Source organism: Streptomyces sp. NPDC048436 (assembly GCF_043200355.1).
In the GTDB taxonomy this organism is placed as follows: domain Bacteria; phylum Actinomycetota; class Actinomycetes; order Streptomycetales; family Streptomycetaceae; genus Streptomyces.
Map to the genome: position 1 here is coordinate 336,363 of NZ_JBICXP010000005.1, position 88,856 is coordinate 425,218.

The following is an 88,856-nucleotide window of genomic DNA, read 5'->3' on the forward strand; positions in this document are numbered from 1 at the left end:
ACCGGTTCCTGGAGCCGTTTCCGGAGCTTCCGCCGGACAACCCCTGGGTGATCACGCATGCGCCGGAACCCGATCCTGTGCCGGGTGGGTCGGTCGCCTTGAACCCGTGGAGCACCGCGGTCGCGCCCGTCGCAGAGGAGAAGCGGCCGATCGCCTTCCTCATCGTCAAGTCCATGCTTCTGACGGGATTCGACGCCCCCATCGAGCAGGCCCTGTACCTGGACCGGCCTATTCAGGACGCCGAGTTGCTCCAGGCCATCGCCCGGGTGAACAGACCTCGGCAGGGCAAGCACGAGGGTCGGGTAGTGGACTACTACGGCGTGTTGAGCGATCTTGCCGCCACGCTGCCCGCGTACAAGGGCGATGGCCCCACTCTGCGCACGGTGCGCAGTCTCGCGAGTGAGGTCCCCGACCTGAGGGAGGCCGCAGCGCAGATGGAGCTGTTCCTCGCCGGGATGGGAATCACCGGGCTCGACACGGTCGATGGCATCTCGCGGGGCACACGGGTGCTGGGCGACGAGTCCGCGCGGGCCGACTTCGACGCGAAGCTGGCGACGTTCCTGGGCGCCCTTGAGCGCGTACTGCCTCATCAGGGAGCGCTGGAACAGGTTCCGAACGCTCGGCAGTGGTCGCTCCTGCAGAAGCGCGTGCGTACGCACTACCGAGACGCCGAGCGTGGTGACTTCTCCATGCGGGCGTACGGGCGCAAGGTGCGGGCCATGGTCGCCGACCATCTCGTACTGCCTGAGATCACACAGATCATCGCGCCCGTGTCCATTCTCGCGCCGGACTTCGACGAGGTCGTGGACCGTATCCCCGACATGGAGCTGGCCGCGGCCGAGCAGGTGCAGGCACTCCGCTATCACCTGGAGGAGCGGCGGGAGCGGGACGACCGGCCTGTCTACCGAGCTCTATCGGAGGACCTGGAGTCGATTCTGGAGGAGCTCGAAGGGCGCTGGGACGAGATCAAGGTCCGGATGGGCCCCCTCATCGACCGTGCGCGGAAGGCAGAGGAGGCCGACCCGGCTGTCGCCGATCTGACGGCGGTCGAACAGCAGCTGTACACGAAGCTCTCGGATCTGCTGACGGAGGCCCCGGCATTCGAGGTGCTGGACGTCGACCCTCTGAGAGGGCTGGCGGTCGAGCTCGGCTCGCTCATCGCAGGACATGTCAGCAGTGCTTCGTGGTCGGGGAACGAGTCCAGCCTGGATGAGCTGCAGGTCGCGATCTGGCATCTCCTGCGTCGGGAAGGCTTGAAGCCCAAGGAGCGCGACAGGCAGGCGCTCCGTGACCTGTCCGAGTCGCTCACGGGGCATGCGCAGCGGCATGCCGCCGCGTTCCGCGCGAAGGGGAGGCGACAATAGGAGCGTGCCGGCCGCTTCCCCGCTCTCTGACCACCTGGATCCGAGCCCTTCCGCGTTGGCGGACGGGCAGACAGTCGTGATCGACGGCAGGCGGCTCGTGGTCGCGGTGAGCGGGCGGCGCAAGCGGCTCGGTCTGACCGTCGAGCGCGACGGCTCGGTCATCCTCCGAGTCCCGCCGGAGTGTGAGGTCGGCCGGGCGGAGAATTTCGTCAGGCAGAGCGAAGGCTGGATCGGTGCCAAGCTCCGGCTGCGCGAGGAGCACCGTCCGGCACATCCGGTGCGAGCCTTCAGAGACGGAGAGAGCTTCTTCTACCTGGGGCGAGAATACCGGCTGCTTGTGGCGGAGAAGCAGGGGGACGAAGGCAGCGCGCCGGTGCGACTCGTGAGGGGGCGGCTGATGCTGGACGCGGCGGTGGCCGCGGACGGGCGCCGGGCGCGACGCGATGTCGTCGCCTGGTATCGGAAGGCTGGGCTCCGCTGGTCGCGGAGTCGTCTGCAGCCGTGGGGCGCTCGTATGGAGGTCCCGGAGCCGGATCTGGTGGTCCGGGATGTGGGAAATCGCTGGGGTACGTACCGACGAGGCGAGGGAGAGAAGGGGCAAGTGGCGCTGCACTGGGCCGTCTTTCAGCTTCCCTCGCATCTTGTCGACTACGTGATCGCTCATGAGCTGGCACACGCTCGGGTCTCCGGTCACGGTCCGGACTACTGGGCTCTCCTCAGGCGGGCGCTTCCTGATTGCGAGGAGAGAAAGCTCGAACTGGATGACATGGGGCGGCGGCTTTGGCTTGGAGAGACATCCGCGCTTGATTAGCGGTGCGCGCCGTTCGTGGCCGGGGCGGGGCCCAGCCTCCGTATCGCCCAGCGGTAGTGGCCCACCGCCTTGGTGATGCCGATGAGGCCCGTCAGCCACAGGATGAGGCCCGCTCCCATGCCGAGCACGACGTCGCTGTACGAGTCCCGGCCGGGCTCGGCGTAGGCGGCGGCCGCGAAGGAGGCCCACAGGCCGAGCGCGCACATGAACAGTGACGAGAGGAGCCAGAAGAGACTCAGGCCGGGGGAGCGGAGGGTGGAGTCCGCTGCCGGGTGACTGTCCAAGGCCAGCCAGCCGTCGGTGAGTTCACGTGTCTTCCGGTCGCTTCGGATGCCGAGGATGACGCCGATCACCGAGGGGGCCAGCGCCCCGAGGCCAAGGATCGCGCAGAGCGGGCCCAGGATGAAGGCCATCGGATCGTGGTCCTCGACCATCTCGATCGGCACCGTCAGCAGCGCCCAGCCGATGACGCAGCCGAGCGCGAACAGCCAGAGCAGCAGTAGACGGTGTACTCCCAGGCTCTGCCTGCGCAGCGCTTCCAGTGCCATGCCCCGGTCTGCCAGCAGCGCGTTCCGGTCCGGCCAGGTGCGCAGATAGGCGGGCGGCGGAGGCGGTGGGAGCGTGCGGCGGGGCATGGCCCAGACAGTACCCGCGGGCTTACGGCCTCTTTTGCGCCACCCGCGTCGCCCCGGAGGAAGCCCTCACGCCACCCGCGTCGCTCCCGCGAACGGCATCTGGCTGATGGGCGCGAGGCGTACCGGTGCGCTCGGGTTCGGGGCGTGGATCATCTGGCCGTTGCCCACGTAGAGGCCGACATGGCTGATGCCCTGGTAGAAGAAGACCAGGTCTCCGGGCCGGAGTTGGGAGCGTGGCACGCGTTCGCCCGCGGCGATCTGTGCGTACGTCGTGCGCGGCAGAGAGACTCCCGCGGAGCGGTACGCGGCCCGGGTGAGCCCTGAGCAGTCGAAGGCGTTGGGGCCGGTGGCGCCCCATACGTAGGGGCGGCCGAGGGCCTTGTACGCGTACGAGACGGCCGCTGCGGCACGGGAGTTGGGGGCTTTGGCCAGGACCCCGGCACCGGCGTCGCGGGAGGCCCTGCCCTGGTCTCCGGCGCCCGCGAGCTCCGCGCGCTGGTCGGCGGTCAGCCGGGACAGGAGCCGCTTGGCCGCGCCGAGCTTTCCATTGACCGTCTTCTTGTGCTTCTCCAGCTCCGCCTGGCGGGACTTGAGACGCGCGAGCGTGCCATCGGCCTCGGTGCGCAGCTGGTCGACCTCCCGAAGCTGCTTCCGCACGCCGCTGACGGCCGTGGCCTGGCGGCTGCCCGCCCGGTCGGCGAGGGTGGCCCGCTCCAGGAACTGGTCGGGGTCGGAGGAGAGCGCGACCTGTAGGGCCGGGTCGATGCCGCCGCTGCGGTACTGTGCGGCGGCGATCGAACCAAGGGCATCGCGCGACGAGTTGAGCTTCTCCGTCTTGCGGGCCGCCTCGTCGCGCAACTCGCCCAGGGACTTCTCCGCGCTGTCGGCCTTCTCCTTGGCGCCGTTGTACTTCTCGGTGGCGATCTCCGCCTCGCGGTAGAGCGCGTCGACCTTGGACTTCACCTCGGCCGGGCTGAGCCGCGGGTCCGCGTGGCCCGTACCGTCGAAGGCGGTCGCCGTGGCGGCTCCGGCGAGAGCGATGGTGGCGGCGGTACGGGCCGTATGGCCACTGAGCGAGCGCTGTCTGGGCTTGCGGTGCGCTGCCACGTAGGGGGCTCCTTAGGGTTCCGGCGGCAGCCCGCACAGGGGGGAGCGGACCGCCGCCGGATTCTCGGCGGTGGTGGCCGGCTGCCGCCCCTGGTCCGGGCGGCGGTGGGGAGCCGGTCACCTGCCGAAGGACGCTAAACCTGACCGTCACGGGTTGGTGACGGATTGTGCGCTACTGACGGAAGTGCGCCGACCGGTGACCATAAGTGACTGCGCCATCCGCCGGGCCGCACGGTCTTCGCGTACTCCTGTGACCGATGCGGCGCTTGCGGCCCACCTGGCTACGGAGTGGTGCTAGGGCCCCCGCTAGGCTCCGGAACCATGGACGTTCTCACCCATCTCTTCGTCGGCCTGCACATCATCGGCATCGCCTCGCTCCTGGGTGGCTTCCTCACCCAGATGAAGCAGATGGGCCAGGGCACGGCCCGCTTCAACCCCGCGATGCTGCACGGCGCGCTGACCATGCTCGTCACCGGCGTGGTCCTCGTGGGCCTGAACCAGGCGGACGACAATCCGGTCAACAACCTCAAGATCGGCATCAAGATGGCCGTGCTGATCGTGATCCTCGCGCTGGTCTACGTGAAGCGGGACGAGGAGAAGGTGGACAAGGGGATGTTCGGCGCAGTCGGGCTGCTGACCGTCGCGAACATCTTCATCGCCGTGCTGTGGACCTGACCCGGACCTCACTGACCCGAACCTCACGAAAACTGCCCTCCACGCGCGCGTGGAGGGCAGTTTTCGTGTGACGGGTTATGCGGGACGCACCACGCTGTGGATCGGCATGTAGTAGATCGACTCGACGCGGACGTTCGCGCCCGGCTTCGGGGCGTGGATCATCTTGCCGTCGCCGATGTAGATCCCTACGTGGCTGATGTCGTCATAGAAGAAGACCAGGTCGCCCGGCTTCGCGTCGGCCGTCTTCACGGTCGTTCCGACCTTCACCTGGTCCCAGGTCGTGCGCGGCAGGGAGATCCCGGCGGCCTTCCAGGCGTCCTGGGTGAGCCCGGAGCAGTCGTAGGAGTCGGGGCCGGTGGCGCCCCACACGTACGGCTTGCCGATCTGCGCCTCCGCGAAGTTGATGACCTTCGCGGCCTTCGTCGCGTAACCGCTGTCCGTCCCCCCGGAGCCCGTGCCGGAGCCCGTCCCGGTGTCGGAGCCAGTGCCCGAGCCGGGGGTCTCCTTGTTCTCCTCGCGCTCCTTGGCCGCGGCCTCTTCCGCCGCCTTGCGCTTGGCCTCCGCCTCGGCCTCCTGCTTGCGCGCCAGCTCGGCGGCCTTGCGCTTGGCCTCGTCTTCCTTCTTCTTCTCGATCGCCGCGAGCCGCGCCTTCTCCTCGGCCGTCAGCTCCGAGAGCATCGTGCGCGCCTGGCCCAGCTTCTTCTGGACCGACTGCTTGCTCGTCCTGAGGTCGTCGCGTGAGTTGTCCAGCGTCTCCAGGCTCTTGGCGGCCTTCGTACGCTGCTTCGTCGCCGAGGCCTGCTCCGTCTGGTACTCGTCGACCGCCTTCTTCTGGCGTGCGGTCAGCCGGTCCGACAGGTGGTTCTGGTCGAAGTACCCCTGCGGGTCATCGGCGAGCAGCATCGTGGCGGTCTCGGAGGCGCCTCCGGTGCGGTACTGAGCGGCGGCGAACGTACCGAGCTCCTGACGGGCCTCGTTCAGCTTGTCTGTGCGCTTGGCCACATCGTCGAGAAGGGTGTCGACCTTCTTGCGCTGCTTTTCGGTGCGCTCCTTGGCCGAGTTGTACTTCTGGGTGGCGACGCCCGCCTGGTGGTAGAGGTCGTCGACCTTCTTCTGGACTTCTTCGAGGCTGGGTTTCTGCGGCGCGGAGGGCGCCGCTTGCGCGCTCTGCGACAGGAGTGCCACGGAGGTGAGGGCTGCCGTCGTGATGCCGAGGGCGGGGGTGGCGCGTAGGCCGGCCATGCGGGTCCGCGGCTTGCGGTGCGACGCCAAGGGAGGCGACTCCTTCCGTATACCGCCTACCGGGTTAGCTGTCGGGTTCGGGCGGGTGGTTCGGAAGGTTGCCCTACAGTCCCGTACTTCGTACGGGACCGATTCACCCCAAAATCTTGGTGGGTCCCCGGCTCCGAGTAGATCGAACTCGGCGGAGGCCGCCCGTTCCCGGCGGGGTTCGCCGGTGGAAGTACGAGCAGCCCGCGGAGCACGCTAGCCAACTCGTGTGCTCCGTGTGAAGGTTGATGTTCGATATGCCCGATACGTTTTCGTTACTTTACGAAGCTCTTGACGCGGGCACGCCGTGCCGTTGCGGAACGTGACCGTCCGCGGGCGGGGCGTAGGCGGATGAGGTGGCCGGAACCCGGAGCGGGTTGTCAGTGGGGCCGCCTAGACTCGGGAGGCGATGAGCAGCCTCTTTGATGACAGCTTCCTGGCGGACCTCAAGCCCTCGCGGGCCTCGGAGGAAGAGCCCCCGCCGCCCGAGGACAGTGCTCCGGAACCCATTCCGGATGATCTGTTCGGCGGGAAGTTCGACGCGCCCGTACCCCGGGACGCGCACTACCGCGACGGCGCCCCGCGCCCCGTCATCGACCCGGCGGCCCTGCTGGACGGCCTGAACGAGAACCAGCGCGCGGCCGTCGTGCACGCGGACGCCCCGCTGCTCATCGTCGCGGGCGCCGGCTCCGGCAAGACCAGGGTCCTGACGCACCGCATCGCGTATCTCCTGGCCGAGCGGCACGTGCACCCGGGGCAGATCCTGGCGATCACGTTCACGAACAAGGCCGCGGGCGAGATGAAGGAGCGCGTCGAGCAGCTCGTCGGGCCGCGGGCCAACGCGATGTGGGTGTCGACCTTCCACAGCGCGTGCGTGCGCATACTGCGCCGTGAGTCGAAGACGATCGGCTTCACCTCCTCCTTCTCGATCTACGACGCCGCCGACTCCAAACGGCTGATGGCGCTGGTCTGCCGTGACCTGGACATCGACCCGAAGAAGTTCCCGCCGAAGTCCTTCAGTGCCAAGGTCTCGAACCTGAAGAACGAGCTGATCGACGAGGAGACCTTCGCCGGCCAGGCCTCGGACGGCTTCGAGAAGACGCTCGCCCAGGCGTACGCGATGTACCAGTCGCGGCTGCGCGAGGCGAACGCCCTCGACTTCGACGACCTGATCATGACGACGGTCAACATGTTCCGCGCGTTCCCGGACGTCGCCGCCCACTACCGCCGTCGCTTCCGGCACGTGATGGTCGACGAGTACCAGGACACCAACCACGCTCAGTACGCCCTTGTGCGCGAGCTGGTGGGCCCCTCCGGAGGCGAGGGTGACGACCCCGCCGAGCTGTGTGTCGTCGGTGACGCGGACCAGTCGATCTACGCCTTCCGTGGCGCCACGATCCGCAACATCCTCCAGTTCGAGGAGGACTACCCGAACGCGACGACGATCCTCCTGGAGCAGAACTACCGCTCCACGCAGACGATCCTGACCGCGGCCAACGCCGTCATCGAGCGCAACGAAAGCCGCCGCCCCAAGAACCTGTGGACCAACGCGGGCGCGGGCGCGGGCATCACCGGCTATGTCGCCGACACCGAGCACGACGAGGCGCAGTTCGTCGCCGACGAGATCGACCGGCTCACCGACGCGGGCGACGCGAAGGCGGGCGACGTCGCGATCTTCTACCGGACGAACGCGCAGTCCCGTGTCTTCGAAGAGATCTTCATCCGCGTCGGTCTGCCCTACAAGGTCGTCGGCGGCGTCCGCTTCTACGAGCGCAAGGAGGTCCGGGACGTCCTCGCGTATCTGCGCGTGCTCGCCAACCCGGAGGACTCCGTCCCGCTGCGGCGCATCCTCAACGTACCGAAGAGGGGCATCGGCGACCGCGCGGAGGCCATGATCGACGCGCTCTCGCAGCGCGAGAAGATCTCCTTCCCGCAGGCCCTGAAGCGGGTCGACGAGGCGTACGGGATGGCGGCCCGCTCTGCGAACGCCGTCAAGCGCTTCAACACGCTGATGGAGGAGCTGCGGACCATCGTCGAGTCCGGCGCGGGCCCTGCCGTCGTCCTGGAGGCCGTGCTCGAACGGACGGGCTATCTCGCCGAGTTGCAGGCCTCGACCGACCCGCAGGACGAGACGCGCATCGAGAACCTCCAGGAACTCGCCGCCGTGGCCCTGGAGTTCGAGCAGGACAGCAGTGCTGCGGAAGGTACAGCGGAAGCCGAGACCGCGGGGGAGCCCGAGGGCGGAGAGGGCGCGGGTGCCGGCGCGGGGGTGTCGGGCACGCTGTCCGAGTTCCTGGAGCGGGTCGCCCTTGTCGCCGACTCGGACCAGATCCCGGACGAGGAGGACGACGGCTCCGGAGTCATCACCTTGATGACCCTGCACACCGCCAAGGGCCTGGAGTTCCCCGTCGTCTTCCTGACCGGCATGGAGGACGGTGTCTTCCCGCACATGCGTTCCCTCGGCCAGGTCAAGGAGCTGGAGGAAGAGCGCCGCCTCGCGTACGTGGGCATCACGCGCGCGCGGGAGCGGCTGTATCTGACGCGGTCCTCGATGCGCAGCGCCTGGGGACAGCCTTCGTACAACCCGCCGTCGCGCTTCCTGGAGGAGATCCCGGACGCCCATCTGGACTGGAAGCGGAAGGGTTCCGCCGGCGCGCCGGCGTCCTCCGGGCCCGCGGCGGGAATCGCCTCCTCCTTGTCGTCGTCGCGCTCACGCACCGGGGGCGCGCAGGGCTTCGCCACGCGCCGTGCCTCGGAGAAGCCGGTGGTCGCACTGGCGATCGGAGACCGGGTCACGCACGACCAGTTCGGTCTCGGGACCGTGGTCGGAGTGAAGGGCACGGGCGCGAACGCCGAGGCGACGGTGGACTTCGGAGAGCCGAAGCCGAAGCGGCTGCTGCTGCGGTACGCGCCGGTGGAAAAGCTGTAACGCCGCGGGCGGCGGCCGGAGTTACGTCGGGTCGAGGTTGTGGCTGCGCAGCCACGGCAGCGGGTCGATCGCCGAGCCGCCGCCGGGGCGCACCTCGAAGTGCAGGTGCGGTCCGGTGGAGTTGCCGGAGTTCCCGGAGAAGGCGATGGGATCGCCGGCCTTCACGGGGCCGCTGGAGACCTTGTGCGTGGAGAGGTGGCAGTACCACGTCTCCGTGCCGTCCTTGGCGGTCACGATCGCCATGTTGCCGTAGGCGCTGTTCCACTTCGTGGAGACGGTGCCGTCGGTGGCGGCGAGCACCTCGGTGCCGTACGACACCGGGAAGTCGATCCCGGAGTGCGCGGACATCCAGTTGACGCCCGCCTGTCCGTAATAGGCGCTCAGCCCGTGCTGCTTGACCGGCAGCGCGAACTTGGGGCGCAGACGCTCCTTGCGCGCGGCTTCCTCGGCGGCCTTCTTCTGGGCGGCCACCTTCTCCGCCTTGAGGTCGATGCGCTCCTGGGTGCGGCTCGCGCGGTCGGCGAAGTCACCCGCGTCCGCGGAGAGGTTCGCCAGCTGGGTGTCGAGCTTGTTGTTGACGGCGGAGGGCTTCACCGACGTGGGGTCGGGGGCCGACGCCTGCGTCTCCTTGCCCTCGTCACTCCCGAGGCTGCCTACGGAGGCGGCGGCGATACCGGCGACGCCCATCACACACGCGGAGGGCACCGCGATGGTGAAGAGGGCGGAGCGCTTGGCGGGGGAGCGGCGGCGGGCGCGCGAGCGGGAGCCGTGCGCACGGTCCATGACCGGCGGCTCGTCGTCACCGGCGGCGCTGTGGTGGCTGGGCTCGACCGGGCCGAGTGTGTCGGAGGCTGCCTGGTGAGAGGCGAACTCGTGCTCGGTGGGGGCCGGTTCGGCATAGGGATCGGGGGAGTGCGGCCCGGAGGGGTGGGACTCGGAGGCATAGGACCCGGTGTCGTAAGGCGAATGCCCGTACGTTTCCGGCGCCTCATACGAGTCTGGTGTCTCCGGCATGCCGGGCGTGTCCTGGGCCTCGTACGACCCGTGCGCCTCGGAAGTCCCGTACGCCTCATGCGTTTCAGGGGTGCCGTAGGCCTCATGTGCCTCGGGGGCCGCGTACGCCATGTCCTGGCCGCCGGAGTTCCACGCGGTCGCGTCGTACGCGCCGGTGTCGAAGGCCTGGGTCTCCCACTGGCCGGTCTGCTGCGGCTGGTCCCACGTGGAGGTGTCCCTCCCCCAGACCCCGTCCGGGGGGACCCCCACGGTGGTGTCGGGGCCAGCCTGCGCCGGGATGTCGGCGGAGAGGTGCTGATAGCCGCCGGTCGACCACATGGCGCCGGTTTCGTAGCCGCCGGTCTCGTAACCACTGGTGTCGTACGCGGCTTGGTGCTGCGCGGCGTACGGGTCGTAGTTGAGCGTCTGCTGCGTGCCCGTGGTGGACCACTGGCCGGTGTCGTGGGAGCTGCCGGGCATGTCGCCGAAGAGCGGGTCGGACGCGAAACTTCCGGTGTCCGGACCTGCCGCCGCGTAACTACCGGTGGTTTCGAAGGCGGTTGAGTAGCCGTCGTACCCGGTGTAAGCGCCGTGCTGGGTGCTCTGCTGGTCATACGCCGCGTAGGGCGCGTAGTCGGCGGGTGCCGAGGCCGGGGGTGTTGAGGTCCCCGACGGGGGTCGGTCGTTCACCAACTTCTCTTTCGCCTCGACAGCAGGGGCAGAGCAGTGCGGTGACTGTACCCGGCGGTACGCGGGCGCGACAATCTTCGTCAGGTTTCACGGTCTCAGGAAACGGGCATTCGGCCGCCTTTCGGCGGACTGTGGGCACAGCTTTGGCCCTGCGTTCGAGATACGTTCGACTGATTTCCGCTGACGGGGGGCGCGGGAACGCGCCGGAACGTGCGGGGAGCCTCTGCTCAGGCCACGGTCAGTCCGTTCACCGCACCCGTCTCGGGCACCCCCGCAGCAGGCACGTCGAGGGCGTGGCGGATGCCGGCGGCGACCGCGGGGTGCACGGGCAGCGCGAGGTGGCCGATACCGGAGACGCGTACGTTCTGGGCGATCAGGTCGGGGTGGTTGACGCACGCCGTCTTAAGGGGGGCCATCAACTGGTCGAGGTCACTCCAGAAGCTCACGAAACGGGTGCGGCAGCCCGGTGCGGGCTCGCGCAGCTCCTCGATCACGTCCGAGCCGGGGCGCATCTGGCGCACGATCGGGTGCGCGTCGGCCAGCGGCACGACCCGCGTTCCCTCATGTGGGGTACCGAGGGTGACCAGTGTGCGGACGCGTACGTCGCCGCCCAGACGCTGGGCGTAGTAGCGGGCTATCAGGCCGCCGAGGCTGTGCCCGACGATGTCGACCTGGTCATGGCCCGTGCGCTCACAGATCTCCTCTATATGGCGGCCGAGCAGCTCGGCGGCAGTGCGGATGTCGCAGGTGAGGGGGGAGTAGTTGAGGGACTCCACGGGCCGGCCGCCGTGCTGGGCCAGGGAGCGGCGCAGGAGGACGAAGACCGAGCGGTTGTCGATGAAGCCGTGCAGGAGGACGACGGGCGGCCTGCTCTCCGCCGGGAGGCGGGGGGTGCCGGGCGGCGGCAGTTCGGCGGCGATCCTGCGTTCCTGGGCGATGCCCGAGGGGTAGAGGAGGAGGTGTCCGGCGAGAATCGCCACCTCCAGCGCGGTCGCTTTCAGCAGGGCCAGGGAGAGTCCCGCCAGTCTGGCGGGCAGCTGAAGGCAGGGCGGGTGAAAGGGCAGGACCCTCGTGATGGTCATGGTCGACCTCCCGGTCGGCACGCGGGAGGACGGCTCTGGCCCCCGTGTGCCCATAGTGGGGAGGCGTGACAGAGGTTGTACGGCGGCGCGTGGTCGGCGCCGGTGGCGCCCCGCATACCGGCGCGATCGCCGATGCGCCGCTCCGCCGTGCCGTGCGGCTGACGGCGCGGTGGCGCGGCCACCTCATAGCGGCTCCCCTTGCGCCGTCCCGGATACGGTCCGTTTACCGCCGGATACGGGAGTGGCGCGCAGCGAACGTGTCCCATCGTGTGATTTCCCCCTCGCTCTCCACCGTGAAACTGCCGGGTGCGAGATGCTGGGGATAACGTTCGTTCACTTCCCCTGCCGGTGCGGCACGGGGTGCCAGTGCTTGGACAGATGGATATCGGTACATGGAGGCAGTGATGGGTGTGGCAGCCGGTCCGATCCGCGTGGTGGTCGCCAAGCCGGGGCTCGACGGTCATGATCGCGGAGCCAAGGTGATCGCGAGGGCACTGCGTGACGCCGGTATGGAGGTCATCTACACCGGCCTGCATCAGACGCCCGAGCAGGTGGTCGACACCGCGATCCAGGAGGACGCCGACGCGATCGGCCTGTCCATCCTCTCCGGCGCGCACAACACGCTCTTCGCGCGCGTGATCGAGCTCCTCAAGGAGCGCGACGCGGAGGACATCAAGGTCTTTGGCGGCGGCATCATCCCCGAAGCGGACATCGCGCCGCTCAAGGAGAAGGGCGTCGCGGAGATCTTCACCCCCGGGGCGACGACTGCCTCGATCGTGGACTGGGTACGGGCGAATGTCCGGCAGACGGCGGGGGCCTGAGAGGGTTCGCAGGTCGGTGAGGGGCGCGGGGGTTGGTGTGTGCCTCCGGGGCTTGGCGGGGGCGGGTGTGTGCGTCCGGGGTTCGGCAGGGGTGCGTGAATGACTGCGGGTTTCGGCCGGGGTGGCTGAGCGGCTCGGGGGCTTCGCCGGGGGCGGAGGGAGTTCTCCGCGGCTCGGCGGGGGGAGCTTCTTGCCTCTGTGTTTCGGCGAGGGCGGCGGGCCGGCTTCGCTCGTCGGCGGGGGTGTCCGGCTGCCTCGGCGGCTGCGGGGGCGTGTCCGGCTGCCTCAGCTCGTCCGTGAGGGTGCCTACGATGGCGGCACCCCCGTATCTTCCGGCGCCGAGCCCGGTTTCCCTGGCTCCGCGCCCAGCTCCGCCCGCATCGCCGCGCGCAGACGCAACGTACTGACCAGGCGCTGGAAAGCCTCCGACCAGTAGCCGCCCGCTCCGGGGGAGGCGTCCTCCGGCTCGTCCGGGACCGCGGTCAGCAAGTCGAGGCGGACCGCCTCAGCCGGGTCCAGACAGCGCTCGGCCAGGCCCATCACCCCGCTGAAGCTCCAGGGGTAACTCCCCGCGTCCCGCGCGATGTTCAGCGCGTCCACCACCGCCCGCCCCAGCGGTTCCGACCACGGCAGTGCACACACGCCGAGCAGCTGGAACGCCTCCGAGAGGCCGTGCGCAGCGATGAACCCCGCGACCCAGTCGGCCCGCTCCCCGGCAGGCAACGCGGCCAGGAGCTTCGCACGTTCGGCGAGCGACGCCGCGCCGGGCCCCGCGGCGCCGGGGGACGCGGGCGCGCCGAGGAGTGCCCGGGACCAGACCGCGTCGCGTTGTCGCACGGCCGCGCGGCACCATGCGGCGTGCAGCTCGCTCTGCCAGTCGTCGGCCACCGGCAGCGCCACGATCTCGGCCGGGGTCCGGCCGCCGAGCCGCTCCGGCCACGTGCCGAGCGGGGTCGCCTCCACCAACTGACCCAGCCACCAGGAGCGTTCGCCCCGGCCGGTGGGTGGCTTCGGGGTGACGCCGTCGCGCTCCATGCCGGCGTCGCACTCGTGCGGCGCCTCGACCGTGAGCATCGGCGTGCTCTTCGTGCCGTTCGCATGGTCGATGGCCACACATGAGGCCGCCCGGTCCGCCATCCGTGCGGCGAGGGCGGATGAGGGGAGGGCGGAGAGGAGTTCGGCCGCCGTGGCGCGGACGTTGCGGCTGCGGTCGGTGAGCGCCTGCTCCAGGAGCGGCTCGTCTTCATCGCACAGGTGGGTGCGCAGGGAGTCGAGGAACATCAGGCGGTCCTCCGCCCGCTCCGTGCCCCAGGTGCTGACGAGCAGCTCCCGCGCCGCGGCCGGGTCATGGGAGCGCACCGCGCCGAGCAGCGCGACACGTTCAGCGAACAAACCCTCCTCCCAGAGTCGTTGGACCTGCCCCGTCTCTTCAGGTGCGGGCAGGGCCACGCCGCCACCGGGGGTGGAGCGGAGCGCGAACTTCCAGTCGGGGTTGAGCCGTGCGAGCCACAGGGCCCGCGGGCCCGCGAAGACGAGGGCCTGCGGCCGCAGATCCGTGCGCCCACGGGCCGCGTTCAGCAGCGCGGGAAGCAGCTCGGGGGGTGCGGCGAAGCCTCTGTCGTTGGCCAGCGCCAGCCACTGGGGCAGCAGCTCCATCAGGTCGGGCACCGCGCCACGGCGTCCGCCGCTGCTCGCCCCGGGGTGCTCGGTGAGAAGCGTGGCGAGCCTGCGCCGTGCGGTGGGCGGCACCAGAGGCCTCGGGTCGTCCGCCGCCGGTTCGGGCCGGGCGGCGGCGGGTGCGGGGCGCAGTCCTGCTCTGCGCCGGACGGTCTGCACGGCAGCCGCGTCCAGCAGGGCGGTGGGTGCGTCTCTGCCCGTCGTACTCACGGGGGGTGTGCGGCGGTCGGTGCCGAGGAGCGCGGCGGTGACCAGGTCTTCCCACGGGGTGACGGTGGCTTCGGCGAGTGCGGTGGTGCCGGTCATGTGGTCTCCTCTCTCGGGCCTTTCGCGGCTTTCGGGGCTTGCGTGTGTCTGCGGTGCTGTCCTGAGCCAGGGCCCCCGGGCCACACGGGCCACGGTCAGCACAGGGCCACCGCCTCCCCCGCTCCGCGCGGCCAGGCCGTCAGAGGAGTGAAACCCTGGTGGCCACACTCGCCGAAGACCGTCACCGGAGCGCCTCCGGAGAGTGCGACCAGCCGCCACAGTCCCGGCCGGGAAGCCGCGGAAGGGGTGATGGGCAGGGCCGCGGAACCATCCGCGTCCGCCAGTTGCCAGCCGTCGGTGTCGGGAGTCGCGTCGGGCGTCGGTATGACTTCGCTGAGTGTCACCGGCCAGGAATCCAGCCAGGGGTCTTCCCGCAGCACTCCTCCGTAGCGGCTCGCGGCCTCCTCTGTCCGTATGCCTGGCGGCCGGGACGTCGCGGGTGCGGGAGCGCCGAACTGTTCCCCCAGGTCGGCCCTGAGCTGCCCGGCGCCCGGGTACGCGGTCAGCTCGGCGTCGAGTGCCAGGCCGACCGGCAGCGCGAGCGCGGGTGCGCGGCCCGCGGCTCCGTACGACAGAAGCAGCGCCGTCCGCCCCGACTCCGCGCCGTGCAGCCAGATCCGGCGGGTGGTGAGCTTGCTGTCCGCCATGTCGTACTGCGCGAGCACCAGCCAGCGGTCCCGCACCGCCGGCCCCTCCGCCCGCGTGGGCAGGCCCATGCGGGAGCGGACCGTGGCCGCCAGGGCATCCGGCAGTTGCTCACGGTGCAGCCAGCCCTGGTCGAGGAGGTGGAGGAGCGCGCACTCCTCCAGCATCCGCACCGGCCAGCCGGGCCCGGAGGAGGGAATGGTCCCCAACTCCCGCACACGCGCGGCAAGACCGGGCGCCTGCGCGTCGACCATGCGGGCCGCGGTCTCTTCCCACAGCCCGTACCCCGTCTGTTCGGCGGAGGCTATGCCGCCGCGCAGCAGATCCGCGAGGCGCTGTTCGAGCTCCGTCGCCCCCGCCGTGACGCGCTCGGCGCGCCGCTCGGCCCTGCGGCGCACGGCCTCGGGATCAGCGGGTGGTGAGGCTGGTGCGGCGTCCGAAGTCCCCTTCGCATCCGCTCTCTTGCGGCGCCCCGCCAGCCACTCGTCCGCCCAGTCCGGCGGCTGCCGTTGCCCGTCTGGCACCGCGCCATCCGCTGTCGCCCAGAGCAGCAACAGCCCGAGTGCGTGCTTGCACGGGAACTTGCGGCTCGGGCAACTGCATTTGTACGCCGGGCCCGCCGCGCCCGTGGCATCCGCGATGTCGACGACCGTCTGATACGGCTTGCTGCCACTTCCCTTGCACAGTCCCCATACCGTCCCCTCGCCCGAACTGCCTGCCTCCGACCAAGGGCCGGCGACGCCGAGTCTGCTTCCCGCCTTGCGTGACGGCACGTCAGGCGCCAGTGCGAGCACCTGATCCGTCGTCCAGCGCACCCCCTGCTGAGTCATGTCATCGAAGGTAGATCCCGGCACTGACAATCGGCGCTGGTCTCGATGTCTGTGCAGGTCAGCGACGTGCGAGGGTCGATTGTCAGTGGCGTGGTGCACGGTTGGAATCACATCCGGGCCAGATGCGTCCGGACGAGTTGGAGGGGGATCGCTCCATGACCGTGTCCGTCGACTCGACGACCGATAACCAACCTGCGTCCGAACCTGCTGAGTCCGCTGCGTCCGCTGGATTGGCGTCCGTTTCCGCAGCCTCGCCCGCGGGGGAGCCGGAGGTGCTGCGGCCGCACGCCGAGGGCGCCTTCGCTGCCGAACTGGCCGCGCTCGCCGCGCAGGACGACCGGCCGAGGCCCGCCCGCTGGCGGCTCTCGCCGTGGGCCGTCGCGACATATCTGCTCGGTGGCACGCTGCCCGACGGGACAGTGATCTCGCCGAAATACGTGGGGCCGCGCCGACTCGTCGAGGTGGCCGTCACCACCCTCGCCACCGACCGTGCCCTGCTGCTGCTCGGCGTGCCCGGCACCGCGAAGACGTGGGTGTCGGAGCATCTGGCGGCCGCAGTCAGCGGAGATTCGACGCTGCTCGTGCAGGGCACGGCGGGGACGCCGGAGGAGGCGATCCGGTACGGCTGGAACTACGCGCAGCTGCTCGCGCACGGCCCCAGCCGCGACGCGCTCGTGCCCAGCCCTGTCATGCGGGCCATGGCGGACGGAATGACTGCGCGGATCGAGGAGCTGACCCGTATCCCCGCCGACGTACAGGACACGCTGATCACGATCCTGTCGGAGAAGACCCTTCCCATACCGGAGCTGGGCCAGGAGGTGCAGGCCGTACGCGGCTTCAACCTCATCGCCACGGCCAACAACCGCGACCGCGGGGTCAACGACCTGTCGAGCGCGCTGCGCCGCCGCTTCAACACGGTGGTCCTTCCGCTGCCGGAGAGCGCCGACGCCGAGGTCGACATCGTCTCGCGCCGCGTCGACCAGATCGGGCGCTCGCTCGACCTTCCCGCCGGGCCCGAGGGAATCGACGAGATACGCCGTGTCGTCACCGTTTTCCGTGAGCTGCGGGACGGAGTCACGTCCGACGGTCGTACGAAGGTGAAGTCGCCGAGCGGCACGCTCTCGACGGCCGAGGCGATATCCGTCGTCACCAACGGCCTTGCGCTGGCCGCCCACTTCGGGGACGGCGTACTGCGCCCCGGTGATGTCGCCGCGGGCATCCTCGGCGCGGTCGTCCGTGACCCGGCTGCGGACCGGGTGATCTGGCAGGAGTACTTGGAGGCGGTGGTCCGTGAGCGTGACGGCTGGAAGGACTTCTACCGCGCTTGCCGTGAGGTGAGTGCGTGACGGTGGCCGGTGCGGGTGAGGGCGAGAGGGGGCGGACATGAGCGATGAGGTGCGGGGAGAAACACAGCCGGGCGAAGGGCCGTTGCTGCTCGGGGTGCGGCATCACGGGCCGGGGTCGGCGCGTGCGGTGCGGGCCGCGCTCGATCAGGGCGCGCCGCGCGTGGTCCTGATCGAGGGGCCGCCGGAGGCCGACGCACTGGTGCCGCTGGCCGCGGACGAGGGGATGCGGCCGCCGGTCGCGCTGCTGGCGCATGTGGTGGACGAACCGGGCCGTTCGGCGTTCTGGCCGCTGGCCGAATTCTCGCCGGAGTGGGTGGCGATCAAGTGGGCCGCGGCGGCCGGAGTCCCGGTCCGGTTCATGGATCTTCCGGCGGCGCATGCGCTGGCGCGGGCGGAGGAGGCGCCGGGCGAATCCGGGGCTTCGGGGGACACGGACGCGGACGATACGGAGGCGGAGGACACGGAGGCGGGGGACACGGAGGCTGTACGTATTGACCCGCTCGCCGTGCTCGCCGAGACCGCTGGGTACGACGATCCGGAGCGGTGGTGGGAGGACGTCGTCGAGCACCGGGCTGCGGGCGCGGACGCGTTCGCGCCGTTCGAGACGCTCGGCGACGCCATGGGGGTGCTGCGCGAGGAGTACGGGAGCGGCGGGCACGACCGTGACCTGGTGCGCGAGGCGTACATGCGCATTCAAGTGCGTGCGGCCCAGCGGGAGTTCGGGGGCGGGGGTGTTGCGGTCGTGTGCGGGGCCTGGCATGTGCCCGCGCTGCGGCAGAAGGTGACCGTGGCGGCCGACCGGGCGCTGCTCAAGGGCCTGCCCAAGGTGAAGGTCGACATGACCTGGGTGCCCTGGACGCACCGCCGCCTCTCCCGGGCCAGCGGATACGGCGCGGGGATCGCGTCGCCCGGCTGGTACGGGCATCTGTTCAGCGCGCCCGACCGGCCCGTCGAGCGCTGGCTGACCAAGGTCGCGCGGCTCCTGCGGGACGAGGACAGGCTCGTGTCGTCCGCGCATGTCATCGAGGCGGTGCGGCTCGCGGACACCCTCGCCGCCATGCGGGGGCGTCCGCTGCCGGGGCTCACCGAGATGACGGACGCGATCCGGGCGGTGATGTGCGAGGGGTCCGACGTGCCGCTGTCCCTGGTGCACGACAAGCTCGTCGTCGGGGACGTCCTGGGGGAGGTGCCGGATTCGGCGCCGGCGGTGCCGTTGCAGCGTGACCTCACCCGGCTCCAGAGGAAACTCCGGCTCAAACCGGAGGCGCTGGAGCGGGAGTTGGAGCTCGACCTGCGCAAGGAGACGGACGCGGCGCGCAGCCGACTGCTGCACCGGCTGCGGCTGCTGGGGATCGGCTGGGGCGAGCCCGCTCAGTCTCGGGGGAGTACGGGTACGTTCCGCGAGACCTGGCGACTGCGGTGGGAGCCGGAGCTTTCCGTGCGAGTGGCGGAGGCGGGGGTGTGGGGGACCACGGTGCTTGCCGCGGCCACCGCCAAGGTGGAGGCGGACGCCATCGGGGCGGGGGCGCTCGCCGACGTGACCGCGCTGGCCGAGCGGTGTCTGCTGGCCGAACTGCCGGACGCGTTGCCCGTGGTGATGCGGGTCCTCGCGGACCGGGCGGCGCTGGACGTGGACGTGGGGCACTTGGCGCAGGCGTTGCCCGCGTTGGTGCGGTCCCTTCGGTACGGGGATGTGCGGGGGACGGACACGGTGGCCCTCGGGGAGGTGGCCGTGGGCCTCGCCGAGCGGATCTTCGTCGGGCTGCCCCCGGCCTGCGCCGGACTTGATCAGGACGCGGCGCTGGAGATGCGGGGGCATGTCGACGCGGTGCACCTGGCGGTGGGCTTGCTGGGGGAGCTGGGGGAGCTGGGGGAGCTGGGCGAGGGGGACGCGGAGGCGCCTCGGGCGGCGGGGCGGTCCGGTATGCGGGCGCGGTGGCGAGCCGTGCTGCGGGTGCTGGGGGAGCGGGACAGTGTGGCCGGGGTGGTGCGGGGCCGGTGCGTGCGGCTCCTTACGGACGGCGGAGAGCTGGGCGAGGGGGAGGCCGCCAGGCTCATGGGCCTGGCCCTGTCCCGGGGGACCGAGCCGGCCGAAGCCGCGGCGTGGATAGAGGGGTTCGTCGGCGGGGGCTCCGGTGGCGGCATGCTGCTGGTGCACGACGAGCGGCTGCTTGGCCTGGTCGACGACTGGCTGAGCGGAGTGCCGGACGGCGCCTTCACCGACGTACTGCCGCTGCTGCGGCGCACCTTCTCGGCGTACGAACCAGGGGTGCGGCGGACGCTGGGCGAGCTGGTGCGGCGGGGGCCGGCGGGCAGCGGAGACAGCACGTTGACGGCCGCGGGGGCGATACCCGGTTTCTCGCCGGAGCTGGACGGCGCGCGTGCGGATTCGGTGCTGCCGGTGGTGGGGCTGTTACTCGGGATCGGGGCGGGGGCCGGGAGCGGGGCTGGGGCTGGGGCGGATGACATTGGGGGCGACGCGGGCGGTGACGACAGGGCTGGAAGTGCGGGAAGTGCCGGAAGTCCAGGTGGCGGTAACGACCTTGTGGGGGCGGGCTGATGGGGCAGGACCGAGTGCGGGGCGTGGTGTGGAGCGGTGGGGTGGGAGTGGCGTCGGGCGGGGGGTCCGAGGAGAAGCAGGGCGGGTGGCAGGGGCAGGTAGTGGGAGAGGCGCGAGTGGGCTTGGAAGGTGGGGCTTTGGGCGGGGCGGAAAGCGGCGACGTGGCGGCGACGCTGTACGGCGCCTTGCCCGGCGAGGTGTCACGGGCGCCGATCCCGACGGCCGAGGCGATCAAGGACACGGCCGGGGAGCGGCTGCGGCGGTGGCGGCTTGTGCTGGGCGGGGACGCGGCGGACGGCACGGGGTGTGCGCTCGCGGGGCAGGACGCCGCGATGGATGGCGCGCTCAGTGCGCTGTACGGGGGAGGGAGCGAGGGTAAGAAGGGGCGGGACCGGGACCGTTCGGCGGGGCTCGGGGCGTCCGCGCCGTCCGTGGCGCGTTGGCTCGGGGACATCCGTACGTACTTCCCCTCGTCCGTCGTCCAGGTCATGCAACGCGACGCCATTGAACGCCTCGGCCTCTCCGCGCTGCTTCTGGAGCCCGAGATGCTGGAGGCCGTGGAGGCCGACGTGCACTTGGTGGGGACGCTTCTCTCCCTCAACAAGGCCATGCCGGAGACCACCAAGGAGACCGCGCGGGCCGTCGTACGCAAGGTGGTCGAGGACCTGGAGAAGCGGTTGGCCACGCGTACCCGGGCCACCCTCACCGGTGCGCTCGACCGAAGCGCCCGCGTCAGCAGGCCGCGTCACCACGACATCGACTGGAACCGCACGATCGCGGTGAACCTCAAGAACTACCTGCCGGAGTACAAGACGATCGTGCCGGAGCGGCTCGTCGGGTACGGGCGGGCGTCGCAGTCCGTGAAGAAGGAGGTCATCCTCTGCATCGACCAGTCGGGCTCGATGGCCGCGTCCGTCGTCTACGCCTCGGTGTTCGGTGCCGTGCTCGGGTCGATGCGGTCGCTCAACACGCGGCTCGTCGTCTTCGACACGAATGTCGTCGACCTCACCGATCAGCTCGACGATCCGGTGGACGTGCTGTTCGGCACGCAGTTGGGCGGCGGGACCGACATCAACCGGGCGCTCGCGTACTGCCAGTCGCAGATCACCCGGCCCGCCGACACGGTGGTCGTCCTGATCAGCGATCTCTACGAAGGGGGCATACGCAACGAGATGCTGAAGCGGGTCGCGGCGATGAAGGCGTCCGGGGTGCAGTTCGTGACGCTGCTCGCGCTCTCCGACGAGGGGACACCCGCGTACGACAGAGAGCACGCGGCAGCGCTGGCGGCGCTGGACGCTCCGGCCTTCGCGTGCACCCCGGATCTCTTCCCGGAGGTGATGGCGGCGGCGATCGAGAAGCGGCCCCTTCCCATACCGGACATGAATACGCATCAGTAACGGAGGACTTGCGCGAGGACGGGCGGTCCGTGCAGGATCGGCGGGCTTCACCTGCCCCAGAGGCCTGCCCCCACAGGCCGGCCCCCCCACAGGCCCGCCCCCCCCACAGGCCCGTCCCACTAGAGGAACTTCCTCGTCTTGACTCCCGTAGCAGTTGCTCTGCCTGATGCCGCTGTGCGCATGGTGCGCGCGGTGGCCGGGCGGCGTGCGCTGCAAGTGGTGGTGCTGCTCGCCGGGTTGCTCGCGCTGGGCTTCCTCTGCGGTGAGCGGGCGCAGGCGGCGGACGGGGTGCCGGCTCCGGAGCGTGTGAAGTCGGTGCGGGTGACGGAACCGGCACGGGCGACGGAACCGGTGCGTGAGCGGGTGGCCGGGCGGCATGTGGCTGATGCAGTCGGTGCCGTTGATGCAGCGGCTGATGGCGGTGCCGGTGGCGGTGCTGCCGAGCCCGTCGGGCGTGCCGGCCGTGACGTTGCGCGGCCAGTCGTCGATGAGGTCGGCGGAGTTCTCGGCGGTACGCCCTCGCGGGTGCTGCCCGAGGCGCCCGAGCGGCCCGCCTTCCCTGCCCTCCCCAGCCTCCCCGCCGTCCCCGCCGCCCCCGAGCTGCCGCAGCCCGCGCCCGCCACCGGCGGTGACGCGGACGCCGGTGACGACTCCGGCGCCGAGCCCCCGTCACCCCAGGGTGCTCACGCGGACCAGGCGCGGAAGGCGTCCGGGGCACGGGGCGAGTCCGCGTACGGCACTGGAATTGCGCAGCCCGGCTATGCGTACCCGACCGGTGGATCGGTGCCCGGCGGCGACTCGTGCGGTGGCGGCAGCTTGGACGAGGCCGATCGCTCCACTGGGCACGAGCCGTTCCCCGTACCCGGTGATCCTGGGCGGACGCTGGGCGGGCAGTCGGCCGGTGACGGTGGTTCCACGCGGCACGGTGATCCGTGTGCCGCCTCGCCGGGCAGCCGGGCGCCGGTGCGGCTTCTGCAGGGTGGCGGGGCCTCGCAGGTTCCCGCCACGATCCGCGACAGACACCGGGACATTCCCGAATTCCCTGGCTAGGGCAGCCCTTTCCCCGCGAAGACCTGCCGCGCGGGGGTGGCACAGGTCTGCCCGCCGACCGGACGTATCCGGGTCGGATTCACAGCCAGAGTTCGAAGGATCTGAAGCACGCATGAACAAGAACATCCGTCGTTCCATCGTCATAGCCGCCGGTGTCACGGGCGCGTGGGCCCTCGGTTCCGCCGTGGCCAGCGCGGACGAGCTGCCCCAGCACTCCGTCGCCCTGCCGGACCACGCGTCCGACGCGGTCGCGGACGTCACCGGCGACGTCGCCCACGTCCGGGGTGAGGCGAAGTCCACCGTGGCCGACACCGTGGCCGACACCAAGGCCGGCGCCAAGGCCGGCGCCAAGTCCACCGTGGCCGACGCGAAGTCCACCGTCACGGAAGCGAAGACCGCCGCCCCGGAGCCCGCCGCCCCGAAGGCCGACCTTCCCCACATCACCACCCCCGACGCCCACACCCCCGAAGACTCCGTCGACTACCTCTTCGGCCCCCTCTCCGCCTTCGCCCCGGACCTCGAGAGCGCCGCGACGACCGCCGCGACCACCGCCCCGGCGAACGCCACGACGAAGGCCGCCCCCATCGTCGACGAGACCGCCGCCTCCGTGCTGCCGCCCGTCGCCGCCACCGCCGTCGACGGTGTCGTGCCGGTCGCCGGGCAGGCCGTGCACGACGTCGCCTACCTGGGGCAGGGCGTCACGGGTGACGTCCAGCCGTTCGCCGGTGGCGTTGTCGGCGAGGTCCCGCCGTTCGCGCAGGGTGTCGTCGCCGACGACGTCCAGCCCTTCGCGGGCGGTGTCGTCGGCTCGGTCTCGCCCCTCGTGCAGACGGTCGCCGACCAGGTGCGGCCCGTCGTGCAGGGGGTCGGCGGCAGCGCGGACCAGCTTGCGTACGGGGTCACGGGCGACGTCCAGCCGTTCGCCGGTGGCGTCGGCGGCCAGGTCTCGCCGTTCGCGCAGGACCTGACCGGCACCGTCGCCCCCGACGCGCGGTCGCTCGCCCGGAACGCCGTCACCGGTGCCCAGGGCGTCGCCGACTCGGTGGCCCCGAGCTACCTGCCGACGTACGAGCAGGCGTACAACGCCACGCATCACGCCACGCACAACGCCACGCATCACGCCACCTACAACGCCACGCACCACGCCACGTACAACGGCTGACCACGTGCGTGTGACGCACGAGCGCCCCACACAGCCGTAACAGGCGCAAACAGGTGCAAACAGGCGGCCCCTGGAACCCCAGGGGCCGCTCACCTCTCCACCCGGGCCACCGTGAGGGCGCGATCTGTGACAGTCATCACCGCCCAAATGTGATCTGCGATTTAGGGACGCACGTCCCACGGCGATAACCTGCGAGACGGACATGCCGCGTACCGGACTCCGTCCTACGCCTCTCTTGTGACAGCGCAGTCACGTTGCCCTCCGCGGCACGCCCACGCAGACAGCTGACCACAAAGCAGCGAGATCGCAGCGAGATCACGGAAAAGGGACGGACGCGCGTGGACCTGTTCGAGTACCAGGCGAGGGACCTCTTCGCCAAGCACGGTGTACCGGTGCTGGCCGGTGAAGTCATCGACACGCCTGAGGCGGCGCGCGAGGCCACCGAGAAGCTGGGCGGCAAGTCGGTCGTCAAGGCACAGGTGAAGGTCGGTGGCCGCGGCAAGGCCGGCGGCGTGAAGCTGGCCGACACCCCGGACGAGGCCGTCGCTCGCGCGACGGACATCCTCGGGATGGACATCAAGGGCCACACGGTCCACAAGGTGATGATCGCCGAGCTGTCCCCGGAGATCGAGGCGGAGTACTACGTCTCGTACCTCCTCGACCGCACCAACCGCACCTTCCTCGCCATGGCGTCGGTGCAGGGCGGCATGGACATCGAGGAGGTCGCGGAGAAGACCCCCGAGGCCCTCGCGAAGGTCCCGGTCAACGCCGTCGAGGGCGTGAACATCGAGAAGGCCCGCGAGATCGTGGCCCAGGCGAAGTTCCCGGCCGAGGTGGCCGAGGGTGTCGCCGAGGCGATGGTGACCCTGTGGGACACCTTCGTCGCCGAGGACGCGCTCCTCGTCGAGGTCAACCCGCTGGTGAAGACCAAGGACGGCCGCATCCTGGCCCTCGACGGCAAGGTCTCGCTCGACGAGAACGCCGACTTCCGCCAGGCCGACCACGAGGCGCTCGAGGACAAGGCCGCAGCCAACCCGCTCGAGGCTGCCGCCAAGGCCAAGAACCTCAACTACGTGAAGCTGGACGGCGAGGTCGGCATCATCGGCAACGGCGCGGGTCTCGTCATGAGCACCCTCGACGTCGTCGCGTACGCCGGTGAGAACCACGGCAACGTGAAGCCGGCCAACTTCCTCGACATCGGCGGCGGCGCTTCGGCCGAGGTCATGGCGAACGGCCTGGAGATCATCCTGGGCGACCCGGACGTCAAGTCCGTCTTCGTCAACGTCTTCGGCGGCATCACCGCGTGCGACGAGGTCGCCAACGGCATCGTCCAGGCGCTCGAGCTGCTCAAGTCCAAGGGCGAGGAAGTCACCAAGCCGCTGGTCGTGCGCCTCGACGGCAACAACGCGGAGCTGGGTCGCAAGATCCTGAGCGACGCCAACCACCCGCTCGTACAGCGTGTGGACACCATGGACGGCGCGGCCGACAAGGCCGCCGAGCTCGCGGCCGCGAAGTAAGGACGAGGGACTAAACAGCCATGGCTATCTTCCTCAACAAGGACAGCAAGGTCATCGTCCAGGGCATGACCGGTGCCACGGGCATGAAGCACACCAAGCTCATGCTCGGTGACGGCACCAACATCGTCGGCGGCGTGAACCCCCGCAAGGCGGGCACGAAGGTCGACTTCGACGGCACCGAGGTACCGGTCTTCGGGTCGGTCAAGGAGGCCATGGAGGCCACGGGCGCCAACGTGTCCGTCCTCTTCGTGCCGCCGGCCTTCTCCAAGGCCGCCGTCGTCGAGGCGATCGACGCCGAGATCCCCCTCGCCGTCGTCATCACCGAGGGCATCGCCGTCCACGACTCCGCCGCCTTCTGGGCGTACGCGAAGTCGAAGGGCAACAAGACCCGCATCATCGGCCCGAACTGCCCCGGTCTCATCACCCCGGGCCAGTCGAACGCCGGCATCATCCCGGGCGACATCACGAAGCCGGGCCGCATCGGCCTGGTCTCGAAGTCCGGCACGCTGACGTACCAGATGATGTACGAGCTCCGTGACCTCGGCTTCTCCTCGGCCGTCGGCATCGGTGGCGACCCGGTCATCGGCACGACGCACATCGACGCCCTGGAGGCGTTCGAGGCCGACCCCGACACCGACCTGATCGTGATGATCGGTGAGATCGGCGGCGACGCCGAGGAGCGTGCGGCGGACTACATCAAGGCCAACGTGACGAAGCCGGTCGTCGGCTACGTCGCCGGCTTCACGGCGCCCGAGGGCAAGACCATGGGCCACGCCGGCGCCATCGTCTCCGGCTCCTCCGGCACCGCGCAGGCCAAGAAGGAAGCGCTTGAGGCTGCGGGCGTCAAGGTCGGCAAGACGCCGACCGAGACGGCGAAGCTTGCGCGGGCCATTCTCGCGGGCTGAGCAGTGTTCAAAGCGGGCCCGCACCTTCTGTGAGGTGCGGGCCCGCTTTTTGTTGTCCTGCGGGTGCGTCGTGGCTGATCGCGCGCACGCGGCGGAGCCGCATATGTCACAGCCCCGCGCCCCTTACGGGGCGCCCCCGAGAAGCCTCACCTCGCCTGCGGCGTCAGTCTCTCCGGGCCGCTTCTCAGGTCCTCGCGCAGCTTCCTGTGCAGGAGTTGGTCCGTGTACGTCAGAGGCCCCGGGCCCATCCGTGGCGGTACTCCGCTGATGGCCTTTCCCGGGGCCTGGGGCGGTTCGTAGCGCGTGGGGGCCGTTCTCAGGGTGAGGGCCGTCGCGCCGACGATCAGGGCGGTGAAGGCGATCGCCGTGCGGGTCCAGAAGCGGGCGCGGTGTTCGCTTCCGGTGCGGACCCGGCCCGCGTTCGGGGCACGCAGCTTCTCCGCGGCGCAGAGTTCGGCGAGGCGCCGGTGCAGGTCGTCGGGGGTCGCCGCCTGCTCGGGCAGGCGTTCGGCGACCGCCTCGCGCGCGTTCAGGAGACGGTTCGCCGTCGCGGGCGTGCTCGCCTCCGTCTCGGCGGCGGTCTCGGGAAGGTCGAGCCCGATGCCGTCGTAGAGCAGTAGGGTGCGGCGCTGCGCGGGCGGCAGACTCAGCAGTACGTCGAGAAAGGCGCGGTCGGCCGGTGCGGCGGGCGGGGCGTCGGACTGCCGGAGGGCGGGCCGGAGGCGGTGCCAGGGGGACATCGCGTACTCGTACGCCGCCGCGCGCACCCAGCCCGCCGGGTCACGGTCCACGGCGACTTCGGGCCAGCGCTGCCAGGCCAGCTGGAAGGCGCGCTCCACGGATTCCTGGGCGAGGATGCGGCGGCCGGTGAGCAGATAGGTCTGGCGTACGAGGCCGGGGGAGCAGGTGGCGCAGAGGGCGTCGAAGGCTTCGGCGGGGGTCGCTGCCGCGGGCCGCTCAAGCTCAAGCTCAGGCTTCGGATCCGCGGCCTCGGTGGTGGTCAAGGGCCGTGTGGGGAGGCCGTTCATCGCCGCGCCCACCGGGATGCGCGCGGGGGACTTGCGGCTCTTGGCGGTATCGGCGGTATCGGTGGCTTCGGCCGCCGGGGCCAGGTGCTTGGCCCAGCCGTTCCGTCGCCCGGGGCGGGTGTCCGCGACGGCCTGCTCGTTCGCCATCTCGGCCAGCAGCCTCGTGTAGATCTTGAGCCTGCGGCCACGGGGTGCTGTGCGGCCCGACTCCCAGGAGCGGACCGTCTCGCGCGTGACGCCGATCTTCGCGGCGAGTTCGGCCTGGCTCAGGGATTTCGCCTCGCGCAGGCGGCGGCGCGCCTTGGGCGGCGGCAACGAGGGGGGTCCTCCCTGCGCGTTCCGCGTCGAGCGCTTGGGGGCGGCAGGGCTCTGGGTCATGTGGGACTCTCCGCGCCGTGGGCCGTGGGCCATCGTGCGGCGGGCTGCCGGGCGCGGCTGATCCGCCGTACGAAAAAGTACATAAACATATATTGAGCGACACATCCGGTATTCGCCTGTTACAGGAAGAAAGCGCGTGTCGTTGGGAGCATGGCGCCGTGACTGGAACCACCTACCGCAGCTCTCCGTTGACGCCCCTCAAACCGCTGTTCGACAGGGCGCGGGACCGCTCACCCGGTCTTGCCGCATGCCTGTTCGGAGGGGCCGTCGCGGCCGGGCTCGGGCTCGGCTCGTGCGCCGTCCTGGTGATGGTCCTCTGGACCAGCTCGCCCTACCCGGACAGCGGGCCCGACGGGGCGCTTCATGTCGCGGCTTCGCTGTGGCTGATCGCTCACGGCACGGAGCTGATCAGGACGGACACGCTCTCCGGGGCGCCCGCGCCGGTCGGCGTCACCCCCCTTCTCCTGATGGTGCTGCCGGGCTGGCTTGTGCACCGAGCGGCACGGGACGCGGCGGACCCGGAGGAGCGGAGCGCGGCGGCGCGGACCGCGTGGTGCGGGGTGGCCGGCGGCTACCTGCTGGTCGGCGCCGCCGCGACGCTGTACGCCGCCGGGGGCGAGCTGCGGCCGTCCTGGCCGAGCGCGGCCCTGCACCTGCCGTTGCTCGTGGCGGTCGTGGCGGCGCTGGGGGTGTGGACGGCGCTCGGCCGGCCGCAGGGGCCGCTGCCGGGTGTGGTGCGGGGCGGCATTCGCGCGCTGCCGGGCGGCGTGCGTTCCTTCCTCGTACGCCCCTTCTTCGTACGACGGCACCTCCGCGCCGTCACGCGGGCGGGGGCGGCCGGGACAGTGGTGCTGGTCGGCGGCGGAGCGCTCCTCGTCGCGGTGTCCCTCGTGCTGCACGGAGGCTTGGCGAAGGCGTCGTTCGCGCAGCTCACGGACGTGTGGTCGGGCAGGTTCGCGGTGCTGCTGCTCGCCGTGGCCCTGGTGCCGAACGCGGCGGTGTGGGGCGCGGCGTACGGCCTCGGCCCCGGCTTCATGCTCGGCACGGGGACCCTGGCGTCGCCGCTCGGCATGGGTTCGGTGCCGCTGCTGCCGGCGTTCCCGCTGCTGGCGGCGGTGCCGGAGGAGGGGCCGGGGTCGCCGTGGACGTGGGCGTCGGGTGCGGTGCCGTTCGCGGCGGGGATCGCGGTGGCGTGGTTCACGGCGGCGGCGGCGGCGCCTGCCTCCGGAGAGCGGGACGAGGCGTGGTCACGGGGGCGGACGGCGCTGGTCGCGGGGTGGGCGGCGGTGCTGTGCGGGGCGGCGCTCGCGGGGCTCGCGGCGCTGGCGGGCGGGCCGATGGGCGTGGCAGGCCTGGCCGAATTCGGGCCGGTGTGGTGGCGGACGGGGGGCGCGGCGCTGGCGTGGACGGGAGTCATGGGGGTGCCGGGCGCGTTGGTGATGCGGGCATGGAGACTGCGCAGACGCCGGGACGCGTCGCGCTGGGCGTGGATCGGACTCCCGAGGATGCCCCGCGTGCACGTGCCTCGCCCCACCCTCTCCGGCGTGCGCCTGCCGAGCCCCACTCTCCGCCTACGCCTCCGCCGCCCGCAGACCCCGGAGCCGACTACCACCCCGGACCAGTACGAGCCGTACGACTTCCTGCCGCAGACCCCGGCTGAGGGTGCGTCGGACTGGGGAGGGTCGGACTGGCACGACGACGCGTCCCGAGAGGCCCGCTGGGCAGCGCTGAGGGAGGCGAACAGGGAGGAACCCCCTCCGGGTACCTGAGGGGGGTGGTTGCGCGTCGCGCGTCGGCCGAGCGGTGCGGTGCCCCCCTGTGCCGCCCTCACCAAGCCCGCCCACCGGATTGCCCCGCAGTTTCCGCACCTCTGGTGAAGCCGAACCCCCGCCCGGTCAGGATCAGTCGCGCTCGCCCAGCAGCGGGCGCAGTTCCTTCGGCAGGAGGTCGTTGCACTGTTGCTTCGACTGGCTTGTCAGGGCGTCGCTCACGCACGTGTAGTAGTCGCGGTACACCAGCTGTGCCGCGAACGTCGCCGCCACCATCGCCAGCGCGAGCGACGCCGTGACCAGGCCGCTCACCGCCGCCGTGGTCTGCGGCTTCGTGCTCGCGGGGTCGGCCGCGGGCTGCGGGGCCGGTGCCGTCGGGTCCGGCTGCTTCTGCTTCGCCCGCAGCGAGCTGATGCCCCAGTTCAGCGCGAGCGCGCCGAGGAGCAGCGCCACGTACCGCCAGCCGAAGAGCGCGAAGAAGAAGGCCCACATGCCCGAGAGCAGGGCGTAGCGCGCGCGGCGCTGGGCCGGGTCCGTCGGGTCCCAGCGCATGCCGGAACCGGAGCCAGGACCGGACCCGGAAGGCCCCTCCGTGCCAGGCCCCCCACCCTGCTGGCCGGGCCGCTCGCCGAAGCCGCCGCCCTGGGAGCGCCCCGGCTGCCGGTCGCTCCACTGGCTGCCCCAAGGGGAACGGCCCTGGTCGTCCGGGGAGTCGCCGCCCTTGCCCGGGCGGGGCCGCCACGGCTGGTCCGGCGTCCCTTCCGGCGGCGGCGCGAAGGGATTGTCGTCCTTGTCCCCGGAGCTGTCGGAGCTGTCGGAGCTGTCGGAGCCGCCGGAGCCCCCGGAGTCCTGGGAGTCCTGCGGCGGGGACGACGGGCGGCCGTCGCGCAGCAGCGTCGAGCCGCGCTCCCCTGCGTGCGTCAACCCGAACGCGAAGGACAGCGGGAGGCGAAGGCTACGGTCCGGCATCAGGTGTGCGTCTTCCCCTTGGTTGAGCAGGCTTGGCTGAGCGAGCTTCTGGACGTTGTGACGTCTTGGTGCAGGTCTTGGTGCAGACGCTACCTTCCGGCCGCGCCCCCGTCCCGTGAGGGGCCGCACCGTGTGCCGGTATCGTTGCTGACGGTCGGCCGCTTCGTAGAGTTCCCCGTATCGCGGGGTGCGAAGCCTTTGTACGACCCTACAAAGACGCACCTCCCGAGAAAGGGCCCCGCTGTGGCCAAGAGCCCTGTGGCCAAGCGCCTCGTCGTGCTGGTCTCCGGATCAGGCACGAATCTGCAGGCTCTGCTCGACAAGATCGCGACGGACGGGGCGGCGGGCTACGGCGCCGAGATCGTCGCGGTCGGCGCCGACCGCGACGGCATCGTCGGCCTGGAGCGCGCCGAGCGCGCCGGGATCCCCACCTTCGTCTGCCGGGTGAAGGACCACGCGACCCGCGACGAGTGGGACGCGGCTCTGGCCGAGGCGACCGCCTCGTACGAGCCGGACCTGGTCGTGTCGGCCGGGTTCATGAAGATCGTGGGGAAGGAATTCCTCGCACGGTTCGGCGGCCGGTTCGTCAATACGCACCCCGCCCTGCTGCCCGCTTTCCCGGGGGCCCACGGTGTGCGCGACGCGCTCGCGTACGGCGCGAAGGTCACGGGTTGCACCGTCCACTTCGTCGACGACGGCGTCGACACCGGCCCGATCATCGCCCAGGGCGTGGTCCCGGTCGGGGATGAGGACGACGAGAGCGCTCTGCACGAGCGCATCAAGGAAGTCGAGCGAAGGCTGCTCGTCGATGTCGTGGGGCGTCTGGCCCGTAACGGCTACCGCATTGAGGGACGAAAGGTATCTATCCCGTGACCGCCGAAGGTACGCAGGACGCGCAGGGCTCGCAGGACTCGCAGCGCCTCATCAAGCGCGCGCTCATCAGCGTCTATGACAAGACCGGACTCGAGGAGCTCGCGCGCGGTCTGCACGAGGCAGGCGTCGAGCTCGTCTCGACCGGTTCGACCGCGGCCAGGATCGCCGCCACCGGGGTGCCCGTCACCAAGGTCGAGGAGCTCACCGGCTTCCCCGAGTGCCTGGACGGCCGGGTCAAGACGCTGCACCCGCGCGTGCACGCCGGGATCCTCGCCGACCTGCGTCTCGCCGACCACCGGAACCAGCTCGCCGAGCTCGGCATCGAGCCGTTCCAGCTGGTCGTCGTGAACCTCTACCCCTTCAAGGCGACCGTCGCCTCGGGCGCGACGCCCGACGAGTGCGTCGAGCAGATCGACATCGGCGGCCCCTCGATGGTCCGCGCCGCCGCCAAGAACCACCCCTCGGTGTCGGTCATCACGAGCCCCGACCGGTACGCCGACGTGCTCGCCGCGGTCCGCGACGGCGGCTTCGACCTGACCGCACGCAAGCGCCTGGCCGCCGAAGCGTTCCGCCACACCGCCGAGTACGACCTCGCGGTCGCCTCGTGGTTCGCCGATGACTACGCGTCGGACGGCACGGACTTCCCCGAGTTCCTCGGCAGCGCGTACGCCCGCAAGAACGTCCTGCGCTACGGCGAGAACCCGCACCAGGGCGCCGCCCTCTACGTCGACGGCAATGGCGGCCTCGCGGAGGCCGAGCAGTTGCACGGCAAGGAGATGTCGTACAACAACTACACGGACACGGACGCCGCGCGCCGTGCCGCGTACGACCACGACGACCCCTGTGTCGCGATCATCAAGCACGCCAACCCGTGCGGCATCGCGATCGGCGCGAATGTCGCCGAGGCGCACCGCAAGGCGCACGCCTGTGACCCGCTCTCCGCGTTCGGCGGTGTGATCGCGGTCAACCGCCCGGTCTCCAAGGAGATGGCCGAGCAGGTCGCCGACATCTTCACCGAGGTCATCGTCGCGCCGGAGTACGAGGACGGCGCCCTCGAAGCCCTCACCAAGAAGAAGAACATCCGCGTCCTGCGCGCGCACACGGCCCCGTCCAACTCCGTTGAGGTCAAGCAGATCGACGGCGGCGCGCTCCTCCAGGTCACCGACCGCCTCCAGGCGGACGGCGACAACCCCGCCAACTGGACGCTCGCCACGGGCGACGCCCTGAACGCGGGCGAGTTGGCCGAGCTGGCCTTCGCGTGGAAGGCATCGCGCGCGGTGAAGTCCAACGCGATCCTGCTCGCCAAGGACGGCGCGTCGGTCGGCGTCGGCATGGGTCAGGTCAACCGCGTCGACTCCGCGAAGCTCGCCGTCGAGCGGGCGGGCGAGGAGCGCGCGCACGGTGCGTACGCCGCTTCGGACGCGTTCTTCCCGTTCCCCGACGGCCTGGAGATCCTGACCGCCGCGGGCGTCAAGGCCGTGGTGCAGCCGGGCGGTTCGGTCCGTGACGAGCTGGTCGTCGAGGCCGCGAAGAAGGCGGGCGTGACGATGTACTTCACGGGGACGCGGCACTTCTTCCACTGAGCGGGGCCGCGCTGAGAGCGACAGACCACGGGCCGTGTCCCTCCCTGAAGGGGGACACGGCCCGTGGCTGTAAAACGCGTGTGGTGCGCGGTGGTTGCTCGCCTCAGTAGCGGGGGCGGTTGAACCAGGCGGTGCCGGAGGGGGCGACCGGAGCCACCGTGATGATCACGGCGAAGACGACCCAGATCAGCGGGAAGATGATCGCGCTCGCGAAGCCCGTGTCCATGCCGACGAAGAGGTAGATCAGGCCGAGGATGCCGCCGAGCGCGCCGTACACCACCGTGGTGATCCGGACGCCCTGGGCGCCGCGGCTGAACTTCACGCCGAGCGTGATCGACAGCGCGGCGAGCGCCGCGGCGACGAGCGCGAAGACCACGAACAGGCCGGTGGCCGCGTCACCGAAGTCGCTCGAGCCCGTGAAGCCGAGGTCGTCGGCGCTGTCGGAGACGTCGTTGGCGACGGCGGCACCGTACAGGAACCCGATCGCGCCCAGTATCTGCGTCGCCGAGATCAGGAACAGGAAGACGCGGGCCGTCATCAAAAGGCCCGGCATCGACTGCGGCATCATGTTGCCCATGTTGCCGCCCGGGTAGCCGGGGTACGCCTGCTGCTGCGGGTAGCCGTAGGGCTGCTGCGGCGGAACGCCGGGCGGGCCCTGCTGGGGGTAGCCGTAACCGGGAGCGGCGGGGGGCTGCTGGGGCGGCTGCCCGTAAGGGTTGTTCGGGTCGCCGTAACTCATGGCGGTCTTCCTCCGTCGGGTAATGCGGGGACGACGCGGCACATCACGGAGGAAAGTTCTACAGATGCGGTCCGTCCCCCCGACACTGCCCGCGGCACTGTGCCGCTTATCGTTCTTTAGGCCAGGCTTATTTGTCCAGCCGCATTCCCTATGTGTTGTGCAAGTGCAACACGGCTGGTCAGGTCTCGGGACACAGCTGAGACACAGTCGGGCCCGGCGGGCCGCCCTGATTGGTACCGGGCGGGGCTCATCCGGGAAGATGGACTCATGACCGCCCAGATTCTCGATGGCAAGGCCACCGCAGCCGCGATCAAGTCCGAACTGACCGCCCGCGTGGCGGCCCTGAAGGAGAGGGGCTACGCGCCCGGCCTCGGGACTGTCCTGGTCGGTGACGACCCGGGCAGCCAGAAGTACGTCGCCGGAAAGCACCGCGACTGCGCGCAGGTGGGCATCGCCTCCATCCAGCGTGAGCTGCCCGCGACCGCGACGCAGGACGAGATCGAGGCCGTCGTCCGCGAGCTCAACGAAGATCCGGCCTGCACCGGCTACATCGTGCAGCTCCCGCTGCCCAAGGGCATCGACGAGAACCGCGTCCTGGAGCTGATGGACCCGGACAAGGACGCCGACGGCCTGCACCCGATGAACCTCGGCCGCCTCGTCCTGAACGAGCCTGCGCCGCTGCCCTGCACTCCCTACGGCATCATCACGCTGCTGCGCCAGTTCGGCGTGGAGATCAACGGCGCCGAGGTCGTGGTCGTCGGCCGCGGTGTGACGATCGGCCGCTCGATGCCGCTCCTGCTCACCCGCCGCTCGGAGAACGCCACGGTCACGCAGTGCCACACCGGCACGCGCGACCTGTCCTCGCACCTGAAGCAGGCCGACATCATCGTGGCCGCGGCGGGCGTCCCGCACCTGATCAAGCCCGAGGACGTGAAGCCGGGCGCCGCGATCCTGGACGTCGGCGTCTCGCGCGACGAGTCCGGCAAGATCGTCGGCGATGTGCACCCGGGCGTCCGCGAGGTCGCCGGGTGGATCTCGCCGAACCCCGGCGGCGTCGGCCCGATGACCCGTGCGCAGCTCCTCGTCAACGTCGTCGAGGCGGCCGAGCGCGCCGCGTCCGCCGCCGAGTCCGCAGCCGCGAGCTGAACCGGGAAGGGTGAGCCCATGAGCGCAGAACCCGACCACGGGGCATCGCCGGCCGAGGTCACGGAGGCGAAGGGCCACGTCAGCGCCCCCGGCCCCGACGGGCCGAAGAAGGCCACGCGGCGCTTCCCGCTGTTCACCCGTGACACCGCGCGCCCCGAGGGCGGCGGCCGGGCCGCGCCGGGCGACGCACCGGCGCCCGCCCGGCAGTGGCCGCTGCTCAGCGTGCTCTCGACCGTGGGGCTCGGGCTGCTGCTCACGGCCTTCGACGTGTTCCGCGTCGGCACGATACTGATCGGCCTCGCGCTGGTCGGCGGCGCCGTCATGCGGTGGGCGCTGCCGAGTGTCGGCATGCTGGCGGTGCGCTCGCGCTTCACGGACATGGTCACGTACGGGGTGCTCGGCGTCGCCATCGTGCTGCTCGCGCTGATGGCGCAGCCGGATCCGTTGCTGGAGATTCCGTTCCTGGGCGACACGTTGCACCGCACGATCACCACGTAGGACCGAGCGGCACGCACACGTGACGGTGGCCCGTCCTCTCTCCGGGGAGGACGGGCCACCGTCAGGCAGGGGTGGCCCGAACTCGACGCCACGGGCTACGCGTTGGTGGCCCTTGTCAACCTGAACACAGAAGACGGCGCCCGTCCTCTCCCCCGTGGGAGGACGAGCGCCGCCGGTCTGTGAGGGGCCGTTCCAACGGGAACAAGCGTCATGCCCGCGCCAATTCCGTTCAAGGGATGCCCTGCCCCTGTGGCACGGAGGTGACCATTCCGCAACGGTGTACGCGGTGGGCAACAGGTGGCGGTGTACGTGGAGGGAACCACTTCGGGTCGCTCCGCCGTCATCTGGGCATACGGGGCACATGCTGGGGGTGAAGCATGAGTGCTGCCTGGCAGCCGCTTCCGGAGACCCTTCCCCCGGAAGTACGGCATTTCGTGGAGCAGTTGCGGCTGCTCAAGGACCGCACCGGCCTGAGCCTGATCGCGCTCGGCGAGGAGACGGCCTACAGCAAGTCCTCCTGGCAGCGCTACCTCAACGCCCGGCAGCCCCCGCCCCGGCAGGCCGTCGCGGCGCTGTGCAAGGTGGCGGGGGCCGACTGCGAACGGTTCGGCGCGCGGTGGGAGCTGGCGGTGCGGGTGTGGCCGCGGGGCACGGTGGACGGTCGGGGTCCGCCGCCCGCTGCGGAAGAGCATGAACCCACCGGCGTGGAGCAGGCTCCGGCGCCGGACCGCCGGGAGCCGCGGCACTGGAAGCCCGTCGCCTGCTTCACGCTCGTCCTCATCGTGGAAATGCTCGTCGGCCTGCTGTGGATCCTCATGAGCTAGAGAGCCAGGTGTGCGTACGACAGGCGACGGGGCCGCCACGAAGTGACGGCCCCCGGGGGTGCGGGCGAAGCTGCTGGTACCGGCTGTCAGCCGCGCCAGTTGTACGCCGCCTTCTTCCACTGCCCGTCGATCTTCACGTAGTACGTGCCGGCGAGCCGCTTGAAGGTGACGTCGTGCTGGTAGCCGCTGTAGCTGACCCAGCCGCTGCCGCTCGGGCCGTTCAGGAAGTCGTCGGCGACGCCGAACGTCTCCTTGCCGGCGATGCCGTCGACGTCTTCCGTGTCCTCGTGCTGCTGCCACCACTTGGTGGCCGACTCGGTCCTCTTGCCGAAGCTGCCGTCGATGTCCCACTTCTTGAACGTGTGCCGGTTGCCGTCGCTGTCCTTCCACTTGGCCCCGTCCGCGTACAGGACGGACTGCCAAAGACGCGTGGCGTTGCTGTTCGTGTGGCTGTGGCGGGAGAGGTCTCCCTCGTCGCCCCAGTCGTTGTACGCGGCGCCCTTGCCGTCGATGACGTGTGGCCCACTGGCCTGTGCGAGCGACGCGGTGCCGCCCAGTGCGATGCCTGCCCCCGCCGCGACGGCGACCGCCGAGCCGATCAGCCGTTTCGACCTGCCCTTACCCATACGCATGTAAATCCCCCTAGGTGGTGCGTTGACGTCTCCGATGCTTCCTCTCGGCGGTGTTTCGCAAAAGGGTCAACCCGTTCATTCGGGACGCTGTGGGATGTCCCACGCCGCTACCTGGGGTTCCGCATTGTGGAGCGGGACAGCGGTGGGACACTGGACGCCGGCCCGCAGGGAGTGCGACGGTGCACGCCAGTGGCCCGAACGCTCCCGTGCGCCCCCGGCCCGGGAACTGACATCCTGACTTTTGACATCCCTCTGGGTAGTCCATGACAGGAGCGGCGGGGGGGCTGCCTGAAGGGCAGAGCGGGGGAACCACGCGCGGGGGGCAAGCAGGCACGTACGGGGGGAATAGGGGGAGTAATGCCTCGTTGGAAGGCACTACCGGATGAGCTCGATCCGGAGGTCAGTGAGTTCGCGAGTCAGTTGCGCACGCTCGTCGACCGAAGTGGGCTGAGCATCGCCGCGGTGTCGGACCGCACCGGGTACAGCAAGACGTCGTGGGAGCGTTATCTGAACGGGCGTCTGCTCGCCCCGAAGGGTGCGATCGTCGCGCTTGCCGAGGTGACGGGCACCAACCCCGTACATCTCATCACCATGTGGGAACTCGCCGAGCGCGCCTGGAGCCGCTCCGAGATGCGGCACGACATGACCATGCAGGCGATCCGGATCTCCCAGGCGCGGGCCGCGCTCGGGGAGCTGGGCCCCAACCCGCCGAGTGCCAAGAGCGCCAAGGGCGGCAAGAGCGGCAAGAGCGGCGGAAGCGCGACGCGCGACGGCGCGGCGAGCCCGGCGCCCGGCGGCGACCCCGCTGACCGCGCCAACGGTGGTGGCAGGAGCGTCACGGGGGTCGCGGGTCCCGCGGGCGTCGCGCCCACGGCCCTGCCGCAGACACCGTCGTACGCGGCCGGGGGCGACCGGGGTGCCGTCGCGGCGCCGCCCGTTCCGCCCGGCCCCCGCGCACCGGGCCACGGCGGGGATTCCCCCGACCGGCAGCGGCGCCGCAGGAAACTGACGATGTTCCTCGCCGGTGTCGTCGGCGCGCTGGTCGTCATAGCCGCCGCCGTCTTCCTGACGGACTTCGGCAAGGACGACAAGGGCGACGAGAGCGCCAAGCCGTCGGCGTCGCCGACCACGAGCGACAAGGACCTGCCCGCGGGCGTCGAGTGCAGCGGCAAGGACTGCACGGGCAAGGACCCGGAGACCATGGGCTGCGGCGGTGAGCTGGCCACGACGTCGACGCGCGCGACCGTCGGCAAGGCGCTGGTCGAGGTCCGCTACAGCAAGACGTGCGGTGCCGCGTGGGCGCGGATCACGCAGGCCGCGCCCGGCGACAAGGTCACGATCGGCGCGGGCACGGGCGGCGCGAAGCAGAACGGAACGGTGAACGCGGACTTGGACGCGTACACACCGATGGTGGCCGTCAAGGACGGTGCCGCGGCGGAGGCGTGCGCCACGCTCAAGACCGGCGAGACGGGCTGCACGAAGTAAGGACGCCCGAGAAGTGGTGGGCGGCCGCCACAGGGGGGGAGCGTGGCGGCCGCCAGGGGGGGAGGTGTGACCACTCCCGTGGGGGTATTGCTCCGCCTGCCCCCGAAGACGCTCTGTATGCGTACCGATTTCCCGGAAGTTCTCCGGAAGTTTTTCCCGGAGTCCCGAGCCCCCGCGAAATGACCTTTGTGGGCCGAGCCACACCCACCCGGGGTTCGGGGGTAGGCGGGGCGCGATAGCCTGAGCGGCGGATCTCTCTTGATGCCAAGAGATCGATCATCGAGGGCGTCGGTGGGGATCCAGCACAAGGGGACCCCGCACAAGGGGCAGGGCCCCCCACCGCCAGCTGTCTTACGGAGATCGCCATGACCCGCACTCCCGTGAATGTCACCGTCACCGGCGCGGCCGGCCAGATCGGCTACGCGCTGCTCTTCCGCATCGCGTCCGGCCACCTGCTCGGCGCGGACGTGCCGGTCAACCTTCGCCTCCTGGAGATCACTCCGGCCCTGAAGGCCGCCGAGGGCACCGCCATGGAGCTCGACGACTGCGCCTTCCCGCTGCTGAACTCGATCGAGATCAGCGACGACCCGAACGTCGCCTTCGACGGCGCCAACGTCGCCCTCCTCGTCGGCGCCCGCCCCCGCACCAAGGGCATGGAGCGCGGCGACCTGCTCTCCGCCAACGGCGGCATCTTCAAGCCGCAGGGCAAGGCGATCAACGACAACGCCGCGGACGACATCAAGGTCCTCGTCGTGGGCAACCCGGCCAACACCAACGCGCTCATCGCGCAGGCCGCCGCCCCGGACGTACCGGCCGAGCGCTTCACCGCGATGACCCGCCTGGACCACAACCGCGCGCTGTCGCAGCTGTCGAAGAAGACCGGCGCCCCGGTCTCCGACATCAAGCGCCTCACCATCTGGGGCAACCACTCGGCCACCCAGTACCCCGACATCTTCCACGCGGAGATCGCCGGCAAGAACGCCGCGGACGTGGTGGGCGACCAGGCCTGGCTCGCCGACGACTTCATCCCGACCGTCGCCAAGCGCGGCGCCGCGATCATCGAGGCCCGTGGCGCGTCCTCGGCCGCCTCCGCCGCCAACGCCGCCATCGACCACGTCCACACGTGGGTGAACGGCACGGCCGCCGGTGACTGGACCTCCATGGGTATCCCGTCGGACGGTTCGTACGGTGTTCCCGAGGGCCTCATCTCGTCCTTCCCCGTCACCACCAAGGACGGCAAGTACGAGATCGTCCAGGGCCTGGACATCAACGAGTTCTCGCGTGCGCGCATCGACGCGTCCGTCAAGGAGCTCACCGAGGAGCGCGAGGCGGTTCGCGGCCTCGGCCTCATCTAGTACGGCAGCTCGTCCAGTACAGCAGCTCGTCCACTTCGCCCCCGGCGGCCATCTGATCGGCCACCGGGGGCGACGTGCGTCGTAACGCGGGTGAGGGCTGGGTATTCACTTATTCGAGGGGCATATGTGCCTTTCTGTGGCCACCGCGAGCACACACGGTTACGATCCAATTCCGGTTGAGGTAAACGGAGTTGGCCATGGCAGGTACGACCGAGGCCACCCGGCTGCTGTGCGCGGGCGTCCATCTGGACGCGGTGTTCCGCAGGCGGGTCGTCTCAGAGCTCGTCGGACACGCGGAGCGTCCCGTCGCCCCGGCGCTCGGCGCCGATGTGCTGCCGGTGCTCGCGCACGCGCTGCGCGCCCGGCGCGAGGAACTGTTCACCGCGCTGCTCCTGGCGGCCGTGTGGTTCGGGTTCCTCGTCACCGACGCGGTGATGCTCTGGGACACCCTGGAGGACTCCAGGGGCGGCGAGTCGGGCGTCTCCGGCGGAGATCTCACGCTGCTCGCCTTCGACCCGGAGGACCTCGGCGACGCGGGCCCGGGGAACGTGCTCGGCGCCTTCGTGCCGGGCGGCTGGGCCTGCGCGTACGCCGCGGTGGTCCTGCTGCTCTGGCTTGCGCGTGTCGCCTCGGGCCGGGGCGTGGACGGCGGGACCCCGCGGCGGATGGTGCTGCCTCCGATGGCGGCCTGGCTGCGGCGCAGGTTCGGCTGGCTTGTGACGGCGTTCGCGTGGTGGTGCGCCGCCGCGTACGGGATCTCCGCGATCCTTGCGATCACTGAAACCCCGTACCCCGTCATCTTCCCGCTGCTCGTCGCGGCCGTGGTGTGGCGCCACCAGTTCCTGCGCAAGCGGACCCTGCGGACCCAGCTCGCGCGGCAGGCCTTCGCCGAGACCGAACAGCCGGGCATCCCCGCGCGGTTCACCCGCATCGCCGACTGCATCCGCCGCGAGCAGCACGCCCCGCTCACCCTGTACGACGCGAACCGCCCCTTCGTAGGCGCCGGAAAGCCCCGCAAGCCGTGGACGGTCGTCCTTGAACTGCAGCGCGCCGAGAAGGACGCGGACGGCGGCGTGCCGGGACAGCGCGCGTACGAACCGCTCGCCGCGCGCGAGGTCATCAAGATGATCGAGCCCCGCCTGAAGGACCTGCGCCGGTCCGCCGCGGCCACCAGCGTGGACCGGCTGCGGGACCTGGAGATCGAGGAGTTCGTCTACCTCCCCGCGGGCGCGGGCCGCGACGAGCAGCTCTACACCGGACAGGGCCACGAGACCGCCGGCCTCTACGACCCAGAGCAGGCCGCCCGGCACCTCGAACGGGCGGCGGGCGAGGGCGGGGAGGCGCGGCGCCACTTCCTGCGGATCCGGGTCGGTGCCTGGAACGAACAGGTCGTCGTCTCGCTCCTGGTCAGGGTGCACACCCAGGGCGGAATGCTCGTCCTCGAAGTGGTGCCGCACGTGCTCGGGCCGATCGTCCCCGAGTTCCGCGAGGTCGACACGATCGTGGCAAGCGAGCCGGAGGGCCCCATCCGTGACGCCCTGCGCGCCTGCGTCGACGGCCCCGCGGCAGGCGTCGCCGTCGGCGTGGCCGCCCTGCGCGCCCTGCCCTCCCTCATCCCCTCCTTCCGGCTCTGGCTCACCCAGGCCGAAGGGGAGCGCCCCGTGCCGCCCGCCGCGCGCGCCCTGCGGTCCCTGTGCTCCCGGCTCGGCGTCGGCCGCCCCACGCAGGTGCCGCCGGACGCCCCGCTGATCTCGCTGCGCCAACTTGCCTCCACCGACGACCTCTCGCTCTTCCAGGAGATGGACGTCGCCCGCTACACACGCACCCTCCAGGACCGCATCGGAGAGGGCGTCCGCGACGCGCTGCGGGCCGGCGGCTTCCGCACGGACCGCCTGGAGCAGAACATCACGCAGATCAACAACAGCGGGGTCTACATCACGGAGATGTCCGGCGGCGCCATCGCCACCGGCTCCCACGGCCAGGCCACGCACACCGAGAGGAGCACGGTATGAGCGGCGACGGGGACACCGGCGGCGGGGCGCACGTCCAGATCGGTTCGATCACCGGCGGCTCACAGGCCTTCGGCGCGCACGGCAAGGCCGAGTCCACCAATCACACGGTGGTGGTGGCCGATCCGAAGCAGCAGCACCTGCTCACCCAGGTCCGGGCCCTGCGCGCCGAGTTGGGCGGGCCAGAGGAGCGCACGGCCGAGGACGACGCGCTCGACGCCGAACTGGGCGAGGTGGAAGGGGAGATCAGCCGCGCGGGCCGAAGTGAAAGCGGCGTCCTCGGCAGGCTCCGCGCCCGCCTTGAGCAGTACGGCGCCGCCGCCGCGACGGCCGCGTCCGTCACCGCCGTCCTTCAGGCGATCGCCCAGATCACGGGCTGAGGGAGAGGGGCGAGCGGTGCGGATCTTCGACGCCGACCGTCAGGAGTGGGTCGGCCACGAGCAGGAGCAGCGGATCGCCGGGCTCCACGACCGGGACGCGGTGCGCCAGGGCAAGGCGCTGCGCGGCGCCGTGTCGGTTCTCGCGGTCTGCGGCCTGGCCTTCGGCGTCTGGGCACTCGGCTGGAAGGACGAGCCGCGCCCCACGGGGTACTTGACGGTGCTGGAACAGCCCACGGAGAGCGGAAGCGCGGGCGTCGAGGGTGACACCGCGGCACCGTCCCCGGCCGGGGTGCCGCCCGCCCCGTACGAGGAGGTGCGGGACGAGGAGGGCTACCGCCTGGCCGTGCCGCGGGGCTGGATCCGCGATCTGGTCGAGCCCGCCGAGGGGTACAACGTGGTCAACTACCGCAGCCCCGACGGACATCGGCGGCTCCAGGTGTACCGGGTGGGGGAGACGTCCGGGTACGACTCGCTGCGGACCTGGCTCGATGAGACGCGGATGCCCGGCGGCTTCGATCAGCTCGCCCCGCTGGAGCGCACGGACGACGAGGGCCGCCCGGCCGCGCGACTTGAGTACGTGGCAGACGAGTTCAAGGGCGAGCCGGACATCGGCAGGTGGTACGTCATCGACCATCGCTTCGAGGCGGTGGACGGCGAGCTGTACGCACTGGCCGTGTACGGCTCCGACGCGGACGGCAGGGACGACGAGCAGGAGCTCATGGAGACCGCCCTGGCGTGGTTCTGCCCTCCGGACGAGAGCTGCCCCGCGCCCGGGTGATCGCCGCTGTCCACCTGTCCTGTTGTCAACATGCTCCCAGATGTAGTACTTCTTATACATGAGCGAGCAGGTGCACAACAGGTTGGCGATGGTGCGCGCGGAGCGGAAAGTGTCGCGCCAGAGCCTTGCCGAGGCAGTGGGTGTCCACTACCAGACCATCGGCTACATCGAGCGCGGGCAGTACAACCCCAGCCTCGACCTGGCGCTGAAGATCGCGGTGTTCTTCGGGCTGCCGGTGGAGGCGCTGTTCTCCCTGGAGCCGTTTCGCCCGCTCACGGACGAGGTCTACGGGAGGAGTCAGGGATGACGGACCAGCAGGCGCGGGGGATGACGCGGTACGACCAGCGCATGTTCGCGCTCATGAACCGGCGCGAGGGGGCGCCGATGTACGCCACCGCAGTCCGCAGGAGGCTCGTGGTCGGCGCCCACATCGCGCTGACCGTGGCGAGCGTGGCGGCCTGGCTGCTGACGGTCGTCGGCGACCAGCGCTGGGCGATGTGGACGATGCTCGGCCTGCTGCTGCCCTGGGCCATGGCCACCGGCGTCATCAACGGCGCCACCCGCGGCCTCCTCGAACTGCGCGAGCGCGCGCTAGACGAGCGTCAGCGCGCCGAGAAGGCCCGTGTCGCGGCGCGGGCCCGGGGGCTCATGCAGTGGGTGCTCTTCGCGGCCGCCGCAGGCGCGGGCCTTGCCATGCTTCAGGGGTGGGACGCCGAGGGGCTGCTCTTTCCCGCGCTGTTCACGGCGTTCGTCGTGCACTGGCTGATGCCGCTGTGGGTGGCGGGTCTCGCCGTGGCGGACGAGCCGGAGGACGACCCGGCCGACGTATTCGCGGCGTAGACCCAAGAGACGGCCTCAGACCCGGTACCCGTCCTGGCCGCCTTCGTCCTGCGGCGCACCCGGCAACTGCGACACATCCACCGAGTCCTCCTTCGAAGGCGTCTTCGATGGGACCGGCTTGTCGTAGTCGGTGAGCGTCAGGGACGAGTCCGTGCCGCCGCCCACCGCTGTGGCCCTGACCAGGTACGGGGTGCCCTTCGTCGCGACGTAGAGGGTGGACTTCTTCCCGTCGTCCATGCCCGTCACCGGGATGACGTCGGTGCCCTCGACCTTCGTGGTGTCGCCCTTCCTGAGGTCCGTCGTGCCGCCGGACTCGTCCTTGATCTCCTTCTGGACCGTGTCGAGGTCGCAGGTCTCCGCGATGTCCTGGAGCATCGGGTCGTCGGTGGTGCCGTACAGATAGCGGTCGCCGATGATGTCGGCCGCGGCCTCCCCTCGGCCGTCGGGTAGCTGGGCCTTCCAGAAGGCCAGGTCGGGCTTCATCCAGATCTTCTCGCCCCGTTTGATCAGTTCGAGGCCGCCGCCGCCCTTGGCCAGGTGCAGCGTGCCCGCGCAGTTGCCGTCCTGGTCGAGGGCGAGATTCATGCGGGCGGGATCGCCGTCGTCGAGGCCCGGGCCCTTCTGCTCCAGCTCCATGCGCACGGACTCGGCGTCGAGCAGCGTCTTCTCCGCCCTGTCGGAGATCTCTTGGGCGCTCAGGTCTTCGGTGTCGGCGAGGGCGCCCGAAGGGGCGGCCAGAAGCGCGGCCGCCGTAAAAGCGGCCATACAGGCGGCGTTGGCCCACGAGCGCTCCTTGGATATCGGTCGCATAGCGCCACCTCCGCGGAAGAAAACCCTCGTAACCGCACTTAACCCCTCTTCGAGCGTACGTTTCGCCTCAAGTGCCTGCACGCGCAGTGACACAGCGCACTTTCGGCCATGTAATGAGCATGGTTTCTCCGCCTCAGGGCAGGTGCACCCGGCTACCGCGAGTGACAGGCGGGGCATATGACAGGAACGGAAGGCAAACGGGACGTGTCCGCACAACAGACCATCTACGTGGGCGGAGAGTGGCGTAACGCCCTCTCCGGCGCCACGCGCGAGATCCTCGACCCGGCGGATGCCAAGCCGTTCGCACTGATCGCCGAGGGCGGTACCGAGGACACCGACGCGGCCATCGCCGCCGCACGTGAGGCGTTCGATCACGGACCGTGGCCGGCCACGCCCGTCGCCGAACGGGCCGCGCTGCTCCGCCGCGTGGCCGACCTCCTCGTACGCGACCGGGAGAAGATCGGCCTCCTGGAGAGCCGTGACGCCGGGAAGACCGTCGAAGAGGGCCGTGTCGACGTCGACTGCGTCGCCGACGCCTTCCGTTACTTCGCCGACCTGGTGATCGGCGAGGGCGCGGGCCGGGTGGTCGACGCCGGGTCCGACGACATCCACAGCGTCGTCGTGCACGAGCCGATCGGCGTCTGCACGATGATCACGCCGTGGAACTACCCCCTCCTCCAGGCCAGCTGGAAGATCGCCCCCGCGCTCGCCGCGGGCAACACCTTCGTCATCAAGCCGAGTGAGGTCACTCCGCTGACGACGGTCGCGCTGATCGAACTGCTCGTCGAGGCGGGCCTGCCGACCGGCGTCGCGAACATCGTGACAGGACCCGGCCACACCGTCGGCGCGCGCCTGTCCGACCACCCCGACGTCGACCTGGTCTCCTTCACCGGCGGCCTCGTCTCCGGCACCAAGGTCGCGCAGGCCGCGGCCCTCGGCGTGAAGAAGGTCGCACTCGAACTCGGCGGCAAGAACCCCAACGTCGTCTTCGCCGACGCCTGCGCCACCGAAGAGGGCTTCGACACCGCCGTCGACCAGGCGCTGAACGCGGCCTTCATCCACAGCGGGCAGGTCTGCTCCGCCGGTGGCCGCCTCATCATCGAGGAGTCGGTGCGCGAGCGCTTCGTCGCCGAACTCGCCCGCCGCGCGAGCCGCATCAGGCTCGGCCGCGGCACCGAGGACGGCGTGGAGTGCGGCCCGCTCGTCTCGCAGCAGCAGCGCGAGAAGACCGAGGCGTACGTGGCCTCCGCACTGGAGGAGGGCGCGGTCCTGCGCTCCGGCGGCAAGCGGCCCGAGCCCAGCGAAGTCCGGCCCGCGACCGGATACTTCTACGAGCCGACCGTCCTCGACCAGTGCCACCGCGAGATGCGCGTCGTACGCGAAGAGGTCTTCGGCCCGGTCCTGACCGTCGAGACCTTCCGCACCGAGGACGAGGCCGTCGCGCTCGCCAACGACACCGAGTATGGTCTCGCGGGCGCCGTCTGGACCAACGACGCGGGCCTCGGCCGCCGCATGGCCAGGCGCCTGCGCCACGGCACGGTCTGGATCAACGACTTCCACCCCTACCTGCCGCAGGCGGAGTGGGGCGGCTTCGGCAAGAGCGGCGTCGGGCGCGAGCTCGGACCCGCCGGGCTCGCCGAGTACCGCGAGTCCAAGCACATCTACCAGAACCTCGCCCCGAAGCCGGTCCGCTGGTTCGCCGGCTGAGACCCCACCGACGCGCCACGACGTGCGCGGGGGCGGCAGACCCGCCCCCGCGCACGTATGTCACACCCAAGTCCAGGCACTCCCCGCCCACTAAGCGCAAGCACCTTGCACCACACCTCGCAGGAAGAGGAGCACCACGCATGGCTGAGACCACCGAGTACGACTACGTCATCGTCGGAGGCGGCACCGCCGGTTCGGTGATCGCGTCCCGGCTCACCGAAGACCCCGGCGTCACCGTCGCCGTCATCGAGGGAGGCCCCAGCGACATCGACCGCGAGGACGTCCTCACGCTGCGCCGCTGGCTCGGCCTGCTCGGCGGCGACCTCGACTACGGCTACACGACCACGGAGCAGCCGCGCGGCAACTCGCACATCCTGCACAGCCGCGCCAAGGTCCTCGGTGGCTGCTCGTCGCACAACACCCTGATCTCCTTCAAGCCGCTGCCCTCCGACTGGGACGAGTGGGAAGAGGCGGGCGCCACCGGCTGGGGCGCCAAGGCGATGGACCCCTTCTACGGCAAGCTGCGCAACAACGTCGTGCGCGTCGCCAAGAAGGACCAGAACCAGATCGCCACGGACTGGGTCGAGGCCGCGCAGACCGCGCTCGGCATCCCCGAGGTCATCGGCTTCAACGACAAGCCCTTCGACGAGGGCGTCGGCTTCTTCGACCTCTCCTACCACCCGGAGAACAACAAGCGTTCCTCCGCCTCCGTCGCCTACCTCCACCCCCACATGGAGGCCGGTGACCGCCCGAACCTCCGCCTGTTCCTGGAGACCTGGGCCACCAAGCTGGAGCTCGACGGCAAGACCGCGCGCGGCGTCCACATCCGTACGAAGGACGGCGCCGAGCAGCTGCTCACCGCCCGCCGCGAGGTGCTCGTGTGCGCGGGAGCCGTCGACACCCCGCGCCTGCTCATGCACTCCGGCATCGGCCCCGCCAAGGACCTCGAGGCCCTCGGCATCCCGGTCGTGCACGATCTGCCGGGCGTCGGCGAGAACCTCATCGACCACCCCGAGTCGGTCATCGTCTGGGAGACCGAAGGACCCATCCCCGGCAACTCGGCGATGGACTCCGACGCGGGTCTGTTCGTCAAGCGGGACCCGGACCACAAGGGCCCCGACCTGATGTTCCACTTCTACCAGATCCCGTTCACGGACAACCCGGAGCGCCTGGGCTACGAACGCCCGGAGCACGGCGTGTCGATGACGCCGAACATCCCCAAGTCCCGTGCGCGAGGACGTCTTTACCTGACGTCGTCCGACCCGGAGGTCAAGCCCGCCCTCGACTTCAAGTACTTTGAGGACGAGGCGGACTACGACGGCCGGACCCTGGTCGACGGAATCAAGCTGGCCCGCAAGGTCGCACAGGCCGAGCCTTTCGCCAAATGGCTCAAGCGCGAGGTCTTCCCCGGTCCGGACGTCACCGACGACGCCGAGATCAGCGAGCTCGTGCGCAAAGCCGCGCACACGGTGTACCACCCGGCAGGGACCTGCCGAATGGGTGCTTCCACTGATGAACTCGCTGTAGTCAACCCTGAGTTGAAGATCCGGGGACTCGAAGGAATCCGTATCGCGGACGCATCTGTCTTCCCGACGATGCCCGCCGTGAACCCGATGATCGGAGTACTCATGGTCGGGGAGAAATGTGCCGAGATGCTGGGTGGTGAAGGCCGATGAGCGAGGCCTCAGTGAACAAGACGCAGGACACGACCGGGCAGGAGTCCGGCGACCGGCCCGTCTTCGCCGTCGACAACCTGTGGAAGGTCTTCGGACCGAAGGCGGACCGCATACCGGGCGACACCTCGGTGCACGGCCTCACGCCCGCCGAACTGCGTGAGCAGACCGGCTGCACCGCCGCGGTACGTGATGTGTCGTTCGAGGTGAAGAAGGGCGAAGTCTTCGTCGTCATGGGCCTGTCCGGCTCCGGCAAGTCGACGCTCGTCCGCTGCCTCACCCGCCTCATCGAGCCGACCTCGGGCTCCGTCGTCATCGACGGCGAGGACGTCCTGGCCATGGACAAGTCGCGCCTGCGCGAACTGCGGCGCCACCGCGCCTCGATGGTCTTCCAGAACTTCGGCCTGCTTCCGCACCGCACCGTCCTCGACAACGTCGCGTACGGCCTGGAGATCCAGGGCATGGGCAAGGCCGAGCGCCGCGCGAAGGCCCTCGAAGTCGTCGCCAAGGTCGGCCTCGACGGACTCGAGCAGCGCAGGCCCGGTCAGCTCTCCGGCGGTCAGCAGCAGCGTGTGGGCCTGGCCCGCGCCCTCGCCGTCGACCCCGAAGTCCTGCTCTTCGACGAGCCGTTCAGTGCGCTCGACCCGCTGATCCGCCGCGACATGCAGGAAGAAGTCATCCGCCTGCACCGCGAAGAGGGCCGCACGATGGTCTTCATCACCCACGACCTCTCCGAGGCCCTGCGCCTGGGCGACCGCATCATGCTGATGCGGGACGGCGCGGTCGTACAGCTCGGCACCCCCGAGGAGATCGTCTCCACGCCCGCCGACGACTACGTACGCGACTTCGTACGTGACGTCCCGCGCGAGCAGGTCATCACGGTCCGCCGCGCGATGCGCCCCGCGGACGGCGACGAGGCGTCCACGGGCGTCGCGATCTCCCCGGACACCCTGGTCGTCGACGCCATCGAGGCGGTCGCCCGCAGCGGTGAGCACTGCCGCGTCGTCGACGAGGGCCGCACCCTGGGCATCGTCGACCACGAGCAGCTCCTGGCGGTGGTCGCGGGCCTCGACGCGGACACCGACGGGTCCGCGGGCAAGAAGGTGGCGGCCGTATGAGTGCCGCGCCGACTCCTGTCCTGGACAAGGCCGAGAAGGCCGAGAAGGACCGGACAGCACAACTCCCGCAGAGTCCCGGCCTGCTGGCCCGGTTCACCGGCAGCCCCAAGGTCGTCCTGCTGGTCGGCGCCGTCCTGGTCGCGGTCGTCTCCGCGGTCGTCACCGCGAACGGTGTATGGCCGTCCGACCTGACCTTCGACGTGCGGTCGCCGCTCGACGACCTCAACACCTGGATGGCGGAGAACCGGGACACCCACCCGATCTTCCTCTACTTCCTGCTGCACATCAGCAACACCTCGCAGTCCGCGGTGGACGGTGTGTTCAGCGGCCTGGAGAGCCTCGGCTTCATCGGTGTGACCGTCGCCGCCGTACTCATCTCCTGGTACGCGGGCGGGGCCGGCCTGCGCCGGCGCGCACTGACCCTCGCGGGCACCGCCTTCGGCACCTTCGCGGTGATCGGCGTGCTCGACGTGTGGGAAGAGGCGATGGAGACCCTCGCCCTGATGATCGTCTGTGTGGCGGTCGCGGGTCTTGTCGGTGTGCTCCTCGGCCTCGCGGCCGGACTCTCGGACCGTGCCGAGCGCATCCTGCGGCCGGTCTTCGACACCATGCAGGTGCTCCCCGCCTTCTCCTATCTGCTGCCCTTCGTGATGATGTTCGACGTCGGCACCCCCGCCGTCTTCATGTCGACCGTCATCTACGCCGCCCCGCCGATGGCGCGGCTCACCTCGCTCGGCCTGCGGGGCGCCGACGCGGCGGCCCTTGAGGCATCCCAGTCCCTTGGCGCAAGCGCCTGGCAGCGGCTGTGGACGGCCCGCCTTCCGCTGGCCCGCAAGCCGATGCTCCTCGGGCTCAACCAGACGATCATGATGTCCCTTTCGATGGTCGTGCTCGCCACGGTGGTCGGCGCCGGCGGTCTCGGCGACCCGATCTTCGAGGCGATCTCCACCCTCGACGTGGGCCTCGCGGCGCCTGCCGGTATCGCGATCGTGCTGATCGCCGTCTGGCTGGACCGTACGACCGCCGGGTTCGGTGAGCTGGTCGACGACTCGGCGGCCCCGCGCACCGCCGTCGCGACGCGCGTCCTGTGGGCCGCCATCGCCGCCGCTGTCGTGGTCGCCACCGTCATCGGCCAGGCGCTCGGCCGCACCGAGTGGCCGGAGAACTGGGTCGTCTCCATCTCCCAGCCGATCAACGAGGCCGTCGGCTGGATCGAGCGCGAGCTCGGCTCCGGTGTCCCGGTCGTCGGCGGCACCCTCACCTGGGCGAACGGCTTCATCCGCTGGGGCATCAACCCGCTCTTCGACGCCCTGCTCGCCACCCCGTGGTGGGCGCTGCTCCTGGTCGCCGGTGTACTCGCCTACCTCGCGGGCCGCTGGCGCGCGGCGGTCACCGTCGTGCTCGCGCTCGCCGCCATCGGCGGGATGGGCCTGTGGAGCAAGTCGATGGACACGCTCTCGCAGGTCATCGCCGCCCTGGTGGTCACGCTGATCCTGGGCTTCGCCATCGGTGTGCTCGCCGCCCGGGTCGCCTGGGTGGAGCGGGCGATCAGGCCGGTGCTCGACACCATGCAGACCCTGCCGGCGTTCATCTATCTGATCCCGATGATCGCGCTGTTCGGCTCCAACCCGGCGGCCGCCGCTGTGGCCTCCGTCATCTACGCGCTGCCCGCCGTCATCCGCATCACGGCGCAGGGCATCCGTCAGGTCGACCCCTCGGCCCTGGAGGCGGCCCGCTCGCTCGGCGCCACCACCGGCCAGCAGCTCTGGCAGGTTCAGCTGCCGCTGGCCAGGCCCGCACTCCTGGTCGCACTCAACCAGGGCGTCGTCCTGGTCCTCTCCATGGTCGTCATCGGCGGCATGATCGGCGGTGGCGCGCTCGGCGTGGACGTGATCAAGGGCCTCACCAAGGGCGACCTCGGGCTCGGTATGACCACCGGTATCGCGATCGTCTGCCTGGGGCTGCTGCTCGACCGCATCTCCCAGCCCGGCGCCGAAATCAAGGAACGCGCACTTCGCTGACGTACGCGCACCGTATGTTCTTCAACTCTCGCATTCCTGCTACGTAAGGGAACCAACTCGTGAACCGTAATCAGCGGATACGCACTTCGGTCCTGGCCGGTATCGGCGCTCTGTCCATGGTCGCGCTCAGCGCCTGCTCCGCCGCCGACACCAAGTCCTCCGGCAACTCCGACGAGGTCACGCTCACCGTGCCCTCCTGGGTCGGCGCGCGCGCCAACGCCGAGGTCGCCAAGAAGCTCCTCGAGGACGAGGTCGGCGTCAAGAAGGTCGACCTCCAGCAGCTCGACGAGCCCATCGCCTGGGACGCGCTGAACAACGGCAAGGCCGACGCGATCCTGGAGGACTGGGACGGCCAGCCCAAGAAGCAGAAGCTCTACATCGACCAGAAGAAGACGGTCGTCAAGGGCGGCGACCTGGGCGTCACCGGCCACATCGGCTGGTACGTGCCGAAGTACTACGCGGACAAGCACCCCGAGATTCTTGACTACAAGAACCTCAACAAGTTCGCCAAGGACTTCAAGAGCAACCGCAGTGGCGGCAAGGGCGAGTTCATCGGCGCCGCCCCGTCGTACACCACGTACGACGAGTTCCTGATCAAGAACCACAAGCTGAACTTCAAGATCAAGGACACCGGCAACGAGGCGGCGCAGATCAAGGAGATCCAGCGCAAGTACGCCGCCAAGGAGCCCTTCATCTCGTACTGGTGGGAGCCCCTGTGGGCCAACGCCGACATGGACCTGGTCGAGGTGAAGTTCCCGAAGTTCAAGGAGGGCTGCAACGAGCCCGAGGCCGCCACCAAGTGCGGTTACGCCGACACTCCGCTGCAGAAGTACTTCAACGCCGACTTCGCCAAGGACGGCGGCAAGGCGGCGGAGTTCCTGAAGAACTTCAAGTGGACGACCGACGAGCAGAACGAGGTCGCCATGTCGATCGCCAAGGACAAGATGTCCGGCGAGGCCGCGGCCGAGAAGTGGATCAAGGCCAACAAGGCGACGTGGCAGAAGTGGATCCCGAAGAAGTGACGTCGCCGCCTTCTGGCGGACGCTGAAGCTGTATGGCTTGTACGGCTGTACGACTGAACGGCTGACATCACGGTGCCGGGCGCCCCTCCTCGGGGGCGCCCGGCACCGTCACGTCTACCGCAGGTTTCCCGCGATCTCCCGCAACGCCTCCGTCGCCCGGAGCAGCAGGCCCGGGCCGAACGTGATGCGGGTGGCGCCCAGTTCGCCCAACTCCCGCAGAGACGGGCCGTCCGGCTTCGCCCCCGTGTTGAGGGGGCCCTCGATGCCCGCCCGCAGCGCAGGCAGCGCCTCCGGCGGCGCGAAGATCGGGTAGACGCAGTCCGCGCCCGCCGCCACATAGAGGCGGGCCCGCTCGACAGCCGCCCCGGGGTCGGCGATTCCCCGGATGAACGTGTCCACGCGGGCGTTGATGAACAGCCCGTCGCCCGCGGCGGCACGCACCTGAGCCAGCCAGTCCGCCTGCTCGTGCGGGTCCTTGAGGACCCCGCCCGTCGAGTCCTCCAGGTTGCAGCCCACCGCGCCCGTGGCCAGGAGCCGCTCCACCAGCTCCTTCGGCGGCAGGCCGTAGCCGTCCTCGATGTCCGCGGAGACCGGCAGGGACCCGGAGACCGACCGCACGATCCTGCTCACCGCCGCGAACATCTCATCCGGCGGCACCGATCCGTCCGCGTACCCGAGCGACGCCGAGACCCCCGCGCTCGGCGTCGCGAGGGCGGCGAACCCCGCCTCCTCGAAGACCCGCGCGCTGACCGCGTCCCAGGGCCCCGGCAGGACGAGCGGGTCGCCGGGTGCCCGCCCCTGATGCAGCCCCCGGAAGTCGTCGACAAGGCTCATGGCGCGTAGCCTCCCGGCTCGATGCGGCGGCTGACCATCACGCGGTTCCAGCTGTTGATGACGGTGATCACCCCGATGAGATGGGCGAGTTCGGCCTCGCCGAAGTGCTTGGCCGCCGTCTCGTACACCGTGTCCGGCACGAACCCGTCCGTGAGGACGGTGACCGCCTCGGTCAGCGCGAGCGCGGCCCGCTCACGCTCGCTGTAGAGGTCACCCGCCTCCGGCCAGGCGTTGAGGAGGGCGATCCGCTTCGGGGTCTCGCCGCCCCGCACGGCGATGTCCACGTGCATGTCCAGACAGAACGCGCACGCGTTGATCTGCGAGGCCCGGATCATCACCAGCTCGGCGAGCGCGGGATCGCCGAGCCCCTTCTTCGCGGTCGCGCTCAACGCGGCGAGCGCACCCCCGAAGCCCTTGTCGAGGTGGGTGGTCCGAGCGCTCACTTGTGGTCTCCGGCCGTGTAGTGGCCCGGCGCCTGCCGTGTCGAGACGCCGAAGCGGTTCCACGCGTTGATCACCGTGATCGCGGCGATCAGCTGTGTCAGCTCCTCCTCCTCGAAGAGGGAGGCGGCCCTCTCGTACACGGCGTCCGGCACGAAACCGTCGGTCAGGACGGTGATCGCCTCGGTCAGCTCGATCGCGGCGATCTCCTTCGCCGTGTAGAAGTGCCGCGACTCCTCCCAGGCGCCGAGCTGGATGATCCGCTCGACGCTCTCGCCCGCCGCGAGGGCGTCCTTGCTGTGCATGTCGAGGCAGAGCGCGCAGTGGTTGATCTGCGAGGCGCGGATCTTGACGAGCTCAAGGATCACCGGGTCGACGCCCTGACGGGCCGCGGCGTCGAGCCGGATCATGGCCTTGAAGACCTCGGGGGCGTGCTGGTGCCAGTCGAGGCGGGGCGTGTGCTCGGGGAGGTATTCCTCGGTCCTGGTCTGTGCGGGGATGGTGTCGTTCGTGGTCATGCCATCGACCGTACGGGCGCAATAGCCCACAGGTATGGTCCATTCCCATGGAAGAATCCTGGGCCACTTTGGGCGTCGACCTCCACTTGGAGACCGGGGGAGCAGCGACGCGGTCCGGCGTACGCAAGGGCCTCACGGACGCCCTGCGCGAGGCGGTACGCGGGGGCAGGCTCGCCCCCGGCACTCGCCTTCCCTCGTCCCGTTCCCTCGCCGTCGACCTGGGCATCGCCCGCAACACCGTCGCCGACGCGTACGCGGACCTCGTCGCGGAGGGCTGGCTCACGGCCCGCCAGGGCTCCGGCACCCGCGTGGCGGAACGCGCCGTGCCGCGCCCCGCGGGGCCCGCGCCGCGCCGCAGGGTCACCGGCGGTCCCACGTACGACCTGAAGCCCGGCACCCCCGACCTCGGCTCCTTCCCCCGCGCCGACTGGCTCAAGGCCGCCCGCCGCGCCCTGACCGCGGCTCCGAACGACGCGTTCGGCTACGGCGACCCGCGCGGCCGGATCGAGCTGCGCACCGCGCTCGCCGACTACCTCGCCCGCGCCCGCGGCGTGCACACGGACCCGGACCGCATCGTCGTCTGCGCCGGGTTCGTGCACGGCCTGAGGGTCCTTGGAGATGTGCTGCGGGCGCGCGGGCTGCGGGAGATGACGGTCGAGTCGTACGGGCTCGACGTGCACTGGAATCTCCTCAAGCGGGCGGGGCTGCGGACGAAGCCGCTGCCGTTCGACGAACTCGGCACCTCCACGGCCGAGTTGGGTGCCGTCCCCAAATCCTCCAAGGTGGCGCTCCTGACGCCCGCGCACCAGTTCCCGACGGGCGTGCCGCTGCACCCCGACCGGCGCGCCGCAGCCGTCGACTGGGCGCGGCGCGAGGGCGGCCTGATCCTGGAGGACGACTACGACGGGGAGTTCCGCTACGACCGGCAGCCGGTCGGCGCGCTCCAGGGCCTCGACCCCGACCGCGTGGTCTACCTCGGCACGGCAAGCAAGTCCCTCGCCCCCGGGCTGCGCCTCGGCTGGATGGTGCTGCCGGCGCCGCTCGCCGCGGAGGTCGTCGAGGCGCAGGGGGGAGCGGCCCTGGCCTGCGGGGCGCTGGACCAGCTGACGCTCGCGGAGTTCATCACTTCGGGCGCGTACGACCGCCATGTGCGGGGCGTACGCCTGCGCTACCGCCGCCGCAGGGACCAGCTGGTCGAAGCCCTGGCCGCGCGGGCGCCGGAGGTGAGGGCCACGGGCATCGCGGCAGGACTGCACGCGGTGCTCGAACTGCCGCCGGGAACGGAACGCTCGGTGATCCAGGCGGCGAGCTGGCGGCGGCTGGCCGTGCAGGGCCTCGCGGACTTCCGCCATCCCGCGGCGCGGGTGCCGGAACGGGACGCCCTGGTGGTGGGGTACGGAACGCCGCCGGATCATGCGTGGGCGGGGGCGCTGGAGGCGCTGTGCGGGGTACTGCCGTAGGGCTCAACCGGGCTTGCGTACCGTCATTCACCGGCTTCGCCGAGTTCGTCCTCAAACGCCGGACGGGCTGATCTTTCAGCCCCTCCGGCGTTTGAGGAGCGGGGTCCGGGGCGGAGCCCAGGGTCGGGAAAGGGCGGGACTGGGGAAAGCCCCGCAGGGATCGCCCCTACCGCGCCCCCTCTACCGGCAAGCCCTCCGCAGGTGCAGGCGCCTCGCCAAACCGGGCCAAAGCCAGCGCCCCCGCCACGGCAATGGCGAAGCCGAGCACCGCCAGCCACTCCATGCCGCCCCGCGTCCGGTCCCCGAGCCACACCACCCCCACCACCGCGGGCCCGATCGTCTCCCCGATCACCATCCCCGCGGTGGCGGTGGTGACCGACCCCCGCTGCAGCGCGGACGTGAGCAGCAGAAACGCCGCGCCTCCGCCCACGAGCAACGCGTACGCAGCCGGGTTGGAGATCAGGGCGCCAACCCGGACGGAGTCAATCAGCCGCACAGCCACCTCCACCACCCCGAACCCCAGCCCCGCCCCGAGCCCGAGAGCCAACGCCCGCCCCCGCCCCGGCAGCCGCCCGGCCACGGCACCCAGCAGCAACACCCCCACCGCCACGCCCAGCATCACGTACCGCAGAGTCGTCGACCCGACGCCCTCCCCCTCGTCCCCCGACGCGAGCCCCAGCATCGCGAGCCCCGCGCACACCACCCCCACGGCTCCCCACTCCACCCCGCTCAACCGCACCCGCAGCAACCGCGAGGCCACCACGGCGGTGACGGCGAGGCTCGCGGCGAGCGCCGCCCCGACGGCGTAGATCGGGATGGAGCGCAACGCCACGATCTGGAGCAGAAACCCGAGCCCGTCGAGCCCGAGCCCCACGACGTACCGCCACTGCCGCACCGCGCGAAGCAGCAGCGCGGGATCGACCCCGGACCCCGTCCCCGGTGCCGTGGCGCGCGCGGCGATCGCCTGGAAGACCGAGGCCGTGCCGAAGCAGACCGCTGAACCGAGTGCGCAAATCATCCCAAGAGACACGAGGCGACTGTAGAGGAGACGGATTCGGCGGAGCCGCTCGTACGCGCGATCCCCGCCGGACGTGATTCTCCGAGGCCGGGGCGGCTGCGCTCAACTCACCCAAGTACGCTGCCGGTTGATCGATGACGCACCCGGAGGCGAACCGACCATGGCCGACAGCAGGATCAACACCACGCAGCCCCACACGGCCCGGATCTGGAACTACTGGCTCGGCGGCAAGGACAACTACCCCGTCGACCAGGCCGCCGGGGATCAGATCCGCGCCCTGCACCCCGGCATCGGTGCCTACGCCCTCGCCGACCGGCAGTTCCTCGGGCGGGCCGTGCGTCATCTGGTCACCGAGTGCGGCATCCGGCAGTTCCTCGACATCGGCACGGGGCTGCCGACCGCCGACAACACCCACGAGGTCGCCCAGGGCATCGCCCCCGAATCGCGTGTCGTCTACGTGGACAACGACCCGCTGGTCCTCACCCACGCGCGAGCCCTGCTCACCAGCACCCCCGAGGGGAAGACCGACTACCTCGACGAGGATCTGCGCAACGTGGACACGATCCTCGAACACGCCGCGAAGACCCTGGACCTCACCCGGCCGGTCGGGCTGATCCTGCTCGGAGTCGTCATCTTCATCGACGACGACTCCGAGGCGTACGACATCGTGCGCCGCCTGCTCGACGCGCTGCCGGCCGGCAGCCATCTGGTCCTCTCGCACACGATCACCAGCCCCGCGATGCCCGACGTGGACGACGCGGTGGCGTTCTGGAACGAGAACGGGACGCCGAAGCTCACGCAGCGGACCCCGGAGCGGGTGGAGCGGTTCTTCGACGGGCTCGAACTGCTCGACCCGGGCGTCGTGTCCTGCAACCGCTGGCGCGCGGAGGCGGTGGAGGCCACCGCCGAGGACGTGGCCATGTTCGGCGGCGTGGGCGTCAAGCGCTGAGCGGCGCCCAGGTCGGGCGCCGGACTACGCCAGCACAGCCCGCAGTTGATCAAGACCCCAGTCCAGGTCCTCCTTGCTGATCACCAGCGGCGGTGCGATCCGGATCGTCGAGCCATGGGTGTCCTTGACCAGCACTCCCCGGTCCATCAGCTTCTCGGAGATCTCGCGGCCCGTGCCGTACGACGGGTCGATGTCGACGCCCGCCCACAGGCCGCGGCCCCGCACCTGCGTCACCACGCCCGTGCCGGCGAGCAGCCCCAGCTCGGCGTGCAGATGCTCGCCCAGCTCGGTGGCCCGCTGCTGATACTCGCCCGAGCTCAGCATGTCCACCACCTCAAGGGCCACGGCACACGCGAGCGGGTTGCCGCCGAACGTCGACCCGTGCTCACCCGGCTTGAACACCCCGAGCACATCGGCGTCCGCCACCACCGCCGACACCGGCACGACACCCCCGCCGAGCGCCTTGCCCAGGATGTACACATCGGGCACCACGCTCTCGTGCTCGCACGCGAACGTCCGCCCCGTCCTGCCGAGCCCCGACTGGATCTCGTCCGCCATGAAGAGCACGTTCCGCTCGCGCGTCAGCTCACGGACGCCCGCGAGATACCCGGCCGGCGGCACCAGGACCCCGGCCTCGCCCTGGATCGGCTCCAGGAGCACGGCCACGGTGTTCTCCGTGACGGCGGCCCGCATCGCCGTCAGATCGCCGTACGGAACGATCTCGAAACCCGGCGTGTAGGGACCGAAGTCCGCCCGTGCCTCGGCGTCCGTCGAGAAGCTGACGATGGTCGTGGTCCTGCCGTGGAAGTTGTCGCGCGCGACGACGATCTTCGCCCGCCCGTCGGGCACCCCCTTGACCTGGTACCCCCACTTCCTTGCGGTCTTCACCGCCGTCTCCACCGCCTCCGCCCCGGTGTTCATCGGCAGCACCATCTCCTTGCCGCACAGCTCGGCGAGCCGCGTACAGAACTCGGCGAACCGGTCGTGGTGGAAGGCCCGGGAGGTGAGCGTCACCCGCTCCAACTGCGCCTTCGCCGCGTCGATCAGACGGCGGTTGCCGTGTCCGAAATTGAGCGCCGAGTAACCGGCGAGCATGTCGAGGTAGCGGCGCCCCTCGATGTCCGTCATCCACGCACCCTCCGCCGTCGCGACCACGATGGGCAGCGGGTGATAGTTGTGCGCGCTGTGTGCTTCGGACGAGGTGATGAACTCTTCGGTGCTCGACACGGGGTCTCCGTTCGTCCTGCGGCATGGGGCGGTTGTGGCGCCCAATCTCTATCGTCGCCCGGATCGTGGACGAAGGAACCTGCCGACGCGGCGTGCCCGCTAGGCTGCCTGGTACAGCACGGCGACTGGCGCGCGGGGAATGGACCCCGAGGGAGCCGTGCGAGGCTGAACCTTCGAGGTGCCGTACGCCTGGGCACCCCGGGACCACGACCGGACACTGACCGCTCGCCCCGGAGGACGCCATGACCCACCCCCCTGTCCCGAACTCCCCGAGTTCCGCGAATGTGCGGAACACCCTCAGCCATCCCTCGCTCGCCGCCCAGGACCCCGAGCTGGCCGCACTGGTCGGCGCCGAGGAGCAGCTCCAGGCCGACACCCTGCGCCTGATCCCCAGCGAGAACTACGTCTCCGCCGCCGTTCTCGAAGCCTCCGGCACGGTCCTGCAGAACAAGTACAGCGAGGGCTACCCCGGCCGCCGCTACTACGAGGGCCAGCAGAACATCGACCCCGTGGAGCGCCTCGCCGTCGCCCGCGCCAAGTCCGTCTTCGGCGTCGAGCACGCGAACGTCCAGCCCTACTCCGGCTCTCCGGCCAACCTCGCCGTCTACCTCGCCTTCGCCGAGCCCGGCGACACCGTGATGGGCATGGCCCTGCCGATGGGCGGCCACCTCACCCACGGCTGGGGTGTGTCGGCCACCGGCAAGTGGTTCCGCGGCGTCCAGTACGGCGTACGCCAGGACACGGGCCTCATCGACTTCGACGAGGTACGCGACCTCGCGCTGAAGGAGCGCCCCAAGCTGATCTTCTGCGGTGGCACCGCCCTGCCGCGCACCATCGACTTCGCCGCCTTCGCCGAGATCGCCCACGAGGCGGGCGCCGTCCTCGTCGCCGACATCGCGCACATCGCGGGCCTGATCGCGGGCGGCGCCCATCCCTCACCGGTGCCGCACGCCGACGTGATCTCCACGACCACCCACAAGACCCTGCGCGGCCCGCGCGGCGCGATGCTGATGTCCCGCGAGGAACACGCCAAGGCCATCGACAAGGCGGTCTTCCCCGGCCTCCAGGGCGGCCCCCACAACCAGACCACCGCGGCCATCGCCGTAGCCCTGCACGAGGCGTCGCAGCCCGCCTTCCGTGACTACGCCCACGCGGTCGTCGCCAACGCCCGGGCGCTGGCCGACGCGCTGCTCGCCCGCGGCTTCGACCTCGTCTCCGGCGGCACCGACAACCACCTGGTCCTGATGGACCTCACCCCCAAGGACGTCCCGGGCAAGGTCGCCGCCAAGGCCCTCGACCGGGCCGGGATCGTCGTCAACTACAACACCGTGCCCTACGACCCGAGGAAGCCGTTCGACCCCTCCGGCGTCCGTATCGGCACCCCCTCGCTCACCTCCCGCGGTCTGGGTACGGAGCACATGCCGACCGTCGCGGACTGGATCGACCGAGGCGTCGCGGCGGCCCGTGCGGGTGACGAGGACGCCCTGACGAAGATCAGGTCCGAGGTCGCCGACCTGATGGCGGCGCACCCGGCCCCGGGCCTGCCGAACCACTGACCACCGGCCGGGGCGGGCCAGGCGGGCCCGCCCCGGATCACCCGCCCCGGATCACAAGATCGCGGCACACCTGTCACACGGCTGTTTCGGAGCAATGGGAGCCACCTGAGACAATGGGCCCCATGGCCTCTGAACGCCCTCGCGTGCTCTCCGGAATCCAGCCCACCGCGGGCTCGTTCCACCTCGGCAACTACCTCGGCGCGGTCCGCCAGTGGGTGGCGCTGCAGGAGTCCCACGACGCCTTCTACATGGTGGTGGACCTGCACGCGATCACGATGCCGCAGGACCCGGCCGACCTGCGGGCCAACACTCGCCTGGCCGCAGCCCAGCTCCTGGCCGCGGGCCTCGACCCGGAGCGCTGCACGCTCTTCGTCCAGAGCCACGTTCCCGAGCACGCCCAGCTCGCCTGGGTCATGAACTGCCTCACCGGCTTCGGCGAGGCCTCGCGCATGACGCAGTTCAAGGACAAGTCGGCCAAGCAGGGTGCGGACCGCGCCTCCGTGGGCCTCTTCACGTACCCGGTCCTCCAGGTCGCCGACATCCTGCTCTACCAGGCCAACCAGGTCCCGGTCGGCGAGGACCAGCGCCAGCACATCGAGCTGACCCGCGACCTCGCGACCCGCTTCAACGGCCGCTTCGGCGAGACGTTCACCCTCCCCGCCGCGTACATCCTCAAGGAGACGGCGAAGATCTACGACCTTCAGGACCCGTCGATCAAGATGAGCAAGTCGGCGTCCACCCCGAAGGGCCTGATCAACCTCCTCGACGAGCCGAAGGCCACCGCCAAGAAGGTCAAGAGCGCGGTCACCGACACGGACACCGTCGTGCGCTACGACACGGTGGACAAGCCCGGCGTCAGCAACCTCCTCACCATCTACTCCACGCTCACCGGCCTCGGTATCCCGGAACTTGAGCAGAAGTACTCCGGCAAGGGCTACGGTGCGCTGAAGACCGACCTCGCCGAGGTCATGGTCGACTTCGTGACTCCCTTCCGGGACCGTACCCAGGCGTATCTGGACGACCCGGAGACGCTCGACTCGATCCTGGCCAAGGGCGCGGAGAAGGCGCGTGCCGTCGCCGCGGAGACCCTCGCCCAGGCGTACGACAAGGTGGGCTTCCTGCCCGCCAAGCACTGAGCCGCACCGTCCCCCGTACCGACCCGGGTGACCAGCGCCCTCTGACCGCCCTCCGCCCGCCATCCGACCGACAGGAGTACGACGTGGGGACCGTAACGATCGGTGTGTCGATCGCGGTCCCGGAGCCTCACGGCAGCCTGCTCCAGGAGCGGCGCGCGGGCTTCGGTGACCCCGCGGCGCACGGCATCCACACCCACGTCACGCTCCTGCCGCCGACCGAGGTGGACGCCACGGCGCTGCCCGCGGTCGAGGCGCACCTGGGGGCCGTCGCGGCCGCCGGGCGGCCCTTCCCGATGCGGCTCTCCGGGACGGGCACGTTCCGTCCGCTGTCGCCCGTCGTCTTCGTGCAGGTCGTGGCGGGCGGCGCGGCCTGCGGCTGGCTGCAGGAGCGGGTGCGGGACGCGTCAGGGCCCATGCCGCGCGAACTGCAGTTCCCCTACCACCCGCATGTCACCGTGGCGCACGGCATCTCCGAAGAGGCCATGGACCGGGCGTACGAGGATCTCTCGGAGTACGAGGCCGAGTGGCCCTGCACCGGCTTCGCGCTCTATGAGCAGGGCGCCGACGGAGTGTGGCGCAAGCTGCGGGAGTTCGGGTTCGGGGGCGGCGGCCCCGTCGTGCCCCCGCAGGCGTCGGCCCCGGCCGCGCACGGCGCGCTGCCCGCACGCTGACCGGACCCGCACCGCCTTACACCGGAAGGCGCCGGAACACCGTCCGCGGCACGTGCCGCAGTGCCGACATGACCACCCGCAGCGCCCCGGGCACCCACACCGTCTCCGAGCGCCGTCGCAGCCCCGTCTCGATGGCTTCCGCGACGGCCTCCGGAGTGGTCGCCATCGGGGCCTCCTCCAGACCGGCCGTCATCTTGGAGCGTACGAAGCCGGGGCGGACGACCATGACGTGCACCCCCGTGCCGTGCAGCGCGTCACCCAGGCCCTGGGCGAAGGCGTCGAGGCCCGCCTTGCTCGACCCGTAGATGAAGTTCGAGCGGCGGGCACGCTCGCCCGCGACCGAGGAGAGCACCACCAGGGAGCCGTGACCCTGGGCCTGAAGGGACCGCGCGCACACCAGGCCCGCCGAGACCGCGCCGGTGTAGTTCGTCTGCGCGACCCGCACCGCCGAGAGCGGCTCGTCCTCGTCGCGTGCCTGGTCGCCGAGGATGCCGAAGGCCAGCAGGACCATGTCGACGTCACCCTCGGCGAAGACCTTGCCGAGCACGGCCTCGTGGGACTCGGAGTCGAGCGCGTCGAAGGTGACGGTGCGCACGTCCGCGCCCAGCTCGCGCAGACCCGCCGCGGCCTTGTCCAGGCCCGGTGACGGCCGCCCCGCGAGCCACACCGTGCGGGTGCGCCGGGCGATGAGGCGGCGCGCGGTGGCGAGGCCGATCTCGGAGGTGCCGCCGAGTACGAGCAGGGACTGGGGGGTGCCGAAGGCGTCCTTCATGGGGCCAACTCCTGGAGGTGCTAGAGGGCGAGGCGGCGCGAGAGGTCGGAGCGGAACAGGCCGCGGGGGTCGAGGTCCGCCCGCAGCGCGCGGAAATCGTCGAGCCGCGGATACATCGCGGCGAGCACCTCGGGCCGCAGACGGGAGTCCTTGGCGAGGTAGACGCGGCCGTCGGACGCGGCCACCTCCTCGTCGAGTTCGTCGAGGAAGGCGCCGAGGCCCGGCAGGTTCGCAGGGATGTCCAGGGCGAGGGTCCAGCCGGGCATCGGGAAGGAGAGCCAGCCGGGATCGCCCTCTCCGAAGCGCTTCAGTACGGCGAGGAAGGACGGGCAGCGGTGCTCCGAGATGCGGCCCACGATGCGCCGCAGGGCCTCCTCCTGGCCGTACCCGACGACGAATTGGTACTGGACGAAGCCGCTGCGGCCGTAGACGCGGTTCCAGTGCGGGACGCCGTCCAGGGGGTGGAAGAACGTCGACATCTTCTGGAGCTCGCCCAACCGCAGCCGGGGCGCCTTGCGGTACCAGAGCTCATTGAAGAGGCCCACCGACTTCGGGCCGAGCAGCCCTTCGGGCAGGAAGCGCGGGGCGGGCGGCAGCTGGCCGGGGCGGAACGCCAGCGGGGCTCTACGCGCGCGCGCCGGCAGGGCGTCGAGGGGGGCGTGGTCGCCGCGCGTGAGCACCGAGCGGCCCATCGCCGTGCCGCGTGCCAGGAGGTCGATCCAGGCGACCGAGTAGCGGTAGCGGTGGTCGGTGGCGGTGAGGCGGGCCATCAAGTCATCCAGATCGGCGGCGCGTTCGGTGTCCACCGACATCAACGAGGTCTCCACCGGGTGCAGTCGCAGCGTCGCCGCGAGGATCACACCCGTCAGGCCCATGCCGCCCGTCGTCGCGTCGAACAGGGCGGTGCCGTGCTCGACCGCCTGCACCGTGCCGTCGGCGGTGAGCAGTTCGATGGCCATCACGTGGCGCGAGAACGACCCGGAGCCGTGGTGGTTCTTGCCGTGGATGTCCGTGCCGATCGCGCCGCCGACGGTGACATAGCGGGTCCCGGGCGTGACCGGCACGAACCAGCCGAGCGGCAGCAGGACTTCCATCAGGTGGTGCAGCGAGACCCCGGCGTCGCACAGGACGGTGCCCGCGTCCGCGTCGATGGCGTGGATGCGGTCCATGCCGGTCATGTCCAGGACCGCGCCGCCCGCGTTCTGCGCCGCGTCCCCGTAGGCCCGCCCCAGGCCCCTGGCGATACCGCCGCGCTCCCCGCAGGCCTTGAGGGCGGCCACGGCCTCCTCGGGCGAACGGGGGCGGATCAGACGGGCGGTGGTCGGGGCGGTGCGGCCCCAGCCCGACACGGACACGGTCTCGGGCAGCACGGTGGAGTCGGCCTCGATCAGCGCGGCGGAGACGGCCTCGGGCGTCGTCGCGGTCGCGGGGACGGCGGGCGGAGCGGAGTCGGCAGGCATAGGCGTGACCGTATCGCCCGAGCAAGGGCAGTTTGCCCCAATTCGTACGAGCTCTCACCGAAATGGGTGATTGATGGAGTGTCGTCGTATATTGCCGTAAATATTGAGAGGTCGCCTAGAAGAGTCCAGGGACCAGGTCCTCGAAATCCCCCGGACGACAAAGAGGCCACATGCACGACATGGACCACCGACTGCTGTCGGCCCTGCGCGACTGCGGCTCCGACGCGCGCGTGGCAGCCGCCGCGCGCGCCCTGTCCTGGACCGGCGAGCACGCCGCCCTCTGGATCGCCGCGGGCCTCACGGGCGCCGCCGCCGACCGCGAGCGGCGCCGCGCCTGGCTGCGCGCCACGGCGCTGACCGCCGCCGCGCACCTGGCCAGCATGGGCCTCAAGCGCGTCGTACGGCGCCCGCGCCCCGGCGGCGAACTTGGCGTGGAGCCCCTCGTCAGGACCGCGGGGCACCACTCCTTCCCCAGCTCGCACGCCACTTCGGCCGCGGCGGCCACCGTCGCGTACGGCGCGCTGAGCCCCGTCGGAGCCCGCGTCGTCGCGCCGCTCGCCGCCGCGATGTGCGTCTCGCGGATGATCGTCGGCGTCCACTACCCGAGCGACGTGGCGGCCGGCGCGGCCCTCGGCGCCCTCACCGCGCGCGTGGGCGCCGCCTGGATGAACGGCGGGCCCCGGCGATGACCGACCGCGCGGCGCTCATCGAACGCCCCCAGCCGCCCCAGCCGTCGGGCTCACGCGCCCTCGCCCTCTCGCGCGGCCTCCTGAAGACCGCGCGCCCTCGCCAGTGGGTGAAGAACATCCTGGTCGTCGCGGCCCCCGCCGCCGCGGGTGAACTCTTCTCCCGGAACTCACTGGCTCAACTCGCGGTCGTCTTCGGCCTGTTCACGGCCGCCGCCTCCGCCGTCTACCTCATCAACGACGCGCGCGACGCCGAGGCCGACCGCGCCCACCCCACCAAGTGCCGCAGACCGGTCGCCGCGGGCCAGGTGCCCGTGCCGGTCGCGTACGCCGTCGGCGGGCTGCTCGCCGTGCTCGCGCCCGTGGCCGCCGCGGCCTTCTGCACGCCTCTGACGGCCGCGTTGATCGCCGCCTACGTAGTGATGCAACTTGCCTACTGCGTCAGCCTCAAGCACATCCTCGTCGTCGACCTCGCGGTCGTCACCACCGGCTTCCTGATGCGGGCGATGATCGGGGGAGTGGCCCTCGGCATCCCGCTCTCACGCTGGTTCCTGATCACCACGGGCTTCGGCGCGCTCTTCATGGTCTCCGCCAAGCGCTACTCCGAAGCCGTCCAGATGGCGGGGAGTTCCGAGAAACCGGGCGCCACGCGCGCGTTGCTCACCGAATACACCACCGGCTACCTCCGCTTCGTCTGGCAGCTCGCCGCCGGGGTCGCCGTCCTCGCGTACTGCCTGTGGGCCATGGAGAGCGGCGGCACCACCAACGGCCTGCTGCCCTGGCGCCAGCTGTCGATGGCCGCCTTCGTCCTCGCGGTCCTGCGGTACGCCGTCTTCGCCGACCGGGGCACAGCCGGCGAACCCGAGGACGTCGTCCTGCGCGACCGGGCACTCGCCGTCATCGGCCTGGTGTGGCTGGCGATGTACGGCCTCGCGGTGGCCGACTGGTGAGCACCCGCAGGGAGCGGCTGCGGGCCATGGGGCCCGAACTGCTCGGCTTCGCCGCCGCCGGTATCTGCGCGTACGCCGCCGACCTCGGCCTCTTCATCTGGCTGCGCGGACCCGTCGGTCTCGACCCGCTGACCGCCAAGGCGCTGTCCTTCGTCGCCGGTTGCACCGTCGCGTACGCGGGCAACGCGCTCGGCACCTACCGGCGCGAGACGGCCGGGGTCTCGCGCCTGCGCCAGTACGGGATCTTCTTCGCGGTCAACATCGCGGGCGCCCTCGTGCAGTTGCTCTGCATCGCCGTGTCCCACTACGGCCTCGGCCTCACCTCGCAGCGCGCCGACACGATCTCCGGGGCGGGGATCGGTATGGCGCTCGCCACAGTTCTGCGTTTCTGGGGTACCCGGACCTTGGTCTTCCGGACAACGGGCAGGGAGGCGTCATGGACTGGCTGAAGAAGCTCCCCGGCATCGGCCCTCTGGTGGAGCGGATGACACGCACGCACGCGTGGAGCGCGTACGAGCGCCTCGACAGCGTGCACTGGACCCGTCTCGCCGCCGCGATGACGTTCATCAGTTTCCTCGCGCTCTTCCCGCTGATCACCGTCGCCGCCGCCGTCGCGGCGGCGGCACTCTCCACCGGTCAGCAGGACAAGCTGGAGGACACCATCTCCAGGCAGGTCCCCGGCATCTCCGACCAACTGAACCTGGACGCCCTGGTCGCCAACGCGGGCACCGTCGGTCTCGTCGCGGGCGCCGCCCTGCTCTTCACCGGCATCGGCTGGGTCGGCTCGATAAGGGAGTGCCTGCGGGCCGTCTGGGAGCTGGCGGACGAGGAGGAGAACCCCGTCCTGCGCAAGGCCAAGGACGCCGGTGTGCTGCTCGGCCTCGGCGGCGCGGGACTCGCCTCGCTCATCGCTTCGACCCTCGCCTCCAGCGCCGTCGGCTGGAGCGCCGACCTCCTCGGGGTCTCCGAGGACGGCTGGGGCGGGGCGCTGCTGCAGGTCTTCGCGTTCGCCATCGCCGTCCTCGCGGACTTCCTGCTGCTGCTCTACGTCCTGACACTGCTGCCCGGCGTGCAGCCGCCCCGCCGCCATCTGATCACCGCGGGACTGATCGGCGCGGCCGGCTTCGAACTGCTCAAGCTGCTGCTCGGCGGCTACATGAGGGGCGTCGCCGCGAAGAGCATGTACGGCGCCTTCGGAGTGCCCGTCGCGCTGCTCCTGTGGATCAACTTCACGGCAAAGCTGCTGCTGTTCTGCGCCGCCTGGACGGCGACGCGGAAGCAGCAACGTACAGAAGAAAACCAGGAAGACCAGGAAGACCAGCCGGAGCAGGATCAGGATCAGACCGCGCCCGGCGACGTCAGCGGCGGCTCTTCCGCCGCACCAGGTCCGGCAGCGGCATCCGCCGGCTGATCACGAACCAGCCGGCCACCAGGAGCGCGAGGACGCCCCCCACGACCGCCAGCGCGACCCCGGCACCGCTCGACTCCTTGCCGGAGGCGTGCGCCACGCTCTTGGCCTTCCCCGCGTCACCCTTGCCCGCGGTGGGAGCGCCCTTGCCGCTGCCCGTGTCGGCACTCTTCGGGCCGACCAGTTCGCCCACCGGGTTGACCTTGCCGGACGCCTGGAAGCCCCAGTCGAGGAGACGTTCGGTCTCCTTGTAGACCGCGTGCTGCTCTCCGGAGTCGGGGTTCATGACGGTGACGAGCAGCACCTTGCCGTCGCGCTCGGCGACACCGGTGAAGGTCGTGCCCGCGTTCGTGGTGCTGCCGTTCTTGACGCCCGCGATGCCCTTGTAGGGGTCGAGACCGACGTCCCCCGTAAGGAGCCGGTTGGTGTTCTGGATCTCGAAGGACCCGCGCTTCTTCTTGCCCTTGTCCTTGCCCTTGGTGACCTTCTCGGTCTCGCCGGGGAACTTGGCGGTCGCCGTCGAGCAGTACTCGCGGAAGTCCTTCTTCTGCAGCCCGGAGCGGGCGAAGAGCGTCAGGTCGTACGCCGAGGAGACCTGCCCTTTCTCGTCGTAGCCGTCCGGACTGACCACATGGGTGTCGAGCGCCTGGAGCTCCTCGGCGTGCGACTGCATGTCCTTGACGGTCCGCGGGACGCCACCGTTCATCGCGGACAGGACGTGCACCGCGTCGTTGCCCGACTTCAGGAAGACGCCGAGCCACAGGTCGTGGACCGTGTACGTCTCGTTCTCCTTGATGCCGACCAGGCTGCTGCCCACGCCCATGCCCGCCAGGTCGGAGAGCGCGACCTTGTGCTCCTGCGTCTTGGGGAACTTCGGCAGGACCGTGTCCGCGAAGAGCATCTTCAGGGTGCTCGCGGGGGGCAGCCGCCAGTGCGGGTTGTGCGAGGCGAGCACCTCGCCGGTCTCGGCGTCCGAGACGAGCCAGGACCGCGCCGACAGGTCCTTGGGAAGCACCGGCGCCCCGTCCTTCAGGCTCACCTGGGTCCCTGGCTCACCGAGCTTGGCGCCGCCGACGGTCGACATGGAGGAGGGCGGCTTGGGCTTCTCCTCGCCCCCCGGCTTGCCGTCCGCCCATGCGGGAGCTGTGGTCGACATGGTCAGCAATGCGGCGGAAGTGACCAACAAGGCGGTCTTTTTTACGGCAGGCACGGACGAGAACGTACAGGGCGCCGCTGTGGAAGTCGCCGCCGAGGTGGTCTGTGTCATCGGCGGCCCGGACTCCCCACCCCGGCGGCGGTGCGGAAGGGAGGCTCGCGATACTGAACGTATGAAGCTCAGCCGCCCGGTCTCCTGGTTCCTGCTCGCCTTCGGGGTGTGGAGCTGGTTCATCTGGATCACTTTCGTCAAGAACCTGTGGAAGGACGGCAGCGGGCTCGCCTTCGATGACGCAGGCGACCCGACCGCGTACTTCTGGGTGCACCTGACGCTCGCCGTCGCCTCCTTTGTCTTGGGGACGGTGGTAGGGGCCATCGGGTTGCGCGGAGTGCGTGCTCTGCGCCGTACGTCATAGCCGGCCGGTCGTAGCCGATCGGTCGTTCAGGGCACTTCCGGGCACTGCTGAGGGGCGTACGCCGTGGTCATCCTGTTCGTGCTGGCCGGTCTCGCCGCGCTCGCGGTCCTCGCCGCCATGCAGTGGTACGCGTGGCGCCGGCTGGTGCGGGACACGACCGCCCGTCCCGGGTTCGTCCGGCGGGCGGGCGCGGTGGTCTTCGTGGCGGGGCCTCTGCTGATGTTCGCGGCCGTCGGGAGTGAGCGTCTTGGGGCGCCGTTCTGGCTGCAGAAGGTGCTTGCCTGGCCGGGCTTCATGTGGATGGCGCTGTCGATCTATCTGGTGCTCGCGCTTCTGGTGGGAGAGCTCGTACATCCCTTCCTCCTGAGGCGGCGGTCGAAAGCGGCCTCTACGGAGGGCATCGGTCCGGCGGAAGAGCACGGCACTCCGGCGGTGGACACGGCCCCGGAGCGGAGCGCCGCCTCGCAGGAAGTACCGGCAGAACAAGCCGGTCCCTCGCGCCCCCGAGCCACCCCCTCGCGCCGCCTCTTCGTCTCCCGGATCGTCGGCGGGAGCGCCGCGGCCGTCGCCGTCGGAACGGTCGGTTACGGAACCTACGGCGTCCTGCGCGGCCCCCGCGTGAAGCGTGTCACCGTGCCGCTGGCCAAGCTCCCGCGCGGGGCGCACGGGTTCAGGATCGCCGTGGTCAGCGACATCCACCTGGGGCCTGTTCTCGGCCGCGGCTTCACCCGGCGCGTGGTCGACACGATCAACGGAACGCAGCCCGACCTCATCGCGGTCGTCGGTGACCTCGTCGACGGCAGTGTCGAGGACCTCGGGCCCGCCGCAGCCCCGCTCGCGCAGCTCCGCGCGCGGCATGGGACGTACTTCGTGACCGGCAACCACGAGTACTTCTCGGGAGCCGGGCAGTGGGTCGATCACGTACGCGAACTCGGCCTTCGCCCGCTGGAGAACGCCCGTACGGAACTGCCCGGCTTCGACCTCGCGGGTGTGGACGACGTGGCGGGCGAGAGCGAGGGGCACGGCCCCGACTTCGCCAAGGCGCTGGGCGACCGGGACCGCTCGCGGGCCGCCGTGCTCCTGGCCCACCAGCCGGTGGTCATCCACGACGCCGTCAAGCACGGCGTCGACCTCCAGCTCTCCGGGCACACCCACGGCGGGCAGCTGTGGCCGGGCAATCTCATCGCCGACCTGGCCAACCCGACGCTGGCCGGACTTGAGCGGTACGGCGACACCCAGCTGTATGTGACGCGGGGCGCGGGGGCCTGGGGACCGCCGGTGCGGGTCGGGGCGCCGTCCGACATCACGGTCGTCGAACTGGCGTCCCGACAGGTGTAACTGTGTGTCGATGGGCAGCATCAAGTGTGGGAAGTGTGTGCGGTTCTCGGCGCTTTGGTGGCCATGGGGGGAAGAGGATTGTTGCGACGTCATACTTTCCGGCTGCCACCGCATCCGGCGTCCGTCTCGCTCGCCAGGCTTCGCGTCCGCGATCATCTGGCGGCGTGGGGGCACGGGAAGGAGAGCCGGGCACTGCATGACGTCGTGCTCCTCGTCTCGGAGCTGGTGACGAACGCCGTCTGCCACGGCCTGGTCCTTGAGCGGGAGTTCGAGGTGGCGGTCACGGTGCTCGCCGACGGTGACTGCTTCATAGAGGTCTCCGACGAGAGCCTGGCCTCCCCGGAGCTGCGCGAGACGGACCCCTGGGAGGAGAGCGGCCGCGGCCTGCGGCTGCTCGACACACTCTCCGAGGCGTGGGGCGTCTGGCAACGCGGACGGCACGGGAAGACGGTGTGGGCACTGGTGCGGGGGTGAGGGAGGCCCACCCGGCGGGGGAGAGCCACCCGGCGAGGGCGCCCGCCCCCAAAGGCCCGAGGGACCTCAATTCGCCCTTTGCGCAGGCAATGTGACCGTCACCGTGAGCCCCGACCCCGGTGCCGTGTCCACCCCCACCTCGCCCCCGTGTGCCGCTACGACCCCCTGCACGATCGCCATGCCGAGCCCGCTGCCCGCGCCGCCGCCCGCCCGGAAGAAGCGGTCGAACACCCGTGTGGCGTCCTCCTCCGGGAGGCCGGGGCCCTCGTCGGCGACACGTAGCCGTACCACCCCGTCCTCCCGCTCCACGCCCAGCGTGACCGGCGCATCGGCGGGTGTGTGGACGCGTACGTTGGCCAGGAGATTGCCAAGCACCTGGCGCAGCCCCGACTCGTCGGCCCGCACCAGCACCGATCCGTCGGCGCGGACCGTGAGCGGGCGCTGGGGCTCCTGCGCACGCAGATCCTCGGCGGCATCCCGTACAAGGCGGCTCAAGTCGACGCTCTTGAGGCTCAGTTCCGGCTGCTGGTCCAGGCGGGCCAGGGTCAGCAGCTCGTCGACGAGGTGTCCCATGCGGTCGGTCTCCGAGAGAACGCGGCTCCACGCGCGCGTGCGTTCCGCCGGATCGCGGAGCATCCCCTTGCCGTACAGCTGGAGGTAGCCGCGGATCGCCGACAAGGGCGTACGCAGCTCGTGCGAGGCATCGGCGACGAAGCGGCGCAGCTGTGCCGAGCTGCGCTCGCGGGTCTCGAAGGCGGATTCGACCTGGTGGAGCATGGAGTTGAGGGCGAGGCGCAGCTGCTCGGTCTCCATGGCCGGGGCGCGGCTGGAGGGCACGCGCCGGGTCAGGTCGCCGTCGGCGATCGCGGACGCGGTCTCGACCATGTCCTCCAGGGGGCGGAGCCGGTGGTGCGCGGAGACCATGGTCAGGACGGCGAGCAGCCCCAGCAGGACCACTCCCAGGGCGGCGTCGAGCTTGAGCGCCTTCCTGATGCCCGACTGCACGTCCGCCGTGGAGGAGGCCATCAGGATCGTCGTGCCGTCGTCGAGCCGCGCGCCCACCATGCGGTGGGAGTCGCCGTCCACCGTGACGCCCTGCGGCTGGGACTCGGCGGCGACCGCCGCGGGGTCGTCGACGGCGGCGGCCAGGGAACGCTGGCGCGGGGTCGGTGCGAGCGCGCCGACGGCGACGGGCTCGCCCTTCTTGTCGACCGCCACGAACATCGTGTCCCTGCGCGGGAGCGCGCCGGCACTCCCCTTGCCGCCGGGCGAGAGCTTGTCGAGCGCGATGCCCAGTTCGCTGAGCCGCTCGATCTCCTTCATGGTGAGCCCGGCGCTCAGCAGCGAGTCGCGCGACTGCGCCAGCTCGGCGTCCACGTTGTCCAGCAGGTAGTGGCGCATGCCCATGATGCTCACGCCGGTCGCCACGGCGATGCCGAGGGCAAGCAGCGCCACGTTCACCCAGGTGAGCTTGGCGCGCAGCGAACTCATCCCGCGGTGTCCACGCTTCGTCCCGCGGTACGCCCGCCTCATGCGAGGCCGTATCCGACACCCCGCCGGGTCGTGATCACCGGCGGGCCCAGCGCGTCCAGCTTGCGCCGCAGATAGCTGATGTAGGTCTCCACGACGGTCGACTCGGCCGTGTGCTCGTACTGCCAGACATGGCGAAGGAGCTGCTCCTTGGGCACGACACGGCCGCCGTTGCGCACCAGGAAGCGCAGCAGGGCGTACTCGGTGGGCGTGAGCTGCGCCGTGCGGTCCGCGCGGCGCACCACGTACGTCATCTCGTCCAGTTCGAGGTCTCCGTAGCGCAGCGGTGGGCGCTGGGGGAGTACGTCACCGGCCCTTGTGCGGCGCAGGACCGCGCCGATCCTGGCGATGACCTCGTCGATGTTGAACGGCTTGGTGATGTAGTCGTCGCCGAAGCCGAGCGCGCCCACGATCTCCGCGGGCGCGTCCCGCGCGGTCAGGAAGAGCAGCGCCAAATCGGGCCGCCGGGACCGCAGTTCCCTCGCCAGGGCGCGCCCGTCGCCGTCCGGCAGCATCACGTCCAGGAGCGCCACATCGGGCCGTGTGCGCCCGGAGAGCGCGAGGGCCTCGCGCACGGTGCCCGCCACCATCACGTCGAAGTGGTGGTAGCGCAGGGCGATGGCGAGCACGTCGGCGATGCTCGGCTCGTCCTCGACGACGAGGACGGTGGCACCGGGGCTCTGTGGCGCCGGCGCTGCGACATCTGTTCCCTGCTGGCCTTCGGCGTGGCTCATGCCCCCAGTATCGGCGCCGGCGTTGTACGAAGACCCGGTCGGCGTCTTGGAGTTGCTTGAGAATCATGGCCGTGCCGCACCGGGGGGACGCCGCGCCGCCGATGCTGAGCCTCCTGAAGCACGGACCCGGGGGACCTGACGACGCGGAGGAGGAGCGAATCGTGACGGCATTGGCGCGGTGGTGCTATCGGCACCGTCTGGTGGTCCTTGTGCTGTGGGTGGGGGCGCTGTTCGGTCTGGGGGCGGCGGGGACCTCCGCGGGCACCGACTACTCGAATGTGTTCTCCCTGCCGGACACGGATTCCAAGCGTGCGTACGACCTGATGACGAAGGCCTTCCCGGAGCGCTCCGGAGACACCGACACGGTCGTCTGGCGCGTCGACGAAGGAGCTACGGCCCGTGACGACGGCGTACGTTCCCGGATCGAACCCGCGCTGAAGGAGATCGCCGGCATGAAGGGCGTCGGCGAGGTCGCGAGTCCGTACGCGTCCAAGGAGACGGGCGCGGCCCAGATCAGCCGGAACGGCCGTATCGCCTACGCCCAGGTGACCTTCAACGAGCAGGCGGACGCCGTCCCCAAGGCCCTGGTCGAGGACGTCGTGGACACCGCCCGGAGCGCCGCGCGCGACGGCCTCCAGGTCGAGCTGGGCGGCCAGGCGATCACCCGCACCCAGGAACCGCCCACCGGCACCTCCGAGCTGGTCGGCATCGCCGCCGCGGCCGTCGTCCTCTTCCTGGCCTTCGGCTCGCTCTTCGCGATGGTCCTGCCGATCGTCATCGCGGTCTTCGGAGTGGGCCTCGGCATGCTGTCCACGATGCTGCTGAGCCACGTCACCGACATCCCCGAAGTGGCCCCGCTGCTCGGCTCGCTGATCGGCCTCGGCGTCGGCATCGACTACGCGCTCTTCATCGTCACCCGGCACCGGCGCGGCATCCTGCGCGGCCTGGAGCCCGAGGCGTCCGCCGTGCGGGCCCTGAACACCTCGGGCCGCGCGGTGCTCTTCGCGGGCGGCACGGTGTGCATCGCGCTCGCCGGGATGCTGGTGATGAACATGCGCTTCCTGGACGGCGTGGTCATCGCGGCCTCCCTGACGGTGATCCTGAGCGTCCTCGCGGCCGTCACCCTGCTGCCCTCGCTCCTCGGGCTGCTCGGCCCCCGCGTGCTCAGCCGCAGGCAGCGGCGCCGACTGGCCGCCGATGGGCCCGAGCCCGCCGAGGCGAGCGGGCTCGCGGCGCGCTGGTCCTCGTACGTCCAAAAGCGTCCGCGCTCGATCGCGGCACTCGCCTTCGTGGTGATGGCGTTCCTCGCCCTGCCGCTGCTCTCCCTGCGGCTCGGCGCGACCGACCAGGGCAACCACCAGGAGTCGACGACGACCCGGCAGGCGTACGACATGCTCGCCGAGGGATTTGGTCCGGGCTTCAACGGCCCACTGCAAGTAGTGGCCGAAGAGACCGACACCCAAGGCCTGGTGGCGTCCATTCGTGAGATGGAGGGCGTGGCGCAGGTGGCGGCGGCCCCGCCGTCGGACGGCATTTCCGTGATCAACGTGGTGCCGACCACGTCCCCTCAGTCCGAGGAGACGGACCAGCTCATCGACCGGCTACGGGGAGAGGTGATTCCGGAAGCCGGGGTCGAGGCCCATGTGGGTGGCGTCACCGCCGTCTTCAAGGACTTCGCCGCGGTGACGGGCGACCGGCTGCCCTACTTCGTGGGAGCCATCATCGCGCTCGGCTTCCTTCTGCTGCTGGTCGCGTTCCGCTCGCTTGTGGTGCCGCTGACGGCGGCCCTGATGAACCTGATCGCGGCGGCGGCGTCCTTCGGCGTACTGGTGGCGGTCTTCCAGTGGGGCTGGGGCACGGAGCTCCTGGGCGTCGGCAAGGAGGGCCCGATCACCGCGTTCCTGCCCGTCATCATGCTGTCGCTGCTCTTCGGGCTCTCGATGGACTACCAGGTGTTCCTGGTGAGCCGCATGCACGAGGAATGGGTGCACACGAAGGACAACGCGCGGGCGGTCCGCGTCGGCCTCGCCGAGACGAGCCGGGTCATCAACTGCGCGGCCCTGATCATGATCTGCGTCTTCTCCGCGTTCGTCCTGAGCGGCGACATGGAGGGCGCGATGGCGGGCATCGGCCTGGCGGCGGCGGTCGCCCTGGACGCGTTCATCCTGCGCACGGCCCTCGTCCCGGCGGCGATGCATCTGCTCGGCCGCTCCAACTGGTGGCTCCCCGCAGGCCTGGAGAAGCGCCTCCCGCACCTGGCGGTGGAGCCGCGGGAAGCGCCGCGGGAAGCGCCGCGGGCAACGGCACCCGTGCCTCACGCGCGCGTACCCGAGTCGTACGAATCCGGCGTCGCCTCCGTAGTGCACGGTTTCATCCGCACCACGGAGGGCGACCCGGTGGAGGGCGCGACCCTGACGCTCCTCTCCAAGGGGGGCCGCCAACTGGACCGTGTGTCGTCGCTGGCCGACGGCTCGTACATCGTCGCGGCCCCGTCGGCGGGCGCGTACCTGCTGGCGGCCACGGCCCCCGGCCACGCGTCCCGCGCCCGGCACGTCATGGTCATGGACGAGCCGCTCGTGTACGACGTGGAGCTGGCGAGGGGCGAGGCGGACGCGGTCAATTCCGACCGGGGATGACGACGGTCAGATCCCCGTCCGGACCCTCGGCAGCCCGGTCACGGACATCACCAGTGAGTACAGCGAGGTCGTTGCCGCGATGAAGAGGCGGTTGTTCTTCGGACCCCCGAAGGTGATGTTGGCGACGGCCTCGGGGACGGTGATCCGCCCGATGAGGGTGCCGTCGGGGTCGTAGCAGTGCACCCCGTCGTGGAGGGCGGCCGCCCACAGCCGCCCTTCGTCGTCGAAGCGGATGTTGTCGAAGCCGGAGTCCTTCGACTCGGCGAAGATCTCGCCGTCCGAGAGCGTTCCGTCCTCGCGTACGTCGAAGACGCGAATCTGAGCGGCGCGGGAGTCCGACACGTACAACTGCCGCTCGTCGGGCGAGAAGACGAGCCCGTTCGGCCCTTCGAATCCGTCCGCGACCAGCCGCACCGCTCCCGTCGCCGGGTCGATCCGGTAGACGTTGCAGCCGCCGATCTCGCCGGGGGCGCGATGCCCTTCGTAGTCACTGGTGATCCCGAAGTCCGGGTCGGAAAACCAAACCGACCCGTCGGAGCGGACCACGGCGTCGTTCGGGCTGTTGAACCGCTTGCCCTCGAAGCGGTCGGCCAGGACGGTGACGCGGCCGTCGTGTTCGGTACGGGTGACGCGCCGGTTGCCCTGCTCACAGCAGATCAACCGGCCTTCGCGGTCCAGGGTGTTGCCGTTGACGTGCCCGGCGTTCGAACGGAAGACACCGACGGTGCCGGTCGCCTCGTCCCAGCGCAGCAGCCGGTCGTTGGGGATGTCGCTCCAGATGAGCTGCCGCCAGGCGGGCAGATAGAGCGGCCCCTCGGCCCACCGGCAGTCGTCGTGCAGCACTTCCAGCTTGCTGTCCCCGTTGGCGCACCGTCCGGTGCGGAAGCGCTCGTCCAGGACTTCGTACGACGTAGGGAACTTCTGGGTAGGCATGGTGGCCCCTGTCTCACGTGCGGGTGAATCACCTTCGGCGGCAAGACGATATTGCAGCATCGCGGCTCAGGCGGCGGTGTCGCTGGGGACGTTCTTCGAGAGGCCGGTCTCCCCAGGATCCGACTGACGCCCGCCGTCGCCCAGCCCGAACCGGCGCACTCCCGGCACCGCCGCCGTCCCGGCGCAGGCGACTCCCACCACGACCGCCGCGACCCACAGCGGCGTCGCCGTGCCCCACGCGTCCGCCGCGAGCGGTCCAAGGACGTACGCCACGGGCATCGCGGCCAGCGACAGCAGCCAGTCGTACGAGGTGACGCGGGCCAGCACGCCGGACGGTATCGCCGCTTGGACCGAGGTCTCCCAGATGGGGCCCAGGAAGCCGAGTCCGGCCTGGGCGAGGCCGTACGCGGCGATCACGGCGGGCGCCGGGGCCTCGGCGGCCAGCAGGGCCAGAGGGAGGGCATACGTGGCGAGACCCAGGTTGGCCACAAGCACCGGACGCTTCGGCCTGGCGCGCCCGGCGAGCAGAGAGCCGGCAAGGAGGCCGACGGCGCCCGCCTGGAGGATCGCGATCCAGGCGCCTTCCCCGCCCAACTCCTCCACGGCGAGGACGGGTCCGAGCGTCATGAGGACGGCGGCGGCGCCGTTCCACGCGGAGTGTGCGATGAGGCTGGTCCAGTACCAGTCGCGGCTCCGCACCTCGTGCCAGCCCTCGACGAGGTCCTTGCGCAGGGAACGGCGGGCGGCGGGTTCTTCGCCGGTGCGGTGCACGCGGACCGCCGAGAGGAGACACGCGCTGACGGCGAAGGAGACGCCGTCGAGGACGAACGCCCAGCCGGGCCCCGCGACCAGGATCAGCAGCCCGGCGAGCGCGGGGCCACCGACGCGGGCGCCGCTGTTGACCACGCCCAGGACGGCGTTGGCCGCGTGCCGGTCCTTCGCGGTGACCGTCCCGGCGATGAGCGGTGAGAGCGTCGGCATGGCGAACGCGGAGGCGGCACCGCCGACTGCTTCGGCGAGGGCGATGTGCCACAACTGTGGATCACCGCCGAGGAGTTGAACGCCCACGAAGAGCTGTGCCGCACACCGCACCAGGTCGGCGGTGAGGGCCACGGTGCGGGCGTTGAACCGGTCGCCCACGACACCGCCGAGCGGCAGCAACAGCAACTTCGTCCCTATCGCGCAGCCGAGTACGAGCGCGAGCGCGGAGGGGGAGTCGGTGGCGCGGAGCACGGCGAGGATGAGGGCGGCGGGGATGACGGCGTCGCCGATGAGGGAGAGGGAGCGGCCGAGGAAGAACAGCCGGAAGGAGCGGTTGCGCAGGAGGGGGTGCGACATGAGGGGAGGGTATTTCGTTCCCGAACTATTCGCTACCGAAATATCAGGGCCCGAAGCACACGGAAGTAGGCTGCTGAACATGGCGAAGAAGAGCGACAACGGGGGCAACGGGGACGGCGGGGACGGCGGGGACGGCGGTGGCGTCAGTGGGCCGTTGCGAGACTGGACGGACGGCCACGTAGAGCAGTGGCAACCGGTGCTGCCCGGCCTCGACCCCGACATCGAGGGTGCGGTGACCCGCATGAAGAAACTGACGGTCCACCTGCGCCGGCTCCGCGAGCAGTCCCTGGCCGACTTCGACCTGGAACGCCAAGAGTTCGACACCCTCCACAAGCTGGCGGGCCGCGGCGGTCGCGCGACCCCCTCCGAGCTGGCCGGGGACCTGGACCTGGCCCCCGCCTCCGTGACGGGCCGCCTGGACGGCCTGGAGCGCCGAGACCTGATCCGCCGCACACCGTCCAAGGCTGACCGCCGCAGGGTCGACGTGGAGCTGACGAAGTCGGGCAGGTCCATCTGGCTGGGCGCGATGGACGTACTGGGCCACGAGGAGTACCGCCTGCTGGGAGTGCTCTCGCGGGAGGAGCGGGCTCAGCTGTCGGACATGCTGCGCCGCGTCATGATGGTGGCGGAGGAGGGTGGCGGGGCGCGCTGGACCTGACGCGCGCCCTACCGGGCCTGCTAACTCCGGGCCAACTCGGGCCGCTTGCGGTAGTCGGTGAACCCCACGACGTTCCCCCACGGATCGGCGACCTCGACGGTCCACCCGGTGGCCACGGAGGAGGGCGGCGCGAGAGCCTCGATCCCGGCGGCCTCCAACGCCCGCCCGGCAGCGCGGGCGTCCCCCACCTCGAGCCACACCCGGGGCGTGGCCCAGGCGGAGGGCCGATGCTCGACCCCTTCTTCCACCCGCAACAAAATGCCGGGCGTCTCCTTGCCCACCTTCAGAATCGCGAGCCCGATCTCGTCGATCCGGTGCGCCACGGGAAACCCGGCGCGCTCGTAGAACGTGACGGCCTCCTCGAGGTCGCCGACGGGAAAGAGGACGTTGTCGAAGCCGAGGAGCTCGGTCGGCTGGTCAACGGATTGACGCACGGGCTGGTCAACCGACAGGCCGACCGACTGGTTGTCTGACATTTCGTCAGGGTAAGACGGCGCGACCGCACCGACCGCAGGCGCGCATGAACGACGCCGCGGAGGACCACTTCTTCGGCCGTCTGGGGGCGTGAGTTGCAAGAAAATCCCAGGGACACGCCAATTCACCGGGTGTGCCGCGGAAGTTTTCTGCAACTCGCGATACGCCGGTCTCGGTCTCGGACTCAGCGGTTGATCGACTGGATCTCCTGGACGTCGATGTCCTGCGTCCCGTCGAAGGTGCCGTTCGGCAGGTCGCCGCCGGTGTTGCCGGAGCCCTCCCACGTGATCTCCCAGGTGATGGAGGCCTTCATCTGGAACGGCTTGCCGCCGGTGGAGCGGAGGTAGGCGATGCCGCACGGCGGGTCCTCCTTGGAGGAACCCTTCGTGTATGGGGTGCCGATGCTGCCGTCGTCGTTGACCTTGCACTCGCCCGAGGCGGGGAACGTCGTCGCGTCCGCGGTGCCGGGCTCCAGGTGGAGACTGACCGGCTTGGCCGTGGTCTCTGCCCACAGGCCCGTACCGGGCAGCTCGGCGCGGACCTTGACGTCCTCGAAGGTGCCCTTGTCCAGCCAGACCCAGGTGGGCAGGTTCACCGTCGACTTGCCTTCCGGCTTCAGCTCGACCTTGGTGTCGGGGACCTTGATCTTGTCGTACGCGTACGAGGCGAGGACCTTGGGTGTAGGCGCGTTGGCGATCTTCGGGAGGGTACCGGCGTCCTGCCAGAAGAGGATCTCCTCGCAGTCGTACGCCCCCGGATCGTCCTCCATGTCCGGGTTGACGACACCGCGCCAGAACTTGCCGTCCTTGTCGAGGTTGAAGTTCTTGTAGCTCTTGATGCCGTCGCTCGGCGACTTGCCCTTCTCGAAGGTGTCCACCATCAACTGCTCGCCCCAGCTGAGCGAGGGAGTGACCGGCACCAGGTTCTCGTTGGGCGTCTTCTTGAGCTGGTCCGTCGCGGCCTTCACCTGCTCGGACGTCGCCACGGGCTCGTACCAGCAGGCCGGGGGCTTCCAGTTCGGGTCCACCGGCGCGAGCCCCTTGGCGGGGGAGCCGCCCTTGCCACCGCTGACCTGGTTGACCGTGATGCTCGTGGTGCCGACCCCGGCGTTCAGGGTGTTGTTGTCAGCGCCACCCGAAGGCCCCGGCGGATTCTGGTGGTTCTTGTCCCCGATGGCGTACGCCGCCGCTGAGGAGAAGCCCAGAGCGAGCGCCGTGGCGAGCAGCAGGACACCCGCCTTCGCGGTGGTACGCATTACTTGCACCCGCCCGGGACGGTCTCCAGGGAGACGGTCTGCCACACGCCCTGCTTGGACTTGGTGAGCCTGGCCCGGTACTGCAGCACCGAGTCGGGAGTGTCGGGGGTGGCCGTTACCTTCTTCGTCTTGAGGTTCTTCGTGGACGCCTTGCGTTCGTCGACGCAGTAGAAGAACACGGCCGTGTCCTTGCCGCTGACGTTCACCTTCGGGTTGTAAGCCTTGACCTCACCGATCAGGCTGTCGTCGGTCTCGGTGAAGCCCTTGATCCACTTTCGGGCCGTGGTGAGAGAGGTGCCCGAGTCGTAGAACGCCACCGCGTTTGAATCGGGGTTCCCCTCGATGATCGCCGCGTACTTCGCCCGAAGCTCCTCCTTGCCGTCGTCCAGGACCCCCTGGGCCTTCGGGTCACTGTTCGTCCAGCCCGCGAAGTTCGCCTGGAACTCGGCCGGGAGCTTGATCTCAGGCCGCTTCGCCCCACCAGGCCTCGCCGACGCGCTCGCCGAAGCCTTCGAGCCCCCGTCACCTGCCCCCTCGATCTTGTCGGAGGAGGAGTCACCGCCGCCGCCACCCGAGCCACAGGCGGTCAACAGCAGGGCCGCGGACGCAGTCAACGCGGCCGTAACGAGCCGGATGGGGCGGTTCACTCTGGACTCTCCCGTGGGGTGGCGAGGCGGTTACACAAGCGAACACACGCTATCTGTGCGGGCCCTGGGAACGCACATGGGCCCCGCTCCTCAAAGGAGCGGGGCCCACGTCAACGTACAGACGAAAGAGAAATCAGAAGCGCCGAGTAATCAACGCCCGCTTCACTTCCTGGATCGCCTTCGTGACCTCGATGCCACGCGGGCACGCGTCCGTGCAGTTGAACGTCGTGCGGCAGCGCCACACTCCGTCCTTGTCGTTCAGGATCTCCAGGCGCTGCTCGCCCGCCTCGTCACGCGAATCGAAGATGAAGCGGTGCGCGTTGACGATCGCGGCCGGGCCGAAGTACTGGCCGTCGTTCCAGAAGACCGGGCACGACGACGTGCAGGCTGCGCACAGGATGCACTTCGTCGTGTCGTCGAAGCGTTCGCGGTCCTCCGGCGACTGGAGGCGTTCGCGCGTCGGCTCGTTGCCCTTGGTCACCAGGAACGGCATGACGTCGCGGTACGCCTGGAAGAACGGGTCCATGTCCACGACCAGGTCCTTCAGGACCGTCAGACCCTTGATCGCCTCGACCGTGATCGGCTTGGACGGGTTGATGTCCTTGATCAGGGTCTTGCAGGCCAGACGGTTGCGGCCGTTGATGCGCATGGCATCCGAGCCGCAGATCCCGTGGGCGCAGGAGCGACGGAACGTCAGCGTTCCGTCCATGTCCCACTTGATCTTGTGGAGGGCGTCGAGGACACGCTCCTTGGGGTCGATCTCCAGCTCGAAGTCTTCCCACGTCGCGTCCGCCGAGATCTCCGGGTTGAAGCGGCGGATGCGGAAGGTGACCGTGATGTACGGGGAGTCGGCGAAGCCGGCCTCGGGCTTGGCGTCTTCCTTGTCGAGGGTCGGGGTTGCCATCAGTACTTACGCTCCATCGGCTGGTAGCGGGTCTGGACGACAGGCTTGTAGTCGAGGCGGATCGACTCGGCGCCGTCGTCGCCGACCTCGCGGTACGCCATGGTGTGGCGCATGAAGTTGACGTCGTCGCGGTTGGGGAAGTCCTCACGGTAGTGACCGCCGCGCGACTCCTTGCGGGCCAGGGCCGACTGCGCCATGACCTCGGCCAGGTCGAGCAGGTTGCCCAGCTCGATGGCCTCGAGAAGGTCGGTGTTGAAGCGCTTGCCCTTGTCCTGGATCGAGACGTTGAGGTAGCGCTCGCGGAGCTCCGCGATCTTCTCCACCGCCGTCTTGATCGTCTGCTCCGTACGGAACACCATGACGTTGGCGTCCATGGTCTCCTGCAGCTCCTTGCGGAGCTCGGCGACCCGCTCGTTGCCCGTGGCGTCGCGCAGGCGCTCGACCTGGGCGACGACGAGCTCCTCGGCGTTCTCGGGGAGTTCGACGAAGTCGTTCTTCGCCGAGTACTCCGCGGCAGCGACGCCCGCGCGCTTGCCGAAGACGTTGATGTCCAGGAGCGAGTTGGTGCCCAGGCGGTTGGCGCCGTGGACCGACACGCAGGCCACCTCGCCCGCCGCGTACAGGCCCGGGACGACCGTGGTGTTGTCCGCGAGGACCTCACCCTGGACGTTCGTCGGGATGCCGCCCATGGCGTAGTGCGCGGTCGGCTGGATCGGGATCGGGTCCGTGTAGGGCTCGATGCCGAGGTACGTACGCGCGAACTCCGTGATGTCCGGGAGCTTCGCGTCCAGCTGCTCCGGCGGGAGGTGCGTGAGGTCGAGGTAGACGTGGTCGCCCTCGGGACCGCAGCCGCGGCCCTCACGGATCTCCGTGTAGATGGAGCGCGAGACCACGTCTCGGGACGCGAGGTCCTTCATCACCGGCGCGTACTTCTCCATGAAGCGCTCGCCGTCCTTGTTACGGAGGATGCCGCCCTCACCACGGGCGCCTTCCGTAAGAAGGATGCCCATACGCCAGATGCCGGTCGGGTGGAACTGGAAGAACTCCATGTCCTCCAGCGGCAGCCCGCGGCGGTAGCAGGCCGCCTGGCCGTCGCCCGTCAGCGTGTGCGCGTTCGACGTCACCTTGAAGAACTTGCCGGTGCCGCCGGAGGCGTAGATGACCGACTTGGCCTGGAAGATGTGGATCTCGCCGGTGGCCAGCTCGTACGCGACGACGCCGGCGGAGCGCTTGACGCCGTCGACCTCGACGATGATCTGGTCGAGGACGTAGAACTCGTTGAAGAACTCCACGCCCTCCTTGATGCAGTTCTGGTACAGCGTCTGGAGGATCATGTGGCCGGTGCGGTCGCCCGAGTAGCAGGCACGGCGGACGGGGGCCTCACCGTGGTTGCGGGAGTGACCGCCGAAACGGCGCTGGTCGATCTCACCCTTGGGCGTACGGCCGAACGGCAGACCCATCTTCTCCAGGTCGAGGACCGCGTCGATGGCCTCCTTCGCCAGGATCTCGGCGGCGTCCTGGTCGACCAGGTAGTCGCCGCCCTTGATCGTGTCGAAGGTATGCCACTCCCAGTTGTCCTCTTCCACGTTGGCGAGCGCGGCGGCCATGCCGCCCTGCGCCGCGCCGGTGTGGGAGCGGGTCGGGTAGAGCTTCGTCAGGACCGCGGTGCGGCTGCGCTTCGTCGACTCGATGGCCGCGCGCATGCCCGCGCCACCGGCGCCGACGATGACAGTGTCGTACTTGTGAATCTTCACTGGGTTCGCCTCGGCTTTAGCGGATGTTCGGGTCGAAGGTGAAGATCACCAGCGTGCCCAGAAGGATGGTGAACACCGTGGCGGTGTACAGCAGGCCCTTGAGCCACAGGCGCGTGTTGGCGCGCTCCGCGTAGTCGTTGATGACCGTGCGCAGGCCGTTGGCCCCGTGCAGCATCGCGAGCCACAGCATCAGCAGGTCCCAGACCTGCCAGAACGGCGAGGCCCAGCGGCCGGCGACGAACGCGAAGCCGATCTTGCTCACGCCGCCGTCGAGCACCAGCTGGATCAGCAGGTGGCCGAGGACCAGGACGACCAGGACGACGCCGGACAGGCGCATGAAGAGCCATGCGGCCATCTCGAAGTTGCCGCGGGTCGAGCGCGGGGTCTTGGAGGTGCGCTTGCGCGGCGCCTCGATGAGGGGGGCCGGGTTGTCGACGTCGTAGAGCGAGGCGCCTTCGACGGGACCCACCGCGGACTTGTCGAGCGTGGTGTCGGACATGTCTGGCGTCAGCTCCCGAAGACTTCGCGGACGGCGTGGCCGAGGACCGGGTAGAGCGCCCCCACCATCAGGACGAGCCAGATGCCGACGACGGTCCAGAGCATCTGCTTCTGGAAGCGCGGGCCCTTCGACCAGAAGTCGACGGCGATGACACGCAGGCCGTTCAGCGCGTGGAAGAGGATGGCGGCGACCAGGCCGTACTCAAGGAGTGCGACGAGGGGGGTCTTGTAGGTGCTGACGACATCGTCGTACGCCTCCGGGGAGACGCGGACGAGAGCGGTGTCCAGCACATGCACGAACAGGAAGAAGAAGATGAGGACGCCGGTGACTCGGTGAGCCACCCAGGACCACATTCCTTCCCGGCCGCGGTACAGCGTTCCAGCCGGCACGGCAGAACCCTCCGGGAGCGGGGATTGGGGCCAGCCGGCTTGGGTGGTCGGACGGGCCCGGCCGGGTACGGTCCACCGGCCGCTCGTCATCGTATCGACGAGTTGTCGGTTCGCTCGCGCGGGGTAGCCAGGTGTGATCAAACAGGCAATCAAACAGGCACGTACGGGCTATTCAGGTCGTGCACGAGCCGGGTGAGTCGCCCCCGGGCCAGTTTGCGCATTTCCTCGGCCGCAAGCACCCGCTCCTCGTCCGGGTCGTTGGCGAGCCGGGCCCGGATCCCGGCGAGCAGATGGTCCAGCGCCTCGCCGGGCGGGACGTCGTCCAGGCAGATCACGAAGACGTGACCGAACCGGCTTTCGTACGCGGCGTGCGCGGCCCGCAGGGCGGTGTGGGCGGCGCTGTAGGTCCCCTGCCGGGGGAGGGCCGGCCGCAGAGGTTCGCAGGCCAGGGCCTCGGCGAGGTCCGCGGGCGGCAGGTCGTACGCCGCTTCGTCGGACGCGGCGAGCAGGGCGTCCAGGTCGGGATAGGGCCGGTGGGCGACCAGGCGGCGGGCCCAGGCGTGGCTGCCGCAGCAGGTCAGCAGCACGGCTTCGGCCGCGCCGGGCTCTGCGGTGTTCAGTTGCTCCGGGGCGCGATTCGGCTCCGCCGGGGGGCTGGGTGAACTGTGCGGGGGCAGCGGAGGCTCCTGGGCAGGGGGCAGCGATGAGGGGGAGTGGGGAATGTGTCGTAACGCTAGCGAGGAGTGGTGAGGAGTGTCTGACGGACGCGTGAATTTTCACCCGGATGGGAGAGTTTCGCTTCGCGTGGTGGACGTGACGGCTGGGGGGTCGGTCTTACCGTGGCCCGATGACTGCTGCCTCGTGCTGTCCACCGGTAAGGGTTACCTGTGCCGCCGCCTCGCGGCGGATGTCTCCCGCTCACCCACCCGTTCACCCGGCGGCACCCGACGCGTCCCAGGGCGGCAATCGATGATCCGCCGGAATCTCGCCCTCGCCTCCGCGGCCGTCGTCGTCGGGGCCGTCGCCCTCACCGTGGCCGTCTGGCCCGACGGCGGGGACGGGGCGTCCTCGTCCAGTGCGGCGCCCACGTCGCCCACCGGCAGCAAGTCCGCCGCCCCGACCCCCGCGAAGTCCTACCCCCTGTCCAAGCCCCCCGCCACCATCCCCGCCGTACGCGAGCACACAGCGGCGCGCGGGCCGGGATGGAAGCCCTCCGGCGGCGGGCGCGTCGTCGTCAACGACGGCGAGCTCGCGGACGAGGGAAAGCTGCTCGCCGGTGAGTTGAAACTCACATACGCCGGTGACGCCCACGCCCGTAAGGGTGACGTGGAGCTCGTGCTCGAACCCGACGACGCCGACGCCTCCGAGGGGCGGGACGAGTCGTACGCCCTCTCCGTGAAGGGGCAGCGGGTGAAGATCACCGCCCCCGAGGAGGCGGGCGTCTTCTACGGGACGCGCACGCTGAAGCAGGAGGTGCACGGCGGCGGGACCGCGCCCGAGGGCGTCGTGCGTGACAAGCCCGCCAAGCCGCAGCGCGGATTCATGATCGACATCGCGCGCAAGCACTTCGACGCGGCGTGGATCGAGGACCGTATCCGGGAGATCGGCGACCTCAAGTACAACCAGCTGGGCCTGCACTTCTCCGACGACCAGAGCTTCCGCATCGAGTCGGACTCGCACCCCGAGATCGTCTCGCGCGACCATCTGTCCAAGGCGCAGGTCCGCCGCATCCTCAAGCTCGCCGCCGGCCGGCACATCACGGTGGTGCCCGAGATCGACTCGCCGGGCCACCTCGGCGCGGTCATCGCCGCCCACCCCGACCTGCAACTCCGCGACACCCGTGGGGTCGCCGCGCGCGGCGCCGTCGACATCTCCAAGCCGCAGGCGGCCGAGATCGTCGACGATCTCCTGGAGGAGTACGCGGACCTCTTCCCCGGCCGCTACTGGCACCTCGGCGCCGACGAGTACCAAGCCCTCACGGTCGCCGACCCGGAGGCCTCGTATCCGCGGCTGGCTTCCGCGGCCCGCGAGAAGTACGGGTCCGGCGCCCGCGTCCAGGACCTGGCGACCGGCTGGCTCAACGACCGGGCCGAGACCATGCGCCCCTACGAGCGTCAGCTCAAGGCCTGGAACGACGGGTTCTTCCGCGGCGGCGTCGAGAAGGCCGACGAGGACCTCGAAGTCGCGTACTGGACGGGCAAGGAGATCGGTGCGCGCGAGCCCGTCGAGTATCTGAAGGAGGGCAGGAAGCTCGTCAACTACAACGACGAGTACCTCTACTACGTCCTCGGCCAGCCCAACACCTTCCGCTATCCGACCGGGCAGCGGATCTACGAGGAGTGGACCCCGCGCGTCATCCGCGGGACGAAGCCGGTGGACGCGAAGTACGACGACCAGATCCGCGGCGGGACCTTCGCCGTCTGGTGCGACCTGGCGGGCTCGCAGACGCAGGAGCAGGTGGCGCGGGGGATCCGGATGCCGCTGCGGGCGACGGTCCAGAAGCTGTGGGACGCGCGCGAACCGGCTCTGCCCTGGGCTGAATTCGTCAAGCGGGCAGAACAAGTGGGTTAGGTCGGATCACCGCCTGAAGGGATCCGTTTTCGGCTTTTTGGTGGCGAACTTGCTTACGCTTGTGGTGTATTCGGCCAAAGCCGGTCGCAGCCGTCGAGCGCGATGAGCAGAGTCGATTACACGGGGGGACGCGAGCATGGGCTACTGGGGTTACTACGTCGTGGGCAGAAGCGAGCAGTCGCTCGACGAGCTCTCGGCGGTGGAGGGGGTGCGGAGCGAGCTCAGTCTGCTCGTACGACGTGACGACGGCTGGCAGGTGTGGGAGGTGCCGGGCGGTGACGGCGCGCGTGATGTCGGCAGCATGAACACGCTGGCGATGGAGACGGGTTCGCCCGCCCTCTTCGGCTACGTCATGGACAGCGACTGCGTGGTCGTCGAGGCGGCGGCGCCGGAGAGCGGGGCATGGACGACCTGCCTCGCCCGGGACGCGATGGCCGGGTACCTCGGCGATGACGGCCTGAGCCTTGACGACTACTTCCTCGAACCGCGCGACGCGGCGAGCAGAGCGGTGACCTGGGCGGCGGAGTCGGGCAAGGCCGTGCCCGCGGGGCCGCTCCTGGACGTCCTGAACGCCGCGGCGGAGCCCTCGGCGGAGCAGCTCTTCTTCCGCTTCCTCGACCGGCTCGGCGTGGTGCCGCAGTGATGCGGTGCTCATCCCGGGTGGCTTGATGTGCTGCCCTGCGTGGCTTGATGTGACGTTCCCGGGGGTCCGCACGCAGTAGAGGTCGTGCAGAGTCCGCAACGGGAGGCGTACATCATGGGCGGCCCGAGTCTGGTCGAGTTGATCGCTGAGGCCGACGAGAGGGGTCTGGCGGCGAGCGGCCTCGCCTGCCTTGACCGGTGCGTGCCGCTCCTGGGCGGCGGCGACGAGGTGCTGCGGCCGTTGTGGCGGAGCCTCGCGGAGGGCGGGCCCTGGGACACGGCTCTCGCGGAGGCCCGCCTCGCGCTGGGCGGTGCGGACGTCCTGGAGGAGTCCGCAGGGAGCGAGGCCGCCGTCCTCGCCTATCGAATGCTCGGCGCTGTGCCCTCCGCGCGTTCCGCCGCCGAGCTGCGGGAGTGGGCCGATGCCTGCTCCGTCGCCGCGCTGCAGGTCCACCGGCTGCTGGACACCGCGCCTGACGGCGGCTCCGGGGCGTCGTCCCTGAGCGCGCGGCGTGAGGGGCGTACGGAGGGCATGTCGCCGCTGGTCGCGGCCGAACTGCGGCGGCAGGTGCGGATCCTGGAGCTCCTCGCGGGCCCGGGCTCCGGGGCGAACTCCGGGGCGGGCGCGGGCGCGCTGCGGCCGGTGCTGGATGTGTCGACCGAGGGGCGGCGCGTGCTGCGGGCCGTGGTTTCGCGCAGGGAGCGGGGGCGGGTGTAGGGATCCTGCCCCGCGATCCCCGCCCGGAGTCATGCCCGTGAAAACCGGTTGCCCGTGACCCGGCGGTGCGGACTAGGTTCCCCATATGGCCGAAGTTCAGGGCACATACGATGATCTGTTCGCGGCGGTTCCCGGCGCGCTGAAGGCGTTGCTCGACTCCGGAGACGTGGGGGTATCGGCGGCCGTCTTCGTGGACGGTGAGCCGGTGGTGGACGTGTGGGGCGGGTTCGCCGACGCGGAGCGCACGAACCGCTGGCAGCGGGACACCATCGCCAACACCTGGTCCGTCACCAAGACGATGACGGCGCTGTGCGCGCTGATCCTGGCCGACCGCGGTGAACTCGACCTGGACGCTCCGGTCGCCCACTACTGGCCGGAGTTCGCAGCCGAGGGCAAGGAGAAGGTGCTGGTCCGGCACGTGCTCGCGCATACCGCCGGGCTGCCCGACTGGGTGGGGCCGGTCGAGGAGCTCTACGACTGGTCGTCCGCCACGGCGCGGCTGGCCGCACAGACCGCGCGGTGGGAGGCCGGCACCGCTGCCGGATACCACTCGCTCACCCAGGGGTTCCTCGTCGGGGAGGTCGTGCGCCGGGTCACCGGACGCAGCCTGGGCCGGTTCTTCGCCGACGAGGTGGCGGGGCCGCTGGGCGCGGACTTCCACATCGGCCTCGACGGCGAACACGACTCCCGGGTCGCGCTCACCGTCCCGCCGCCGACACTCGACGAGGACTACGCGGCGAGCGCGCCCGGCGGGGCGGCGGAAGTCCCCACCACCGCGACCGCGATACGGATCCGTGACGGCAACAGCGTGGCCTGGCGTCGCGCGGAGATCCCCGCGGCGAGCGGATTCGGCAACGCCCGCTCGGTCGCCCTGGCGCAGTCGGCCCTTGCGTGCGGTGGAGCGGTGCGCGGGGTGCGGCTGCTGTCGCCGGAGGGCTGCGATCGCGCGAGGGAGGAGCAGTTCAGCGGCGACGACCGCCTCCTTGGCATGCCGGTGCGCTACGGCATGGGCTACGGCCTCTTCGGCGACACCTGTGGGTGGGGCGGCTGGGGCGGTTCCATGGTCGTGATCGATCCCGGAGCCCGTATGACGGTGGCGTTCGTGACGAACCAGATGCGTGGCCCCGAGAGCGAAACCCGCGGCCTCGAAGTCGTCATGGCCGCCTATGACGGGCTCCAGGGCCTGCGCGCGACCTGACGCACAGGGGCGGTTCGACGTGGTGGCCGGCACCCTGCATTGGGACTGAGATGACGAGTACTGACACCGCTTCGCGAAAACTGCGGGTGCGCGACGGGTT

General features: G+C 70.4%; 80 protein-coding genes and 2 riboswitches (1 of these 82 only partly in view). Of the genes, 48 read left to right on the plus strand and 32 right to left on the minus strand.

The window, feature by feature from the left end; all coding sequences use genetic code 11:
* Together ACGFX9_RS20080 and ACGFX9_RS20085 are read left to right on the plus strand one after the other, a co-directional pair.
* Window positions 1–1,364, plus strand: the end of a protein-coding gene (locus ACGFX9_RS20080) for a type I restriction endonuclease subunit R (protein ID WP_393473298.1). It extends 2,299 nt beyond the left edge of the window; only the last 1,364 of its 3,663 coding nucleotides appear in the window; its start codon lies beyond the left edge, outside the window; it ends in the stop codon at window positions 1,362–1,364.
* A gap of 4 nt (window positions 1,365–1,368) precedes the next feature.
* Window positions 1,369–2,175: a M48 family metallopeptidase gene (locus ACGFX9_RS20085; protein WP_393473301.1), complete on the plus strand. Its 807-nt coding sequence runs from the start codon at window positions 1,369–1,371 to the stop codon at window positions 2,173–2,175.
* On the opposite strand, the gene ACGFX9_RS20090 is transcribed toward ACGFX9_RS20085, so the two are convergent.
* Complete coding sequence (locus ACGFX9_RS20090; protein WP_393473304.1) at window positions 2,172–2,810, minus strand: hypothetical protein; 639 nt, start codon at window positions 2,808–2,810, stop codon at window positions 2,172–2,174. The genes ACGFX9_RS20085 and ACGFX9_RS20090 overlap by 4 nt on opposite strands.
* Before the next feature lie 66 nt (window positions 2,811–2,876).
* Window positions 2,877–3,917, minus strand: a complete 1,041-nt coding sequence (locus tag ACGFX9_RS20095) for an NlpC/P60 family protein (protein WP_393473307.1) — start codon at window positions 3,915–3,917, stop codon at window positions 2,877–2,879.
* A 321-nt stretch (window positions 3,918–4,238) separates the two neighbouring features.
* On the opposite strand from ACGFX9_RS20095, the gene ACGFX9_RS20100 reads away from it, so the two are divergent.
* Window positions 4,239–4,592, plus strand: coding sequence for a hypothetical protein (locus ACGFX9_RS20100; RefSeq protein WP_365862628.1), 354 nt, complete (start codon window positions 4,239–4,241; stop codon window positions 4,590–4,592).
* Between the two features lie 75 nt (window positions 4,593–4,667).
* Here the strand turns inward: ACGFX9_RS20100 and ACGFX9_RS20105 are convergent, their stop codons facing one another.
* Window positions 4,668–5,864 carry an NlpC/P60 family protein gene (locus ACGFX9_RS20105; RefSeq protein WP_393473310.1) on the minus strand — a complete coding sequence of 399 codons (1,197 nt, stop codon included), beginning with the start codon at window positions 5,862–5,864 and terminating at the stop codon, window positions 4,668–4,670.
* Window positions 5,865–5,871: 7 nt separating this feature from the next.
* Window positions 5,872–6,028, minus strand: a riboswitch (cyclic di-AMP (ydaO/yuaA leader).
* A 242-nt stretch (window positions 6,029–6,270) separates the two neighbouring features.
* Here ACGFX9_RS20105 and pcrA point away from each other — a divergent pair.
* Window positions 6,271–8,790 carry a DNA helicase PcrA gene (gene pcrA, locus ACGFX9_RS20110; protein ID WP_393473313.1) on the plus strand — a complete coding sequence of 840 codons (2,520 nt, stop codon included), beginning with the start codon at window positions 6,271–6,273 and terminating at the stop codon, window positions 8,788–8,790.
* Between the two features lie 21 nt (window positions 8,791–8,811).
* Here pcrA and ACGFX9_RS20115 read toward each other — a convergent pair whose 3' ends face one another.
* Together ACGFX9_RS20115 and ACGFX9_RS20120 are read right to left on the minus strand one after the other, a co-directional pair.
* A complete protein-coding gene (locus ACGFX9_RS20115; protein ID WP_393473315.1) occupies window positions 8,812–10,473 on the minus strand; it encodes a peptidoglycan DD-metalloendopeptidase family protein in 1,662 nt (553 codons plus the stop codon).
* Between the two features lie 227 nt (window positions 10,474–10,700).
* Window positions 10,701–11,555 carry a lipase family alpha/beta hydrolase gene (locus ACGFX9_RS20120; RefSeq protein WP_393473318.1) on the minus strand — a complete coding sequence of 285 codons (855 nt, stop codon included), beginning with the start codon at window positions 11,553–11,555 and terminating at the stop codon, window positions 10,701–10,703.
* A gap of 404 nt (window positions 11,556–11,959) precedes the next feature.
* Between ACGFX9_RS20120 and ACGFX9_RS20125 the strand changes: the two genes are divergently transcribed.
* Window positions 11,960–12,376, plus strand: a complete 417-nt coding sequence (locus ACGFX9_RS20125; RefSeq protein WP_393473320.1) for a cobalamin B12-binding domain-containing protein — start codon at window positions 11,960–11,962, stop codon at window positions 12,374–12,376.
* Window positions 12,377–12,682: 306 nt separating this feature from the next.
* On the opposite strand, the gene ACGFX9_RS20130 is transcribed toward ACGFX9_RS20125, so the two are convergent.
* Complete coding sequence (locus tag ACGFX9_RS20130) at window positions 12,683–14,359, minus strand: DUF5691 domain-containing protein (protein ID WP_393473323.1); 1,677 nt, start codon at window positions 14,357–14,359, stop codon at window positions 12,683–12,685.
* 95 nt (window positions 14,360–14,454) lie between these two features.
* Window positions 14,455–15,834 carry an SWIM zinc finger family protein gene (locus tag ACGFX9_RS20135; RefSeq protein ID WP_393473326.1) on the minus strand — a complete coding sequence of 460 codons (1,380 nt, stop codon included), beginning with the start codon at window positions 15,832–15,834 and terminating at the stop codon, window positions 14,455–14,457.
* Between the two features lie 155 nt (window positions 15,835–15,989).
* Between ACGFX9_RS20135 and ACGFX9_RS20140 the strand changes: the two genes are divergently transcribed.
* The 7 genes from ACGFX9_RS20140 to sucD all read left to right on the plus strand — a co-directional run bounded on the left by ACGFX9_RS20140 (window position 15,990) and on the right by sucD (window position 25,771).
* Window positions 15,990–17,180, plus strand: coding sequence for an AAA family ATPase (locus ACGFX9_RS20140; protein WP_393473329.1), 1,191 nt, complete (start codon window positions 15,990–15,992; stop codon window positions 17,178–17,180).
* Between the two features lie 37 nt (window positions 17,181–17,217).
* Window positions 17,218–19,740: a DUF5682 family protein gene (locus tag ACGFX9_RS20145; protein WP_393473332.1), complete on the plus strand. Its 2,523-nt coding sequence runs from the start codon at window positions 17,218–17,220 to the stop codon at window positions 19,738–19,740.
* A 212-nt stretch (window positions 19,741–19,952) separates the two neighbouring features.
* Window positions 19,953–21,137 carry a VWA domain-containing protein gene (locus tag ACGFX9_RS20150; protein ID WP_393473983.1) on the plus strand — a complete coding sequence of 395 codons (1,185 nt, stop codon included), beginning with the start codon at window positions 19,953–19,955 and terminating at the stop codon, window positions 21,135–21,137.
* 138 nt (window positions 21,138–21,275) lie between these two features.
* The gene (locus ACGFX9_RS20155; protein ID WP_393473335.1) at window positions 21,276–22,187 is read left to right on the plus strand and encodes a hypothetical protein; all 912 of its coding nucleotides are present in this window, start codon (window positions 21,276–21,278) and stop codon (window positions 22,185–22,187) included.
* A 112-nt stretch (window positions 22,188–22,299) separates the two neighbouring features.
* Entirely contained in the window at window positions 22,300–23,349 is a 1,050-nt protein-coding gene (locus tag ACGFX9_RS20160) for a hypothetical protein (RefSeq protein WP_393473338.1), read from the plus strand.
* Between the two features lie 338 nt (window positions 23,350–23,687).
* Window positions 23,688–24,866, plus strand: coding sequence for an ADP-forming succinate--CoA ligase subunit beta (gene sucC, locus ACGFX9_RS20165; RefSeq protein WP_393473341.1), 1,179 nt, complete (start codon window positions 23,688–23,690; stop codon window positions 24,864–24,866).
* Between the two features lie 20 nt (window positions 24,867–24,886).
* A complete protein-coding gene (gene sucD / locus ACGFX9_RS20170) occupies window positions 24,887–25,771 on the plus strand; it encodes a succinate--CoA ligase subunit alpha (RefSeq protein ID WP_393473344.1) in 885 nt (294 codons plus the stop codon).
* A 146-nt stretch (window positions 25,772–25,917) separates the two neighbouring features.
* On the opposite strand, the gene ACGFX9_RS20175 is transcribed toward sucD, so the two are convergent.
* Window positions 25,918–27,177 carry a helix-turn-helix domain-containing protein gene (locus ACGFX9_RS20175; protein WP_393473347.1) on the minus strand — a complete coding sequence of 420 codons (1,260 nt, stop codon included), beginning with the start codon at window positions 27,175–27,177 and terminating at the stop codon, window positions 25,918–25,920.
* 158 nt (window positions 27,178–27,335) lie between these two features.
* On the opposite strand from ACGFX9_RS20175, the gene ACGFX9_RS20180 reads away from it, so the two are divergent.
* Window positions 27,336–28,946, plus strand: coding sequence for a DUF6350 family protein (locus tag ACGFX9_RS20180; protein WP_393473350.1), 1,611 nt, complete (start codon window positions 27,336–27,338; stop codon window positions 28,944–28,946).
* A 132-nt stretch (window positions 28,947–29,078) separates the two neighbouring features.
* Here ACGFX9_RS20180 and ACGFX9_RS20185 read toward each other — a convergent pair whose 3' ends face one another.
* Window positions 29,079–29,915: a hypothetical protein gene (locus ACGFX9_RS20185; RefSeq protein ID WP_393473353.1), complete on the minus strand. Its 837-nt coding sequence runs from the start codon at window positions 29,913–29,915 to the stop codon at window positions 29,079–29,081.
* A gap of 243 nt (window positions 29,916–30,158) precedes the next feature.
* On the opposite strand from ACGFX9_RS20185, the gene purN reads away from it, so the two are divergent.
* Window positions 30,159–30,788 (plus strand): phosphoribosylglycinamide formyltransferase, encoded by a 630-nt coding sequence (gene purN / locus ACGFX9_RS20190; protein WP_393473355.1) that lies wholly within the window; start codon window positions 30,159–30,161, stop codon window positions 30,786–30,788.
* The gene (purH, locus tag ACGFX9_RS20195; RefSeq protein ID WP_393473359.1) at window positions 30,785–32,371 is read left to right on the plus strand and encodes a bifunctional phosphoribosylaminoimidazolecarboxamide formyltransferase/IMP cyclohydrolase; all 1,587 of its coding nucleotides are present in this window, start codon (window positions 30,785–30,787) and stop codon (window positions 32,369–32,371) included. The genes purN and purH overlap by 4 nt, the downstream gene beginning before the upstream one ends.
* Window positions 32,372–32,474: 103 nt before the next feature.
* On the opposite strand, the gene ACGFX9_RS20200 is transcribed toward purH, so the two are convergent.
* On the minus strand, window positions 32,475–33,110 hold the full coding sequence (locus tag ACGFX9_RS20200) for a hypothetical protein (RefSeq protein ID WP_393473362.1): 636 nt from the start codon (window positions 33,108–33,110) through the stop codon (window positions 32,475–32,477).
* Window positions 33,111–33,377: 267 nt separating this feature from the next.
* Here ACGFX9_RS20200 and ACGFX9_RS20205 point away from each other — a divergent pair, with 267 nt between their 5' ends.
* The 3 genes from ACGFX9_RS20205 to ACGFX9_RS20215 all read left to right on the plus strand — a co-directional run bounded on the left by ACGFX9_RS20205 (window position 33,378) and on the right by ACGFX9_RS20215 (window position 35,578).
* A complete protein-coding gene (locus ACGFX9_RS20205) occupies window positions 33,378–34,256 on the plus strand; it encodes a bifunctional methylenetetrahydrofolate dehydrogenase/methenyltetrahydrofolate cyclohydrolase (protein WP_393473364.1) in 879 nt (292 codons plus the stop codon).
* Window positions 34,257–34,274: 18 nt separating this feature from the next.
* Window positions 34,275–34,754 carry a DUF3017 domain-containing protein gene (locus ACGFX9_RS20210; protein WP_393473367.1) on the plus strand — a complete coding sequence of 160 codons (480 nt, stop codon included), beginning with the start codon at window positions 34,275–34,277 and terminating at the stop codon, window positions 34,752–34,754.
* A gap of 377 nt (window positions 34,755–35,131) precedes the next feature.
* Window positions 35,132–35,578: a helix-turn-helix domain-containing protein gene (locus ACGFX9_RS20215; protein WP_393473369.1), complete on the plus strand. Its 447-nt coding sequence runs from the start codon at window positions 35,132–35,134 to the stop codon at window positions 35,576–35,578.
* 86 nt (window positions 35,579–35,664) lie between these two features.
* On the opposite strand, the gene ACGFX9_RS20220 is transcribed toward ACGFX9_RS20215, so the two are convergent.
* Entirely contained in the window at window positions 35,665–36,210 is a 546-nt protein-coding gene (locus ACGFX9_RS20220; RefSeq protein WP_393473372.1) for a peptidoglycan-binding protein, read from the minus strand.
* Between the two features lie 357 nt (window positions 36,211–36,567).
* Here ACGFX9_RS20220 and ACGFX9_RS20225 point away from each other — a divergent pair, with 357 nt between their 5' ends.
* The 7 genes from ACGFX9_RS20225 (at window position 36,568) to ACGFX9_RS20255 (ending at window position 43,057) form a co-directional block, all read left to right on the plus strand.
* Window positions 36,568–37,695 (plus strand): XRE family transcriptional regulator, encoded by a 1,128-nt coding sequence (locus ACGFX9_RS20225; RefSeq protein WP_393473375.1) that lies wholly within the window; start codon window positions 36,568–36,570, stop codon window positions 37,693–37,695.
* 365 nt (window positions 37,696–38,060) lie between these two features.
* Entirely contained in the window at window positions 38,061–39,050 is a 990-nt protein-coding gene (locus ACGFX9_RS20230) for a malate dehydrogenase (RefSeq protein ID WP_393473378.1), read from the plus strand.
* Between the two features lie 197 nt (window positions 39,051–39,247).
* Entirely contained in the window at window positions 39,248–41,062 is a 1,815-nt protein-coding gene (locus tag ACGFX9_RS20235) for a hypothetical protein (protein ID WP_393473380.1), read from the plus strand.
* The gene (locus ACGFX9_RS20240) at window positions 41,059–41,439 is read left to right on the plus strand and encodes a hypothetical protein (RefSeq protein WP_393473382.1); all 381 of its coding nucleotides are present in this window, start codon (window positions 41,059–41,061) and stop codon (window positions 41,437–41,439) included. The genes ACGFX9_RS20235 and ACGFX9_RS20240 overlap by 4 nt, the downstream gene beginning before the upstream one ends.
* Before the next feature lie 16 nt (window positions 41,440–41,455).
* On the plus strand, window positions 41,456–42,217 hold the full coding sequence (locus ACGFX9_RS20245; protein ID WP_393473384.1) for a hypothetical protein: 762 nt from the start codon (window positions 41,456–41,458) through the stop codon (window positions 42,215–42,217).
* Window positions 42,218–42,275: 58 nt separating this feature from the next.
* Window positions 42,276–42,524 carry a helix-turn-helix transcriptional regulator gene (locus tag ACGFX9_RS20250; RefSeq protein WP_160506754.1) on the plus strand — a complete coding sequence of 83 codons (249 nt, stop codon included), beginning with the start codon at window positions 42,276–42,278 and terminating at the stop codon, window positions 42,522–42,524.
* The gene (locus ACGFX9_RS20255; RefSeq protein WP_393473387.1) at window positions 42,521–43,057 is read left to right on the plus strand and encodes a hypothetical protein; all 537 of its coding nucleotides are present in this window, start codon (window positions 42,521–42,523) and stop codon (window positions 43,055–43,057) included. The genes ACGFX9_RS20250 and ACGFX9_RS20255 overlap by 4 nt, the downstream gene beginning before the upstream one ends.
* A gap of 15 nt (window positions 43,058–43,072) precedes the next feature.
* On the opposite strand, the gene ACGFX9_RS20260 is transcribed toward ACGFX9_RS20255, so the two are convergent.
* Window positions 43,073–43,867 (minus strand): hypothetical protein, encoded by a 795-nt coding sequence (locus ACGFX9_RS20260; RefSeq protein WP_393473390.1) that lies wholly within the window; start codon window positions 43,865–43,867, stop codon window positions 43,073–43,075.
* A 177-nt stretch (window positions 43,868–44,044) separates the two neighbouring features.
* Between ACGFX9_RS20260 and ACGFX9_RS20265 the strand changes: the two genes are divergently transcribed.
* The 5 genes from ACGFX9_RS20265 (at window position 44,045) to ACGFX9_RS20285 (ending at window position 51,408) form a co-directional block, all read left to right on the plus strand.
* Window positions 44,045–45,574: an aldehyde dehydrogenase family protein gene (locus ACGFX9_RS20265; protein ID WP_393473393.1), complete on the plus strand. Its 1,530-nt coding sequence runs from the start codon at window positions 44,045–44,047 to the stop codon at window positions 45,572–45,574.
* 140 nt (window positions 45,575–45,714) lie between these two features.
* Window positions 45,715–47,250 carry a GMC family oxidoreductase gene (locus ACGFX9_RS20270; protein ID WP_393473396.1) on the plus strand — a complete coding sequence of 512 codons (1,536 nt, stop codon included), beginning with the start codon at window positions 45,715–45,717 and terminating at the stop codon, window positions 47,248–47,250.
* The gene (locus ACGFX9_RS20275) at window positions 47,247–48,365 is read left to right on the plus strand and encodes a glycine betaine/L-proline ABC transporter ATP-binding protein (RefSeq protein ID WP_393473398.1); all 1,119 of its coding nucleotides are present in this window, start codon (window positions 47,247–47,249) and stop codon (window positions 48,363–48,365) included. Before ACGFX9_RS20270 ends, ACGFX9_RS20275 begins: the two co-directional genes overlap by 4 nt.
* Window positions 48,362–50,386 carry an ABC transporter permease gene (locus tag ACGFX9_RS20280; RefSeq protein WP_393473401.1) on the plus strand — a complete coding sequence of 675 codons (2,025 nt, stop codon included), beginning with the start codon at window positions 48,362–48,364 and terminating at the stop codon, window positions 50,384–50,386. The genes ACGFX9_RS20275 and ACGFX9_RS20280 overlap by 4 nt, the downstream gene beginning before the upstream one ends.
* Before the next feature lie 116 nt (window positions 50,387–50,502).
* A complete protein-coding gene (locus ACGFX9_RS20285; protein WP_393473986.1) occupies window positions 50,503–51,408 on the plus strand; it encodes a glycine betaine ABC transporter substrate-binding protein in 906 nt (301 codons plus the stop codon).
* Window positions 51,409–51,522: 114 nt separating this feature from the next.
* On the opposite strand, the gene ACGFX9_RS20290 is transcribed toward ACGFX9_RS20285, so the two are convergent.
* Genes ACGFX9_RS20290 through ACGFX9_RS20300 form a run of 3 tightly spaced genes read right to left on the minus strand, consistent with a single transcriptional unit; the run spans window position 51,523 to window position 53,200 of the window.
* The gene (locus tag ACGFX9_RS20290) at window positions 51,523–52,242 is read right to left on the minus strand and encodes an isocitrate lyase/phosphoenolpyruvate mutase family protein (RefSeq protein ID WP_393473404.1); all 720 of its coding nucleotides are present in this window, start codon (window positions 52,240–52,242) and stop codon (window positions 51,523–51,525) included.
* Window positions 52,239–52,685 (minus strand): carboxymuconolactone decarboxylase family protein, encoded by a 447-nt coding sequence (locus tag ACGFX9_RS20295; RefSeq protein ID WP_393473406.1) that lies wholly within the window; start codon window positions 52,683–52,685, stop codon window positions 52,239–52,241. Before ACGFX9_RS20295 ends, ACGFX9_RS20290 begins: the two co-directional genes overlap by 4 nt.
* Complete coding sequence (locus ACGFX9_RS20300; RefSeq protein WP_393473409.1) at window positions 52,682–53,200, minus strand: carboxymuconolactone decarboxylase family protein; 519 nt, start codon at window positions 53,198–53,200, stop codon at window positions 52,682–52,684. The genes ACGFX9_RS20295 and ACGFX9_RS20300 overlap by 4 nt, the downstream gene beginning before the upstream one ends.
* A gap of 47 nt (window positions 53,201–53,247) precedes the next feature.
* Between ACGFX9_RS20300 and ACGFX9_RS20305 the strand changes: the two genes are divergently transcribed.
* Window positions 53,248–54,660 (plus strand): PLP-dependent aminotransferase family protein, encoded by a 1,413-nt coding sequence (locus ACGFX9_RS20305; RefSeq protein ID WP_393473412.1) that lies wholly within the window; start codon window positions 53,248–53,250, stop codon window positions 54,658–54,660.
* 166 nt (window positions 54,661–54,826) lie between these two features.
* On the opposite strand, the gene ACGFX9_RS20310 is transcribed toward ACGFX9_RS20305, so the two are convergent.
* Window positions 54,827–55,678, minus strand: a complete 852-nt coding sequence (locus ACGFX9_RS20310; RefSeq protein ID WP_393473989.1) for a hypothetical protein — start codon at window positions 55,676–55,678, stop codon at window positions 54,827–54,829.
* 160 nt (window positions 55,679–55,838) lie between these two features.
* Here ACGFX9_RS20310 and ACGFX9_RS20315 point away from each other — a divergent pair, with 160 nt between their 5' ends.
* Window positions 55,839–56,627 carry an SAM-dependent methyltransferase gene (locus ACGFX9_RS20315; RefSeq protein WP_393473415.1) on the plus strand — a complete coding sequence of 263 codons (789 nt, stop codon included), beginning with the start codon at window positions 55,839–55,841 and terminating at the stop codon, window positions 56,625–56,627.
* A 24-nt stretch (window positions 56,628–56,651) separates the two neighbouring features.
* On the opposite strand, the gene rocD is transcribed toward ACGFX9_RS20315, so the two are convergent.
* Window positions 56,652–57,854, minus strand: coding sequence for an ornithine--oxo-acid transaminase (gene rocD / locus ACGFX9_RS20320; RefSeq protein WP_393473417.1), 1,203 nt, complete (start codon window positions 57,852–57,854; stop codon window positions 56,652–56,654).
* Between the two features lie 111 nt (window positions 57,855–57,965).
* Window positions 57,966–58,056: riboswitch (ZMP/ZTP riboswitch) on the plus strand.
* A gap of 40 nt (window positions 58,057–58,096) precedes the next feature.
* Between rocD and glyA the strand changes: the two genes are divergently transcribed.
* The 3 genes from glyA (at window position 58,097) to ACGFX9_RS20335 (ending at window position 61,217) form a co-directional block, all read left to right on the plus strand.
* Window positions 58,097–59,410 (plus strand): serine hydroxymethyltransferase, encoded by a 1,314-nt coding sequence (gene glyA / locus ACGFX9_RS20325; RefSeq protein WP_393473420.1) that lies wholly within the window; start codon window positions 58,097–58,099, stop codon window positions 59,408–59,410.
* A 122-nt stretch (window positions 59,411–59,532) separates the two neighbouring features.
* A complete protein-coding gene (gene trpS, locus ACGFX9_RS20330) occupies window positions 59,533–60,546 on the plus strand; it encodes a tryptophan--tRNA ligase (RefSeq protein WP_393473423.1) in 1,014 nt (337 codons plus the stop codon).
* Window positions 60,547–60,629: 83 nt separating this feature from the next.
* On the plus strand, window positions 60,630–61,217 hold the full coding sequence (locus tag ACGFX9_RS20335) for a 2'-5' RNA ligase family protein (RefSeq protein ID WP_393473425.1): 588 nt from the start codon (window positions 60,630–60,632) through the stop codon (window positions 61,215–61,217).
* Window positions 61,218–61,233: 16 nt separating this feature from the next.
* Here ACGFX9_RS20335 and ACGFX9_RS20340 read toward each other — a convergent pair whose 3' ends face one another.
* Window positions 61,234–61,989, minus strand: coding sequence for a decaprenylphospho-beta-D-erythro-pentofuranosid-2-ulose 2-reductase (locus ACGFX9_RS20340; protein ID WP_393473428.1), 756 nt, complete (start codon window positions 61,987–61,989; stop codon window positions 61,234–61,236).
* 20 nt (window positions 61,990–62,009) lie between these two features.
* Complete coding sequence (locus ACGFX9_RS20345; RefSeq protein WP_393473431.1) at window positions 62,010–63,449, minus strand: FAD-binding protein; 1,440 nt, start codon at window positions 63,447–63,449, stop codon at window positions 62,010–62,012.
* Between the two features lie 170 nt (window positions 63,450–63,619).
* Here ACGFX9_RS20345 and ACGFX9_RS20350 point away from each other — a divergent pair, with 170 nt between their 5' ends.
* The 4 genes from ACGFX9_RS20350 to ACGFX9_RS20365 are packed head-to-tail and all read left to right on the plus strand — an operon-like array spanning window position 63,620 to window position 66,496.
* Entirely contained in the window at window positions 63,620–64,138 is a 519-nt protein-coding gene (locus ACGFX9_RS20350; protein ID WP_393473434.1) for a phosphatase PAP2 family protein, read from the plus strand.
* Window positions 64,135–65,085, plus strand: a complete 951-nt coding sequence (locus ACGFX9_RS20355) for a decaprenyl-phosphate phosphoribosyltransferase (protein WP_393473436.1) — start codon at window positions 64,135–64,137, stop codon at window positions 65,083–65,085. Before ACGFX9_RS20350 ends, ACGFX9_RS20355 begins: the two co-directional genes overlap by 4 nt.
* 26 nt (window positions 65,086–65,111) lie before the next feature.
* Window positions 65,112–65,534, plus strand: coding sequence for a GtrA family protein (locus ACGFX9_RS20360; protein ID WP_393473992.1), 423 nt, complete (start codon window positions 65,112–65,114; stop codon window positions 65,532–65,534).
* Entirely contained in the window at window positions 65,522–66,496 is a 975-nt protein-coding gene (locus ACGFX9_RS20365) for a YihY/virulence factor BrkB family protein (RefSeq protein ID WP_393473439.1), read from the plus strand. The genes ACGFX9_RS20360 and ACGFX9_RS20365 overlap by 13 nt, the downstream gene beginning before the upstream one ends.
* Here the strand turns inward: ACGFX9_RS20365 and ACGFX9_RS20370 are convergent.
* Window positions 66,444–67,703, minus strand: coding sequence for a D-alanyl-D-alanine carboxypeptidase family protein (locus ACGFX9_RS20370; RefSeq protein ID WP_393473442.1), 1,260 nt, complete (start codon window positions 67,701–67,703; stop codon window positions 66,444–66,446). The two genes, ACGFX9_RS20365 and ACGFX9_RS20370, sit on opposite strands and share 53 nt — an antisense overlap.
* Before the next feature lie 118 nt (window positions 67,704–67,821).
* On the opposite strand from ACGFX9_RS20370, the gene ACGFX9_RS20375 reads away from it, so the two are divergent.
* From ACGFX9_RS20375 to ACGFX9_RS20385, 3 genes are all read left to right on the plus strand, one after another.
* Window positions 67,822–68,064, plus strand: coding sequence for an SCO4848 family membrane protein (locus ACGFX9_RS20375; protein ID WP_160506782.1), 243 nt, complete (start codon window positions 67,822–67,824; stop codon window positions 68,062–68,064).
* A gap of 63 nt (window positions 68,065–68,127) precedes the next feature.
* A complete protein-coding gene (locus ACGFX9_RS20380) occupies window positions 68,128–69,402 on the plus strand; it encodes a metallophosphoesterase (protein WP_393473445.1) in 1,275 nt (424 codons plus the stop codon).
* A gap of 78 nt (window positions 69,403–69,480) precedes the next feature.
* Window positions 69,481–69,876: an ATP-binding protein gene (locus ACGFX9_RS20385; RefSeq protein WP_393473448.1), complete on the plus strand. Its 396-nt coding sequence runs from the start codon at window positions 69,481–69,483 to the stop codon at window positions 69,874–69,876.
* Window positions 69,877–69,942: 66 nt separating this feature from the next.
* On the opposite strand, the gene ACGFX9_RS20390 is transcribed toward ACGFX9_RS20385, so the two are convergent.
* Both ACGFX9_RS20390 and ACGFX9_RS20395 read right to left on the minus strand, forming a co-directional pair.
* On the minus strand, window positions 69,943–71,367 hold the full coding sequence (locus tag ACGFX9_RS20390; RefSeq protein ID WP_393473451.1) for an ATP-binding protein: 1,425 nt from the start codon (window positions 71,365–71,367) through the stop codon (window positions 69,943–69,945).
* Window positions 71,368–71,405: 38 nt separating this feature from the next.
* The gene (locus tag ACGFX9_RS20395; protein ID WP_393473453.1) at window positions 71,406–72,140 is read right to left on the minus strand and encodes a response regulator transcription factor; all 735 of its coding nucleotides are present in this window, start codon (window positions 72,138–72,140) and stop codon (window positions 71,406–71,408) included.
* Window positions 72,141–72,310: 170 nt separating this feature from the next.
* On the opposite strand from ACGFX9_RS20395, the gene ACGFX9_RS20400 reads away from it, so the two are divergent.
* On the plus strand, window positions 72,311–74,776 hold the full coding sequence (locus ACGFX9_RS20400) for an MMPL family transporter (RefSeq protein WP_393473995.1): 2,466 nt from the start codon (window positions 72,311–72,313) through the stop codon (window positions 74,774–74,776).
* Window positions 74,777–74,782: 6 nt separating this feature from the next.
* Here ACGFX9_RS20400 and ACGFX9_RS20405 read toward each other — a convergent pair whose 3' ends face one another.
* Both ACGFX9_RS20405 and ACGFX9_RS20410 read right to left on the minus strand, forming a co-directional pair.
* Window positions 74,783–75,709: an SMP-30/gluconolactonase/LRE family protein gene (locus ACGFX9_RS20405; RefSeq protein ID WP_393473456.1), complete on the minus strand. Its 927-nt coding sequence runs from the start codon at window positions 75,707–75,709 to the stop codon at window positions 74,783–74,785.
* Window positions 75,710–75,775: 66 nt separating this feature from the next.
* Window positions 75,776–77,047 carry an MFS transporter gene (locus ACGFX9_RS20410; protein ID WP_393473459.1) on the minus strand — a complete coding sequence of 424 codons (1,272 nt, stop codon included), beginning with the start codon at window positions 77,045–77,047 and terminating at the stop codon, window positions 75,776–75,778.
* Window positions 77,048–77,126: 79 nt separating this feature from the next.
* Here ACGFX9_RS20410 and ACGFX9_RS20415 point away from each other — a divergent pair, with 79 nt between their 5' ends.
* On the plus strand, window positions 77,127–77,705 hold the full coding sequence (locus tag ACGFX9_RS20415) for a MarR family winged helix-turn-helix transcriptional regulator (protein WP_393473462.1): 579 nt from the start codon (window positions 77,127–77,129) through the stop codon (window positions 77,703–77,705).
* Between the two features lie 20 nt (window positions 77,706–77,725).
* Here the strand turns inward: ACGFX9_RS20415 and ACGFX9_RS20420 are convergent, their stop codons facing one another.
* The 8 genes from ACGFX9_RS20420 to ACGFX9_RS20455 form a co-directional block, all read right to left on the minus strand.
* The gene (locus tag ACGFX9_RS20420; RefSeq protein ID WP_393473464.1) at window positions 77,726–78,181 is read right to left on the minus strand and encodes a VOC family protein; all 456 of its coding nucleotides are present in this window, start codon (window positions 78,179–78,181) and stop codon (window positions 77,726–77,728) included.
* Window positions 78,182–78,363: 182 nt separating this feature from the next.
* Entirely contained in the window at window positions 78,364–79,434 is a 1,071-nt protein-coding gene (locus ACGFX9_RS20425) for a hypothetical protein (protein WP_393473467.1), read from the minus strand.
* On the minus strand, window positions 79,434–80,081 hold the full coding sequence (locus ACGFX9_RS20430; RefSeq protein ID WP_393473469.1) for a hypothetical protein: 648 nt from the start codon (window positions 80,079–80,081) through the stop codon (window positions 79,434–79,436). Before ACGFX9_RS20430 ends, ACGFX9_RS20425 begins: the two co-directional genes overlap by 1 nt.
* Window positions 80,082–80,214: 133 nt before the next feature.
* Complete coding sequence (locus ACGFX9_RS20435; protein WP_393473472.1) at window positions 80,215–80,985, minus strand: succinate dehydrogenase iron-sulfur subunit; 771 nt, start codon at window positions 80,983–80,985, stop codon at window positions 80,215–80,217.
* Window positions 80,985–82,739, minus strand: coding sequence for a succinate dehydrogenase flavoprotein subunit (gene sdhA, locus ACGFX9_RS20440; protein ID WP_393473474.1), 1,755 nt, complete (start codon window positions 82,737–82,739; stop codon window positions 80,985–80,987). The genes ACGFX9_RS20435 and sdhA overlap by 1 nt, the downstream gene beginning before the upstream one ends.
* A 16-nt stretch (window positions 82,740–82,755) precedes the next feature.
* On the minus strand, window positions 82,756–83,238 hold the full coding sequence (locus tag ACGFX9_RS20445; RefSeq protein ID WP_393473477.1) for a succinate dehydrogenase hydrophobic membrane anchor subunit: 483 nt from the start codon (window positions 83,236–83,238) through the stop codon (window positions 82,756–82,758).
* Between the two features lie 8 nt (window positions 83,239–83,246).
* Window positions 83,247–83,627: a succinate dehydrogenase, cytochrome b556 subunit gene (gene sdhC, locus ACGFX9_RS20450; protein ID WP_393473480.1), complete on the minus strand. Its 381-nt coding sequence runs from the start codon at window positions 83,625–83,627 to the stop codon at window positions 83,247–83,249.
* Window positions 83,628–83,776: 149 nt separating this feature from the next.
* Window positions 83,777–84,349: a 2-oxo-4-hydroxy-4-carboxy-5-ureidoimidazoline decarboxylase gene (locus tag ACGFX9_RS20455; RefSeq protein WP_393473999.1), complete on the minus strand. Its 573-nt coding sequence runs from the start codon at window positions 84,347–84,349 to the stop codon at window positions 83,777–83,779.
* 247 nt (window positions 84,350–84,596) lie between these two features.
* On the opposite strand from ACGFX9_RS20455, the gene ACGFX9_RS20460 reads away from it, so the two are divergent.
* From ACGFX9_RS20460 to ACGFX9_RS20475, 4 genes are all read left to right on the plus strand, one after another.
* The gene (locus tag ACGFX9_RS20460) at window positions 84,597–86,198 is read left to right on the plus strand and encodes a glycoside hydrolase family 20 protein (RefSeq protein ID WP_393473482.1); all 1,602 of its coding nucleotides are present in this window, start codon (window positions 84,597–84,599) and stop codon (window positions 86,196–86,198) included.
* Between the two features lie 136 nt (window positions 86,199–86,334).
* On the plus strand, window positions 86,335–86,841 hold the full coding sequence (locus ACGFX9_RS20465; protein WP_393473485.1) for a hypothetical protein: 507 nt from the start codon (window positions 86,335–86,337) through the stop codon (window positions 86,839–86,841).
* A 114-nt stretch (window positions 86,842–86,955) separates the two neighbouring features.
* On the plus strand, window positions 86,956–87,558 hold the full coding sequence (locus ACGFX9_RS20470) for a hypothetical protein (RefSeq protein ID WP_393474002.1): 603 nt from the start codon (window positions 86,956–86,958) through the stop codon (window positions 87,556–87,558).
* An 85-nt stretch (window positions 87,559–87,643) separates the two neighbouring features.
* On the plus strand, window positions 87,644–88,756 hold the full coding sequence (locus ACGFX9_RS20475; RefSeq protein WP_393473487.1) for a serine hydrolase domain-containing protein: 1,113 nt from the start codon (window positions 87,644–87,646) through the stop codon (window positions 88,754–88,756).
* Window positions 88,757–88,856: the final 100 nt, after the last annotated feature.

Coding starts and splice junctions, on each gene's coding strand:
- ACGFX9_RS20090 (WP_393473304.1), bottom strand. CDS start 2,810: ATGCCCCGCCGCACGCTCCCACCGCCTCCGCCGCCCGCCTATCTGCGC.
- ACGFX9_RS20100 (WP_365862628.1), top strand. CDS start 4,239: ATGGACGTTCTCACCCATCTCTTCGTCGGCCTGCACATCATCGGCATC.
- pcrA (WP_393473313.1), top strand. CDS start 6,271: ATGAGCAGCCTCTTTGATGACAGCTTCCTGGCGGACCTCAAGCCCTCG.
- ACGFX9_RS20120 (WP_393473318.1), bottom strand. CDS start 11,555: ATGACCATCACGAGGGTCCTGCCCTTTCACCCGCCCTGCCTTCAGCTG.
- ACGFX9_RS20125 (WP_393473320.1), top strand. CDS start 11,960: ATGGGTGTGGCAGCCGGTCCGATCCGCGTGGTGGTCGCCAAGCCGGGG.
- ACGFX9_RS20130 (WP_393473323.1), bottom strand. CDS start 14,359: ATGACCGGCACCACCGCACTCGCCGAAGCCACCGTCACCCCGTGGGAA.
- ACGFX9_RS20135 (WP_393473326.1), bottom strand. CDS start 15,834: ATGACTCAGCAGGGGGTGCGCTGGACGACGGATCAGGTGCTCGCACTG.
- ACGFX9_RS20140 (WP_393473329.1), top strand. CDS start 15,990: ATGACCGTGTCCGTCGACTCGACGACCGATAACCAACCTGCGTCCGAA.
- ACGFX9_RS20145 (WP_393473332.1), top strand. CDS start 17,218: ATGAGCGATGAGGTGCGGGGAGAAACACAGCCGGGCGAAGGGCCGTTG.
- ACGFX9_RS20160 (WP_393473338.1), top strand. CDS start 22,300: ATGAACAAGAACATCCGTCGTTCCATCGTCATAGCCGCCGGTGTCACG.
- sucD (WP_393473344.1), top strand. CDS start 24,887: ATGGCTATCTTCCTCAACAAGGACAGCAAGGTCATCGTCCAGGGCATG.
- ACGFX9_RS20175 (WP_393473347.1), bottom strand. CDS start 27,177: ATGACCCAGAGCCCTGCCGCCCCCAAGCGCTCGACGCGGAACGCGCAG.
- ACGFX9_RS20185 (WP_393473353.1), bottom strand. CDS start 29,915: ATGCCGGACCGTAGCCTTCGCCTCCCGCTGTCCTTCGCGTTCGGGTTG.
- ACGFX9_RS20200 (WP_393473362.1), bottom strand. CDS start 33,110: ATGAGTTACGGCGACCCGAACAACCCTTACGGGCAGCCGCCCCAGCAG.
- ACGFX9_RS20205 (WP_393473364.1), top strand. CDS start 33,378: ATGACCGCCCAGATTCTCGATGGCAAGGCCACCGCAGCCGCGATCAAG.
- ACGFX9_RS20210 (WP_393473367.1), top strand. CDS start 34,275: ATGAGCGCAGAACCCGACCACGGGGCATCGCCGGCCGAGGTCACGGAG.
- ACGFX9_RS20215 (WP_393473369.1), top strand. CDS start 35,132: ATGAGTGCTGCCTGGCAGCCGCTTCCGGAGACCCTTCCCCCGGAAGTA.
- ACGFX9_RS20220 (WP_393473372.1), bottom strand. CDS start 36,210: ATGCGTATGGGTAAGGGCAGGTCGAAACGGCTGATCGGCTCGGCGGTC.
- ACGFX9_RS20225 (WP_393473375.1), top strand. CDS start 36,568: ATGCCTCGTTGGAAGGCACTACCGGATGAGCTCGATCCGGAGGTCAGT.
- ACGFX9_RS20230 (WP_393473378.1), top strand. CDS start 38,061: ATGACCCGCACTCCCGTGAATGTCACCGTCACCGGCGCGGCCGGCCAG.
- ACGFX9_RS20235 (WP_393473380.1), top strand. CDS start 39,248: ATGGCAGGTACGACCGAGGCCACCCGGCTGCTGTGCGCGGGCGTCCAT.
- ACGFX9_RS20240 (WP_393473382.1), top strand. CDS start 41,059: ATGAGCGGCGACGGGGACACCGGCGGCGGGGCGCACGTCCAGATCGGT.
- ACGFX9_RS20250 (WP_160506754.1), top strand. CDS start 42,276: ATGAGCGAGCAGGTGCACAACAGGTTGGCGATGGTGCGCGCGGAGCGG.
- ACGFX9_RS20255 (WP_393473387.1), top strand. CDS start 42,521: ATGACGGACCAGCAGGCGCGGGGGATGACGCGGTACGACCAGCGCATG.
- ACGFX9_RS20260 (WP_393473390.1), bottom strand. CDS start 43,867: ATGCGACCGATATCCAAGGAGCGCTCGTGGGCCAACGCCGCCTGTATG.
- ACGFX9_RS20265 (WP_393473393.1), top strand. CDS start 44,045: ATGACAGGAACGGAAGGCAAACGGGACGTGTCCGCACAACAGACCATC.
- ACGFX9_RS20270 (WP_393473396.1), top strand. CDS start 45,715: ATGGCTGAGACCACCGAGTACGACTACGTCATCGTCGGAGGCGGCACC.
- ACGFX9_RS20275 (WP_393473398.1), top strand. CDS start 47,247: ATGAGCGAGGCCTCAGTGAACAAGACGCAGGACACGACCGGGCAGGAG.
- ACGFX9_RS20280 (WP_393473401.1), top strand. CDS start 48,362: ATGAGTGCCGCGCCGACTCCTGTCCTGGACAAGGCCGAGAAGGCCGAG.
- ACGFX9_RS20285 (WP_393473986.1), top strand. CDS start 50,503: ATGGTCGCGCTCAGCGCCTGCTCCGCCGCCGACACCAAGTCCTCCGGC.
- ACGFX9_RS20290 (WP_393473404.1), bottom strand. CDS start 52,242: ATGAGCCTTGTCGACGACTTCCGGGGGCTGCATCAGGGGCGGGCACCC.
- ACGFX9_RS20300 (WP_393473409.1), bottom strand. CDS start 53,200: ATGACCACGAACGACACCATCCCCGCACAGACCAGGACCGAGGAATAC.
- ACGFX9_RS20305 (WP_393473412.1), top strand. CDS start 53,248: ATGGAAGAATCCTGGGCCACTTTGGGCGTCGACCTCCACTTGGAGACC.
- ACGFX9_RS20310 (WP_393473989.1), bottom strand. CDS start 55,678: ATGATTTGCGCACTCGGTTCAGCGGTCTGCTTCGGCACGGCCTCGGTC.
- ACGFX9_RS20315 (WP_393473415.1), top strand. CDS start 55,839: ATGGCCGACAGCAGGATCAACACCACGCAGCCCCACACGGCCCGGATC.
- glyA (WP_393473420.1), top strand. CDS start 58,097: ATGACCCACCCCCCTGTCCCGAACTCCCCGAGTTCCGCGAATGTGCGG.
- trpS (WP_393473423.1), top strand. CDS start 59,533: ATGGCCTCTGAACGCCCTCGCGTGCTCTCCGGAATCCAGCCCACCGCG.
- ACGFX9_RS20340 (WP_393473428.1), bottom strand. CDS start 61,989: ATGAAGGACGCCTTCGGCACCCCCCAGTCCCTGCTCGTACTCGGCGGC.
- ACGFX9_RS20345 (WP_393473431.1), bottom strand. CDS start 63,449: ATGCCTGCCGACTCCGCTCCGCCCGCCGTCCCCGCGACCGCGACGACG.
- ACGFX9_RS20350 (WP_393473434.1), top strand. CDS start 63,620: ATGCACGACATGGACCACCGACTGCTGTCGGCCCTGCGCGACTGCGGC.
- ACGFX9_RS20355 (WP_393473436.1), top strand. CDS start 64,135: ATGACCGACCGCGCGGCGCTCATCGAACGCCCCCAGCCGCCCCAGCCG.
- ACGFX9_RS20360 (WP_393473992.1), top strand. CDS start 65,112: ATGGGGCCCGAACTGCTCGGCTTCGCCGCCGCCGGTATCTGCGCGTAC.
- ACGFX9_RS20365 (WP_393473439.1), top strand. CDS start 65,522: ATGGACTGGCTGAAGAAGCTCCCCGGCATCGGCCCTCTGGTGGAGCGG.
- ACGFX9_RS20375 (WP_160506782.1), top strand. CDS start 67,822: ATGAAGCTCAGCCGCCCGGTCTCCTGGTTCCTGCTCGCCTTCGGGGTG.
- ACGFX9_RS20390 (WP_393473451.1), bottom strand. CDS start 71,367: ATGAGTTCGCTGCGCGCCAAGCTCACCTGGGTGAACGTGGCGCTGCTT.
- ACGFX9_RS20395 (WP_393473453.1), bottom strand. CDS start 72,140: ATGAGCCACGCCGAAGGCCAGCAGGGAACAGATGTCGCAGCGCCGGCG.
- ACGFX9_RS20405 (WP_393473456.1), bottom strand. CDS start 75,709: ATGCCTACCCAGAAGTTCCCTACGTCGTACGAAGTCCTGGACGAGCGC.
- ACGFX9_RS20410 (WP_393473459.1), bottom strand. CDS start 77,047: ATGTCGCACCCCCTCCTGCGCAACCGCTCCTTCCGGCTGTTCTTCCTC.
- ACGFX9_RS20415 (WP_393473462.1), top strand. CDS start 77,127: ATGGCGAAGAAGAGCGACAACGGGGGCAACGGGGACGGCGGGGACGGC.
- ACGFX9_RS20420 (WP_393473464.1), bottom strand. CDS start 78,181: ATGTCAGACAACCAGTCGGTCGGCCTGTCGGTTGACCAGCCCGTGCGT.
- ACGFX9_RS20425 (WP_393473467.1), bottom strand. CDS start 79,434: ATGCGTACCACCGCGAAGGCGGGTGTCCTGCTGCTCGCCACGGCGCTC.
- ACGFX9_RS20435 (WP_393473472.1), bottom strand. CDS start 80,985: ATGGCAACCCCGACCCTCGACAAGGAAGACGCCAAGCCCGAGGCCGGC.
- ACGFX9_RS20445 (WP_393473477.1), bottom strand. CDS start 83,238: ATGTCCGACACCACGCTCGACAAGTCCGCGGTGGGTCCCGTCGAAGGC.
- ACGFX9_RS20460 (WP_393473482.1), top strand. CDS start 84,597: ATGATCCGCCGGAATCTCGCCCTCGCCTCCGCGGCCGTCGTCGTCGGG.
- ACGFX9_RS20465 (WP_393473485.1), top strand. CDS start 86,335: ATGGGCTACTGGGGTTACTACGTCGTGGGCAGAAGCGAGCAGTCGCTC.
- ACGFX9_RS20470 (WP_393474002.1), top strand. CDS start 86,956: ATGGGCGGCCCGAGTCTGGTCGAGTTGATCGCTGAGGCCGACGAGAGG.
- ACGFX9_RS20475 (WP_393473487.1), top strand. CDS start 87,644: ATGGCCGAAGTTCAGGGCACATACGATGATCTGTTCGCGGCGGTTCCC.